The following is a 113,459-nucleotide window of genomic DNA, read 5'->3' as shown; positions in this document are numbered from 1 at the left end:
CTGGGAGGCTTACTGGATAAGGCGTAGAGCCGGAAAGTACGGTATTTCTTGACTTTCGGAGAGGTTTGTGTGGTTGCAGTACTGGTGCCAGGGCCGGACTGGAATTTATACTTCAAGCCCATTATGGAGTGGGGTCCGATAATTATTTTTGAAATTATGCCCCCAAAAATGCCCCCAGTTTTGCTTGCTGCTTTACTCACTCCTTGACGGTTCATGGAGTGATTTGATCAGACGCTGCGACTTGAAAACGAAAGCTTGGACTGACCCGATGGCCTTGGGTTACCTCACAGGGAGGGATAATTTCCAACCAAGGTATGCGAAGCAGTCATCGTCGACGACATCAAGGACACGGTAGATGCGGTTTACGCCCGTGGCGATTTGTTTAGCCAAGCGCGCCGAGCTAGTGCAGGACTGGGCCAATTTCGCTGACAAGGCCACTTGGCAATCCGCGTGGTGTCGGTTTCATCATGCAGCTTCATCATCGTCGCGCCAATCTTCATCCACGACACCAAAGCCGCGATCCTTCCCCCGCTTGAGATACCGACGAACCGTCTTGGGGTCGATACTTCCACTAGTGCGTTTTGAAACGATTCTTGCCGCGGTTGAGGCGATGCCCCGGACTTGCCCCGGCGGTTTGTTGGCGGAAGCGAGTTCGTACAAAGCCCCAATGATATTGATCATGGTGTCGTACTGCCCCGCGTCCTCACTGACCTCCTTGTTGGCGTCGCGCTCGAATTCAATGCCAACTACCTGTCCGAATTTCTCAAAATCGGATCGCGTTATACACAGTTCGGCGAGACCCCAGCGGGGATAGGCGGCAGACACCTGTACGCGGATGCCACTAGCGGCGTTAATCGCATCAATGCGGCCGAGCGCGAGCATGGCATGAAGGGTGTCAAGATGATTATCTACGACGTTCGTCCAGTCTTCTCGTGCGCGCGCCTCAACCGCTGTCATATCTGTGCGAGCAGCTAGGACAATTTCTGCGGTCCTCTCGACTGCCTCAGTTACCAGGTAAGTCAACTTCGGCAGGACCTTGGTTCGCGCGACAATTCCCAGCGGACTGCAACGCCGCTCCAGATTTTCCCGCTCGTCCTTTTGTCGCGCTCTTGCTTCTTCAACCTGCCACTGTTCCAGTGGTTGCGCCATTTGAGCCAGCAAGCCTCCCTTCATTTCACGCCCTCGTCATCTCGCCAGCAGTGAAGCTTGTGGAAGCTATTAAATTTCCACATTGTGAAAAGCTAAATGTCCATTCACAAACGGACATGTCCCCACATCGCCGCAACCAGCACCCAAAATACGCCACAGGTGCTCACCGAATCGCACCGCCCACCGTAGCAAACCGCATCACGCCGACAAGGAAAGTAATGGACCCGCCCTCTCGATTTTTGAAGCAAAAGCAAAAGCAAACGGAAAACGGCAACGCGTCCAATGTTGGTGCATCCCCCATCGATCCCGTACTGCGTCGTCAGGCAGTGCGCGAACTGCTGGGGGTAGCGAACTCAACCTTGCATGCGTGGATTAAGAGTGGTCGCTTCCCGGCCCCTCTGGAACTCGGTCCGCGTGTCCGTGGCTGGCGTCGTTCGGTTGTCGAGAATTATCTCGCGAACTGCGCAAAGGCATCGACCACCGACCAGTAACCCGCTTCGAAGCATGCGGCCTGCCGTGGACCTGTGAATGATTGTAGCGCGCGACGGAATGACGTGCAGGTTCCGTTAGCGCGCGATGCAGATTCGCGCGGTGAAGTACAGCAGGGCCGCACGCTAATTTTGAAAAGGACGCAACCGACCATGATGATTTTTATGTCGCCCGCCTGAAATACCTGACGTGTAGTGCGTCGACTTTCCCAACCCGTTTGGTGTCGTTGGCCAAGTCAGGAAAGTCGACCACCGAAGCGTCAATGGCGAAGCGCGTAAATCGAAAAAATCCCTTAAAAATAGCGTCACCAGCACAACCTGACCCGGCCGCAACGTATGGGTGTCCAGGTCAGGAAACTCAGCCAATTTTCCGGTACGTGCGGACGTTCGCCCGATCTAGATATCACCACATGCCCTGTTTTATAGGGATTTTTAGCAGTTCATATCACTGCGTGGCGCGGCTGTAATAAGTGTATTACCCCCATACCCTATAGCTACTAGCAGCACCGACAGCACTACCGGCAGCAGTAGCCATTGTCCTGAGGCCATCAACATCCGCATTTTGCAGGCAGTGGATGGCTCATCTGATTTGCTAACCCGTTCCTATCTGTAAATGAAGAGGGCTACAACCTAGCGCGTACCCGACTAACGATTTTTACCTGAACACGCAGCACGGACATTGGCCGCACGATCAGTGCGCCGTGATAACGCTCGCCCGTATTTACTGTAAAGGGCTGTGTCGCTGTCCTGCTCCCTCGTTCTCCTTCACAGGAAGAACGCCGGATCAACTTGCCCCTATGGGCATCAATCAGTATGAGGATCAGTTATGAAGCTGCGTGAAGCACCTGTGCCGCGGCGAAAAATCACCGGCGCGTTCCCGCTCGATCACGTGTTCGCCATTGGTATCGATAAGCTGAAGCTTGCCTTGCTGGTCAAGCATATGGACGATGCGCTCGTCGCCTTCATTGAGCAACAGTTGAGCGACCTGGAGAAAAACGGTGCAAAGAGGAAATCCGTAAAGGGCAAGGCGTTCCGGAACTGCCTCTCTGCCCGCGCGGGTAATGGCTATCTTCGCATCGAGTGGTCGCCGAACCGGGTCGTGTATCCGTACTGGCTTACGGTCGAGTTCAACCCTAACCCTTATCTGCACGCCGGTGCCGATGCCGTCCGCGAACTGGCGAGCTTCTTCCGGCTCCTGTTCGGCGTCGACTCTGCCCGCATCTTGTCGCAGGCTCTGGTTCTGCGGATGGACATAAACATCGATTTCAACATCAACGTGCTGGAGGGCACGCTCGTATCGGTAGCAGAGAAGCGCGGTGGCGCGAACGTGATGCGCGACTTCGACGGCAAGGGCACGCTCGCCACGCTCTATGTGGGTGTTCTCGGCTCGGATTGCCGGTTGACCGTCTACGACAAGGCAGCCGAGACGCTGCGGCGCGAACTGAAGTCGACGGCGTCGGTCATTCTTGCTGCGCTTGCGTCGCCGAAGGGCTGGCAGCTTGAGGTCAAGAAGCTGGAGGGCAAAGAGAAAGCCGTCCCGAATCACTGGCGCATGGAAGTCCGCTGCCAGCGCAAGGGTGGCTGCCCCCTTTCCCAGGTAACTGAACTTGCGTCGGCTTTTGACGGCGTGCAGCTATTTCACCTGCCGCCTGACTGTAAGCCGTTCAATGAGTCGCTGGGGCGCACGTTCATGGGGCTCGCCCGGCACGTCGGCATCCCGGTCGCGTTGCAGGCTCTGGATGAACACGACCGCCGTAGCATGCAGAGGGCGATTTCCAAACTGGAACAGGTTCAGTGGTTCAACGCTGAAATCCTGCGCGATTTCATCAAGGCGGCTATTGAACAACTCGCCCCAATGTTCCGTGCACCCGCGCGGCTCCGCTTACCGGGCGCGGGCCAACTGGTGACGATGCGACCACTGCCGGTGAAGCTACTGACGTCGGTGCCGGTGTGCGAACCGGCACCGACGTTATCGACGCGTGCTGCGAAGATGGGGATTAAACCGGCAGCCAGACCGGTGCAGAAATCTGCTCAGCCTGCGAAGCGTCCCGTCGTCAGGCACGCTGCGCCCGATCCGCAGGAATTGAAGGCCCGCCGCGACCGGGTCGCGTAACGGCCAGATCGCCATTATTTGGGAACACGCCCATCGCATCCGACACTGGCGTATCGGTGTCGAATGCACCTAACGTGTCGCCGGTTCAGAAGTCCGAGGTCTTCAAGAGAATTCGCCCGTTACTTGGCGAACCGTGTTTGCGCTGCGCGGCCTCACTAATCCGGTCGGCGTATTTTTGGAATGCGTCGATCAATTCCTTGCCGTGCAGCTTTTCGCTTTTGCTCAGGTCTTCGATCGCTTCACTGCTGACACAGAAATGTTGTACGACGCTGTTGACCTCAAGATCAAAATCAACGCCTACGTCGTCGCCCGCATTCGTGGGGTTGAACATTCTGTACATGGCCTCTCCGTTTTGGTTGTCGTCGCAGGACAGACTAGCACGCGGTCAGACGCGTAGCGCTTGCCGCTACAAGGGAACTGTCGAAGAAGAGCGACGGCTGTTCTACGTGGCGGTCACGCGCGCATGGGAGCGGCTGTATCTTTTCCACGCGCCGTACCGGCATGCGTGGTCGGGGCACATGTTTGCTGAGCCATCGCAATTCCTAACAGAAAATGCAATGTCGACACTGATCCTTCGATGAGGCGCCTCACATTGTCTTGCGCCTTCACGTATTGCTGCACGCGGCTTGCCTGATGCCAGTTCATGCCCCAGCCCGTTCGACCCTGCTGTGCCGGATCAACATCGGGTCGGGACATGATAGTTTCCAAAGCGCAAGTCAGGGACCGTGAACTGTTGTAGTCGGCGTAGATAAGGCGCAATCCACAACCCAACTCAGTTGTATCTGTGCGTCCAGCTTGCTCTCTGAAATTTTTGTTGCCAAGCGTTATTGGCGCTTCACCTCTGTTCCATTCCATCCGTAGTATCTGAGGACGTCTTTCCAGAATGCCTCCCGAGCCTCAACTGTCGCCATCGGAGCATAGTGCTGCTCTTCAATCGCAGGCTCGCCACCGACGTTGTGCCCCGGTGTAGCAATCCGGTCACCGAATATTTCTTCGTGACTTCTTCTTCGTGTCATCTGTGCATCAGTGAATGAGGTGGTCTCGTCGCATGAGTCGGAAGCTATCTCGTAGAACACGGGCGAATGTTGAGCCGTTCCCATGATTAGATCGCGCAGGTGCATCAGACAAACATTTCCCGGGTTGAACTGTAGCTTCACGTACATCGAGATGTCGCTCTGCTGTTGGCGCGACAAACCGAACGTCGTTGGAATCTGCTTTAGCCGTCGTCTTAACGCTCGCTCCTCGTTATAGTAAGTCCACCGGTTTATCGGCGGTTCATGGCACTTCGGGTCTGGATCGCCGTATTTGCCGTCACAGTACGTCACGACCGGCGGCTCTGCTAGTTCGCTGCTATCCAAGGAAAGGTGAACAAAATAGAGCTTTCGCTTCAGGAGAGTGTTCACATCATCCCAATTCACGCGGACACCTCCCCCGCAAATGTCAGGCGGTAGATCATCTTTGCGGCACTGTTCGCTGTCTGCTGGGGGCGTGAACATGCGAGATTTGAATTCGGCCAACAGGCGAGTGCGATTGGCAGCCAGCAAAGCGTCGAAAGCAGCGAGAAGCGTGTGTTCGTCCAACACCCAACCCGACGCTGATCGCATGCTCGGCTTGTCGTCGGGGTGAAACCCCTGCGCTCCGAAAGCGTCCACAGTCACGACCACGATCTGGTCGCAGTCCGTCAAAAGGCGGTGGGAGTCTTCGATCAACGCTCTTTTCACGGCCAGCAGACCAAGGTTGTCAACGTTTCCGCCGTCAATCAGATGAATGTACCTGGGCGAACCCAACTCCTTTTCGGTCGACCCTAACTGGAAGCGGTTCAGAACGACGGGAGAAAGTAGTCCAGGAAATGCCGCCGACGCAGCAACAGCACGCGAAAGGGGCATCGTCGAATAATCGACACCGATCGAATCCAAGTCTGACTGTGAAAACGTGAACAGGCTTCCGAACGGACGCGGCCGAAATGCTGTGGTGCTTTCGGCAGTCGCAACGGTGGAGTTAATGACTATTTGAGGACGATTTGGATTGAAGTCGCCGAGTGTGAGCATCCGCTTGGCAGGCGATACTCCAAATAGAACAGTTGAGTCTAGTGCTGTAAAGAATGCGTCCGTACGGTCAGTATGCCCGAAAATGTAGCCGCCGAGGAACACCGGATTCGCCAGTTGCTCGGCCATGTCGACCTTCAGATTTTCAGCAAGGCGAGTGCGAATCAGTGAATCGTTCCACACGGGCCGCCACCCGTCCCCGGAAGCTCGGTCAGTTGATATTCCGTACAGCGCCGCGGCTAACGATCCGCCAGACACGGATGAAATAACGTTGATGTGGCTCGCTACGTCTGTTCCGTCAACATCCTGTAATTCTGATATTACGCGCGCGCCAAGATAGGCGGCCCGAGAACCCCCACCCGAGATTGTCAGAAAGAAAGCTGTACGCGGGGCGGTACCGTCGACAGAACAGACCTGCCTATGAACAATCGGCTCCGAGTGGCTTGCCGACGCAAACGATGTTTCCGGTAAGCCCGATACAACTGGCGCGCATCCAGCGACCAGTGCTGCAACGAATGGAAGCAATGTTATCAATCCCGCTCGGTTTTTCATGGCGAATGCGTAATTTTTTTGACCTAGTTTTGATTACGGCATAAAACTACCGCCTCTTGAGGCTAAGCTTGCTGGTTAAATTGGAGCGGTTGGGTTCAAACGGCATGAAGGTGGCTCGCCTCGATCAGGAGTAGTGCGGTATTCTCGGCAACGCATCGAACAATGGGCCGACACATGGGATACAAATTTAAAAGCGGGGTTCTTACGGCGTATCTCTCGCATGAGGCTTCGGCGCAGTTACCTGGATATTTCGCCCCGGTGGCACTGGAGCTGAGTGAACAGGTCCGAGGTTACGACTTCACTGAAACAACGCAAGACGGTCGAGTCCACGTGAGCATGTTCGAACACGATCTCGAAGACACACAGAGATTTGTCGATTGGTCTGTCGAGATATGGAATCAGATTTGGCGTTCCGCCCATCGGTCCCGTCGGATTTCCACGGATGAGTGTCTTGCAAATATCGTGCTCCGCGACGGAGATACGCCGCTCGAATCTCTCTTAAGCATGTTTGAAGGGTGGCACGAGGGTAGTGAGTTGGACGATGGTCCTTACCTCCCCCTAACGAAGTATTCGTTTAGCGAATTTCCGGAAGAACCATTTGCGACGATAGGGAATCTGTGTGCAGCCACTGGTTTGGCGGTCTTAGATCAGTTTATCGTGCACTTCAAGTCGAAAAACAAGGAAAGTGCGCTGTACGAGCTGGGGCTGGCATGGCAGTTCGCGTCGATTGCGCGTTGGAGCAACCATATGGAAATGGCCATGTACTTCGAGATGGAGTCTAGCCGTGAGCGGATGGCACGCGCTGCAAGAGCACGGCATAAGAAATCCCCGATTCAGATGGCGAAGCATGAGGTGTACGAACTGTGGCAGATGTGGGAGCGGTCTCCATCAAAGTATCCAAGTGCGGCCGCCTTCGCACGCGATATGTGCGACAAGTGGCCTGACTTGCTCCATAGCGAAGTCGTTGTTGCTCGCTGGGTACGGGACTGGAGAAAAAAGAAAGCGGGATAGCACCCTGCAAGCAGGCTGCGCATCGAGCTAGCAACATGCGCATCGTGCATGCACCGAGCTTTCGCAACGCGACTCATAGACAGACACTGACGACAAGATTAGTGCTATGAGGTCGCACGATGACGAAAAGCCGGAAATCTTTGCCTCTGAAGAGGGGCGCAGTTCACGGGGGTACGCGCCAAGTGCCTTTGGTAGAGTTAGTTCGTCTGTTCGCAACGGAGTCGGTGGCCGTTAGGCTAAGCGTTCTGCTATGCGCGCTCGGCGGAGAAATCATCTTAAACGCGTTGATGTGTTTAATGCGTCTAAGTCTCGTCGCGATGGTTTTATTTGCGACGAGCGAAGGCATGAAGCATGGTGTCTTGGCATTGCTCTAGGCGCCCAAGTTCTCCGATAGCGGCTTCAACGCAAATCGGTCGTGAGGTCCGGCTGTTTGAGCGGAGCAGTTGTTCGAATGACCGCATGTCGGTGGTGGTGACTGGCGGCAACAGGCCTCCTGCCGGCCAATGGAGCTGCCTCAAGCACTGACGGCCTGCTTCAGAGGACGTGCAGATTGCGGATGCGCCCGATCTGCGGCGAACGCTGCCGGATGAGATCGGCGAGGAATTCGGGCAGCAGCGCGCGCGGTATCGTCGCGGGAACGTCCGTGACCCACTGCGACGGTACCTGAACGATGAAATCGTTCGGTGCGCTCGCGAGGCTATGCCCGTAGGAAACTTGATAGTCCAAGATGATCCTGAATTTAGTCTGGTTGAGGTGTGACCGGACTGCGCAATCATCTGGCCGCTCCTCCCATTATCCCATTGCGGGGAGATTGCCGACGACTGACCATACCCGAGAAGCCCCGGTAGAATGGCGCGCACTGAACAGGGGAGCGCAGTGCGGAAACTCGTTTCATTGATTTTGCTGGTTGTGTCGGCGATGGCATTTTTCCCAGCTACCGCAGAGGCGCATCCGCGTCTCATCTGCAAGCGCGTCTGGCATCGGGGGCATCTGGTTCGCCGCTGTCGGCAGGTATCACCTCCACGCCTTCATCGATCGCCGGTTCGCCACCCAACCTATGTGTGACCTGTCGGGCGACGGGTATAACACCACAAGGAATCTTTGCACCGGGAATCTGATTGGCTACCCAGTTCGGCTATCTACTACAGTGATTGCACATCGCATTCGCAAACGCGGCGACACTGAATCTTCAATATCCCCGACCGTGTCGGACCGGCGACGGTCAAGGCAAGCTCCCAAACCAAGATTCGGACTGCCAAACACCTGAAGGCGCCTGAAACCACAGGTCGTGCTTAAAAAATGGGCAGGATAACCCGATTTTCGGCACCGGAGCAGGGTTGAACTGGCAATTGCTGCCCCGCATCAATTATTACAATTCTTTCGCTTGCGGAATCCGGGTCATAGCGCCCCGCACGCTCTTACCCCAAGCAAACCCCTAACCGCGGAATTGGAAGCCGCTGGCGGCCCGGAAAACGTACCAGAAGACGATTTCTGCCGTCCCGGCAGCGTCCAGAGTGCGACGTCCCCGCGAGACCGGCAAAATTTACCGATTTATAATCGATCGATCTGGCTCTTTCATCAATTTCTCGCGATTTGTGTTACATTTTCACTAGCGAATTGCAGTTCGATGACTGTTTTTGTCGAATTTCTGGAAAAAACACGTTTTTATCGCCTCTACCTTGCTGTTACCTGCGCTAATTCTTGTTCTCCCCCGGTTCGCGCCTTGAATTGCACCGGCGACTTCCCTTGTAGCACCCCGTTTTCCTGAAACGCACCCGCAGCAGCCTCGCGTTTCCAGTTTTCCACTCCTAAACCTGTGGCCGGATATTCGTCCGGAGATCGAACTCGCCTCAACATTATTAAGGATACCTAAAACTAATCATGATAATCACTACCCTGCCAGATAACCAGTTTCATCCTCTATTTCAGTTCGGACAGGTCGTGGCCACACCCGGCGCGATCGATGTACTGGATCGGACCGGCACCAATGTCACGACATTGCTGTGGCGTCATCAGAACGGCGATTTCGGAAATCTCTGTGCAGCGGATGTGCGACTCAATCTCGAAGCAATCGTTGTCGGGTTACGCATCCTGTCCTGCTACGAGATTGGCGTCTCGCGCGAGCGTGTCTGGATCATCACCGAGCGCGACAGAAGTGTCAGCACCGTGCTCCTGCCGGGCGAATACTGATGCGGGAGTTCATCGTGCAACGACTTCATCCCCGGCTCACTCCCGGCAAAACGTTACGCGCAGGATCGAAATTCGCTGTTCACTCGCTTCAGGGCGACTGGGATTCGGCGTGCTCGCTTTACGCTACGGCAAGTGCTCTTGCGATACTCGGGCGCATCGCCGATCCGACCGCCGTGTCGTGGCGACGCCGGGGACCGGAAGCCGATCTCTGGAACCGTGCAGCGCCGCTGTACTTCACGGGTGCAACGCTCACGGAAGTGGCTGGGGTCATACGGGAGTGCGACTGGAGCCTGCAACCCGCCGTTCTCGAAGGTGCTCACCGCAAAGTGCTCGACTTCTGCGAACAGGAACTGTCGCGCGGACATCTGGTGATCGCGAGCTGGCGACCGGTCGGGCAGTCCCTTTCGCATGCCGTGCTGGTCGTGGGCAGCGAGGGCCGCACGCAGGGTTGCAGATTCCGGCCCCATGCGCTGCTGATCCTCGATCCGGCGGAGCGCGATGCACCCATGGCGACGTGCAACGCGCGCCTCGATTACGCGAACCCTGCTACCGGCAAACGCGCCCGGTATGGAGCCTACATCACGGCGCGAGAAACGTTTTCCGTGGTGCTCGACGGCGCAGTGTCGATCCGCGAGAAACGCTCCTCGAAGCCGCCGTAGTTACCTCAAACGTCTCCGGCTCCGGCTTCCGGCGCAACGGCGTTCGTCCAGCGCGCACCGACATCTGAACTTCACTATCTATCAACAAGGAATGAATATGGAAACTAGCAACAACCCGGTTAATACCCCTGCCAGAAAAAGCCGCCTCGGCGCGGTGCTCTGGATGATCATCGCCATCCTGATCTCGTTCATGGCGACGGCAGCCAATATGCCACCGCACACCCCGCATCTGGCGCTCAAGTTCGTCTTCGTCTGGATTGCGGGCGTACTGCTCGGTATCGTCGGCGTGCGGATCGGCAATGCGCTTCGCCGTGCCGCGAAACCCGACATCATCATCACCAGCGGCGGCTTGCAGGGAATGCTCGGAGCAAGGATTTTTTGGAGCGTCGGACCGCAGACGGTCGGCCTTCTGATCGGCACTGTGGTTGGCTGCAGCACCTTGATGGGCTGGGTCGTCTGATCCATCCGAATTCGCGTGCCGTCAACCGCGTCTGTCTGACCGGTGGTTGATGGTCTCGCAATTACCCACCGGCAGATAACTGGAAACGGGTCTAGCGGAACCGGGTGCGTTTGATTTGGGGGGGCGTCGCCGCATTCGCGCGACGCTCGCCGGTTGGGGCGAGCGAAACGTCACCTAGCGGCTCGAACAGTTCAGCCAGCGTCACGTTTAGCGCATAGCAGATGTTCGCCAGCGTCTCAATGGACGGATTCGCGACGCCTCGCTCGATCGACGAAATGTAGGTGCGGTCGACGTGCGCCTCGAACGCCAGCGTTTCCTGCGATTTTTCCACTTCATGCCGACGCTGCTTGATACGCGCGCCCAGCGCAACGGAGATCGGGGCGGGTTTGGTGGGCACAGAGGCGAATCGTTTGACAGACATGCTAGGCAGGATGCCCATCTGTAGACTAATTCGCGACGCTGTAAACACGACATTATAAGTCGTGTTTACTCTACAATTCGGTTTCTGCTGATCCATATCGTCCTCCCTTGCTGACTGTGTCTATCAGGACGCAGGGGTTCGTTACGCCTTCGTTTGTCGAGTAAACACTACAAACAGGAACGAACGCACGAACGTATCCGAATGGCTTATTCGCCGTCCGCTCGCTCGCGCACCTCACAGCTATGACCAGAACACTCCCCGTTGTCGCCGTAGCGACCGCAAGATCACACACCTATCGGCCCGACATTGATGGTCTCCGCGCGATTGCTGTCCTTGCCGTCGTTATCTTTCACGCGTTCCCTGCCGCACTGCCTGGCGGATTTGTCGGTGTCGATATCTTCTTTGTCATTTCCGGCTACCTGATCACCGGCATCCTGCTCGGCGATATGCAGGCGGGACAGTTTTCTCTCGCGCGTTTCTATGCGCGGCGTATCCGGCGGATATTTCCCGCACTCGTGACCGTGCTGCTCGCAACCTGGGCGATGGGTTGGTTCTGCCTGACAGGCGACGAATACCGCGAGCTTGGAAAACACGTGCTCGCGGGCGCGGGATTCGTCTCGAACTGGGCGTTCTGGATGGAAGCCGGATATTTTGACCAGACCGCTACCGCGAAGCCCCTGCTTCATCTCTGGTCGCTCGGCGTCGAGGAGCAGTTCTACATTGTCTGGCCTGTTCTGATGTTTGTCGCCGTGCGGCTGCGTCGGGTTGCACTGGTCTGCGCAGTGGCCGGATTATTGTCGTTCGTATCGGCTGTCTGGCTGCTCGAGTATCACCCTACCGCCGCGTTTTACTGGCCGACAAGCCGCATGTGGGAACTGGCCGCAGGCGCTGGGCTTGCAATCGCGGCTTCCGGTAGACGCGTGGTGCGAAACCACAACACCCATAGTGCGTCATCGATCGGTCTGTTGCTGTGCGCCGTCTCGTTTATCGTGCTGAATTCCCGGTTGCCCTTTCCGGGATGGTTTGCGGTACCGCCGGTGCTAGGCGCGGTGGCGCTGATTGCGGCGGGACCGAAAGGGATCGCGAACCGGGTGCTGCTCGGCAATCCGGTCGCGGTGTGGATTGGCAAAATCAGTTATCCACTCTATCTGTGGCACTGGCCGCTGCTATCGGTCTGTTTCATCGTCGCAGGCGGTGAACCGCCAGTGGTAGTACGGGCTGGCGTTATCGCCGTGAGCATCGCGCTGGCGTGGCTAACAACCGCGCTAATCGAACGACCGATTCGTCTCGGGGCTCCGGCCAAATGGAAACTCGTCGTGCCATGCGTACTGATGCTCGGCGTCGCGTATCTCGGCGGCATGACGTATCAGCGTGACGGACTGGGATTCAGGAAAGGGTACAACCCGGACGCGGACGTCACCACGGCGACGCTGGGCGCGGGTCACGAATTCGTCAATCTCACGTGCGGCGTGTCACCTGCCGACCGGCACCTGTTCCAGTTCTGTGCGACAGACAAACGGGCAGCATCCCATTTCGCAGTGTGGGGCGACAGCAAGGCCGATGCACTGTACTGGGGGCTGGTGCGTAAGTCTGTGCCCGGCATGAGCTGGACACTGGTTGCGCGCGCGAGCTGTCCGCCGATGGCTGGCGTGCATGAAATCGCATCGGATGCGGCGGACGAAGGAGACGAATGTCGCAAGGCAAATAGCGCCGCCTTGCGCATGCTGCTCGGCAATCCGCAGTTGACAACTGTCGTACTGGTTGCGGCCAGCCGGGATATTGTCGGTCCGCAGTTCGCCAACGACAGTTCGGCAAAGGCAACGATGTCGGCCGCGAGTGAAGGACTGGACAATGCGATTGCCATTCTGCGGCACGCAGGCAAGCGCGTCGTCCTCGTGCTGGACAATCCCTCACTGCGCGATCCACGACAGTGCATGGACAGAAGGCCGCTCGCATGGCCGGTTGTGCGCCACCTACTTGGCGTGTCGGACCTCGATGCTGCGCAGCGCTGTGCAATCAGCTATCGCAGCTATCTCGACTCTACGGCTTTCTACCGCGCAATTATCGACCATTTGAGAGCGCGCTATCCCAATCTGATTATCTACGATCCTACGTCAGTGTTGTGCGACTCGCAGCGGAATGTCTGCCCGATGACGATGAACGGGAAATACCTTTATAGCTACGGCGATCACATGTCTGACTATGCGAATGGACTTGTTGCTGAACGTTTTCTTCCGCTTGTCCCACGTTGATGTCACTGACGCTGCCATTGGTTCCGTTTCGGCGCTTGACATAGCGGTGGCCGTGTCAGGGGACGCAAAGTACAATGTCTCTTGTAATACTAATAACAACATTAATGAGAGGCACATGGCAAATCCAATAGAAGAATTTGCGAGAGAACGGGGCATCAAATTTTTAATGCATTTCACCAAGCTCACCAACCTGGGAGCGATCCTGCAGCGGGGACTGGTTACGCGTGATGTGCTGGTTCTCGAGGGTAACGTTGACGCATTAAATGACCAGTATCGGTACGACCATACTGACGCGATCTGTTTGTCGATTGGCTTCCCCAACTACCGGATGTTCTACCGCCTCCGTCAGGAAAATCAGGGTACGGACTGGGTTGTCGTCGCGGTCAATCCGTCCGCACTCTGGGAGCTTCCATGCGCGTTCTGCTCGGCGAATGCGGCCGCTGGCCATGTATCTGCCATTCCGATTGAGGACCGGAAGACGATTGCGGCGTTTCGCGGTATGTACGCCGATTATGGGGACAAGACTCGCGCCCAGCTGGGGATCAAGGATGGTCTGCCTACCAATCCGCAGGCGGAAGTGTTGATGCTGCGGGGCGTCCCTCCCAGCTATATTCTTGGGGTCTGGGTACAGAGCACTACAATGCAGGCGATGATCAAGGAGTTGTATCCAGGTTTGCAAGTGGTCGCCGCGCCTGGTCTCTTCAGCTACCGTTCCGACTATGCTCACTGGAAAGCAAACGCATAACTCATGGCTGAACGTCCAATATTCACCCCATCTCTAAGCGGTCCATTGCTCGTCTCGACGCATCACATCGAATTTCAATGGTCTCCCGGTATGGCAAAGAGCCAGGCGCAGAAGTCCATCGATTCATTACATGCACAGGCGAAAAAGCTACTGCACGTGGACAGCGTTCTTGAGATATCCAGCAAGTCGAAGGACGATGATGGTGTCCGGCTGAGTGCCTTCAATTTGATGATAAAAACGGTTCGCTACGAGCGCGAATTCAGTCTGGAGTGCGCCTATCAGTCCAGCAAGGTATTCGAGCGAGGGGGGCCGTTCAAGGACCTGCTCAAGGCCCGTTCGATTGACGCGAAACGCGACCCGCGACTCAACGAGCATGGGCGGTTGATCAAGTTTCAGTTCTTCGGTACCGACTGGCCGCTGGAGCCACGCACAGCTTTCTATGACTGGCTTTATATCAACGCGTTGCACAAGCAGCCCGAGCTTGCTGAAGTCGTTCTGGCGTACCGCGCGTTTTCCGACATCGCGTTTAACCCCGAACGATCCATCAATTGCCAAGCCTACGCAGCGGCACTCTATGTTTCGATGCACGAACGTGGGCTGTTGACTGAAAGTGTGCTTCGGAATCAGGACGAATACCTGAGTGTGATCAATACCGGCGCAGTCAACAACGCGCACGAGAACACCGGACTCAACCATCCTCTACGCTTCGAGTAATGGTCTAGATCAAGTTCCGCAGATGAACAAACAGCGTTTTCAACCAGGTTGCCAACTGAGGATACCGGACCCAGATTTTCCAAAACGCTCCAAGTGTCGGGGAGAAGGCAAGGGCGGAAAACACCCAGAAGGTGACTTTGGTGAGTCGAGCTTGCCTTTCAAGGGTCGCCTTTCGCTCGACCAATACGCTTCGTAGTTTGCTCGGATAGGTCTTGCTCTTGTCGAACAACGGCGAGAAAACGAACTCGAAGCCGGACTGGAGGCGGTCAATCTGGTAGCGAATGTTCTTGAGAACGTACCAGAGGACAATTGTTACCAGAAAGAGGCCAGCGCATCCAAGCAGGAACGTTGAATCCTCCTTCAACGCGTCGAGGGCGCTGATGGCGAGTAGCGACGCCGGAAGCGCGAGCAACTTTCCAGCCACATCTCCAAATGCGCCAGTTAGCTTAGAGGCGTACTCAAGCTCGGAATCGATTATCTTCTTGCGAACATCATCGAATGCAAAGTTCTGAATATATGCTTGGAAGTTTGCTCGATACTTCTGTTGGATAATTCGCCAATTCTCACAAAGGAACGTCAGGTCGTTCGACTCGGTGGATGCCGACGCGAGCGTGTCGGCAATCGCGCTCCGCATCGTCAGCAATCGCTCTTCGACGTGCAGCTTGTTGGCGTTTTCATCTGCCACTAGCTGCTCCAGCAATTGAAGGTGTGGCAGTTCAAATTCGAGCGCCTTTTCCTCAATCTTAATTTCCGCAAGAGCAGTCTTGCGAACCTTGGTCGCATCAGTAGGAAGAATGAACAGCAGGCGATTACTTCTACCGCTGAACTCCACGCGGTCGTCAGCAAGCTTCGACAGAAGCTTAATAAACTTTGCGAGCTGCTCCACCTTAACTATTTCTTCAGGCTTTACTTCGTCGGCGGAACAATAGTCGATGTCTGCCACGTAGTAATGCGCAGGCAACTTGCCGAACGCGAGGGACGGAGTTTGGCGCAACAAATCGGACAGAGACAGATAAACCCGCCCCTGTTCATTTGTCGGCATTTGAATTTCGGCTCTGACAGTACCGTCATCGCTGTCCTCGAGTTCCACCGTCCCGAAGGCAGCGCCCATGCGCTGGCACCGGGTTGCCAATTCAGCCGTGGCCGTGTTAATGGCCCCATTAAAGCTGCAAGAATAATCTTGCGTGAGTTGTGGTCGGCCTAGTGCACGATAAAGTGCGATGACATCTGAGAACATGGTCAACCGTCGTTCAACGTTTGTTGCAGGCGGCCAATCATCTCGTCCGACAAGTTCTGAATGGTCAGCGTGCGATTGTCCTCGTCAAAGAACAGTTCAGCGTTACGGTCGGTGCCCAGCATCGCTCTATCGAATTTCAGTGTGAGACGAGCGCCTTCCAGAACAACCTTCGTATGCTTCCGCAGCACGGTCTCGCTGACAAGAAAACCATCAGGCACCTTGAATCGGTCGCCGTTCAAGGTCTGAGTCATCTCACGCACAAGATGGGCATGTTCCGGGCGGACCACCCGGTCCATTACGTCCTGCAGCGCATCCATTGTCACAAGTCGTTGAGCATCTGCTTCCTGTCGCAGGAACGCGCTTAATGCGTCTTTTGCGGTGCGCAGATACGGGTTGAGTTCGTCGTTCTCGCGAAAAAATGCGTCGACAGCCTTGTACAGACGCGTTGTCGCTTTAGTTGACGAAACTCCGACTTCGCAGCCCAGAGCGTTAATGAAATACGCAGAGGAGCCGCGGTCCGCGCGCTTGGCGACGAACGACAAATATGTGACGTCTGCCTGCTCTTCGTCTTCATCGTCATGCAGCTCTGCCTCCAGTTCGATGGACTGTCGAAACTCGCCCACTCGAATCTGAGCAGCCTGATGCAGCTTCGACATATCGATTTCGACGATGTTGATTGGCACTAGGTTATCGTCAAGCTGCAAACCACTTCTTTGCTTAATCATCGCGACGATGACGCGAGTGTTACCCGCATCATCATCGTATGTGGCACAAAGGATGTGTCCACCTGTAGACGCTTGCTGCGCTTCCGCAGTTCGAGAAATTTCGTCAACAGCCAGATGCGAAAGGGCAAGAAAGCCTTCGACACTACTGACGTCGTTGACGTAGTCGGCAAATCGCCCGGGAAATGGACCTTCTCGCCCGTTGTTCCCAAAGCGTCCCCAGACCTGGCTGCTTTCTTTCTTCCCAAGCAATGTGACCATTCCTTGTACCAGTGAGAAAACTGAGGGCAGCGTGTTGTCCAGCAGACGATCCTTCTTGTCGACATTCGCAACGGGTTCGCCCGCTTCTTTAGTAAACCCGTGAATAACACTATGGCGAATCTGGATAGGCATGTTGGTCGCGGAATCGTGAAGTCCATGCCGACATGCATTAAGCATGCATTTGCGGCGCGACTTCGTTTTGGTTTTAAATAGGCGATTCGCAGGAGTTAAAGCACGCGCTTTCTCTCACAGCGGCTGCCGTAGTCTATCCCAGCGTTACGCGCGATCAGCATTTTTTTCGCCATACCGGAGACGAGCACTAATTACCGATTTGCCGAAGCTGTGCCTTGCCTGAATACTGTATGTTTATACAGTATTCGTGAGACTATTTCAATGACCGCGTCTTTTTTGAGGCACCACGTCAAGTCGGACTCGCACTGCGGCTGCTTGGCTGTTCGGTCGTTTGGTCGTTGCACCAAATACCGCAGATGCACCGCGTATTCCGCCCCCAATTTCTTCCTGATATTCGCCTTTTGATCGGGTGGCATCTCTACGTCTACCTTTCTTCGCTCGACCTTTGGCCAAACGTGCTTGTTAGGTCGACGCCCTTCAACGCGAGTTTTTCACAGCACCTAGCACATCTGTCGCGTCGCGGCTCAGCGGTCCAGTTCCACCGTCAATGTGTGCTTGCAAAGCAGGAAAATTACGCCTACGATGTTAACGTTAGAAACGTGAGCATTGTGAGTTAGCTATGAAATTGGAATTGGCGCAATTTGCCAAGGACGGAATACTTGCCGGAGCCCTTTCCGGACAAGAGGCGTTTGTGTCGCTTCTCAAAGGAACTACCAAGACAGCGATGTCAGAAGCTGTCTTTCTCGATTTTGCTGGGGTGGAGGTCGCGACCGGCAGTTTTTTGCGGGAGAGCGTTATCGCATACAGAAACCATGTGCGTGACGCGTTCCCGCTGCTCTACCCCGTGGTCGCAAACGCCAACCAGACCGTTGTTGAAGAACTTGTGATGTTGTTGCAGTTGCGAAGCGACGCTGTTGTCGTTTGCGAACTGAACGAACGCGGCATCGTAAGCCGCCCGCAAATCATCGGGATCGTGGACGGTAAGCAGCAACAAGCATTGCTCGAAGTTTTACAAAGAGAAGAGACTGACGCGCCTACGTTGGCAAAAACTACTCCAGAGCAAAAGCCAACGGTGTGGAACAACAGACTGTCGGCTCTCGTGGCGAAAGGTCTTCTAATGGAAGTCGGAAACGGCAAAACCAAGCGCTATCGCGCGGTGATAGAGGGATTAACGTATGGGAGTTGATTTTCTTGAGCGCACGGCACCGAAATTCTGGAAAGCGGTCAGCCGGGATGCAGAGGCTGTGGCGCGGATGACAAGGGGAGTATCCACGTCCGGCCACCGCCGGATTGTCGTGGCGGATTGCGCTGCTGGCGCAGACGTCTCGGCAGGTCTGTCGCTCATTGTTCGGACAGATGGCAAGGAACTGGTGCTGATCGACGGGCTTTATGAGGTAGGCCGGGTTTATTCCCCTCCATTCGATGTGCTACGAAGTATCGAAGAAATGGGAGGATTTACGGAAGGGGTCGTTGAATACGTCAACACGCTCGGAGGTACATTCGATGTCGACCTTCCCTAAACAACCTACCGAAAAGTATGGCTTTCGCGACGCGAAAGACCTTTGGCATTCCGAGGGCCAAAATACTCGCTCGCTAGGCTGCACCAGTTGCAGTTTCAAGCGGGACTGTGGCGGCCTCAGCGTCAACGCGGGCTTCTTCGACTGCAATGCATTGTGCCGATGCGTCGACCCTAGTAAATGCTCCCGCGTTTGCCCAAACAACAAAAGTCAGCTTGTCCGGAGTATGAAAGAAATCCAAGGGTTGGATTTAGGCAATGTGCCGAGAGTTCCGCCCGTGGGCCGCGTCGCACTACCGCCATCGGTGCCGATGCTCTACCACGCGAGCAAACGTTCTGGTGCATTCGATAACCCAATAGCAGCGCTTTCGCTATTTAGGATGCTGGATAAGAAGTCAGGTCAATTACGCTATGATTCACCCGGAGCTTTAAGGTCCGCGTTCAAGATTGCTCCCAATGCCCGGGTCATTTTGAGTGGCACGCACACTGACCCTTCATTAGAGCGCGTGTGGGGATTGCCGGACAGAAAAGGGTTCTTCCGGTCGCTCACTGTTCTTGGAATCGATCTGGTAACGACCCCGAATTTCAGTCTTTTCTGCGACACGCCGAGGCTGGATGACCTACATAGTATTAAACGAATCGCGACTACCTATGCTGAAGCTACGCAAGCCGGGCTGGCTGCAGCATTGCATGTAAATGGCCGCACGGAGCGAGACTTTGAACGCTGGGCCGAATTCATAGCCGACCGGGATGAAATCGAGTGGCTGTGCTTCGAATTCGGTACGGGTGCTGGCCGTCAATCACGGATCGGTTTTCACATACAGCAGATTACTGCCGTAGCACAATTCGTATCTCGGCCACTTCGCCTCGTCATTCGAGGTGGGACGAGCGAACTATCCCGTTTGCGTCCGCATTTCGAGCAAATAAGCGTGATCGATACGAGCGCTTTCTTAAAAACACAGCAACGGCAACGCGCCGCAATTGTAGACGGACAACTGCGCTGGACCGCCTCCCCGACCCAGCAGGACGAATCTCTCGACGCACTACTGGCGCACAACGTCGACACAGTAGCGCATCATGTCAATGAATTGGCTCAATGAAGCAACGTTTGCTGAAGTGGCTTGCAAACAACGCTGGCCATAAAGCCTTGAACTGAGGGCCGTTGCCATGTGGTCGCAGACACCAGTCTAGGTCCAGCGCCAGAAATCGTTAGGGCATGGTCGCCGGAGCGGAATCGCAGTTCTGCGTTCAGCGCTGCCAGTCCAACAAACAACGCGTTAAACCCAAGTCCGTTCCCGGAGTTTTTGCCGTAGCGAGAGGTGCCATTTTGTAGGGCCATTCGAAGCGCTTCGCCGCCATCATGAAGCTCGACATAGTCTGGGTGTGACCTCAAGCTGTTCAGGATGCCAATACCACTGTCGCCCACAACGAATTCGAAACGAGCGGGCGAAGAGGAAAACCCGACAATACCGTCTTCGACGCGTTGGCTGTGCAGGTGAACGTTCTCCTCGATTTCCACCATCGCCCCAACGAGTGCTCGGGCTTCGGTTGCCGCCAGCCCAGCATGCCCCGCCGCAATACGCGCTTTGACGCAAAAATCGTCCCATGCGCGCCCAGGCTGAGAACGATGCGCCGTCGCTAAGAATCCAACGCTCCGTCCGGTTTGATTGTCTTCGATATATACCGGTCGACCGAGTCGGTTCGATTCCAGTGCCTCATTTAGAGCTAGGACTCGTCTGTATTGAGGAAGGTCCTCAAGCGTAGAAATCAACGGTTCGTTCGAACGCGCGTAGAGAAATAATTCGACTAGTGGCCCGAGGTCGCTGACATTAAGCGACGGCAGGAATGATTCCGCTGCCAGCCGCCTACGCTGTACGCCGAGCATTAAGTCATCGAGTAATTGGAACGTTAAATCCTGCATGCCCGACTTTGCCATAGCTATTGTTCTCAGTTTGGCCCTTTCGGCAGGATGCCATATTTTCGCCAGCGTTCGCGCAGATAAACCCGACAAATCCGACACATAATCTTGTGGCTCATTTCGGTACACCGCAATGCGCCAAGCGTTGAAGCAGACGGGGGGGGCGCAACAGGGTCAACCGTCAATTTGAGCTATGGTATAATTGAGCCACTAACTCAAAAGAGCCAGAGAAAAATCGTGCGCAAAGTCTACTACGGGCGAATTTCGACTACGGACGGCCAGTCCTCTGCAAGCCAGTACGAGGACGCCAAAGCCCACGGCGTGCAGGAGAAAGACGTGTTCATTGACGAGGGAGTAAGCGGCTACCACGTGGCCCCCGACGGGCGGGAACAGTGGCGGTGCGTCGAGCGTGATCTACGGCATGGCGGCATTCTGATCGTGCGCTGGCTGGACCGGATCAGTCGCCGTTACGACGAGCTGCACAGGACCATGCGCCGGTTGATGGAGGCCGGTGTTCGGGTCCAATGCACTCTCAACGGCACGGTGTTTGACGGGAGCGAGAAAGACCCGATCCAGAAGGCGACGCGCGATGCGGTGTTGGCGTTCATGGCGGCGCAGGGCGAAGCGGACTATACGAACCGGGCCGAGATGCAGCGGCGCGGTGTGGCAATCGCGAGGGCGGCAGGAAAATACAGGGGGCGCTCGCGCTCGAACGATTACGCGGCGATCAAGGCATGGCGCGCGGAAAACGGGGCGAGCATTCGAGTAACGGCTGAACAGTTCGGCGTCGCTCCCGCAACCGTCAAGCGCGCTTGTGCCGAGACCGCGTCGCGCTAGAAGCGTTCGTCTCCCGCCGGTTCAGTGCTCTCAGCCTTTACCCGCCCCAGCGGCCGCACCAATTGGGATAACTTGCGCACCTGCTTTCAGCCGTTCCAGATAGTCGGCCCACTGCTGCATCATCGAGCGGCGTTCCTTAATGAACTTGGTACGGTTATAAGCTGAGCCGAGGTTATCCGGTACTGCGTGCGCAAGCTGATGTTCGATCACTTCTGGTTTCTGCTCCAGTTCTTCGTGCAGAATCGTTCGGGCCATCGCGCGAAAGCCGTGTCCGGTTATTTCCGTGCGTGTGTCGTAGCCTAGTCGCCGAAGCGCGGCATTGATCGCGGCCTCGCTCATCGGGCGCAATGCTGAACGGGCACCGGGAAAGACATATCGTCCTTGACCAGTCAACGCGTATAGTTCTCGTAGGATAGCTACCACCTGTGTTGCCAGTGGAACCAGATGCTCTGTCTTCGTCTTCGTAACAAGGTAGCGCCATTCCCCTTTATCCAAATCGAACTGCGTCCATTCCGCCTGACGAAGCTCACCGGGCCGCACAAACAGCATAGGGGCAAGCTTGAGTGCGCAAAGCACGGGGAACGTACCCGAGAAACCGTCGAAAGCCCTGAGCATTTCTGCAACCTTGAGGGGTTCGGTGATGGCGGCGAAGTGAGTTTCGACCGGAGGTGGAATGGCCCCGACCAGGTCTCTTGCCGGATCGCCCTTCGCCTTACCCTCCTTGATCGCGTATCGGAAAACGCGGCTGATTTCGCTGCGCACCCGATGCGCAGAATACCGCGCGCCCCGGCTATCGATCCGCTTGAGTACCGCTAAAATCTCGGGAGCATCGATCTCGATAATGGGACGCTTGCCGAGCCACGGGAAAACGTCGTTTTCAAGTCTGGCCAGAGTCTTCTCGTGCTGGTCGATCTGCACAACCGTCTTGCGCTCTTCCAGCCATTCGCGCGCAACAACCTCAAATGAGTTATCCGCGTTCAATCGAGCTATGCGCCTGTCGATCTTTTTCTTCTCGCCCGGATCGATCCCCGCCGCCAGTTGCTCTCGCGCTATGTCCCGTTTCTTGCGCGCCGCAGCCAGTCCAACCGCCGGATAGACGCCCAGCGCCAGACGCTTTTCCTTGCCACCAAATCGATACTTGAGCCGCCAGTATTTTCCTCCTGATGGCGAGACTTCCAGATACATGCCCCCGCTGTCGGCAAGACGGTAAGTCTTCTCGCGAGGGGCTGCGTTGCGCACGGCAATGTCGGTAATGGGCATCTTGGCCTCGCTGGGGGCATTTTCTTCGAAAAAGCCAGATTTTCTGGCGTATGCCCCCTAAAATGCCCCGGCATGCCCCCGGATGTCAAGATACCCCATTGCATCGCAATGGACGATTCCAGAAACAAAAAACCCGCGAAGACGTTATCTGTCGCGGGTTTTCTGGATATTACCGAACTTAACTGAATCTGTACTTGGTGCCCAGGGCCGGAATCGAACCGGCACGCCTTGCGGCGGGGGATTTTGAGTCCCCTGCGTCTACCAATTTCACCACCTGGGCAGGTCCTGCAGCGCACGCGTCAGAGTAGGGCGCGCGGCGAAGACGCAGATTATGGCGGAAAATTCGACGGTCGGCAAGCCGGCTGCTTTCTTCGCAAGCTCAGCCATCAAACCGTGCGTGAAAACCGTTCGAGCGTCTGCTGGCCGAGATAGCGGTCGAACACCATCGCGATGTTACGCACGAGCATGCGTCCGGCCATCTGCACTTCGAGCTTGCTGCCGCCTATCGACACCAGTCCGTCCTGCTCGAAGCCGCGCAAGCGCTCCAGTTCCGGCTCGAACGTATCGGCGAAGCGGATGCCGTGCGCGGCTTCGAATTCTTCGAAGCGCAGTTCCAGATTACACATCAATTGCGTGATTACATCGCGACGCAGACGGTCGTCGGCGGTGAGCCGCACGCCGCGCGTGATCGCGAGTTTGCCGGCATCGATTGCCGCGGCATAGCCGGGCAGGTTCTTGGTGTTCTGCGCGTACACGTCCCCAACCTTGCCGATCGACGACGCACCGAAGCCAATCAGGTCGCATTCCGCACGCGTGCTGTACCCCTGGAAATTCCGCTGCAGCGTACGCTGCGCCTGGGCGCGCGCGAGTTCGTCGGTGGGCAGCGCGAAGTGATCCATGCCGATGTAGACATAGCCCGCGCCCGTGAGCCGCTCGACCACCCGTTGCAGGATCGCCAGGCGCACGGCGGGCGAGGGCAGCGTGGCCGCGTCCATCTGCCGTTGCATCTTGAAGAGCTGCGGCATGTGCGCATACGCGAACACCGAAAGGCGATCGGGCGCGAGCTCGATCATCGTGTCCAGCGTGCGGCTGAAGCTGTCGGCGGTTTGATGCGGCAGCCCGTAAATCAGATCGACGCCGATCGAGTGGAACCCCGTGTCACGCGCGGCTTGCATGACCGAGGCGGTCATTTCGAGCGGCTGAATGCGATTGATCGCCTGTTGCACCACCGGATCGAAATCCTGCACGCCGAGACTGAGCCGGTTGAAGCCGAGTGTGCGCAAATGCGCGATGGTCTCGGGCGACGCTTCGCGCGGATCGACTTCGATCGAATACTCGCCTTCACTATCGGGCAGCAACGTGAAGTGTTCGCGTGCCGTTGCCATCAGTTCCGCCATTTCATCGTGCGAAAGGAACGTGGGCGTGCCGCCGCCCCAATGCAATTGCGACACCGGGCGCCGCGTGTCGAAACACGCCGCCTGCAAAACCATTTCGCGCTTCAGGTGCTCGACATAGGGACGCGCGTGCGCGCGGTTTTTGGTGGCAACCTTGTTGCAACCGCAGTAGAAGCACACGGTGTCGCAAAAGGGGATGTGGAAGTACAGCGAGAGGTCGGTGGAGGACGCGCCTGGGTCGGCTGCGGCGCCTAAATAGTCGGCGGGATCGAACGCGTCGCGGAACTGCAAGGCGGTCGGATAGGACGTATACCGTGGACCGTTCGCGTTGTATTTGGCGAGCAGGTCGGGGCGGAATAGCGTGTTGGCGGTGGTCATGGGGCGCTCGGGTTTGACGGCCACCATCGAAGAGGCACGAGCCGGCGGGTTCTCGAGACCGGATCGAACCGCGCAGGTGCCTCTTGAGCGTGGCTTTTCGTATCCGCCAAGTTTACGTGGGCGACCCTCCGCCGGATTGTGTAAAAAGGTCGCACGCGATGCGATGGCACAATGCGGGTCTGGCGTTGCGTTGCCTCTTTTCGAGTTCAGGAAAAATGTCGTGAGTGATGTGCCGAACAGCGTTCTGAAGCGCGAGTCCCCATTCAATGTGGCCGGTCATGCGTGCCGCCCCGATTGCGGCGCGTGCTGTATCGCGCCGTCGATTTCGAGTCCGATCCCAGGCATGCCGCTTGGCAAGCCGGCGGGGGTGCGTTGCGTGCAACTCGGCGACGATCTGCGCTGCGCGATCTTCGGCCAGCCGGAGCGTCCTGCGTGTTGTTCCGGTCTGCGGCCGCAGGTGGAAATGTGCGGCGCGAGCCGCAGCGAAGCGCTCGCATGGCTCACCCAGCTTGAAACGCAGACTCAACCGCAACCGGCTGTGCGCCGATAACGCGCGCGAACCATTCCGCCACGTGATCCGCTCGCGCAAACAACCCAATCCGACGCAAACCAACGCAAACCAACGCAACCCAACGCAACCCAACGCAACCCAACGCAACCCAACGCAACCCAACGCAACCCAACGCAACCGCTTGCTCGAGAAGGCTTCCACAGGAGATTTCGCATGAATCGACCCGCTGCGCCGAACCGGCGCCGCTTCCTGCTTGCAGCGCTGACAGGCTGCACCGCGCTTGGTATCACCGTGTCGCTGGTGGCCTGCGCGACACCGATCTTCCCGTTCATCCCTTCGCATTACACGTTCTCGCAGCAGCAGGTGCAGGACGCTGTGCAGCGTAAATTCCCGTATCAGCGCACGGTTTCGCAAGTGTTCGATGTCGCGCTGACCAATCCGGTGGTCGGCTTCCTGCCGGACGCGAACCGCGTCTCGGTGAAGCTCGACGCCCGGCTCGCGAGCCCGTTCATGCCGCAACCGGTCGACGGCGTTTTCACGCTGTCGAGCGAGCTGGCCTACGACGCCGCCAGCAAATCGGTCGTGCTGAAGGCGCCGAGCGTCGACAACGTCAGCGTCAGCGGGCAGGCGCAGGCTTACACGCAGCAGATCAACGCCGCGGCGGCCGTGCTCGCCACACAGTTGCTGACCAACTATCCGATCTACACCTTCAAGCCCGAACAGCTGCAATTTGCCGGGGTGAATTACGAACCCGGTACAATCACCATCCTTACAAACGGCATACGCGTGCAAATCGTCGAGAAATGACGCTGCGCGCGGCCGGCAGGGCCGCGCGCGCACCGTGCTGACCGTGTTCGTTTCGACTATCTACAGCGATGAGGGTCACGGATGGACTGGCTATTGGCTTGCAAGGCGCTGATTCTGGGCGTCGTCGAAGGGCTGACGGAGTTTTTGCCGGTGTCGAGCACCGGTCATTTGATCGTCGCGGGCAGTCTGCTCAATTTCACGGATGACCACGCGAAAACCTTCGATGTCGTGATCCAGCTTGGTGCGATTCTGGCCGTGTGCTGGGAGTTTCGCCGCCGCATCGGCAGCGTGGTGGTCGGCTTGCCCAGCCGGCCCGACGCAAGGCGCTTCACGCTGAACGTGATCATCGCGACGATTCCGGCGGTTGTGCTCGGCTTGCTGTTCGAAAAGGCCATCAAGGCGGCGTTGTTTTCGCCGGTGCCGGTCGCGTTCGCGCTGGTGGCGGGCGGGGTGGTGATCCTGTGGGCGGAAGCGCGCCAGCGAGCGCGAGGCGACGTGGCGGCGCGGGTACGGAACGTTGACGATTTGAGCCCGCTAGATGCGTTGAAAGTCGGCCTCGCTCAATGTTTCGCTCTGATCCCGGGCATGTCGCGTTCGGGTTCGACGATCATCGGCGGGATGCTGTTTGGCCTCGAACGGCGCGTCGCCACGGAGTTTTCTTTCTTCCTCGCGATTCCAATCATCTTCGGCGCGACGGCTTACGAGCTCTATAAAGACTGGCATTTGCTGTCCGCCGACGCGCTTGGCAGTTTCGCGCTCGGCTTCGTGGCGGCCTTCGTCAGCGCCTTCGCCTGCGTGCGCTGGCTGCTGCGCTATATCTCCACGCACGATTTCACCGTGTTCGCGTGGTACCGGATCGGCTTCGGACTATTGATCCTGCTGGTGGGCTATAGCGGCGCGTTGAGCTGGGCGGACTGAGTCTGCGTTCCGTTTTCAACGTCATGAAAAAAGTCCGCGTTTGCGGACTTTTTTCTTATGGCGGGCGAGTTGTAGCGTGCAGGTTTACGCCGCGCCGCGCTTCCTGAACACCAGATCCCACACGCCATGCCCAAGCCGCAACCCACGGCGCTCGAACTTCGTCACCGGACGATATTCGGGGCGCGGCGCGTAGCCGTCGGCGGTATTTTGCAGCGCAGGATCGGCGCCCAACACCTCGAGCATCTGCTCGGCGTAGTTCTGCCAATCGGTCGCGCAATGCAGGTACGCGCCCGGCTTCAGACGCGAAACCAGCAACGCGACGAACTTTGGCTGGATTAGCCGGCGCTTGTGGTGGCGCGCCTTGTGCCAGGGGTCCGGGAAGAAGATATGCACGCCGTCGAGGCTATCCGGCGCGATCATTTGCTCAAGCACTTCGACAGCGTCGTGCTGAATGATGCGGATGTTCGACAGCGCCTGCTCGCCCATCAGCTTCAGCAGCGCGCCGACGCCCGGCTCGTGAACTTCGACGCCGAGGAAGTCGTCGCCGGGACGGTGCGAGGCGATTTCCGCGGTGGTCGCGCCCATCCCGAAGCCGATTTCCAGCACGCGCGGCGCTGCACGGCCGAACACGCTATTCCAGTCGGGTTGCTGTGGTGTGAAGGGTACGACGAAACGCGGGCCGAGTTCGTCCATCGCGCGGCGCTGGCCGGTCGACACGCGACCCGCACGCGTGACGAAGCTGCGGATGCGGCGTCGATGCAAAGCTTCTTCTTGCGGGGCGTCGGAGCCGGCATCGGCTGGTTGGCCTTCAGCTTCGGCGGAAGGCGGGAGTTCGTCCGGCAGGCCGGCGTCGTTTGGATCGTGGATCATTGTCGATGCTGCTACAAGGGTGAGGGCTTGGCGGCTTGCATGGCGTATTGCGAGGCGCCCTTTGCGCTTGCGCGGCACGGGCCGCAGTTCGCAGGCTCGCTTCGCTCGAATCGCCATGCCGGGCCGCTGCCACTACAAAAAAGCCGCCTTCATGGGAGGCGGCTCGTGCTGGATTCTGCTGATGGCTCAGCAGGAAGATGGAGCGGACGTTGCAAGTGCGCGTAAGGTAGCACACCCGAAAAGGGTGCGTCCAGACGGCGGCCGGCTTGAAGGAGGCCTGAGACTGGCAGAAAGATTACGGTTTCGTAACGGGATTCGCTATATGCGTGGGCGGTCCGGCTCATCGCGCGTTTGTGCGACTTCCCGAATGACAGGTGGGGAGTGAGTGTGTGAAGCGGGCGGGAAATGCGGCAGATTCAGATCCCTTTGCGAAGCCGCCTGGTCAATCGCCAGGCTGGCCGAAAAGAATCTGGAGCGGGCGATGGGAATCGAACCCACGGCTCTAGCTTGGGAAGCTAGGGTATTACCATTATACGACGCCCGCAGAACGCATAATTCTACTCGGGAAGGGGCGGTTAGCGCAAATCGCGCCGCCGCCCTTGCCCACGAGGCACACGGAGCGATGTTCAGATCACGAAGTAGGTCAACTGAACGGCCGCACGCGTCACCACCATCAGCAGCACCTGCACGATCACGAACAGCAGAATCGGCGAGAGGTCGATGCCGCCGAGTTGCGGCACCACGCGGCGCAGCGGATTCAGGAACGGCGCGGTCAGCTGGTACAGGATCGGCATGGCCGGCGAGCGCGGATTGAGCCACGACAGCAGCGCCATCAGGATCGTCATCCAGATGATCAGATTCAGCGCCCACTTGATGACGGTCAGCACGGCGACGATCAGCAGCGTCGGCACAAGCGTGAGCGGATCGGCGCCCGTGAGCACCACCATCAGCACTACATAGACAATTGCCGCAAGCAGCGCTGCAACGAGGCTCGCCCAGTCGATGTTGCGGGTGCTGTGCAGGATGTGCCGCAGGGGCAGCACGATCCAGTTGGTGACTTGCAGCACCGCGTTCGTGACGGGGTTGTACGGCGGCATGCGCACGACCTGCAGCCATGCGCGCAGCAGCAACGCTGCGCCGAACAGCGTAAAGACGGTATTGAGCAGAAAACGGGCGATATCGCCAAACATCTCGTGTCCTTATCCTTCGGATGGCGGCCGTCGATCGGCCGCGGGGCGCCGGCGTTGACCGATCGGTGCGCCGGCGGTTTCATTTGGATTGTCTGCGCCGTTCCCGCGGGAGGGCGCGTTACGCGTCAAAGTGGGGACGCGGTGGATCTATTTCCAGGCGTTCAAGTCAGGCTAATCGGCAAACTGCGTGCCGCCAAGCCACACTGGCCACGCGATATCACACAGAAACCTTGATTTCGCTGATCAGAATCGTGCCGTTGCCACCGTCGGTGTAGTTCGGGATGTCAGCAACCAACTGCTCCGAAGCTGGCTTGAAAACCTTGTAGAAGTTATCTGCGCTATCGAACAGGAAATGACCGGCGGCGACATACGGCGGCGGCGACCCCGGCGGCCCGGCGTTGATGCCGACGTCGACCGACCAGCCTCTCAGCGACGGCCCGAACAGCCTGGCCGCGAGCGGCATGTGTGTGACGCAGTAATAGTCCACGTCGAAGTGGCCGTTTTCCCGATACGGATAAAGGATGCTGACCTTGATCATTGTGCGTTCTCGTCTGTTGGTCCCGAAGCGCGGCGCTGGCGGATTGCGCGCGGCGCCGGACGTCACATTATCACGCCTTACTTGACGCTTGCACCTGCTGCGGCCTGATTCAGCGACCGGTTGAGCGATTCTTCCACCGCCTCGGCAATCGCCTCGATCGCGGCGGGCGGGTTTGCGCGGCGTTCGGCCAGGCCGACCGCGCGCCGCGTCAGCAAACCATATAGCGCGGCATGATCGCCGCCAAGGCCCTCCAGCAGCGCCAACTGCTTCTCCACGACACCCGTATCGCCGCGCGACACGGGGCCGGCGAGCGCGTTGGGCAGGCCCTTGTCGCGAGCGGTTTCGATGGTGCCGGAGAGCATCGGCAGCAGCGCGCGCAGCGCGTCGTCTTCGGCAAAGCCCAGCGTGCGCCATAGTGCGACGCATTCGGCGAGGCTGCATAGCGCGAAGCTGGCGGCGTAATGCGCGGCGGCGTGGTACAGCATGCGGCCGCCCGCTGGAATCGACAGCGGATGGCAGTGCAGGGCGACGGCGAGTGCCGTCAGTGCGTCCTTGAGCGCGCCGTCGGCCTCGATCGTCACCGAGCAGCCGGCGATCCGCTCGATGTCTGCGAGATCGCCGCTAAAGAGGTAGAGTGGGTGAAAGCCGCCAATCAAGGCGCCCTGGTCGCGCGCCGGGGCTAGCAATTCCACTGGCGAGGCGCCGCTGCAATGCACGAGCGCTTTGCCGTGCGGGCTGCCTGCCGTGTCCGCTGCGAACCGCAGTGTGTGCGCTGTCGTACCGATGCTGTCATCGGGAACAGCTAAAAAGACGATATCGGCGGCGTCGACAACCTGTTGTGGATCGTCGAATGCCGAGCAATACTCGATTTGACTGGCGAGCCGGCTGGCCGAAGTCGTGCGGCTAGCCACCGCCGTGACGGGATAGCCGGCGCGTGAAAAGCTCAGCGCGAGACAGCGCGCGAGCCGCCCCGCACCGATGAAGCCGAGGCGCGGCAGAGAGGGCTGGGACATGGTTGCCTGCTCCAGACGGGGTGCTTGAACGGGAAAGCAGAAGTATCGCGCATCCGTCCGGTAGTGGCGTGTCCCGATGCCGGCATTCCTCTGATCAGTGCGGGGGCGATATGGCGCCTCCGGTCGGTCATCCGGCCACGCGCGCCCCGCAGGTCCGAAAACTGCTCACAATTTCTTCTTGAGCCGGTTTGGCAGTCGCTGTTCTGGGTTTTTCGTCTCGCAGTCAGATTCGGGAGGTAACGATGAATATTTTTTCTTACCGAAAGCACTTGCGGTTCTTGACGCGTTCGCAGCGCCGTCGCTGGTGGGACCAGAAGAAGCGTTTGACCCCACGCGTGTGCATCAGCGGCGCGTACGTCCCGCCCAACGTCTCCAGAGAATTCGCCTATGTGAAGGTAGGCTGAAATATCGTCTGCTTACGAGTAAAAAATGCCCGGCGTGGTTGCGCCGGGCATTTTTTATGCTCAGCCGTCAGGATTGAAGCTAATTTGTAATCAAAGATTACTGACCGGTGAGTGCCTGAAGCCGCAAGAGCCGCAAAGCATCGGATTCGCGTTCGCTCGATCGCTGGCAAACCCTTAATTCTCAGTCCGTTACACCGCGTGTCCCGGCACCGCCGTGCCGATGCAAATTCCGAGCTCTTGTCGCCAATTGCAATTTGCAACAAATGCGAACATCTATGCGTGGTCTTTTTCGATACATTGAATTCATAGCATGCAAGGCATGCGAAGTTGGCGACCTTAGTGGGCCGCGCCAGGAGAATAAAAGTGAAAAAGATCGTTCCGTTTGTCGTTGCCGCCGCCCTTGGTGTGGGGTTCGCTACTGCTGCACAGGCGCACGTTTCCGTCGGTATCGGTATTGGCATTCCGGTCGCGCCGGCGTATCCGGTTTATGCTGCGCCACCGCCGGTTTATTACGCGCCGCCGCCTCCGCCGGTGGTCTATGCACCGGGCTATTACGCACCGCCGGCAGTCGTGGTGGGGGGGTATTACGGCGGCTATGGCCGTCCTTATTATCACCATGGCTACTACCGCGGTTACTACGGCCACGGCTACTATCGCCGCTAATCGCAAGACGAGCGGGGGATGTATTGACGGCGTAACGCCGGCTTGATCGCCGGGTTGCGCCGTTTGTGTTTTCACTGCGGCGTACCAAAGCACTGCCGAAGCTGGGAGAATGGCTGTTTCGCCACCGCTTCTGGAGAGTTTCGCCGATGCAAGTGCTTCCCGCTCCCACTTTCGACGATGTACTCGACGCCGCTGCGCGTCTTGAAGGTGTCGCCCACCGCACCCCCGTTCTAACCTCAAGCACGTTCAACGAGCGCACGGGCGCGTCGGTGTTCTTCAAGTGCGAAAATTTTCAGCGCATGGGCGCCTTCAAGTTTCGCGGCGCCTACAACGCGATTTCCCATTTCGACGCCGAGCAACGCAAAGCGGGCGTGCTGACGTACTCGTCGGGTAACCACGCGCAAGCGATCGCGCTGTCGGCGCGCCTCGCCGGGATTCACGCGACGATCATCATGCCGCACGACGCGCCTGCCGCCAAAGTCGCGGCGACCAAGGGCTATGGCGGCGAAGTGATCAGCTACGACCGCTACACCGAGAATCGCGAAGCGATCGGCCGGCGGCTCGCCGAAGAGCGTGGCATGACGTTGATTCCGCCGTACGACCATCCGCACGTGATCGCGGGGCAGGGCACGGCGGTGAAGGAGTTGATCGAAGAAACCGGCCCGCTCGACATGCTGTTTGTTTGCCTCGGCGGCGGTGGCCTGATCGGCGGCAGCGCGTTGTCGGCGGCGGCATTGAGCCCGGCGTGCACGGTGATCGGCGTCGAGCCTGAAGCGGGCAATGACGGCCAGCAATCGCTGGCTCGCGGCGAGATCGTGCATATCGAAGCACCGCGCACGATCGCTGATGGCGCTGCCTCCACGCATCTCGGCGACTACACGTTCGCAATTATTCAAAAGCTGGTCGCGCAGATCGAAACGGTCAGTGACGAGCAGTTGATCGAGACCCTGCGTTTCTTCGCACAGCGCATGAAGATCGTGGTCGAGCCGACGGGTTGTCTCGCTGCGGCTGCCGTGCTCAACGGCATCGTGCCGGTGAAGGGCAAGCGCGTGGGCGTGGTGGTGAGCGGCGGCAACGTCGATCTGGAGAAACTGGCGCAGTATCTCGCCTGATCGGCGGCCGATCGTTTTTACGCCGCGCTGTGCGCGGTGAAATTAATGGAAGGCGGCTCGCCTTGACGAGCCGTTTTTTCTAGCTCGCCATCTGTGCGGTCTGCACGATCAGATCGCGATAGCCGTTCACGATCACGCTATACGAGAAGTACGCGAACAGCAGCGCCGACAACACGTGGCACGCGCGCAGCAAACCGGTGCCGGCGCGTTTGCGTCCGTGGCTGCCGAGCCCACAGACAAAGATCGTCCAGCACAAGCCACCCAGGAAGAAGCCGCCGAGGAATACCGGTGCAGTCGTCACGCTGGTGGCGCCGGCTTTTGCAATCAATGCGCCGCCGACTGCGGCGAACCACAGAATCGCCGAAGGCGACGACATCGCCAGCAGCACGCCGCGCAAGAAACCGCGCCACGGGGAAAGATGCGGCGCGTTGGCATCCGCTTCTCCGGCGACTGCGGGTGCTGACGCTGGGAACAGCGCTTCACGCGCCATCTTCCACGTGAGAAACAGCAGGATCGCCGCGCCGCCGATCCACACTACCCAGCGCACCGATTCGAACTGCAGCAGCGCAGCCATTCCTGCGAGCGCTAGCGCCGCGTAAGCCAGATCGCCGAAACAGGAACCCAGGCCCAACCAGAAGCCCGGTTTGAAGCCGTGCGACAGCGTCAGCGAAATCATCGCGACATTGACGAGACCGATATCCAGACACAGCGACAACGACAGAAAAAAACCATCCGACATCATTGAAAAGGCATGCATCCGCGCAACGGCTCCATCAGTTTTGTTATTCAGACTTGTTCGAGCGGGCGCGATCCTGCTAGTAACTGGATCGCTTCGATGCCGACTGAATCCTAATAATTCAATGGCGTGATTCGAGGCCTGTTTTTACAGTCCCAGCTCATTCCACAAGGTGTCGATGCGCTGTTTGACCGAACGGTCCATCTCGATCGGGCGGCCCCATTCGCGATCGGTTTCGCCGGGCCATTTGTTGGTCGCGTCGAGCCCCATCTTCGATCCGAGACCCGCTACCGGCGAGGCGAAATCCAGATAGTCGATCGGCGTGCGATCGACCAGCACGGTGTCGCGCGCCGGATCGATACGCGTGGTGATCGCCCAGATCACTTCTTTCCAGTCGCGGATATTCACGTCCTCGTCGACCACGACGATGAACTTCGTATACATGAACTGGCGCAGGAAGCTCCACACGCCGAACATCACGCGTTTGGCGTGACCCGGGTAGCTCTTTTTCATCTGCACGATCGCCATCCGGTAGCTGCATCCTTCGGGCGGCAGATAGAAATCGGTGATCTCGGTGAACTGCTTTTGCAGCAGCGGCACAAACACTTCGTTGAGCGCGACGCCGAGCACGGCGGGCTCATCGGGCGGTTTGCCGGTGTAGGTGGAGTGATAGATCGCGTCGCGCCGCATCGTGATGCGCTCGACCGTGAAGACGGGAAACCACTCCTGCTCGTTGTAGTAGCCGGTGTGGTCGCCATAGGGACCTTCCAGCGCGTGTTCGTAAGCGGCCGATGCGCCCTTCGCCGGACGCGGCGGCGCGCCCGCGGGAGCAGGAGAGGGCGTGCCTTCCTGCGGATAGATGAAGCCTTCCAGAACGATTTCCGCGCGGGCTGGCACCTGCAAACTGTCGACGCCCGGCGTGAGGCATTTCGCGAGTTCGGTGCGGCCGCCGCGCAGCAACCCGGCGAACTGGTATTCGGAGAGCGTGTCGGGCACCGGCGTCACCGCACCGAGGATGGTCGCCGGATCGGCGCCCAGCACCACGGCCACGGGATACGGCTTGCCCGGATTCTGCAGCGCGAATTCGCGGAAATCGAGTGCGCCGCCGCGATGTGCGAGCCAGCGCATGATCAGTTTGTTACGCCCGATCAGCTGCTGGCGATATATGCCTAAATTTTGTCGGCTCTTATTCGGGCCTTTTGTGACGGTCAGGCCCCATGTGATCAGCGGCCCCGCATCGCCCGGCCAGCAAGTCTGAATGGGCAGCTTTCCGAGGTCGACATCGTTGCCTTCCCAGACGATTTCCTGACAGGGCGGCGCGCTCACCGTTTTGGGCGCCATGTCCCAAACCGCCTTCGCGAGCGAGAACAGTTTCCCGGCGTCCTTGAGCCCCTTCGGCGGCTCCGGTTCCTTCAGTGCGGAGAGCAGGCGGCCGACGTCGCGCAGCGACTCCAGCGCGGCGCCGTCGCCAACGCCCGCTTGCGCGTCGATCCCCATGCCGAGCGCGACGCGGCGCGGTGTGCCGAACAGGTTGCCGAGGACCGGGAACGCGTGCTGCTGCTGGCTCTCAAACAATATCGCCGGACCGCCGGCGCGCAGTACGCGGTCGCACAGTTCGGTCATTTCCAGGACGGGCGAGACGTTTTGCGAGATGCGGCGCAGTTCACCGATCGTTTCGAGACGGCCGACGAAATCGCGCAGGTCTTTGTATTTCATCTGGTGCGGTAGAGAGCCGCGCAAGCGGCAAAAAAGAAGGGGGCCGCAGGGCTTTGCGGTGCCAGAACGATTGTCGATTTTACCTGTGTTAGCACCTGCACGTAGATTGGCCAAACGGCCTACTTCCAGAGGCGTAATTGAGATAGCTCAAGAGGCGCGCGCCGTACGGTTTTCAGCGGACTGAACACTGTTCATTATTACAATTAGTTATAGATTTACTTATCTATAGTGTTGACGATCTATAAAACCCTGCATAGAATCCGTTCACATTGGTTGCAGGGCGTGAACCTTTTTACCACTGCCCCCGGTCCCTTTAGACGCAACGCGTCACCGTTTACCGACCCCCTGCACGGTATCTGACGGCCTTACCGAAGTCCTGGCCAGCGTCAACTGACGCTGGTTTTTCGCGTGGGAGCTAACGCCTGCATGCTTTTTTGGCATGCCGCGGACATCTTTTCAAGATGGCTCTCCACAAACGGTATTTACCGTTTTCCCGACGTCGCTGCTGCCCTAACCAGACAGAGCGCGCGACGTCTTGATTCTGCGAACGCGTGTTACCGCCTGTTCAACTGGCGGGGTTCGTGGATCATGCAACATGGGAGATCTGAATGAACGCCTGGTTATCGTGGCGTCCCGATGAGCGTATCGCGCAAGTTGTGCGTGGTGCGTTGCGTCGCGGGACGCAAATGAGTCATCACCTGTTCAGCATTGTCGGCGGAATCGCTGTCGTGCTGGCACTTGCACTGTGGCTGATGCCGGCCTGGCGCGGCACCCTTGCCGCCAAGCTGATGCCGGTCATTTCCGCCGCTGTGCAAGCCGGACCTGCCCGTCTGCTGCAAGGCCACCCGCTGCCCGCCTTCGCACCGCCCGGCGCGTCCTCTGACGACTCGCTGGCCGCCAATTCGACCGGTAGCGACGCCGCCAACGGCGCAAACAGCGGTGCCACTGCCACCAACACCAGCTACGACGGGGCCTCCGACGGCACCGGGATATCCGGTATGGGCGTGGCGGCGCTGAACGGCCTCGACCCGCGCACCATGCACAGCGTCTCCGCGCTGGCGCGGCTGATCCCGGCGCAGCGCGTCTCGGCCGACGCACGCGACGATCGCGTGCTGGTCTCGACCCGCGAGCAGGATCTGGTCGCGTCGTACCTGGCGCGGCGCTATCGCGTCGCACAGGCGCCCGTTAGCGAACTCGTGAAGGCAGCGTTCGACACCGGCCGCGAAGTCGATCTCGACCCGCTTCTCCTGCTCTCCGTGATGGCAATCGAATCGGGCTTCAATCCGTACGCCGAGAGCGGCGTGGGCGCGCAAGGCCTGATGCAGGTCATGTCCAAGGTTCACTCGGACAAATTCCAGTATTTCGGCGGTCAGAGCGCGGCGCTCCAACCGGTTGCGAACATCAAGGTGGGTGCGCTGGTGCTGAAGGATTGCATCGCACGAGGCGGTTCGCTGCCGGGCGGCCTGCGTCTCTACGTCGGCTCGACCTCGCAGGACGACGGCGGCTACGGCGCCAAGGTGATGGCCGAGCGTGGCCGTTTGCGCGATGTGGTGCGTGGCCGCAAGGTGCCGATCAATGCGCCGCAGGCTCCGGTTCTGACGGCCTCGAACACGGCTACGGCTACGGCTGCTGCTGCATCGGCTAACGGCAAGCGCGTGCAGATGACGCTCGATGCCGGTCATCCGCTGAGCGCGGCAACGCCGGTGAAGACGCCGGTATCCGAGCAGGACGACGCCAGTTCCAATGCGACCAAGCATGTGGCATCGGCCTCGGAGTTGGGCGCCTGAGGTTGTGACTTAACTCAGTTCGTCTGGCATGAGAGCGGCCGGTACAAAAAAGGACACCTCCGTCGGGTGTCCTTTTTCCTTTGATGGCTTGCACTTGTGGCGGCGTGCGCGGCCGTGAGGGGCGGGTCACAGGCATAGCAACCCGCTTCGCAACCCGCCTCGCCGGGCTCTTTGGGGACTCAAGCCGCAGTCGTTGACGCCTGCCGCTCAGTGCCGCCCGAAAAGCCTCGCCAGCCGCTCGACCGCTTCTTCCAGCTTCGGCAGGGCGGTTGCATACGACAGCCGGATGTAGTCTTTCGGCGCGTGCGTGCCGAAGTCCATGCCCGGCACCAAAACCACGCCCGCGTCGTGCAGCATCGCTTTGGTTAGCGCCGCACTGTCTCCGGCCGCCTGATGCGCGACCGTGCGGCAATCCGCGTACACATAGAACGCCCCGTCAGGCATCACCGGCACAGAGAAGCCTAGCGATTCCAGCGCCGGCGCAATGAAGTCGCGGCGGCGTTTGAATTCGAGGCGGCGCGCTTCGTAAATTGCGATCGTTTCCGGTTCGAAGCAGGCCAGCGCCGCATGCTGCGCGAGCGCCGACGCGCAGATGAACAGGTTCTGCGCGAGTTTTTCGAACGCGCCGACCATGCCGGGCGGCACCACCAGCCAGCCCAACCGCCAGCCAGTCATGTTGAAGTACTTCGAGAAGCTGTTGACGGTGACGACGTCGTCACCGAACGAGAGCGCCGAGACAGGCTTGGCGTCGTAGCTCAGGCCCTGGTAGATCTCGTCGACGATCGTAAAGCCGCCACGCGCCCGCACGGCCTTGACGATGCGTTCGAGCTCGGCCGGTTCGATCGACGTGCCGGTCGGATTCGACGGCGACGCCAGCAGCACGCCGCGCGTGCGCTCGTTCCACCGGCGCTCGACGTCGGCGGCGGTTAGCTGAAAGCGTTCGGCCGGACCGCTTGACACCATCACCGGCTTGCCTTCCGCGGCGATCACGAAGTGGCGGTTGCACGGGTAGCACGGGTCGGGCATCAGCACTTCATCGTCGCGATCGACCAGCGCCGCGCAAGCCAGTAGCAGCGCGGCAGACGCACCGGCGGTGACAACGATCCGCGCCGGATCGACGCTGACGCCGTAGAACTCGGCGTAATGCGCCGAGATCGCCTCGCGCAGCGCGTGCAGGCCGAGCGCATTGGTGTATTGCGTGACGCCGCGGCGCAGGGCGCTCGCGGCCGCTTCGATGACCGGCTCGGGCGCGGTGAAATCGGGTTCGCCGATTCCCATGTGGATGATGTCGCGCCCATCGCGCTCGAGCAGCGCGGCCTCCTTGGCCAGTTCCATCACGTAGAAAGGCTGGATGGCGTCGACGCGGGCTGCAAGCCGCACCAAGGGTTCGGTCAGGGAGTTCATACGATCAATCCAGTTCAGAAGCAAAAGCGGGACGGCGCCTGGCGTATGGGTTCATGCGCGCAGCGGCGTCCTTGCAAGCGCCCAGTAATATATGGGGCTGCGGTATGTAGCCAGGCATTCAATCGGCCGACGATCCGGCGGCCACCGAACCCAGCGGCTGGCGTTCCAGCGGCTGGCGGTCCAGCGGCACCGCCCTTCGTAGGCCGGTCTCTGGCGGGGCAAGGTTGAGCGTGAGGCGCATGACCAGGTCACGCGCCTCATGCTCAATGCTTGCGAGCCGCCTGCGTTTCAGCAGCGCGCAGTTGTGCCGACAGCTTGTCCAGCACACCGTTCACGTACTTGTAGCCATCTGCGCCGCCAAACGTCTTGGCGAGTTCGACCGCTTCGTTGATGACCACTCGATAGGGAATGTCGACGTGATTCTTCAACTCGAACGCGGCGACTAGCAGCACGGCGCGTTCGACCGGGGAAAGCTGGTCGATCGGGCGGTCGAGGCACGGTGCGATGTCCGCGGAGAGTGCTTCCGAATCGCGGATCACGCCGTGCAGGATGGCGTCCAGATGTTCGTGGTCGGCCTTGTCGAAGCCTTGCGCGCCGCGCAGTTGCGCGTCGATTTCACCGCCGGGCGAGCCCGACAGCAGCCACTGATAAAGCCCCTGCGTGGCTAGTTCGCGGGAGCGTCGGCGTGCGCTCTTCATGCCTCTTCCTCTTCTTCGTCTTCTTCTTCGTCGTCACCGCCGAGTTGTTCGAGCGCGACGGCGAGATTGGCCATTTCGACGGCCACGCGCGCAGCGTCACGACCCTTCTCGGTCATGCGCGCGACGGCTTGCTCGTCGTTTTCCGTGGTCAGCACGGCGTTCGCGACCGGAATGCCGAAGTCGAGGCCGATACGCGTGATGCCCGCGCCGCTTTCGTTCGACACCAGTTCGAAGTGGTACGTCTCGCCGCGAATCACCGCGCCCAGCGCGATCAGTGCGTCGAATTGCGCGCTTTCGGCGAGCTTTTGCAACGCCAGCGGGATTTCCAGCGCACCCGGCACGGTAACCAGCAGCACGTCTTCGCCGGTCACGCCGAGGCGTTCGAGTTCTTCGATGCACGAATCCGCGAGACCGTTACAGACGGGTTCGTTAAAACGCGCCTGAACGATGCCGATACGCAGTCCGTCGCCGTCGAGATTCGGTTGGTATTGTCCGATTTCCATGTGAATTCCGTAGTGTTTTGAGTTGGCGCTTAAGCGCGTGAATGGTCGGATCAGCCTTGTTGCGGAGCCTGTGCGGTGCTGCCTGGCATCGGTACGAAGCCGGTCACTTCGAGGCCGTAGCCCGACATGCTGCCCAGCTTGCGGGGGTTCGACAGCACCTGCATCTTGCCGACCCCAAGCTCGCGCAGGATCTGCGCGCCGATGCCGTATGTCTTGAAGTCGACTGGCCGGCGTTTGAGCGCCTCGGCTTTTTCTTTCGAGTCGAACGCCTTGAAAACGTCGACCAGATGTTCCTTCGAATCGCCGCAGTTCAGGAGCACGATCACGCCGAGGTCGCGCTGGGCGATCTCTTTCATCGCCGCGTCCAGCGTCCATGAGTGAGTCGATTTGCCGACTTCGAGCAGATCCAGCATGGACAGCGGCTCGTGCACGCGCACCGGGGTGTCGTGCTCCGGATTCGGCGTGCCGCGGACCAACGCGATATGCGGCTGGCTGCTAGGCTGGTCGAGATACATCACCGCGCGAAACGCGCCATACGCGGTTTGCATGGTGCGCTCGCAAATGCGCTCGACAATCGATTCGGTGCGGCTGCGGTAGTGAATCAGATCCGCGATCGTGCCGATCTTCAGATCGTGCTCTTTGGCGAATTCCATCAGGTCAGGCAGGCGCGCCATCGTGCCGTCGTCCTTGATGACTTCGCAGATCACCGCGGCCGGCGTGAGGCCTGCCAGCGCGGTGAAGTCGCAGCCGGCCTCGGTATGGCCGGCGCGCACCAGCACACCGCCCGGCTGCGCCATGATCGGGAACACGTGTCCCGGCTGCACGATGTGGTCGGCCTTGGCGTCCGGCGCGACCGCAGTGGCGATCGTGCGGGCGCGGTCGGCAGCCGAGATGCCCGTGGTCACGCCTTCGGCCGCTTCGATGCTGACAGTGAAGGCCGTGCCGTACTGCGTGCCGTTGCGATAGGTCATGAGCGGCAGGTTCAGCAGCTTGCAGCGTTCCTGCGTGAGCGTCAGGCAGATCAGGCCGCGGCCGTAGCGGGCCATGAAGTTGATCGCTTCCGGCGTGACGAATTCGGCGGCGATCACGAGGTCGCCCTCGTTTTCGCGGTCTTCTTCGTCGACGAGGATCACCATCCGGCCTGCTTTCAGTTCGGCAATGATCTCTTGAGTGGAGGCGAGCGTCATGTTGGGCGGATTTTTTCGGGGAAAGCGCGTATTTTACGCCACGCGCGCGCCCACGTCGCCAGGGCCGGATGGTATAGGCCGTTTGGCTGACTGGTGTTGCGCCGCCCGGCGCCGGTATGCTCGATGAAACGATGGACAAACGAATCGGTTGAAAGCGCCAGGGCGCCGCCAGCCCTGGCGCAGCGGGCTTTGTAGTGGGCCATTTCGGCGCGTTCAGAATGCGCTCGACGTAGCGCGCAATGACGTTGAATCGGCCGGAACAGCCTTGTTCTGCATGGTGGTGCCAAAGAGAGGCTGGCATACCGTCAAAAATACCGTGACGCGGCAGTCTCTGTGGCGAGACGTTGATTGACCGCGACGGATTGGCGTACCGGGTAGTAGGGGTAGGAGGAGCAAGAGAGCGGTTATCGTCGCCTCTCTCCTCAGTGACTGATCTGCCAGGGAGTCAATCGCTTCTGCAACCGTCGCAAGCCGATCTCGAGCAGGAGTGCAATCGATCCAATGACAAGAATGCCCGCAAGAACCACATCGGTAACGAGGAAACGCGATGCCGAATAAACCATAAAACCCAGGCCCCGGGTGGCGGCTATCAATTCGGCGGCCACGAGGGTCGACCATCCTGCGCCAAGCGCAATCCGCACACCGGTGAGTATCTCGGGGAGCGCGCTTGGCAGCACGACATAGCGAAGCAGCTTGAAGGGCGTTGCGCCTAAAGAGGCCGCCGCCTGCAGCCGGCTTTTCGCCACCCGGCTCGCACCCGACGCCGTTGCGATGGCAAGCGGCGCAAAGATCGTGAGATAGATCAGCAGAATCTTCGATAGCTCGCCAATGCCGAACCAGATCACCATGAGCGGCAAATAGGCAAGTGGTGGAATGGGGCGATAAAACTCGATCAGCGGATCCAGTGCGCCTCGCACAATCCGATTTGTCGCGATGAGCAGGCCTGCAGGGATCGCCGTCGAAACGGCCAGCAGAAATGCGATCGAGATGCGCGAGAGACTGGCCAACAGATGTTGGCCGAGCGTCGCGTCGTCGAAGCCATCCGTGTTCAGCACAATCAGCTTGTGCAGCACCTCTTCCGGCGTCGGTAGCAGCACGGTGGGCAACCAGCGCCGATGGCTGGCGATCCACCATCCCAGAAGCAGCACAAACACCGTGGTCAACGTGGCCACGTGGCCCGCGTCGATGTGACGCCTGCGGCGCCGGGACTTCGCGGCCAGCGTCTCGCGCTCAGCCGGATCGAGTGCGAGCGGGCCGCTCAGATTCTGTTCGGGGGACGACACGTCAGGCCTCCTCGGTCTCGCGGATAAGCTGGTCAAGCAACGAAATGCGGATCTCGGTGAAGGCGGGATCGGTCTTGATCGAGCGTGTTGGTTCGCCTGCGGCATAGCGGCGCGCAAAGTCGAGCCGGTGCCTCGCCACCACGCGGCCCGGCCGCGGAGACAGGATCAGCAATTCGGTGGCGAGCATGATGGCCTCCTCGATGCTGTGCGTAATGAGAAAAACGCCCTTCTCGGTCGCGTGCCAGACGTCGAGCAGCAGGGTCTGCATATGCTCCCGGGTCAGTGCATCGAGCGCACCCAGTGGCTCGTCCATCAGCAGGAACGACGGATCCGCGGCGAGTGCGCGGGCCAATCCGACGCGCTGGCGCATACCCCCGGAAATCTCGTCGATACGGTGATGCTCGAAGCCCTGCAGTTTGACCAACTGAAGAACCTCCGCCGCGCGCGCGTTGCGCGCGGCACGGTCTACGCCTTGCATGCGCAAACCAAAGCTCACGTTGTCTATCACGTTCAACCATGGCATCAGCGCATCGTCCTGGAACACGACACCCCGGTTTGCGTCTGGGCCTGTGACCAGCGCCCCGTCGATCGTCACCCGGCCCGAGGTGGGCACCTGAAAGCCGGCGAGCAATGAGAGCAGCGTACTCTTGCCGCATCCGGACGCGCCGAGCGCGACGACGATCTCGCCGCTGTGCACCGACACTGACACATCCTGAAGTGCGGTGAGTTGACCACGCGGTGTGTCGTAGATCACGCTGGCGCGCAGCGCGCTCAGTTCGGCCATTTCATGCTCCTTTACCGCTTCCCGGCGTCATTTAGACGCGGACGCCTGGATGAAACGACTCGTGATCGAATCGCTGTAGTCCGGTAGAACCTGATCGATCTTCTTTTGCTCACTCAGAAAACGGGCCGTCGCCGCAACTGCCTTGGCGGTGCCGCCGCCGAGCAGCGCGGACGAGGTTTGTTCGGCCGCAACCGGATAGACGTTTCCGGAAAGCAGTTGCGGCACATCGGCCGGGCTTGCGCCGCTCAACTTCGCGATCGCTGCCACTTGCGGCGAGCCTTCAGTCCATGACTTTCCGTTGGCTCGATAGTCCGAAATCGCCTGCAGCGTGACCCCGACAAACTTCTGGACGAAATCGGGATGTGATTGTGCGAAGTCCTTACGCACTGCCCACAGGTCAAATGTCGGCGAACCCCATTTGCCGACCTGCGTTGAATCGACCAGGACCTTGCCGGTCTGCTTTGCCTTACCCAAGGCTGGATCCCACGTGTAGGCAGCATCGATGTCACCACGCTCCCATGCTGCGACCGTTTCCGTAGGGCCAAGGTTGACGATCTTCACCTGCCTGGGATCGATTCCCCAGTGTTTCAGGGCAGCCAGCAGGCTGTAGTGGCTGGTCGATACGAAGGGCGTCGCGATGGTTTTGCCGATCAGGTCCCGCGGCTGGTTGATGTGAGCGCCGTTGCGAACGACGAGGGCTTCGGAGTTGCCGGTCAGCGCGTTGAGGACAACTGCCTGAATCGGCACACCTCGGCTGAGGGCCGCGGCAAACGGACTCGAGCCAACATCACCGATCTGGATATCGCCTGAGGCCAGCGCCGCAACGACATCTGCACCGGTATCGAAGCGCCGCCAGTTAATGGTCCAGCCTGTGGCCTTTTCGTAAGCAGCGCTTGCTTGTGCGAGTTTGGCCGGATCAGCACCATATTGGTAAGCAATGTTGACCGTTTCCGCATGCGCAGCCGTGCCATGTACAAGCGCTAACGCCAACGTGGCAAGAGCGCTGAAACTTGAGAAGCGACGTGTGAATTTCATAAACGCCATGACCTGAGGTAGAAAACAGTTGAGAGAAGTGTCGTCAAGATTAGCGGATCCGGCTTGCGCCACTAACCAAGCAAATCAGAGTTGGATATACAAAGATCTGCGATAGCAGACGTCTGGGAAGTAAAGCGCATGCATCGTCATTTCTATAGGCGCTGTTCTGATGGAAGTGGCCCGCTAAGCCCCCGAACGAATACAAGCCGCCGAACTTGAAACCGGCGAACGCATTCGACAGGAACTTCACCGAATTGGGTAACCGGTCGCCATTGAAGCGATCGAAATCGCCTTGGTGGATCACGTAGCCACTGCCCCACGCCGAGATGTTGTGGATTATCGGGCTACGCGGCTCAATACGGCTTGTCGCCGAGAATGGTGGCGCGATGCATGACGCGCCGCGCGGGGCGATAGTCGTCCACGGCGTAGTGGCTGGTCGAGCGATTGTCCCAGAAGACAACGTCGCCAGACGCCCACCGCCAACGCACGCTGAATTCCGGGCGGGACTGATGCGCAAACAGGAAGTTGAGCAAAGCCTTGCTTTCTTCTTCCGGCAGCTTGTCAATCTCGGTGGTAAATCCTTCGTTGACAAACAGACCTTTGCGACCACTTTCAGGATGAGTGCGGATCACCGGATGGCTCAGCGGCGGGTTCTTGAGTCGCGTCTCATTCCAGCGCTGCTGGTCCGCAGCAGTCAGGCCGAAACGCTTGAGCGGAAAGGTCTTGGCAAAATCGTGCGTTGCGCTCAGTCCTTCCAGCAGGGTCTTCAGCCTGTCCGATAGCGCATCGTAGGCAGCAAAGCTACTGGCCCACAGCGTGTCGCCGCCGTTTTCGGGCAACTGGCGCGCCACCAGGACAGCGCCTAGCGGAGGGGTCTCCGTGAAGGTGACGTCGGTGTGCCAGATGGCATTGTCTTTGAGGTCGAAAGCTTGGGTATCCAGCACCATTATCTGGCTCGCATCCGGATGCTGCGGATAGATGGGATGCGTGTGCAGATCGCCGAAAAGCGCAGCGAAATCACGCTGCTGTATCGGGCTGATGTGCTGATGGCGGAAGAACAAAACCTGATGGCGTATCAAGGCCTGGCGGATTTCCTCTTGCACGTCCCGGCTCATTGGCCGCGCGAGATCGATACCTTCCACCAACGCACCCAGCGCCGGCGTAAGACGGCTGAAATTCAAACTCACTCTCCTTGGCTAGCTAAACCACGCGTGAGATTTTCCCCAGCAATTCATGGAGAACCAACCAACTAGAACTCATTTACTTATGACGGTGGTGCGAATATCGACATTGAACTGGTTCGAAAGATGTAATGCGCAACACGGCTACCCGCGTTACCGGACGGCGATCCCGATGACTATATTTTTTATGTCGGCACCGGTCGCGCGGTCCTGGCCATGAAGGGCGGCGCTGTCGACTTCCTCACCAAGCCGCTCGATGAAGATGCATTGATGCGCGCGGTCGATGCGGCTCTGGGCAGGGGAGATGTTCTTCGCGAGGAGGTGGAGAATGCAGCGACGCTTCCTGATAGATATCGGCAGGGTCGCCTGGAGAACTCGCAGGTGTCTGATTTTCCCGATTCGCGGATTCAGGCGGACTTTACTAGACGCCAGTAGACCGTGCGTCTAGTAAATGCCCAGTCATTTCGACGGTTTATGGACGCCCTCAGGCGCCGATAGCATCCGCTCCACATACCGCGCGACGTCCTGAGCGGACCGGATAATGGCGGGACGGGAAACGCTTCCCGCCTGCACTTGCGTGTCGACGAGCGGCGGCGGAACGGCAACGGTAGACATGAGGTGGAATTTCGCACGAGTGACTCAAGCGTTGCATGGTAGCCATGCGAGCCGCATCGGCAAAACGACGAATTTATATAAGCTAATGGGAGCATCCGCCTTTCTGCTTACACAGCCTCCGCCGTCTGCCGCCGAAAACCCGCCGCAGCATGCCGCCCTGGCAACTGATCGCTCTCACCGAACAATTTGTGTCGCAACGTGCCCTCGCCATACGCGGTCTTGTAGAGCCCGCGGTTTTGCAGTTCCGGCACGACCAGATCGATGAAGTCCTCGTAACTCTCCGGCGCAACGGTTCGACTGAGATTGAAACCGTCGACGCCGGTCTCCTCGACCCACGCCTGCAGTTCATCCGCAACCTGGGAGGCGCTGCCGACAAGCGCCGGATAACGCCCGCCCAACTCGAACATTTCGAGCAGCTTGCGGCGTGTCCAGCCGTGCTGTTTGGCCGTGCGCGTCGCCGATTCGATGGCATTGCCGGGAGCGTAGTCGACGGGCGCATCGAGATCGTATTGCGCGTAGTCGATTCCCGTGCTGGCCGCGAAATGCGCGAGCCCGGATTCGCGGCTCGCATACTGCAGATAGTCTGCATATTTCTCGCGCGCCTCGGCTTCGGTGGCGCCGGTCACGACCGCCGCGCCCACGAACACCTTGACGTCGTCCGGCCGCCGCCCGGCCTGCACCAGCTGCTCGCGCAACGTTCTCACCGTCTCGCGTCCGACCGCGCGGTTCGGCGGCGAAATGAACACGCATTCGGCGTGACGCGCCGCAAAGCGCTGGCCGCGCCCGGAGCTGCCGGCCTGGAACAAGACCGGTGTGCGTTGCGGCGACGGCTCGGCCAGGTGGTAGCCCTCGACGTTGTAGTAGCGGCCCGCGTGCCTCACCTCGTGCACCTTGGCCGGATCGGCGTACACGCGGCCCGCTTTATCGCGCAGCACCGCCTCCTGCTCCCAACTGCCTTCCCACAGCTTGTAGAGAATCTCGAGGTACTCGTCCGCACGCTCATAACGCTCGTCGTGCGGCAGTTGCTCGTTGAGGCCCATCGCGCGGGCGGCGCTGTCGAGATAGCCGGTCACGATGTTCCAGCCAATGCGGCCCTGCGTCAGATGGTCGAGCGTCGAGAAGCGCCGCGCGAGCAGATAAGGCTGCTCGTAGGTGAGATTTACCGTGACACCGAAGCCAAGATGCTCAGTCGCCGCCGCCATGGCCGACACCAGCAGCGTGGGATCGTTAACCGGTAACTGGATCGACTCGCGCAGCGTCACGTCCACATTGCGCTGGTAGACGTCGTAGACGCCCACGATGTCAGCCAGAAACAGCCCGTCGAACAGGCCGCGCTCGAGCGTGCGCGCCAGGTTGGTCCAGTAAGGCAGCAGGCGATAGTCGGTGGAGCGGTCGCGCGGATGGGCCCATAGACCGTGGTTGATATGGCCGACGCAGTTCATGTTGAACGCGTTGAGCAGAATCTCTTTCTTCGCCATTACAACGCTCCGTGCCTGGGCGGCAGCTTGTCGTTGAGGTAGAAGTTGCCCACGGCATGATACTTCCAGCGCACCGGGTCATGCAGCGTATGGGTGCGCGCATTGCGCCAGAAACGGTCGAGGCCGAGACCGTCGAGCGTCGCGGCGGCGCCGGCGAGTTCAAACAGCCGTGAACCCGCATCCAGCGATACGGTCGTGGTCAGCGTCCTCGCCTCCGCGACGGCGACCGACGCCTCCGCCACCGAGCGGTCGGTCGGGGCTGCCTGGGCGGCGTCGACGAAACGGCCGGCTCGGCGTAGCAGCGCTTCCGCTGCACGCAGACGCGCGGCGAGGTCGCCGAACTGCGCAATGGTCAGCGGATCGTCGGCAGCAAGCTCGACCTTCGCATCGATCCACGGCCGTGAACGCTCGCGGACGAACTGCAAGGCGGCCTCGAAGGCACCGCGCGCCTGGCCCAGATCGATCGCGGCGTGAATGATCTGCGCGAGCGGTCCGATCGTCGTCGCATGCTCAAACGAGACCTGAAACGGCACGACCCATTCCGGCTCGACACGCACCTGCTCGAACTGCACCGAACCGCTGCCGGTGACGCGCTGCCCGAACCCGTCCCAGTCGTCGGTCACGGTGACACCCGGCGTATCGCGTGGCACGAAGGCCAGATACGTGACGTCGCGGCCCTGCTCCTCGGCCACCACCAGGGTGGGAATCCAGTGGGCGTACAGCGCACCGGTGCAATAGAACTTGCGGCCGTCGATATGCCAGCCGTCAGCGCCCCGCGTGAGCCGCGTGCGTCGTTTGAAGTCCTTATGGCTGATTTCGGCAAGCGCGTTGCCGAACCGCTCCCCGGCCAGCACGCGTTGATAGAAAAAGCGCTGCTGCTCAAGGCTGCCGCCCACGCGCAGTACTTCCAGTGCGTAGAAGTGGTTTTGCGGAATCTGCCCAAGCGAGCCGTCGGCCGCGGCGATGATCGCGGTGACTTCGGCGAGCGTGCCGTTGCGCACACCGGCCCCGCCGAATTCGCGCGGCACGGTGATGCCCCACAGGCCGCTCGCGACGAATGCGTCGAGCTCGGCCCAGGGGAGTCGTCGTTCGCGATCGCGCAGCGCCGCTTCGGGCGCAAACGTCGTGGCAAGACGCCGCGCCGTTGCGAGCGCCTCGGCATCGTTCGTGATCAGATCCAGGGTCAGCGGCGTACGCAATTCGCGAGGCAGCGCCTGCGTTGGCGCGTGGTCGAGCGTTTCTACAGAAAGATCAAAGGTCATGTCTCAGTTCCACGAGTGGCGCGCCGGCAGCACGTGATTCAGGTGATAGTTGCCCAGCAGATGCAACTTCCAGCGCACCGGGTCGTGCAGCGTATGCGTGCGGGCGTTGCGCCAATGGCGATCGAGATTGTGCGCGGCGCGAGTGGAGGCGGAACCGGCTAGTTCGAACAGCTTTTCGCTTGCCTCCAACGCAATGCGGGTGGTGAGCACCTTGGCTTCGGCCACCGCGACCGAGGCGCGTGCACTGGCCTCGGTATCGACAATCGGTTGCGCGGCAATGGCATCCAGCGTGTGGCCGGCCTCCTGGAGCACCTCGTGAGCCGCGTGCAGATCGATTTGTAGACGGCCGACATCCGCGATGATGTACGGGTCATCGGTTGCGTGTTCGAGGCCCGAGTCGACCCACGGCCGGGCGCGTTCGCGTACGAAGCGAAGCGTGTCGGCGACTGCGGCCTGCGCGATACCCTGGTCGATCGCGGCCTGAATCAATTGCGAGGCGGGGCCGAACAGCCCCGGACGGTCGGCGAGCTGCCAGATCGGCAGCACGTCCTGCGGATCGACTGGCACTTGGTCGAAGGTCACCGTGCCGCTCGCCGTGGTGCGTTGGCCGAACGAACTCCAGTCGTCGATCACGCTCAAGCCCGGCGCATCGCGCGGGACCCAGACCTGCACGGCGCGGCCTTCGTCGTCGGTGGCACGTGCCGGGACGCGGTGTGCAAATAGCGCTCCGGTCGAATAGAAGCGCCGACCGTCGAGGCGCAAGCCGTCGCTTGTGGCGCTCAGTCGCGTCGTGCCCTGCAGGATGGTTTTGGCGTTAGCCGAGCGGCGTTCGGGACCCGCATTGCCGAGCCGCTTGCCCGCCAACACCTCGCCGTACAGGCGCGCTTTCTGCGCTGGCATGCCGACTTCCCGCAACAAGCCGAGCACGCCGAAATGGTTCTGCGGAATCTGGCCGAGCGCTGGATCGGCCTCACACAGGATCACAAAGACTTCCGCCAGCGTCGCGAACGAGACGTCGGCGCCACCGTATTCGCGCGGCACGGTGATGCCACCAAGGCCGCTTTCCGACCACAGGTCCAGTTCGGCCCACGGCAGCCGCCGTTGGCGGTCGCGCTCGGCGGCGCCCGCGGCGAACGCTGCCGCCAAAGTGTATGCGGCTGCCAGCGCTTCTGCATCGTCGGCAATACGCCGCACGCGGGCCGGATCGGGAGGCCGCGGCAAACGCGACACGGGAGAGGAGGATTCGGGAGTGGGCATGACGGCTCGTACAGATAGGGTTGTCACCCGTCCGCGCTACGGTGCTTCGGCCCCTTCATGCGGCGAAGCGCATCGCCTGCGTAACGCTTGTGGCGAACAGGTTGGATCGTCTATTGGACCAGCCGGGGTAAGGCGTGCCTACTATCGAATTGGAACTTGCTTATGAGGATTTTCAATTTCGATGCCCTGTGGCATCTGTGAACGTCGCCTGCGTGGCGCCTGAAGCTTTTCATATATGCCTCAGGGGATTTAGCAACGCACGGAAAAATATTTGTCAGCGACCTTCCACGTTACTTAGCATTCGCCCCATCATCAACCACACGACTACTACGTCTCATGAATAAACGAAACATGCTTAAAACTGCGCTGGCGACCGTCTTGTTCGGTTTGGGCCTCGCCACCACGCAGCTCGCGCTGGCCGCGCCGCAAACTTTGCGCGTCGGCATCATGTCCGGCGAAGATGAGGACGTCTGGCGCGTGGTCGCCGCGAACGCTGCCAAGCAGGGACTCACGATCAAGGTCACCACCTTCTCCGACTACACGCAACCCAACGAGGCGCTCTCGGAGCACGACCTCGACGCCAACTCGTTCCAGCACAAGCCGTATCTCGACGCGCAGGCCAAGGCGCGCGGTTACACCATCGTACCGGTCGGATACACCTACGTGCAGCCTATCGGTTTGTATTCGCGCAAGTTCAAGTCGGTGTCGGATCTTCCTGATGGCGCCACCATCGGCGTGCCGAACGACCCGAGCAACGAAGGGCGCTCGTTGTTGCTGCTTCAGGCGCAGCATCTGATCACGTTGCGCGCGGATGTCGGCTTGCTGCCGACCGCGCGTGATATTGCCAACAACCCGAAGCACATCCATATCAAGGAACTCGATGCGGGTATTGTCGGCCGTGCGATCGGCGATCTGGATGCAGCCGTGATCAATACGGACTGGGCGATCAAGGCAGGCATCAAGATCCCGCAGGAGCGGATCGCGCAGGAGCAGGTGAGCGGCAATCCGTACCGTAACTTCCTCGCCGTCAATGCGAAGGACGCGAACGCGCCTTGGGTCCACGCGCTTGTCGAGAGTTATCAGCAACCGAACGTGGCCGCTGAAATTCTCAGCGTCTACCACGGGGCGACGCTGCCGGCGTGGAATGAGTCGAGTCACTGACTCTCTCTGGCGGCGTGACGGTATACCTGGTGCGGAAAACGACGGTATACCGTCACCAAGCCGTAGATTTAGCTGGTTTCAGCAAGACGACCGTAGACGCTGATTTTTTAAAAATCGAATTATTTCAACGGGTTATGGCCGTCCTGAGGCGCGCTGAGCATCCGCTCCACATACCGCGCAATCAGATCGATTTCCAGATTCACTTGCGTGCCTTCGCGCAGGCGCTTGAGCGCGGTCACTTCGACCGTGTGCGGAATCAGGTTGATCGAAAACTCACAGCCATCGTCGAGATCTTTAACCGAGTTGACGGTCAGGCTCACGCCGTTGACAGTGATAGAACCTTTGTAGGCGAGATAGCGGCCGATCTCGCGCGGCGCCAGCACGCGCAGTTCGTGCGATTCGCCGACCGGCGCAAAATAGGTGACCGTGCCGAGGCCGTCCACGTGGCCGGAGACGATATGCCCGCCGAGCCGGTCATGCGCGCGCAGCGCCTTCTCGAGATTGACCTCGCCGGTCTCGCCAAGGCCCGCGGTGCAGTTCAGGCTTTCGCGCGACACGTCGACTTCGAACGAATGCGCAGTTTTTGCCACGACCGTCATGCAGGCGCCCTGGATCGTGATGCTGTCGCCGAGCTGGACGTCTTCGAGATCGAGGCCGCCGGCTTCGACGTTCAGGCGTACGCCTGCGTCACCATCCGTGCCGAGCGGGTTGACTGATTCTATGCGGCCCACTGCCGCGACGATTCCTGTAAACATCGTGTTAATCCCTGATTAATTCGAAGTTGGTTGTGGTGCGGGCTCGGTCCCGGCTTCGGGTTCCGGATGCGGCGCGGAACGCGGCACAAAACGCGCGAGAATCCGCAGATCGTCGCCGATCCGGTCGACCGCATGGAAATTCAGCTGCAGGCGGCCTTCGAGCGTTTCCGGTGCGTTCAGATTGAACATGCTCATCGAGTCCATGCCGAGCAGGCTGGGCGCGAGATAGACCAGCAGTTCGTCGACGCAGCCTTCGCGCAACAGCGAGCCGTTCAGCTTGTAGCCCGCCTCGACGTGCAGTTCGTTCACATTACGCTCGCCAAGCACTTTCAGCATGGCGGGCAGGTCGACCTTGCCCGCCGCGTTCGCCAGTTGCACGATCTCCGCGCCGCGATCGCGCAGCGTGCTGGCGCGCTCGGCATGACGCTCATCGAGATTGCCGCAGAAAATCAGCGTGGGTGCGCCGGCCAGAATCTGGGCTTCGGGCGGCACGTCGAGCTGGCTGTCGATCAACACGCGTTGCGGCTGGCGCGGCGTGTCGACAGCGCGTACGGTCATGCGCGGATCGTCTTCCCTGACGGTGCCGATGCCCGTCAGGATTGCCGACGCGCGGGCGCGCCATGCGTGACCATCGGCGCGTGCCGCTTCGCCGGTAATCCATTGACTGACGCCCGACGGCAAGCCCGTGCGGCCATCCAGCGAGGCGGCCACTTTCATGCGGACCCACGGGCGGCCGCGCGTCATGCGCGACACGAAGCCGATGTTCAGTTCATGCGCTTCGTTGGCGAGCAGCCCGCAACGCACTTCAATGCCGGCATCGCGCAGCATCGCGAGACCACGCCCGGAGACTTGCGGATTGGGGTCTTCCATCGCCGCGACCACGCGCTCGACCTGCGCTTCGATCAGCGCATTCGCGCACGGCGGCGTGCGGCCGAAATGGCTGCACGGCTCGAGCGTCACGTAGGCCGTGGCGCCGCGCAGATCATGGCCGCGCGAACGCGCGTCCTTCAACGCGCGAACTTCGGCATGATCCTGGCCGGCCGGCTGCGTGAAGCCTTCGCCGATCACCTCGCCGTTCTTGACGAGTACGCAACCGACGCGCGGATTCGGGTCGGTCGTATACATGCCACGCTTGGCCAGCGTGAGCGCGCGTTCCATATGGACGAAGTCGGTTTGCGAAAACATCGGTGTCCGGTCGGGTACGGTGGCTAGGCAATATTGAGTTTGGGTTCCGGCGGGTTCGTGTCTCGCGCGCCTCAGGCCGCGAGCGAGGCGAACGCGTCGCGCGCTGCGTCGATCGTGGCGTCGATGATTGCGTCGTCGTGAACGATCGAAACGAAGCCCGCTTCATACGCCGAGGGCGCGAAGTACACGCCCGCGTCGAGCATCTTGTGGAAGAACGCGTTGAAGCGCGGCACGTCGCTCTTCGTGACTTCGGCGAAGCTGGTCGGGACCGACTCAGTGAAGTAGAGGCCGAACATGCCGCCGAGCGAATCGGCCGCAAAAGGCACCTTCGCTTCGCGCGCGACATTCGCGAGACCTTGCGCAAGACGCGTGGTGCGGGCGGCGAGCGTGTCGTAGAAGCCGGGCGCCTGGATCAGCTGCAGCGTCTTCAGGCCGGCGGCCACCGCAATCGGATTGCCCGACAACGTGCCCGCCTGATAGACGCCGCCGAGCGGCGCGAGGTGAGCCATGATGTCGCGCCGGCCGCCGAAGGCTGCCGCCGGCATGCCGCCACCGATCACCTTGCCGAGACACGTCAGATCCGGCGTGATGCCGTAGACCTCTTGCGCACCACCCAGGGCGACGCGGAAGCCGCACATCACTTCGTCGAAAATCAGTACTGAGCCGTACTCGGTGCACAGGCGCCGCAAGGCTTGCAGGAATTCAGGCGTGGCGCGCACGAGGTTCATGTTGCCTGCCACCGGCTCGACGATCACCGAGGCGATCTCGTTGCCGAACGCCTTGAACGCTTCTTCGAGTTCCGCGACGTTGTTGTACTCGAGCACCGTGGTGTGCTTGGCGATATCGACCGGCACGCCCGCCGAAGTCGGATTGCCGAACGTGAGCAGGCCCGAGCCGGCTTTGACCAGCAGGCTGTCCGCGTGGCCGTGATAGCAGCCTTCGAACTTGACGATGCGGCTGCGGTTCGTGAAGCCGCGCGCGAGGCGAAGTGCGCTCATGGTCGCTTCGGTGCCGCTCGAGACCATGCGGACCTGTTCGATCGACGGCACCAGCTTGCAGATTTCTTCGGCAATTTCGATTTCGGATTCCGTCGGCGCGCCGAAGGAGAAACCGTTGGTCAGCACGCGCTGGACCGCTTCCAGTACTTCCGGGTGGATGTGGCCGAGGATCATCGGGCCCCATGAGCCGATGTAGTCGGTATAGCGTTGTCCGTCCGCGTCCCAGAAGTAGGGGCCTTGCGCGCGCTCGATGAAGCGCGGCGTGCCGCCTACTGAGCGGAACGCGCGGACCGGCGAGTTCACGCCGCCGGGGATGGTGCGCTGCGCACGGTCGAAGAGGGTCTGGTTTCTGGACATGGTGATGGCTGGAATTTGGGTTGCGCAGCGGCGCGGGTGCTGCTTTCTGCGCTCCGCGCGGCGCTGGGGGTTGGTGGGGAAATTGTACCGGAGTCAGCGTGAAGAGGTTTTGGGTTTGCCCATGCCGCGGCGCGTGGTCGACCCGCCCAGCCAGGACCGGGCGGGGTGGATGGTCTAGCCGTCGCGTACAATTGGGGTCGTCAAGTTGCGGTTTCCCCCGTTTCACCGCGTTTCGCTGCCGATGACGGCGCGGCGCTTCATCTGGATTCCCATGTCCCACGTCACCAGAAGCCGGCCCGATGGCCGGCTGATTCTGTTGCTCGGTGCGCTTGCCGCATGCGGGCCGATTTCCATCGACATGTATCTGCCGAGCCTGCCGACCATCGCGCAGGCATTCGCCATCAGCACCGGCGCCGCGCAAACCACGCTGACCAGCTTCATGTTCGGTTTTTCGATCGGCATGCTGCTCTATGGTCCGCTGTCGGACACCTATGGCCGCCGGCCTGTGTTGCTCGGCGGCATCATCATGTATGCGCTGGCAAGCGTGGCCTGCGCGTTGTCGTTTTCGATCGGGTCGCTGGTGACATTCCGCTTCGTGCAGGCGCTCGGCGCGGGTGCGGCCTCGGTGCTGGCGCGCGCGATCGCCCGCGACGCGCACGGGCCGACCGATGCCGCGCGCGTGCTGTCGATGCTCGCCATCGTCACGTCGATCGGCCCGCTGCTCGCGCCGCTGATCGGCGGGCAGTTGCTGTTGCTCGGCGGCTGGCGTGTCGTTTTTATCGTGCTGACGCTATTCGGTACGGTGTGTGCGGTGACCGCGTTCCTCAAGGTGCCGGAAACGTGGCCGCCCGAAAAGCGGGCGCATTCGGCGCTGCTGAAATCGTTCGGCGCCTATGGCAAGTTACTGCGCGATCCGGTCGCGTGGGGGCACATGCTGTGTGGCGGCATGGCGTTCGCGTCGATGTTCGCGTATATCACCGCGACGCCGTTCGTGTATATCGAATATTTCCATGTGTCGGCGCAGCATTACGGATTTCTGTTCGCGCTGAATATCGTCGGCATCATGTTCGGCAACTTTATGAATACGCGGCTCGTCGGCCAACTCGGTTCGCTGCCGATCATCTCTTTCGCCGCGACCGTGAGTTGCATCGCGTCCCTGTTCGTCTGTCTCGTCTCGCTGACGGGGTGGGGCGGACTATGGTCGATCGTCTTCGGGTTGTTCTTCGTGGTCGGCGTCGTCGGGCTGTTGTCCGCTAACTGCGCGACCGATCTGATGCATCGGTATCCGGTGAATGCCGGCGCCGCGGCCGCCGTGTTCGGCGCCGTGCAGTTGGCGCTTGGCGCGTTGGCGAGCCTTGCTGTCGGACTCTGGCCGGATGGCTCCCCCAAGGGCATGGGCATCGTCGTGGGCGTTGCGGGCGTGCTGTGTTACGTCGGCCGGATTCTGGTCGTCAAATGGCACGGCATGAAGGCGCCGGTCGCTGCCGTTTGATGGCATCACGGGCTGGGAGGCTTCGCTGAACGCGGATCATGGTTCCTTAGCCGAAACACGCGGCAAGCCTGCTTCTCCATCCTGCGCTAAGCAACGCGTCTACGGAAAACACCAGGTGTTGCGCGCGCGCGACCGTGCGGTTCAATTTGCATTGCTATGATGGCGTCACTGTTCCTCGGAGCGGCAATCATGGCGATCAGAGATTTGATGAATGGCGAGCGGCAACAGGCTGCCTTTGCCGAAGCGCAGAAGCTGGCAGACAGCGGCGCCTATCACGATTACACAGACATCGAATATGTCTTGCGTTTTGATTACGGTTTGTCTGATGTATCGGCGCTGCTCGACAGTCAGTTGATGCATCGCGATCTGAATCGGCGTTGCGCCGATGCGCGTGAGAAGCTGGATGCGCTTAGCGTGTGACGCACGCGGTCAGTGGCACGCAGGCAGGAGCACTCGCAACAACCGAAGGCGGAAATGAAAAACGGGCCGAGAGGCCCGTTTTTCATTGATCTTGTGGCGGAGGCGGTGAGATTCGCGCTTAGTATAAAACCAGTTCTGTAAAATCAAGGACTTAGGTGCAGTCCGTGGGAGGATTCTGGCACACCTCGACGGCACACGCAACCCCGCCTGGGCTCGGGCGTTAGCCTCACGGGGCCAGCTCGGACAAACGCTCGGGACGGGCGCCCCCCTGTGCTGATACGAACTCTCCGTGGGAACCGGGAGAGATATCAGCATAACCGCTGGCGGCGATACGCCCGCAAAACCTCGCAGGGACCAGGTATCTTCAAGCAAACGATGCTCACGATGGACACAAGGATGCGGGCCGCCATTAGCGGCGATGGAGCACTGGGTCTGCAGTATCTGATGCTCGACGACGATTGGGTTGAACTTGTGCTGCCGGTGCGAAGCTATAAGGTCTTGCCGCCAGGGTTTCATGACTCGGCCCGCCAATTTATAAGAGATAACGCGGCTCGGCTCTACGAATTCCCTTGAAAAAGTCGGCTGATGGTGGGCCAACGATACATTGATGGCCCACCATCCGAAAAACACATCGCTTAAGCATCGTGTTTTACATCGACGCTTTCCGCGATGCGGCGTCCGAACAAGCAGTCTCGAAACGCTAGAATGCGCCCCGCAGGATGGCTCCTCTGCCGGCCGCCATTCGGCGTCGGAAAGCGTCCGGCTACGCCGCTGTCAGTCAGTGCGAGGAGCGGACCGCGTTGAGGTGTTCTTCGTATCTCCCAAAAGAGTCGTCCTGTCGAAGATGAGCGTACACGCGAAGCACTGTCTCCAGCTTGTCGTTCAGCAACTGCGCAACAGTGGGGAAGTCGTTGGGGTGCTTGCGCAGGTAGTCCGTCGCGACAATGTGCCGAATTGCGTGGGGCCCAAACGGGTGCGCTTCAGGAATGAAAGCGCCGGTGATGCGAAGAACCTGGCGGTTAAGTGTTGTCCATTTCCTTCCCGTCTTGTTGGGGAATACCAAGTCAGTAGCTGGTGCGGACCCTATGAGAACGGGGCGGAATTCATCCAGATACTCCTGAATCCGCTCGCCCAGCGCGCGAGGCAACGGTGCATCGTATTGCTGATTGGAGGTGGCTGATTTGTTCTTGAAATCAGCGGGCACAAACCGCAACCTCCATTGACCGTCTTCACGGCGATAAAGATTGCCGGTCTGGTCCGGACGCCATGTCATCGACATGAAGTTACGTGCCCTCAAAGGGTTCGCCACCAACATTGAAAGCAAAAGCGCATCGCGTTTGAGTGTGGCTTCCGCCTTGCTGCCGGGTACAGCCGCAGCGGCCTTTTCATCGAGTTTTTCGACGGCACGGAAGATGGGCAGCAAGGGCTCGGACAAGTTGAGTAGGCCACGAATAGGGTCCTCCGGGTTGCGGGAGATGTCGGTGGCAGCTTGCTTCCACTGCTTGGAAATTTCATGGCATTTGGCGCAACTAGCATCCCAGTCGAAAGTCGCGAACGACGGCGACAGACGAGCGGCAAGCTGCGGACACTGGGGGAGATAACCTGTTCCCTCGTTCGTAAGTGACGCGACAAGGGCCGCAAAGCCCGCGTGCCCACCATGAGTCGCGCCACCCGACCGTGTCTGCATAAATTCCAGATAACCCTTGACGGCCTCGGGAACCGCAAACCAGGCGAGTGTTTGCGCTTCATCGGCTCCCAACCCAAAGCCGCCATCAGAGGAAGGTCGTGAGAGATACCCAAAAAAGCTGCAGAACCGCCGCAACACGAACGAAGCAGTAGCACATCCACGACCAAATCGATAGCAAATGGTCGGCAAATCGAGGCCAATCTTGTCCTTCGGAAGCAGTCTCCACAGGCGCTTCGCGCGTCTGAGGGTGGTTTGCGTCGACGTCTTATGCTCGAAAAACTCGTTCCATTCGCTCAGGAATTGCTTCGACAAAGAGGTCACGTGCACGAGATACTTGTCACACGTGTTTGCGCGTAATTGCTCGCGATACGGTATGGCCCTTTTGGCGGCTTGGGCTCTCTCACGATTCGTCTCCTTCGTCGGCTGGGGTATCAGTGACCGGAGTGAATCGCGTTCCATCCCAAGATGTCGTTCAAGTCTAGCAAGTGATGGAAGTGCCCTTCTTTGAGGATATGCGCCTTTCAGCCAACGCAGGATTGCCGAACTCGAGGTACCGGTACGTTCGGCTATGGACTTCACAGATTCTCCCGTAGATGCAACAGCTGCCCTCAATTCCGCGTGAAACGGGCTAATCTTTGAGTCATGTCTTGTTTGCGACTTTGTGTTCTTGGTTGAAGCTACGAGGGCGGCGACAGTCCGATGCCATGCTCGCAAATGGCTAGCTCGGTCATGTCTCGCATGGGTGGTAACGGTCAGCTTGGAGAGGTATTCCCGAAGCTTCAAGTCGAACCCCGATAACATTTCAGTCCCTACTTTTCCGTCGGTGGATTTGCCGTGGAACGAGAGGAAGGAATTCAGAGACGAAAGATTGTTTCGAAAGACTTGCATTGAAGTCGGAGCTGTCGGCACGTGTTCGTCGGGGCCGACAATTTCAACACGTCGAAGAGCGATTACATCTTGATAGGTCAGGAACATGGAGTCCTCGTATGACCCCTTTGCCAGCTGCCATTCGTCGCCTGACTCGTTATGACGAAGCTTTATGTGATAACGAGGAATCTGTAAACCATTGAAATCAAAGGAATGTTTCATATGACCTCCGACATATTGCTTATCAAGGAGGTGTTCAACCGTTCGTTATGTCCTTTCTGGCTGCGCTAGAGGGTGGATTAGTGTTACCTCTAGTAGGAATGGCATTTATACCGGCGGCAATCAGACTTCATTTCTCCGGCCGATGGGAATGCAGCCCCGATGTAGAAGCCGTCGGGAGCCGTAATAGCTTCAGTCCGTCCAGCCAGTTCATTGCACTGGCTATACACGGTATGAATACATCTGCTCACTTGCTGCAAGGCCGCAGCTACCTTGACGCCAACGAACTTGCCGACATCCTCGGCCTCTCGCTGCGCACAATCACCCTGCGAGCAAAACACCGCCCTTGGCTGCTGCCACCCCGTGCGGTTCTATCTGACCGCGAGCTTCTTCGTTGGCGTCAGGACGTCGCCGTTAGGTGGATTTTGGAGAACCTGACCTCGACGAATTAGAACAGCTCAGTCGGTTTGATACCAAACGCTGCGGCGAGTTTTTCGAGCGTGGATAACTGTAGCGCCGCAACTTTGCCGCTCGATGCCTCGATTTGCGAGATGCGGTTGCGGTCCAAGCCCGTACGGTCGCCGAGGTCCTTTTGAGTTATCCCTTCAGCCTTGCGAAGTTGCTGTACTTTCTCGCCTACCGTCTCGCTTGAGACAGGCTTGCCGGGCTGCACACGGATGATTTCGTTGCCAATCGGAGTGTCGAAGAGGACGCGGACATCAATATCTAACGCTCGCGCGAGAGCGTCGGCGCGCTCCAAGGTCATTCGTGACGAAGTGCGCTCTAAACGGCTGATTACAGTCCTATCCGAGCCCAGCCGATTTCCCAGCTCCTCTTGAGAACACCCAAGGCTCAACCGGTAGCGCCTCAAATTTTGGACGAAGCGCTCCTGAAGCGACATCAGTCCGTCCCTAAAAAATTAAAATTCTATTTTCCTGTCTACAAGTCCGATGTCTACAGCGGGTGCATTGTAGACATGAGCGTTGTAGGCGTCTGCCTTGTAGACGTTTACATGTACAATGCAAACGCCTACACTTGCACTCATCTGAGACGATTTGAGCGGCAGAAAATCCGTGTGCGCTCGAGCGAGGAAAATTTTTTAGATGGTCACCGCTAAGGCACGCGACCTGATGTCAGTAGCCGAACTGGCAAAGTTGCTTTTCGTGTCAAAAACTTATGTTCGCAAGAAGCTCTTGCGGAAACACACTTTGCGGCCAGTATCAGTGCGCCGCGGTCGTAAGTTCGTGCTTCGGGCAAAAGCAGAAGCTTACCGACGCAAGCGGCAGAGAATTGCACGCAGGGCGCTTCGCGAGCTAGCGCGTTTATCTCAAGAATGTGAACTTTACGGCAACACAAAGATGGACAGATGAGCGATGTTTTGACGCCACGGCCCGCTGTGCCCCCACCGGCGGAAACTGGTGGATTCGTCTTGTACCTGGACTTTGACGGGGTGTTGCACCCTGAAAATGTCTATGTGCGTCCTGGCAGAGGGCCATACATCGAGTCACCCAGAGGGCATAAGTTATTTGAGAATGTAGGACTGCTTGAAAAAGTCCTGTTGCCATATCCCGACCTGCGCATTGTGCTGTCCACGTCGTGGGTGCGCGTGTACAAAAGCGTCACACGAGTCGCACGCAAGTTGCCGCCAGAATTGCGTGCTCGAGTAATAGGTGCGACGTATCACGGAGCAATGGACGCGGAGTTGTTTCGGCAAGCGCCCCGCGGAATGCAGGTCTGGGCAGACGTCTTGCGCCGCAAGCCTGACGATTGGCTAGCAGTTGATGACGACTATCTCCACTGGCCGGCTTGGTGTCGCGACAAGCTTGTACGAACACATGAGATTCTCGGGATTAGCGCGCCAGTTGTGTTGGCAGAGCTGCGAGCGAAATTGGTCGCAATGTATGAGCAGGAGTAGTGATGGCGGTTTACGCAGTGGATAGCACAACGTTTCGAGAGAGCGATGACATCGTCATCGGAGTGTACGCGGGAAAATTTGGATTCAACCTGCAATGGGCTCATGTTTTATACGGCCGCTGCATACAGCACGGAGGCGTTTCCGACATATGGGCTGATGCGTATTACGCCTTGTACAGATACGAAAGCGCCCAGCTCGTGCATGACGACAATCCGGTGGCGCGCCCTGGGCAGGTAGCATCGACAAAGCGCACCCGCGTAACGAGCGTGACTTGCTTCGTTGAGCGCGAGCGTGGGCGTGTGCAAGATGCGGCCGCGCGCTTCACCGTTTCCGTCGACTCAGCGGGGCGGGTACGGGGGGAAGCTGTAGCCACTGGCCAATCAGCAGTAAAAATCACGCGAATGCGCGTCGACCCGTCGCATACAGCTACTGAAATCGGTCTCGCCGTGCTGCTCCACCTAGCGAGCAGGGAGCACCACCCGGCGGTCGCGGACTTCATGCAACGTATGCGCCGCAGAGACGAACTGTGAAGCTCGACCCGGCATGGTCTGGCATCGGCTTGTGCGTTGAAAACCGACACAGCGTCTAGAGACAACGACACGGGTGGGCACGTTAATCATTGTGTTGGTCAGGTGCTTGGACGAGTGTGGTAGAGACGGACTGGCCTAGTGGATACCGGTCGATTCTTTTTGTGAAACACGACGTGGTTAAGAAGCAGCCCCATGGAGCGCAACGGACGGGAAATCATGGAGAAAGCTGATGGCAGTCGAATCGATATCAGCCGCGGCTATTTGCACGATGCGCGGAGCGAAGAATTGTCGTCATCAACACGCCTCAGTTGCGCGTGGGAGGCGATGTATTTTTGCTGTTGCGAATTCGCTGCCGGCAGAGGTTTTGGGTTAGATGGACTTGAACATCCGGATGCCAACGTCGTCGGAAAACTACTGCGGGCACTCTCGCTGTCGGCGGACGAGAGTGGCCTCGTTGAGGCCCTTTTCCGGTGGTCCTCGTGCCGACACTCGCTTTTGCCCGAGCCTTGCTCGATAGAAGAGGCTTGTGCTGTTGCGGAGCACGTTCTCAGTCAAACTGTGGCACTGCTGGCCCCGATGAAAACAAGGACGATGTGAGTCATGAAAGTGTCTGAGCTATTGGAATTGCTGCGCGGTACGGACCCTGAGGCGCGCGTGATGTTTATGCCGCCCGGTGGGGACGAACAGGATGCGCAGGAGGTCCGAGATATCTTCTCGAGTGACGTCAGATGGACTCACGAATCGGGGGTAGACAAGGGGCGGCAATACGAATTTTTGTACATGGGCGAGCCACATCGCGAGCTTCGCACTGACTGCGAGAACGTCACCTACGAAAGAGTCCTGGTCGTGCTGCTCGCAGCAGACGAAGCAACTCTGCTCTAGATGCGAGTATGAAGAGCGTTGCCAACCATCGGCGCACTGGCCAGTCATCGATATGGGCTGAGAAGAGCTCGCTATGAAACTCGAAGACCGCGTGATTCGTTCAATTGCCCACAGGAAAGGCGTTGTTATTCTTCGTTCGGAACTGGCCGCCCTCGGGAGTGCGGCACAACTCAGCCGAGTGTTATCAAATCTGGTCAGGACCAAGAAACTGGTGCGAGTCGGAGTGGGAATTTACGCCAAAACGCGGCTCAATAAATTTACGCGCGGGCGTGCGCCGGCCGCTACGTTCGAGGAAATAGCGGCGGAAGTTTTTCGCAAGTTAAAGATTGACGTCGCTCATGGCAAGCTGGCCCGGGAGTACAACGCAGGCAAAACCACTCAGGTACCAATGCTTGCTGTAGTGGATACGGGGCGCCGTCGTATTACGCGACGGATTTCTTTGGGTAGCAGGTTCATCACTTACGAGCGAAGCCGCACGCGCCAGCGTGAGGAGCGGCAACCGTGAAGATGCGAGAGATGCTCATTTTGTCTTCAGCGTCTGGAGTAGCGCATGGCAGATAGCGGCTGGGATATTGCGATGCGACGCATCGACAGCGAGTTCGATGTGCCGCAATTTTTGGCGTCATCCCTTGTGCGCAAAATCGCGGCAAACAATTTCCGGCTGGCGGCGACGGACCGCATCAAGGTCGGATACTTGCCAGATGAAGTTATCGCTCGCATCCAGCACATCGCCCTCGAATCCTATCTGGAGGCCGGCGAAGACATCGACGAAGACATCCTCCGCGAGGACCTTTGGCAGCAAGCACTAACGACTCGGCGCGAGATGATTGCGAGTGGTGAGCTAATTTCAGAGGCGGAATTTCGCAGGCGTGGCGGCCTAACTTCGCAAAGGCTCGCCGCGCTTCTATCAGACGACAGTGTTTTCACGCTCGAGGTCGACGGAGTGGAGTATTTCCCAGCTCTGCTAGCAGTGCCGGTAAGTCAACGAAGGAGCGTCTACGTAATTTGCCGAATCATTGCGACCGCACCTTCGGACGCGCGACTAGACTTCCTCACTTCGCGGCGTGAAAGCCTCTGCGACCGTAGCCTGCTTGAAGTGCTCAAGGATGAGGGTGGATTCGAAACGGTCAGTCGAAAGGCTGCGGTGTGGGCAGCGGAATGGTCGCGAACATCCGTCAAAATGTACGAAGGAACTCACCAGACTGAACCGGCGGACATCGAGCCGCTTTACACAGCTGCGGCCGACGTGGACCCAAGGAGGCCTCTATGGGAGCGCGCCTCGAATGCACTTCACTTGCACGGTTATCAGTGGCCACTCGGGCCGTATCCCGACGTCAGGATATTTTCCCTCTTCGTCGCGCGTCAGGCGGCGGGGGACTCGACGCCTATACGGGAAGCTTGCGTGCAAATTCACGTCGACGGTGAGCGGATTCTAATCCGCATTGCCGCTGCAGTTGGAACTCGGCTGCATTCAGAAACGTTGCCCCGCGACCAGCATGAAAGCTTCATCGAAATCGCCAAGCGCATCGTTGGCCACCTTTGCAAGCACCTCTAGTCGACAAACGAGGCGGGTTAACGAATGACAAGTCCGGACGAGCCAACAGCAATCTCGGTAGAGGTAAATGAGCGCGACTTCACCCTCGTGCTGAAAGACGGTCGAGAATTTCGAGTGCCGTGGCGATGGTTCCCTCAATTGCTAGCAGCGACGCCCGACCACCGAAACGATGTTCGAGTCTCTGCGTCCGGCGCAGAGATGCATTGGGACCAATTGGACCAGCACATCAGCGTCGGCGCGCTGATGTACGACGCGGAACAACTTTTACTGGAAGAGAAGCTGGCGTCGCAGGTGCCGGACGACTTTCCACGAGACACGACACCCGCATCACTCGCCGGTTCACAGCCAAAGTTCGCGGGGCGACTCATTGCTGGAAGGTTTGTCGTCGGCCTGACGGCGCCAGAGCGATATCAGAGGTGGGACGTTTGTGAAGACTTGGCGCGGCAACTGGTCTCCAAAACGCTCAAGGACGCTGCGAAGTTTCCCGAGAATTCACACGATGTGACGCTCAGACGGATGCGACGGGCCATTGAAGGCAAAGGGTGGACCAGTGTAGTCGAAACGGACTGGCTCATGGCACGGCTGCGTGTCTTGCTTAATTGGTAGCAGATAACTGCACTCGATATCATGGAGTCCGATATATACGTTCATTATCCCAAGACAGCAATGATATTGTGCAAATTGTCCAGGAGGTCTTCGTGTTGCTTCGAACAGGCATATCTCGAGGCTAGCCGTCACAGTGAACGGGTCGCGCGTAATACAATCGAAGCTTCGAACATACACGCCGGCCCGACTATCCTATGTCATATACCCAACGCACCCTTAGTGCGAAATGTCCAGGCTGCAAACATCCGTTTCACTACACCGAAGTGACTCATAGCGGGGGTATCAATGATGATGGGTTCTGGGAAGTAGAGTGTTCAAAGTGCAAACAGCTATTCTCGGTTGACCTAGTTAATCCGTCCGAATCTTACTCAGAATATGGATGGCAGGTCCGAGAGTGGCACGATTACGCTCGTGAAGGTGCGGCGTCACCCGTGGCGACGGATATCGTCGAGCACAATATTCCTCGAACGAAGACAAATTGGGAATTCGACTGCGACGCAGTTCCTTTATATATTTGCAGTGCGACCGGTGCCGCACTCGATGCAGCTGCTTACAGCAGCCTGAAGGCCGCGGCTGGACAGGTTGATAGAGCGTGGCGCAGCGCTTCAGATTATCTTCTCGCGGGAGGTGACGGGGGACGCGACCAAGTGCTGGTGTGCGTTGATGTGCCCTGCGAGTGCGGACGGTCACATAAGGCCACGTTCTATGCGCCGAAGCGCCTTGGTGCCGACTTTACCCCTCTTCATGAGAGGTGCTTGTTGGGTGACATTCGAAATACGCGCCTCGAAGGTCGCTTGAATGGTCTGTTCAGCAAAACCGAAATCATGCAGTTTCTGGAGAAGCTGGTAATTCGGTGGCACCTGACCGCCGATAGAATTCTTATTGCTGCGCCGTTCGTTGGCCATCAATACATGAAGACCGAGGACAAGCGAAGAATTTGGGATTGGCTGATTCGCAACCTCGACACAAAAAAGTCGACGCTCCTGACCCGGAAGGCGACATACACGTCTTTCAAGAAAACTCTCGAAGCGGAAGGTCTCGATTACGACGAATTGCAGGGATACGGTCTCGAGGACAAGTTAATCAGCGGCGGTGTCACGAAGCAGGACTTCCATGCCAAGTTCTACGCTGGACTATCTGACGGAGCGACGGAAGTTCTTAGCGGTTCGGCTAACCTTCTGCGCGGTCCATCTATCGAAAACATCTCGTTTGCGACTATGACTCAAGCCGATTTTACGGCGCGATACCTTGAAAAACTGAAGGTGGCAATTCCTACCGCTGCAAGTCGACGTCTTCCTTACGAAATCGTTAAGTCGGAGGGCGGGAGTTGGATTTGCACGTCTTTGGATGCCGGACGCGCGCCGTGGCTCGCAGATGAAAGCACCAAGTAGTCTGGCGGCTTGCCCGTCAACACGTACCCGCACCGGGAATTAGTCTTCCGACATTGCGGAGACTTCAACGCTCCGGCGAACTTCCGACAGGTCAAGGAATATTAGCCCGTTGCGACCTGGATAGCTCACGATGGCGTGTTCGTTCCAAAGGACCACCGCGCGCGGACCATTCGGTGCGACGCCTAAAAATATCTTGTCTAGAGCCCGGTCGTCGACCCTATCGAGAATGGCCAGTTCGCAGTTGTTGCGATTCACGGAGAGGACAAGGTCTTCGGAAAAAGCCTGAGACATTGGGTCTGCCCACGGCAACTTTTCGTTGTGCCCATTACGGGGAACGGAGATATTTCGGACGAGGCAGTAGGTGGCCGCATCTATCACTCGGATGCCGAGCATCGATTGGAACATGCCGACATAAAGATGATTGGACCGTTCGTCAAAACTAATACAAGCGGGGGTGGCGTCGTCGCTACGGCCATCGACCACGTCAGCAAGATATACCTGAGCCACATACGAGCGCGATGTGAAGTCGTAGGCTGCTAGGAAGCAATTCCCGCCCGGATATTGCTGACCATCGAGAGCGCCGCCTCTTTGAAGGCCCAAGTACAAAATGTCACTGGCAGGATGCTTCGCGAGTGCCATGCAACCTCGGCCTGAACCGGGATAGGGTACTTCGTCTAACGAATATGTGGCGCTGTCAATCACATAGAAGTTGGGAACCCGGTTGCTCGCGAAGTAGACGGTTCGCTCGTCGTGCGACGCCGCAAGCTCTCCCTCACCACCACCCGGCAGAACGAGCCGCTTAACGATGGCTTGTGTTGCAATGTCGATGACCAGGACGAACTCTGAAAAAACTTGGCCGACAAACAGCCGCCCATCAGCTATCGCCATGCTTCCTGGTGGGTAATTCAAAATTATGCGGCTCGTCTCATCACTGCGGACCTCATACCTGTCAAGCTCAATCGTCTCTACAATCGCCTTGGTCCGCGGGTCGATGAAGGTGATGGTGCCTGAACGCCAGTTTGCGGTGATGAGCTGGTCTCTGTAGACAAGTAGCTGTTGTGGTTCCGACACGGCTGGAAACTGATAGATTGGTGCTTCGCCTTCCACTTCAAGGTATGTCAACGGAGCTGACGCACTGGCACGAGCTGTACGTTCGAATTCTTCGAGCGATGTCACTAACGTAATATTCGTTCCGCGAGCCGCATCTTGCGCCCCGGGTTGAAACCCAGCTTCGCTGACGATGATTCCACGGTCAGCGCCGAGGTCATCCACGATGCTTTTTAGCGCCAGAATCTTTTCCTTTGGTACCCGTGTGGCCCATAGTTTGCATTCGACGACCCAAGTGCATGGGATGCTCTGCTGCGTGAAGGTGACATATACGTCGATATCATGGCGGGCCCTGACGCCTGCTGCCGTGTAGTCGACTTCCGCAGTGAACCCGAGCCGGCGAAACGCTGCTGCTGTCTGTTCCTGATATTGTCGCCAGTTTGCGTATTCCACCATCTCTGACCTCGCCTCATGCGGCTCTATTGAAGCTGCTATGAATTCGTCTCTGTCGAGCTAGCACGACAACCTATGGCGGCACTCTAGCTGCGATACATCTTTAGCCACTGCCGTCGAGTCTTCTGAAGCGGGCGAAGCGGCTTCTGACTCTCGCGCCACGCGACATCCACGAGACCTTAACGCCGCGGCCGCCACTCACCGGCTTCATCGAAATTGATGGAGCCATGCATCCCAGCCGCCTGCCAGACCAAGTCAAACATCGGTTTAAGGCCTTTGTGCGGTGTTTCCTCCGCGGGCACAAGAACGTCAGGCAAAACGACCGTGTTACGGTCGAAGCGCCCTTGCGCAGCATCCACGTTCCAGTTGACCCTGTCGAAGGCAAGTTCAATGCGGTCCGCGCTCAGCAGTGACATCATGACCGTCACTTCGGGATGGAATCCTGCGTGCTGAAGTTCCTCTCTGATTCTCGTGAGTAACTCCGCTGCGTGATTTTCGTACGTGGCACCATGAAGTTGCAGCGCTCCGTTTCGTCCCTGTTGCGTGACGACGTAGACAGCCTCGATAAAACCGTTTCGAAAAAGTTGCGTGTAGCCGTGCGTCGCTCCGTCCGGCGTCTGATGTCGGGGGCCAAGCGCGCCATCAAGATTGATGCGCGGGCCTCCCGAGTCATGCGTGCCGAGGCAAGGTATGCGACGGGTGAAATCAAGGAAAGGCAGCGGGTCAATGCTCCGGACACCGAGTGCCGCCTGCGTAGGAATCAGGTGCAACACCCAAACCGGACCCTCAACGAGCTTGCACGGTGCGTCTCCCGTCAGAATCTTGCCCAGACGTTCGGTCCTGAAATCCTGAACCTTCCGCGCCTGACTGTCAGACCGGACAAACAACCCTCTAAGCTCGGGCATGTCCAGCTCGCGCTTGCGATTCCCCTCTCGGATGTAGAACCTGAAGTTCGACCGCACCCGATGAGGGCCCGCCCAACTTTGCGGGACTCGGATGACGAACGCGGACCCCGCGATGCCCCCGACCGTAACGGGCACGGGGTGTACTTGTACGCCAGGCATCCGGGGCTCAATGCCTGTCAACAGGAAGTCAGCCAACCTGCGAGCCGTCTCGTCCGGGTTTGAGTCAAGGGGCACCAACGAAGCCGCCTGTCCCTCGTCGTCCTCCTCCAAACCGTAGATGAGGTCGCCACCACCAGCATTCGCAAATGCCGAAACGTCGGCATACAGCTCGTGTTTTGCACCGTCATTCCACGCGGCAGGTAACTCACGCTTGAAGTCGACGTGAGGACCTTCCTGTATCCGCTCGTCAATCAACTGCTCCAAGTGCGCCTGCGTGGTCTCGACCAGTTTCGACGGTAACGGCATTGCGGACCTCAGATGTTGTGAGAAGACGGTTCCAACGCCAACAAGAATAGCCGATTCGGTTCTGACTAACGGCGTCGCGATGCAGTTGCACGATATAACAGCGCGACTCGTTTTGCAGTCGTCGTGACCACGGAAAGTTTCACCGATACCACCACCATCTAAGGTTCTTCGGAGTGCGGGAAATCCGACCGCTCCATGAGCGTAACTCGAGTAATGACGGTGTGTCCGCTCTCCTCGCGGACCTCCTTCTTTGCATTCTCTGCAGGCGATAAGCTTACGTCGGCCCGACTACGGGAAAGCGACCGAATACTATCTGCTGCCTCGCGGAAAAAACAGTATCCAAACCAAGCGATTGATTTAGCATACCTGTAGGTCGCGTCGTTTTATCGCGGGTTAAATCGTCAGACAAATCACGCATTTCGATTGCCTTTTCCGAGGAACGAGCCGTGTCGACCCCAGAAAAAGAAGACGCGCAGTCCCAGCAATCTGAGCAGCCCCCCGACACGGACCGCAACGGGCACACGAGGCAGGCTGACCTGGGCGAGCCGCCTCAACAGCCCCAGGGCGGGCAACCGTCCAATGGTGCTTCCACCACGCTCCAACACGAAACGTCCCCCAAGAACAAGGCCTCCCCGTCACCCGGACGACAGGTAACGTTCGCGATTATCACGTTGCTGGTCCTCTTCGGAATACAGCTCGGCCTCGAAGAAACGCGATTGGCGGACGAAGCCAAAACATACGTGTACAACCTCCTCGAAGGATTTCTTCCGGATACGACTCTGGACAGGCTTCCGGTGATGGTACTGGATATCACAAAGTTGAAGGGAGGAACGAAAGAACTCCCAACGGATAGGGAAGAACTGAAGCGGATTGTTGAAGCCTTGGCCGCTAGTGGAGCGTCCGTTGTCGGAATTGACGTGGACTTGTCGCCGGCGGGAGTCTGGTTCAGAAACGCTGCTGACCCGGCATACTTTCAGCACTGGAAGGACCTCAGCGTAACAACGCCCGTGTTTATCGGCATGTACGAGAATAGGGAGGCTGACCCCGAGCATTGGTTGGGTTCTCGGGACTTCCAGCAGCAAGCTGCTTTTCTTGGCATGGCGAGTTCCCCCGACGGCACACCGAAGTTGAGAATGACTCGGTTTTACGAGAGGCCAGACGGAAAAGGTGCTCCGACAATGGGTTACCTTCTTGCGAAAGCCTATCGAGAAAAGCATCGGCTGTCTGATTTTCCCGACGTCAAACCGTGGCTGGCTCCTTTTATTGACGTCGAGGGCTCGAAGAACGGGCGACTTGTCAATTACAGCAAGCTCTATCAAATGGTGCGCGAATATTCCTCCGCTATCGGGACGGATGCCATTTCCCAGGATGCGCGATACTACAGAGACAAGATTGTTGTGATAGGAAAGGCCGAATTAAACGACGCGGTGCGCATGCGAGATTCTTTTTTTACCCCTTCGAATGAGCGTCAACCCGGAGCTTTCTACCAGGCCTGTGCTGCATACACATTTGGCTTTGAACCGCTTTACGAATTTAACAAGCTGTTCCGCATCGTGCTTGACCTGGGTCTGGGGTCAATCTTTGTTCTTGCCGTATGCTTGCGGTCACAATTTGTTAAAGGCCATAGGCTCGGCTTGTCTAAGGGGATGAGATTTATTGAGCAATACGCTTTTCTGCTAGCGATTTTCTTCCTGGTTGTCATTGCATTGGGGGCGCTCTTTGTCTTGAACGTCATGTGGTTGGACTCGATAGTTGTTGCGTTCGGAGTGTTACTGCACTATGTGTTGCCCCAACAGGTTAAGGAACTGTTTCCGTCGTTGTTAGGCGAGAAACGCAAGGAGTAACAATATGCGTATCGCTCGACAGTTGGGATTATTTGCCTTCTTGGCCGCCTGCTCCATAGTGGCTCTGGCCATGTTTAAAAGTACGGTAGCTGTCGTCAAGGAGGTCAGGGACGGTACCTGCGAATCATGTTTAGAAGGACACCATGAAAGTGCGACAGCCTTGCATAAGGGTTCGTCACTGCACGAGGCGGACGAGATACGTTGCGATGGGAAGGCGAGGCTTATCGTCGTAGCTTCTGAAACAGGTCAGGAGCTTATGTTTAACGACACCCGGTGGTCGTCTGTTGGTGTTCCCGGGTCCAGTACGCCGGACAGCCGGACAGAACCTCGGGCAGGAACTGAGGCGCTCCAGAAGAATACGGAAACTCAGCAACAGTATGCCGGGCTCGGCCCCGACGGCTCGGCCGTACCTCGTGAAAGTAAGCAATACGTCGCGCAGTGGACTAGGATTACTGGTTCCGAAAGGGCAGGGTCATCAGAAACGATTGCGAAGGGCGGAGCGTCAGGTGCTATCGTCGACGAATCATCCCAGATAGGGTTGACTTCCAAAGCCGACCGGCACGCGGACCGGCAGTTGGCAAAGAAAGTGCGCGCCGCCTTGGGTAAAGCCAAGGATGTATCGGTGGCAAACATAACGGTCCGAGCTAGGGGCGGCGCGGTTACCCTGCAAGGTTCAGTGCGGGAACAGCCTGCCATCGAGAAGGCAACTCAGGTTGCAAAAGGGGTCGCCGGCGTAACGTCTGTAAAAAACGCACTCACCATAGGGCCGGTTGGGCAGTAGGGGTGAAATTGCCGGAAGTTGTTGATGGCAGGCGCGAGGTGTTCCGACGCGCGAGACCTTACGTCTGAACGGAGCAGATGGACTGCTCCTTCCTTTTTCGTATCGTTTCGTACGTTCCAGCCTACGGGCTCCCGTGCACGGCAACAGTGCTCGTTTCACCATTTGTGCAAGATGACAGACCGAACAGCACACTGTGACCAGCTCCCCATCGAACTGCTACATCTTTGCGTCTATCGACTGACAGGTCACTCTGGAAAACTATGTGAAGTTTTCCATGCACACGGAGTGTTCCAATGTCATCCTTCCTTCCCATGCTTTATCTCAGTCCCGACGATGTGGTTAGAATCGTTCAGCGCGTCGGCCTTTCTCGCTGCATCACCGGTGTCGCCGAGCGCATTGAGCGTGATTTCCTCCGTTGGCCGCAGTTCGACAAAAGCGCGCGCGTCGCTTGCCACTCACGTGACGGCGTGATTGAACTGATGCCAATCGCTGACGAGCGCGAGTTCGCCTTTAAATACGTGAACGGGCATCCGAAGAACACTCAAGTTGGCCTGCCGACCGTGATGGCTTTCGGCGTTCTCGCGGATGTTGATACCGGCACGCCTCGCCTGCTATCCGAATTGACGCTTACAACTGCGATACGCACGGCCGCCATGTCGGCAGTAGCAGCTCGTTCGCTCGCCCGCCCGGAATGCCGGACAATGGCACTTATCGGTAACGGAGCCCAAAGCGAATTCCAGGCGGTCGCTTTCCGGGACCTGGTTGGCATCCGCACAATCCGAGTCTACGACGTCGACCCTGCTGCGACAGCCAAACTTGTTGCCAATCTTGTTCAGCAGAGGTTGGAGGTGGTTATCTGCAACAGCGCTAAGGAAGCTGTGCAAGGGGTAGACATCGTTACGACTGTTACCGCCGACAAGGTCAATGCGACCATTCTTACTCCGGACATGGTCACTGCTGGCATGCACGTCAACGCGGTCGGGGGTGATTGTCCTGGCAAGACTGAACTACATTCGAGCGTACTCGAAGGCGCCACCGTTTTCGTGGAGTATGAGCCGCAGACACGTATCGAAGGTGATATACAGCAGATGAGTTCGGACTTCCCGGTGACAGAACTATGGCGTGTGCTGTCCGGTCAGTCGCCAGGCAGAAGCAGCGCATCGGAGGTGACCGTGTTCGACTCGGTCGGCTTCGCACTCGAAGACTACTCGGCGCTGACCTTCATCCGCGATTTGGCGCAAGAGCACCAAATCGGGCGGACCATCGAATTGGTTCCGACCTTGAGCGACCCCAAGAACCTCTTCGGGGCGTTTGAACAGCAACGCGACCGTCACGAGCAGACTGCATTCGCATAACGGCGCCCAATGGCCGCTGCGCATTGACGAATTGACTGGGCAAGCGGCCAAATACGCATAGGTGCTGGCAGGGGGCGACCAGACTAGAGGTGCCGTAGTTCGCGGCCCCATTCGCCGGCTTCTTTCCTGGCGCAATTGCCCAGATTACGAATGCGGCACGTTACCGTCTTTTCCCCCTCTTGTCCGAATCTGCATCCGGTACTTAGCGCCGCTATCTGAAGGTTTTCAGCAGGATGCTTGTTTCCGTATGCCTAATCCCTTTTATCAGCCTCACGCGTTCGAGCACCTTTGACAGTTCGGCTGGAGAGCTGGCGCGCAACTCCGCCAACAAATCCCAGCGGCCATTCGTGTCGTGAAGGGCTATCGCAGCAGGCTCGCCGAGCAAGCTGGCAATCACCTCGTGTGTCCGGTTACCGTCAACCTGCACTGCCATCCATGCGCGAATATCGTTGGGGTCCGATTCGGGGCGCAGCTTCACCGTGTATCCCACGATGACTTGCTCATCCTCCAGTTTGCGCAGTCGCGCCGTGACAGTTCCGCGCGCGATACCGAGTTTCGATGAAAGCGTCGCTACGCTGATACGTGCATCGGCCCGCAATAGCGCAATTAATCTGGTATCGATGTCGTCCATGGCATTCAATTTTGCCCCGAGCCGAGTGAACTACCTCGCCTACGCTTCATCCACGTGTAATTCAGGATGTTCAAAGGAGCGTGTGCATAGTGATTACGGTATTAGTGATTCAACCAGCCCATATTACGTGGTCGCTGTATCAGTTCCTTGTGCGGTATTTAGCTGACTTCGCCGGCCGCATCGGACTGCACCAAGAGTCGGTCGGCATCTTGCTAGCCGGCGCAAGTGGCCGGTCAGTCGATTTCGAATATGAGCCTCGCGACATCAAACACCGAAACTTGCGCGATAGGTGTCGAGCTACATGCGCGAGGCATCGTCACGCATCCGGAGAAACTTGGGTGTCACTTGAGACTACCGGAGAGGAACTGCTTGAGCCGTTCGCTGCGGGGAGCGCGTAACACCTCCTCTGGCAAACCTTCTTCCTCGGTGCGCCCTTGATGCAGAAACACAACATGGTTCGATACGTTGCGCGCGAACCCCATTTCGTGCGTGACCACTATCATGGTGCGACCTTCTTCCGCGAGCTTCTGCATGACCTTTAGCACCTCCCCCACCAGCTCTGGGTCGAGTGCAGAGGTAGGTTCGTCAAATAGCATGACGTCCGGATTCATGGCAAGAGCACGTGCAATTGCCACGCGCTGTTGCTGACCGCCCGACAGATGGGTCGGATACTGTTTTTCCAGGCGCGGCACGAGCCCGACCTTCTCGAGATATCCACGCGCACGCTCTTCTGCTTCGCGTCGTGGCAGGCCGAGCACATGAATCGGCGCTTCGACGATGTTTTCGAGCACGTTCATGTGTGCCCATAGATTGAAGTGTTGAAACACCATGGCAAGCTTGGTGCGGATGCGCTGCAACTGTCTGTGGTCAGCAACGTTCAGATTTCCGGCTTTGTCAGCCTTCGTCTTGACTTCTTCACCGTCAACGATGATTCGACCTCCGTTGGGCCGCTCAAGAAAGTTTATGCAGCGCAAGAATGTACTTTTACCCGAACCGCTTGCACCGATAATGCTGATGACGTCGCCCTTTTGTGCGTTGAGCGAAACCCCCTTCAGTACTTCGTTGTCACCGTAGCGCTTATGAATATCCTGTACCGCGAGCTTGCAAGCTTCGTCCTGTACGACGAGCTTGCGAGTTCCGGTTTGAGTCGTGTCGAGCAACATGCTGTCCCTTTGGCAATGCGTTTCAATCTTCGGATGGCGAAAACCAGCGCCGGTCAATATCAATGGAGTTGGCTTAGCGTGAACGCGCAGCAAGGTAACCTAGCCAGTGATGCTCGGCTCGCCTAAAGATGGCTACTAGCGCAAACGATACGACCATGTAAATCAACGCCGCCAGACCGAACGAATCAAAAGCCTGATATGTGGCGGAGTTCGCGTCGCGCGCCACCTTCAAGATGTCCGGTACCGTTGCCGTGAATGCGACGGAGGTGGCATGCAGCATCAATATCACTTCGTTACTGTAGAGAGGCAGTGCACGTCGCAACGCCGACGGAATGACAATGCGGCGGTACATGGTGAACCAGCTCATTCCGTACGCGCGCGCAGCCTCAACTTCGCCATGCGAGGTAGAGCGCATAGCGCCGGCAAATATCTCGGTCGTGTACGCGCATGTGTTGAGCGCGAGAGCAAGAATCGCGCACCGAAAGCCGCTTCGAAAGAAGGCATCGAGTATCTGATGTGAGCGAACAAATTCCAGGCTGTAGATGCCGGTGTATATAAGCAGCAATTGCACGTATAACGGCGTACCGCGGAACACGTATGTGTAGATGCGCACCGGTGTGGATATCCAGCGTCTCTTGGAGACGCGAGCCACCGCCAGCGGGACTGCCATCACGAACCCGATTCCGACGGATGCCACGAGGAGCCACAGCGTGACTGCAAGGCCAGAGACGCGTTGCCCATCCCAGTAGAGAAAGGCGCGCCAAAACTGATTCAGGATGTCTGTCATCTGTCAGAGCTCCGCGTGGCGCACGCCAATCGAATACCGATTTTCGAGCCAGAGCAATACGAGATTCGAAACGGTCGTAATCACGAGGTAAATCAGCGCGGAAAATAGAATGAAAAAAAACATGTTGAAGGTGCTCTTTCCCGCGTCTTGTGCGGCCTTGACCAAGTCAGCAAGACCGATAATCGACACCAACGCGGTTGCTTTAACCAGCACCTGCCAGTTGTTTCCGATGCCTGGCAAAGCGAACCGAATCATTTGTGGAAACAGGATGCGGGCAAAGACACGTGCGCCGCTCATGCCATAAGCGGTGCCCGCTTCCAGTTGGCCACGCGGTACCGCGAGGAATGCGCCGCGAAAGGTTTCGGTGAAGTACGCACCGTAGATGAAGCCTAGTGTCAGTACCCCGGCTACAAATGGGTCGATATCGAACTGGGGCAGACTTAGTGCATCGGTGAGGTTGTTGATGCCAATCTGGAGGCTGTAGAAGAGGAGCAGCATCAGGACAAGGTCAGGAGCCGAGCGTATCAAGGTTGTGTAGCTGGTTCCGATGGCGCGAATGATACGGTTGAGCGAGAGCTTCGCCGCCGCCCCCGCAAGGCCAAGTACTACTGCTATTGCCAGCGAGAGCACTGATAATTCAACGGTTCGGATAGTGCCTGCAAGCAGTAACGGGCCAAAGCCATATAAAAACACTTGCGTCTCCAAGCTTGGTTATCAAAACTTTTTGGATGAGTCGAAAATTATTGAGACTCGACTCACGTGGCGCCGAGTCTCACGAAAAAAACTGGACGCTCAACAGCGGTCCGAGCGCATCGCTGGACAGCATCGAATCGCGGCAACCGGTTTATGAGGCCAGTCAGGTACGAGCCTTAAAAGGGAAACAAAGGATTCTGTGGACGACCGGGCCGAGAGGGCGTAGCGATTCGGTAAGCACCGAGTTGCTCTCTTCATAGGTCATCTTCGCATTAGTGTGACAACCTCAATCTGCTTAGTGCCGTTGTCAAGCCAGCGTAGGCGATTCCAGTGTCGCTGTGACAGTTGGAGTCCTGGATATAACAGCAAAATACAGTCGCTTCCACAAAGCCATCACGAGGTTGGCCGCGTTTTCCGCTTCAGCCGACATCCTGATACAGGCCTCATACCCGGCTAGCCGCCGTAGATGTCGAAAGTGAAGTACTTCTTCGCAATCTTGTCGTATGTGCCGTCTTTCCGGATGCTATCGATTGCACCGTTGACTGCATCCAGCAACGCCTTGTCGCCTTTCCTGATACCAAGGCTGACGCCCGGCCCGAAGATAGCGGTGTCACGAATAGCCGGTCCTCGCGCGAAGCCGAATTCTCGCCCTTGGGTCGTCTTAAGGAATTCGACTTCGGCCTGCGGCGCGAACGCCATTGCAGCATCAATCCGACCAGCCACGAGGTCGCTCCAGATTTGCCCCTGCGTTGGATAGGAAGCCACGTCGACGCCGTTCGCGCCCCAGTACTTGCGTGCATAAGTTTCCTGAGTACTGCCTTGGAGCACACCAACTCGCTTCCCTTTCAGCGCTTCGGGCGTTGCCACCAGTGCAGACCCGCCCTTTACAACCAGCGCTTCGATGGGAGCGTAGAGCTTATTGGAGAAGTCAATCACCTTGGAGCGCTGTTCGTTCTTGGACATCGACGAATTAATAGCGTCGAACTTCCTGGCCTGTAGGGCAGGAATCATTCCGTCGAACGAGTTTTCGACCCAGACGCATTTCGCGTTAAGTTTGGCGCAGATTGCGTTGCCAAGGTCGATGTCGAACCCAACCAGCTCTCCGCTAGGGGTTTTCGACTCGAATGGTGGGTAGGTACTGTCCACTCCGAATTTAATCTGTGTGATGTCCTCCGCAGATGCGACCAGCGGCACGCAGGTTACGCATAGCGCGAGAAGTAGTGTTTTCACGTTCATTCGAATGCTCCCGGTTTGACCGAAGTAGTGGAAGTTCGCTTGAATGGTTCTGCTGCCTGACGAACGTCAAGGACAGCCGAGGTCTCCCCAATTGAACCGAAAAAGTGATGATGAGTATGACGATTCACGTTTTCCACGGCGTCTGGGAAACCTTCGCCGCTCCTCACCATCGCTGCACGCAAATCATGCGCGGCGCCGTTCAATCTCGTCCAATGCGAATAAAAAGGGAGGTTATGCGGAATTGATATAGGGTCGGCCGACTCACCAAAGCGGCGTAAGCTCGTGGGGCAGTTCAGGCTTGGCTTGTTTGCACACGAGAACTCGCTAACTGAGGGCGGCTTCCCTGGAAGTGGAAGCTTGTACCTTGCCTGCGTGACGCGTGTAGTCCGAAAGCAGCGTAGCTGTCAGAAAGTTGACTTAGGCTTGGATGTAGGTGTTTGATTCAGCACGACGAACTCACTATGACGCCTGGCGAGTTCCGTACGAGGAAACCACGGCGCCTGGCTCGCGAAGAAAGGAGCAAGAGAAGTTGCCGACGTAGCGAATGCGGTAACAGCGGCGGGACTCATTTTTTCCAACCCACTATTTCACGCTCAAATTGGTCGCGCAATAGAGCCGCGAATTCCTCTGCCAATTGTGAAACCGCGCCGTGCGGCGGGTACAAGAGGTAGTTTGGATAATGGATGGAGGGGCTAAACGGCAACACTTTTACCCCTTGACCAACGAAGTCCGTAGCTACAAGGGGGTGCGCCAAAGTGACGCCAAGACCGAGTTTTACCATCTCGCAACAGGTGGCACTGTACTGCGCTTCCAGGGAGAGCAATCTTTCGACCCCCTCCCGCTCAAACAGACGGTCGGTGTCCTCCCTGGAGCCATCTCCATGGACAAGCGATATGTACTGCTCTCCTTGCAGGTCACTCGCCGCAATCTTGGTGCGTTTTGCGAGACGATGACCTTTAGGCACGATGCAGACGACTTCGACGTCAGGCAAGGTCAACACTTGGCAAGTAGCGGAAGCGGAAACGAACGCGACGATACCGACGTCGCAGAACTGCGACGAGACCCACTGCTCGACCGTGTTCGAAGTGTTTGTATGCACGGAGACGGTCACGTCCGGCCGCGAGCGCTTGAACCGCTGTACCACTCTAGGAAGAAAGCTCAGCCCGATGCCGGGGATGGATGCTATGCGCAGTCGGCCGCTACCCAGGTTGCGGATGCTGTCCGCCGCGTACGTCAAGCTTTTCAGACCAACAAAGGCTCGTTCAACTTCCCGAAAAAACGCCTTTGCTTCGGGCTTAGGAATAAGTCGGCCGCCGGTCCGCTCGAACAGCACGAGCCGCGTGTCGCTCTCCAATTGAGAAATCAGTCTGCTTACATTCGATTGCGAGGTATGCAATTCGAGCGCGGCCGCGGTGGTTGAACCGGCCTGCATCACCGCACGGAAAGCCTCTATCTGGCGCAGTTTCATCGTTCGACGTTATCTCATTTACGCATAGGTCCCCATTGTATTGATATTTGACGGCATAGTGCGACGCCCCCCATCATCCGTGCTACTTCACATGCCGTTCTCAGCCGCCGTCGGCTAGGCACGGTCGAAGCAGCGATGTCGCCCAATCGGACCGAGTGTTACTCGGGGCTCTGCAAAACGTCCATCCGGCTGCGGCTGGAGCAGGTGCCCCCTCAACTTCAACATATTCGCTATGTGCCGCAAACCTCGAGGCTGCGCAGAACTCAGTCGAGAATCGACTCAGATTCATGCCGTTCAATCACTTCCACTCTGCAAGGACGGGGTATGACGACACGCTGGTTGTCGAGCGCCCCGGACGCTATCGTCATCGGTGGCGGGCTAGTCGGCTCTGCCGTTGCCTATGGCATGGCACGCGAGGGAGCTCGAGTGCTCATCATCGACGAGGGCGACGATGCATTCGGTGCGTCTGTCGGGAATTTTGGTCTCGTCTGGGTTCAGGGCAAAGGTATAGGGCAACCCCGCTACGCCGAGTGGACACGTAGTTCAGCTGCTCTGTGGCCATCGTTTGCCGATGCTTTGCGCGATGAAACCGGCGTGGACGCGCAGTTGCTCCAGCCGGGCGGATTCGAACTGTGCTTTTCCGACGAGGAGCTCGAGGAGCGCGATGGACAACTTTCACAACTAGCAGAACAGTGCGGTGGTGCTTATTCCTTTGAGATGCTTGACGCTACGGACCTCAGAGCTCGCTTGCCGGAGATTGGAAGCGCCGTTGTTGGTGCGAGTTACACACCGATGGACGGGCACGTCAATCCACTCAAGCTCCTGCTCGCGTTGCGTAAAGCCCTGAGCAATCGTGGGGCGCAACTCGTCAACAGTGAAAGGGTGGAGCGCATAGACGCGCAAGGTAGCGGATTTGTTGTGCACGGGCAGCGCCAACGCTGGACCGCTGCACGCGTGGTGCTTGCTGCAGGACTAGGCAACCGAAGCCTCGCGCCGTCCGTTGGCCTGCAGGCGCCCGTCGTGCCCGTACGAGGGCAGGTGCTGGTCAGCGAGCGAGTTGCACCATTCCTTCATTACCCGACCGTCACAGTGCGACAGACGAACGAAGGCACGGTTCAGTTAGGTGACTCATTGGAGAACGTAGGTTTTGATAACGGAGTCACGACGAACGTCCTGTCTGAAATCGCGGCGCGGGGAGTCAAAGCTTTTCCGTTGCTCCGGAACGTTCGCCTAGTTAGGGCATGGGGTGCTCTTCGGGTCATGAGCCCAGATGGTTTCCCAATCTACGAACAATCCTCCACCTGTCCGGGCGCGTTTAATGTCAGTTGCCACAGCGGCGTCACGCTTGCCGCAGTTCACGCATTACGCCTTGCAGGTTGGCTCAGCGAAGGCAAGATGGTCCCAGGTATAGAGGTATTTTCCGCAGACCGCTTCCTCAAACCTTATGAAACTTTTGCCCATGTCGACTAAACCGCTATTCAAGCAGTTGACGTCCGCCGGGGATACGACGGTGTGCGTTACCTTCAACGATATCCAATTTCACGCGCCGGCCGGGAGCAATCTCGCCGCGGCGCTCCTCGCCGCAGGGGTTCGGCGCTTCCGCGGTACGCCAGTGAACGGAAGTCCACGGGCACCCTATTGCATGATGGGCGTTTGCTTCGAATGTCTCGTGGAGATTGACGGAACTCCGAACTGCCAAAGTTGCTTGGAATCCGTGCGCGACGGTATGGTAATTCGCTCGCAGGAAGGAGTGCGGCAAGTGCTACCCGAAAACAGCGATGAAACATTGAGTTCGGCCGGTCCAGAGGAGGTGCGATGATGGCGCAAGAATCGGCTGATGTTGTCGTTATCGGCGCTGGACCAGCAGGTATGACTGCCGCTACGACAGCCGCGCAAGCGGGACTTTCGGTTGTGCTGCTTGATGAACAAGAGGCGGCAGGCGGTCAGATTTATCGCTCGGTTACCCGCACTGACGCTACACGTCTTAACCTGCTTGGGCCGGACTACGCCGCGGGCAAAAACATCGCGTCGGCATTGACAGCAAGCAATGCGCGTCACGAAACAGGTGCGCAGGTGTGGCAGGTAACCGAAGACCGTACGGTGCACTATATACAGGGCGGCCGCAGCAAATCGCTGGCTGCACGCCACGTTGTTCTGGCTACGGGTGCCATGGAAAGACCCTTTCCGATTCCCGGCTGGACACTCCCAGGAGTGATGACCGCAGGCGCTGCGCAGATTCTGCTGAAGGCGTCGGGCACAGTGCCGCATCAGCCAGTCGTGCTCGCCGGTTGCGGACCATTGCTCTACTTGCTCGCCTGGCAGTACCTGCGTGCGGGCGTTGCCATTCGCGCTGTCGTAGAAACGAACACAGTGGCGGACAATTGGAGAGCTGCGCGACACTTGCCGCATGCGCTTCGCGCCTGGCCAGAGCTGATGAAAGGATTGCGGCTACTGCGAGCGTTGCGCAGTGCACGTGTACCTGTGTACGGAGGCGCGAAGGACTTGCGCATCGAGGGAGAACAAGCTGCAGCAGCGATAAGCTTCACTGTGAAGGGGGACCACCACCGCATAGATGCAGAGTTGATACTGCTGCATCAGGGGGTCGTGCCAAACACGCAGATAACATGGTCGCTCCAGGCGTCTCATTGTTGGGACACGGTCCAACTATGTTGGGTGCCAAAGCGAAGTGGAGTGTTCGAACTCGATGTACCAGACATCTTTGTAGCAGGTGATGGCGGTGGAATCGCCGGTGCGCAAGCAGCTGTAAAGCAGGGTGAAATTTGCGCACTAGAGATACTTCGGCGGCGAGACAAAATCGCGAAATCTGCCTTCGACGAACGAGTCGCCAAGGCGCGTGCGCAGCTATCCGCATACCTTCGTATCCGACCATTCCTCGACGCACTCTATCGACCCAGTGATGTAAACCGGATTCCGGCAGATGACGTGCTTGTCTGCCGATGCGAGGAGGTCACTGCGGGGGAGATTCGTCGCTCGGTCGCAATCGGATGCGTAGGCCCGAATCAGATTAAGTCATTCAACCGATGTGGGATGGGGCCATGTCAGGGGCGCTTATGCGGACTGACAGTTACGGAAATCATAGCGCACGAGCGCCGTGTATCTCCCGAAGAGACAGGCTATTACCGAATCCGACCACCGATAAAGCCAATTACGCTTGGCCAGTTGGCGGGCATCCAACATGAAGACGACTGACAGGAACATCATGCAACAAGAAATCAAGCGATACGAAAGCAACGCACGCATGACTCGCGCAGTGCAGTTCGGCGACCTCGTGTTCATCGGTGGGCAGACTTCTGACGACGAAGCGGCCGATATACGTACTCAGACAGCGCAGGTTTTGTCCAAAGTTGACAAGTACCTGCAAATGGTCGGCATCGACAGTACCAGAATCCTGTCAGCACAAGTTTGGCTCGCAGATATTGCGGCCGACTATGATGCGATGAACGAAGTTTGGGATGAGTGGGTGCCAGAGGGCCACACGCCGGCGCGGGCAACCGTTCAGGCGACCTTGGCGTCGCCCGCGTTGCGCGTGGAAATCGCAGTCGTGGCGGCGAAGTAGTCCCCCCCTCCGTCTCAGACCGGCATGCCCGCAAGAATTCGTTCAGAGCGCAGGGCGGTCTCGACTCCTTATCACAAGCCTAAGTAGCGGGTGACCCCGCACGAGCAGAGGCACTCGTTTTGACACGTCAGACGGTGTAACGGAGCGCTACGCTCCACAGGCGCCTGGCATCACGGGGAGTTTCCAGAAATTCGAGTTAGTCGCCGACACGGCTCTTGCTATCCGTGGCTATCAATCCATGCGCGCGCCCAGTCAAGCCCAGCCTGTTGCGCCTCCTCGTCAGTATCAAAAAAGCCGAGCACGCCAGATGCTTCAATAACTTTGTTGCTTTGGGTAATGGTTCCGCTGGCAGCGTAGCGTTCAGGTCGAAGCAGTTCCTCCTGCTGCCATATTGCATGTCCCCAGATGTTGTAGCCGTGGAAGGTCTCTGATTCCATCAACGCGACACCCCAACGTAAGCCTTGCGGGAATCGACGCGCAGGATGTTGCCCTCGGGCGTTATCTGCCGTGGAATGTCCGATAAATCAGGCGCTGTCGTTCGCAAACCGTCTTGGGTTCCACGCTGCTTTGCAATCAACTTCGGCATGGGCGTCGATGTTTTTCGTACCTGATATTTCACTGCGCGTGGAGCAGCGTGTCGATGCATCGATTGTTTATGCGATAGCTTGGCGTGTGGAGCTCCGCTCCGCGCTTCAGGCGGATTCCAGACTTCCACATAGTGTTCAGCCGCTGACACGGTCGAAGCGACTGTCAGCAAGAGTGCGCTCGCGCCCAAGAATCGAAGCATGTCTTCTCCGTATTTTGCCAATCGTTTTACACGTCGCACGACTTCGCGGTGCCCACGCAGGAGCCGTCGCAGCCGGCGCAGTAATGACGGTCGCGCACTGCACGGTCAACAGGCCAGACGTTGGTTTGCGCAGATGTAGCAGTGCCGACCGTATGGCCATTTTCGCATGCATAAAACGTCGACTCTCCCGCCCTGCCGCGACCGATAGCTTCGTCGATTTCTCGCTCGCCGAACGCTGCTTTCATCTCTGCAACGAATGCTGCAATTTCCGGCATCGGATGACTGACCGGCTTGCGAACGCGCATATCCATGAAGTTTCACCCCAAAAAAGTGTCTGTTCGCCGCTACGGAAATCCGTGTAGGATACTGTACATCCATACAGGTATTTCCGCAATTCAATGACTGTCCCGTCCCCCATTCCGGAAGCAATACATCCATCGCTCTGGCGGGCGTCGCAGCTTGCGCGTGGCCGTGGACGAGTCGTGGAGACTGGGTATCCGGCGCTGTCGGCCGAACTGCCTGGCGGTGGATGGCCTATTGGCGCGCTCGTCGACCTGCTGGTCCAGCAGGCCGGTGTGGGTGAAATGCGGCTGCTGCGTCCTGCGCTTAGCGAAATGGGCAAGCGACCAGTTGCGATGGTGCAGCCGCCGCACATTCCCAACGGGCTTGGCCTCGAGTACATCGGGCTGTCGCCAGAACAATTGATGCAGATTCGGGCCTCAAAGACGGCTGATGCATTGTGGGCAGCAGAGCAGATTCTGCGCGCCGGCAGCTGCGGTGCACTGCTGTTCTGGGCGCAATACGTTCAGACCTCGTCGCTGCGACGACTGCATCTCGCAGCACAGTCTTCGGAAACGTTGTTCTTCATGGTCCGCCCACTGGCGTCAGCACAGGATGCCTCTCCAGCAGTTTTACGACTGGCGCTCCGGCCAGAACGCGACGGCTTGACCGTCGACATTACAAAGCGACGAGGTCCAGCACGCGCAGCGGCCCTGTCCATCCCACTTCAACCAACTCCTGTCCTGTTTTCGCACCATGCGCGTATTTATCGCCGTTCATCTACCCCTGTTGCAGCTAGAGGTCTTCCGGCCGAAGTGGCTGCCTAAGGCCGCACATGGCTGCGTGGTCCTCGACAGGGACAAGGTGCTCATCGCGGACGGGGTAGCCAGGTCTGCGGGCGTGCGGGTTGGCATGAAGCGTGGCGGTGTGTTGACGCTCACGCCGGAGGTAGAGATGTACGAGCGTGACCCCGGCCGTGAACATGCCGCGCAACGCGAAGTGGCAGTGGCGCTCATGCAGTTCTCGCCCGATGTCGCAGTACTCGAAGAGGAAGTTGTCGTCGCAGACATCGGCGCAAGCCTTCGGCTTTTCGGTGGACTGCTTGCTGTATGTCGGCAGGCGAAAGCGATACTCGAAACCATTGGACTGACCGCACGGATAAGTGCCGCACCAACTGGTCAGGGCGCGTGGCTGCTCGCGAAGCACCGGAACCGGCGCGTACTCAAGGTCGACTCGCTCGAACGGCAACTGTCCGCATTGCCGCTGCTGTCAGTACCGGAAGTGCGACCGTTCGCCGACTGGTTTACAGGACTTGGTTGCGAGACCATAGCGGATGTTCGAAGGCTTCCACGTGCGGGACTGCAGCGACGTTGTGGAGAGCACCTGCTTGATTCGCTGGACCGCGCATTCGGCACGGCGCCCGAGCTGTTTGACTGGCTGGAACTGCCTCCAACGTTTTCTGCGCGCATTGAAATGCCAGACCGCATCGAACACGCGGAAGCTGCAGTCTTCGGTGCACATCGCCTCATTGTGCAGCTATGTGGCTGGTTGTGCGCAAAGCAACTTGCGCTCACAGGCGCGACGCTTTTGCTGGAGCACGAGCGAGGCAGACAGGCAATTGAGCCGACACCCATTGAAATTGCACTGGGAGAGCCGACGTGGCGCGAGGACCATCTTGTACGGCTCATCAAGGAACGCCTTGGCCGGATTGAACTGACTGCGCCGGTCATCGCACTGCGACTCGATGCATCGAACGTGCAACCGGCGGTACCTGCATCGGACACCCTGTTTCCAGAGCCTGGCGGCTCGGCCGAGGAGCACGCACGTCTAGTCGAATTGCTGGTCGCGCGACTTGGTGAAGAAAACGTACTTCGGCCTGCACCGACTGCGGATTACCGGCCTGAGATTGCAAATCGATGGGTCCCCGTTGCGAGTCGGTCTAAAGGCACCGCACTGCCTGAGGGCCTTCCGCGACCAACCTGGCTGCTGGAAAAACCCGTGCGCCTGCTGATGCGAAAACATCGGCCGTTCTACGGGTCGCCGCTGCGCATGGTGTCGCCGGGTGAACGTATCGAAGCCGGGTGGTTTGATGGCGACTTGGTGACACGCGACTATTTCGTCGCACAAGGTGAAGACCAGAGCTGCTTCTGGATTTACCGTGAGCGCGTCAGCAGTCGTGACGCAGAAGAAGACCAGCGGTGGTTTCTCCACGGCCTGTTCGGATGACACGCCATGGATTCCTCGTTCGCTATGCTGCCGGCATATGCCGAGCTTTTCTGCTTTTCGAACTTTACGTTTTTGCACGGTGCCTCACACGCAGAAGAGCTGTCTGAGCGTGCGGCGCAGCTGGGCTATTCAGCTCTGGCGGTCACCGATGAGTGCTCGCTGGCGGGCGTCGTGCGCGCGCACGTTGCGGCGAAGAAAGCAAAGCTGCCATTTATCGTTGGCTCTTACTTCCGCCTGGCGAACGCGGACGGCTCACCCGCGTTCGGGCTGATTCTTCTGGCCAGAAATCGCGAGGGATATGGCAACCTGTCTGAGTTGATTACGCTAGCCCGCACGCGCGCACCGAAGGGGGAATATCGCCTTACTCCGCAGGACCTATCGCGACCCGACAAGGAAAACCGGCATCTGCTCGGCATGCCTGATTGCCTCGCCATTTTGGTGCCGGATTTCCCCGCAAAAGAAGACATTCTGGCTGCGCAGGTCGAGTGGCTCGACGGTACGTTTACCGGACGGGCGTGGGTAGGTCTTGTGCTGCATCAGCGCGCAATGGATGACATTCATCGCGGCTCGGTCGAATTTGTTGCGCGCAATGCGGATGTGCCGGTTGTCGCGCTTGGGCGGGTCGTCATGCATGTACGTTCGCGCAAGCCCTTGCAGGACACCATGACGGCTATCCGCGTCGACAAGCCAGTCCACGAGTGCGGTTACGACCTTGCGCCAAACGCAGAGCAGCATCTGCGTTCAAGACTGCGACTGGCGAATCTCTATCCGGATGACGCGCTCGCGGCGACCATCGATATTGCGGGTCGTTGCACGTTTTCGCTTGATGAGCTGCGCTACGAATATCCGGATGAGTTGGTGCCAGCAGGCTTCACACCAGCGGCCTATCTCCGGCAGGAGACCTACATCGGCGCGCAGCGACGCTTTCCATCAGGGATTCCCCACAAAGTACAGGAGCAGATTGAGCACGAGCTTGAGCTCATCGCCGAGCTGCAGTACGAGCCGTACTTTCTCACCGTGTATGACATCGTTCGCTTCGCGCGTAGCCAGCACATTCTGTGTCAGGGCCGCGGCTCTGCCGCCAACTCCGCTGTTTGCTACTGCCTCGGCGTTACGGAGGTCGACCCCGCTCGCGGCAACATGCTGTTTGAGCGATTCATCAGTAAGGAACGTGGCGAACCTCCTGACATCGACGTTGATTTCGAGCACCAGCGGCGCGAAGAAGTGATTCAGTACATTTACCGCAAATATGGCCGCGACCGGGCCGCGATTGCTGCTGCAGTTTCGACGTATAGGCCACGAGGCGCGTTACGTGAAACTGGCAAAGCCCTCGGCGTGGACCCGCAGATTGTCGACCTGGTCGCCAAATCGCATCATTGGTTCGATAACAGTCAGGACTTGCTCAAACGCTTCGCCGAGTCTGGGCTGGACCCGGAGAAGCCGCTCATTCAGGCGTGGGCGAGACTGGCATCGCAACTGCTCGGGTTCCCGCGTCACCTGTCCCAGCATTCTGGCGGATTTGTTATATGCCGCGGCAAGCTGACCCGTCTCGTGCCGGTCGAAAACGCTGCAATGCAAGATAGGTCCGTCATCGAATGGGATAAGGACGACCTCGAGGCGCTGGGCCTGCTCAAAATCGATGTGCTTGCTTTGGGCATGTTGTCAGCCATCCGACGCACCCTGGACATTGTCTCGGAGCAGCGCGGCGAGCGCTTTGAGATGCAAGACATTCCGGTTGAAGACCCAGCGACATACGACATGATTTCTGCCGCCGATACCGTCGGTGTTTTTCAAATCGAGTCGCGCGCGCAGATGAGCATGCTGCCGCGAATGCGGCCCCGGACTTTCTACGACCTCGTTATTGAAGTCGCCATCGTTCGTCCTGGTCCAATCCAGGGCGGCGCCGTCCATCCTTACTTGCAGCGCCGCCAGGGCTTCGAGCCGGTTACGTATCCTAGCGATGCTCTAAAGACGGCACTCGGCCGTACGCTCGGCGTACCAATTTTTCAGGAACAGGTCATGCAAGTGGCTATCCTGGCCGCAGGGTTTACCGCCGGCGAGGCCGACCAGTTGAGGCGCGCGATGGCCGCGTGGAAACGTAAAGGTGGACTTGAGAAATATTATGACCGCATCGTAAACGGGATGCTCGAACGCGGCTACGACCAAGCCTTCGCTGAAGGCATCTTTGAGCAAATCAAAGGGTTCGGTGAGTACGGCTTCCCGGAGAGTCATGCGGCAAGCTTCGCGTTGCTGGTATATGCAAGCAGCTGGCTCAAATGCCATGAGCCGGAGGCCTTCCTTGCTGCCATGCTCAACTCGCAACCCATGGGGTTTTACTCTCCATCACAGCTCGTCCAAGACGCCCAGCGCCACGGCGTCAAGGTCCTTCCTGTCGATGTGACTGTTAGCGGTTGGGACTCGGCGCTGGTGACTATCCCAACCGCCGAGCGCCCGTTGGTACAGCTCGGCATGTCACTACTTCGCGGCATGAAGGACGGTGCCGCAGAACGCATTGAGAATGCGCGGGCGGTTCGACCGTTCGTAAGCGTGAAAGACCTGGCTCGTCGCGCACAGCTTGACCGCAAAGACCTTCACGTTCTTGCAGACGCCAACGCTCTGTCGTCACTTGCGGGAAATCGCCGAGAAGCACTGTGGCAGTCAGTCGCCGCTGTGCCGGACAAGGACATGCTTGCGGTAGCGGCCGTTGAGGACGAAACACCTGAGCTCGGTGCGCCGACGGAGGCGCACGACATCGTGTCCGACTATCGCTCGGTTGGTCTCACGCTCGGTCGACATCCGCTTGAATTGCTGCGGCCGCAGTTGCTTGCAAATCGCCTGATGCCAGCATCAACGCTGCGCACATACGGCGACGGCCGCCTCGCCCGAGGATGCGGACTTGTGACGGTGCGTCAGCGGCCGGGCACAGCAAAGGGCGTGCTTTTCGTGACGCTGGAAGACGAGACGGGCAACGTGAATGTAATCATTTGGCCGAGCCTCTTTGAGAAACAGCGGAAAGAGGCGCTGGGAGCGTCTCTACTTGCGGTGTACGGGACCTGGCAGTGCCAAGGAGAGGTCCGACATTTGGTCGCTCAACGCCTTGTCGACATGTCTCATCTGCTTGGCGGATTGACGAGCACAAGTCGGGATTTCTGTTGAGGTTCTCGTAGTCGAGAATGTGCTAGCTTCTAGGTTGTGCCTCCGTTACAAGTGGAGAAATCGCGATGTGCTACTCGGCTCAGATTCAGGCTGACTATCGAAAACTCGTGCGTACGTTCGGCGCCATAATGGACATTCACGAGTTCGCGCGCCTGTTTTTCGAGCGCGCTGAAGGTGCCGGCAAGGCAAAAATACCTAAAGCTATGGAAGACGCATTTGCCGAACCGCAAGCTGAAACTGAGCGCGAAATCAAGGCCTTCATCGACCGGTTCAACACCGACCAAGCGACCAAATTCGAACAGGACTTGTTCAAACAGAGAAAACGTTTAGCGGATGCGGAACGGTCACTGCAGGTTAAGGTGACCAAGGCAGCAACTGAGAGTCAGCGAATTGCCACCGATAAAGTCGCGTGGACCCGCGGCAAGCTCGATGACCTCCAACGAACCGAGCCCAAGCCGCGTGACTCGCGGATTTTTCCTGGACACTACGCGACCGTGATGGTCATGGAAAACGGCCAGCGCGTCGTGAAGCCAATGCGTTATCAATGCCGCATTGCTGGCAAACCGGCATGGCAAGACGTCAAATTCCCTGGAACCTACAATGCCCGCCGTGACAACCTAGGCGGCTTTTGGAAGCCGCTTTTTGGCTACTCGCACGGTATCTTGGTCGTCAACGCGTTTTATGAAAACGTCAGCCGCGCAAAGATGGAAGGTCGTGAGCTCTCCGAAGGCGAGAAGGACGAGAACGTAGTACTTGAGTTCAAGCCGAACCCCGCTCACGACATGCTCGTCGCCTGCCTGTGGTCCCGATGGTCGGCGCCCGGAGAGCCGGACCTCTTGTCTTTTGCTGCCATAACAGATGAGCCTCCCCCAGAGATTGCAGCAGCGGGGCATGACCGCTGCATTATTCCCATAAAACCAGAGAACGTAGACGCGTGGCTCAACCCGAACGCATCCGACCTTGCGGCGTTGTACGCAATACTTGATGACAGGGACAGGCCGTACTACGAGCATCGACTGGCTGCGTGACCGCTTTCGCGGACCTCGACTACTCCTCGAGGTCATCCTCCGAGACGCTGCCAAACCAAAACTTGGCGGCCGTGTCGCTCGTCCCCACGATTAGCATCACGATACAAGTCAACTCAACTTTGAACGGAATGGCCGCGAACCTTAGGGTTCTTCCGCGAAATGCGGGCATGGGCGAGGCGCGAAACACGACGTGAGCCGATTCCATCAATGTCCCCAACCGAGCTCTCTAAGAACGAACCCCGTTGCATGTAAGGCAAGCTCGGCGTCCTCGTTCGATACCTCCCGCAGGTCGAGACGCTCACGCTCATTATCCTTCCCACGAGGGTGAAGTAGGTTGACGGTCTCGAGAGCGCACGAATCAGCCGTCGCTCATTTTCACCAACATGCTTTCCGATTGCCGTGAGGCATGGACCTAGGTCTTTGTGGACCGCTTTCTCGTCACCGCTCAATTGGCGTAACCACCGGCCAGCGAGAACCGCGCACAGGTTTCGGCACTGGTCGACAACAGAAGTTGGAGAATCACGATACGCCACCTTCATGACGCGGTCGTAAGCATCCGCGACGGATTTCCGATTTCCCTCCGGAATCTGTGCCATGTTGAGAGCGGGCAATATGCCAAACGCAGACTCAGCTCGAACAGTAACCAGCACGTCCTGGCTGACCGTTTGTTCAGTCTGCAATATTCGCCAAAGCGAGTGTGCTCCGACGTGACCTATCGCAAGCTGGAGACCTTCCCCCCGGTTCGGGCGTCCCAGCAATTCAGTGCAATGGATGAACACGTTTAGTTCTTTATGTACTCGACCGTCCGACCGGCTCCGTCTACTGTCAGATAACGAATTAGGGTGAGCTTCGACGAAGACCAATTCCCGATTGGTCTTGGTGAAAGACTGAAAAAGACGGCCTCTTCGAACGCGAGACACTGGGTCAAACGAGTCCTCTCGGAAAATCCATCGAAAAGGGTCGCTGAGCATACCGCGCGGCAAATTCTCAAGGTCGGAAGGGGATTCGACAAGCGCGCACTGCGAGATTATTGGTGCCGGGACAGTGAGATAGCTCGGATTGTCGGTGCCTTCATAGGTGAGGCCATTTTCGTGTTCGATGCCAAGGCGGGACATATGCATTTCGGTCGATGGATGACCGCCTAAATATATCGCACCGCGAGGATCGAAGCTTGGTACTTCACCGTCGTCCGCACCGCCCGGTCCAATCGACAGCAAGGGGGGTACAAATCAACGCGGTGCGCCCCAGTAGCCGCGCAATCGCTCGGCAGGGTTGGGGCCACGAGCGTCCCCGTCTTATCGCCAGCCGGAAGCTCACGGTCGAGCCCAGTTTCGCGGCACCTTGCGGTTACTTCGCGTACATATCCATGAAGGCCGCTATGCTGTTCTCATCAGGACCCACTGTGCCTTTTTCTTCGCCGTTCGGGGTGACCAACCAGAACCAGTTGTACGAGCCTCCAGCGAGCCAGTACTTGTGCTTGTTTACGATAAGACTGCCCGCGTATTGTCCTGATGGCACGACCATTAGGGTATTTCCGTCCGTGACGAACCTCTCCTTTCCGCCCGCCGCCGCAATCGCGTGAATTGCGCCTGAAGTAGCCCACGCGGCGCTGGTGAAATACACCGTACGTCCGTCGGGTGAAAACATTGGCGTATCCAGCGCGGCCAGCGTTCTCTTTGGGTCATTGCCCTCATGGCCTTCTACGAGCATGTGCGGCGACGTGCCGTCGAGATTCACCGTCCACAGTTGGTCGGCAGTGGCTTCACCGGCGCCTGTTATCACCTTCTTCTGGGGCGTGCGACGCACGAACACGACCCGCCGCTTGTCAGAAGAAAGGGCAGGAGAAGCGTCGAGGCCAGTTGTTGTCAGCTGTCGCGCAAAGCCGTTGTTGTCGACAACCATGATGTTCCCTCGGTCCACGCTCACGGTAGTCGCGTAAGCCGTCGAGGTGAGCAGATATGTCACATAGACGGAAAAGGCCAGTTGTTGTGGAAAGTTTTTCATCGGCAAGAGCGCTGGCTCGACGGAAGTAATGTTTGGGCCCAATGAGGCGGTTGTTTTATGCCGCCCCAAGGATTGCAAAGGACAGAGTCGAACAGGCGTCCCCCGTGCTACCGGAAGACCTTTGAGTGCGGTCAGGCAATCGGAGTAGTAAGCTATTGGTGCTACCTCAAAAGAGTGGCAGCACAAGCAATCATGCTACGTCTTCGCCCCTTGGGCGCGCAGACGTAGTGGTTTCGTTGTTCCCGCGCCGGCACGAATCGTCGTTTTCCTTAAGTCGATGTCAGCCTGACTCGGAGGTCTTCGACAAAAGCTTGCAATAGCAGTGACGGTTCTTCTTGGCGGCTTCGTACTATGTAGACGTCGCTAGGAACGTTTGCTTCGAAAGGACGAACATCAATACGGTCTGCCCATGCGCTTGCACAAAACGGGTCGATAATTGCAATACCGCCACCGGCCGCGACAAGGCCGCATGCAGTCTCGGAACGAGTTGTTTCAAAACGCACGTCCAGGTCAATGCCGTGTTGTCCAAGAACTCGCTCAACGGCTTGCCGAGAACCATCTTCGCGACCAAGCGCGATAAAAGGCTCATCACGCAGGTCCTGAGGTGTAACGATATCGGCCGAGGCGAGCCTGTGTCCCTTCGGCAAGATACACACTGAACTAACGCGACTCAGCAGTTCGCAAACGACGGCTGAGTCGCCTATTGGCATTGCAGTGAATGCCACGTCTACCTGCCTCGTAGCTGCCAGCTCCGCGTTCCGGAGCGAATCGTGAACCTGAAGGTCGAGGAGTGCACGGTCATGTCGCGCTGCAAATTCCACAGCGAACCCTGGCAACATGGCCGCTACGGCTGGATAGGCGGCTATCGACACGCGGCCCGATTGCAAACTCCGGACATCCGTTGCAAGGCGGCGCAAACGCGCCATGCCTTTTACCACGTGGTCGACCTCCGCCAGCAGCAGTTGGCTTTCCGCGGTGGGCACGAGTCGCCCTCCCCTCCGATGAAAAAGAGATAGTTGCAACTCGTGTTCGAGGTTGGCGATGTGCGTACTTAAGGACGGCTGCGAAATGGATAGCAACTGGCTTGCTGCAGTAACCGTCCCGGTCTCCATCAAAGCCCGGAACGCCTCAAGCTGGCGATAGTTCAAAGAATGCTCCGGCAGTATGTAGCGTTTCCTGAGTATAGTCGAATCCTATAGGCGGGACAAAACAAAGTATTGGACGCAAGAAATTTGGTTTTAGAACATTCAGTCATGGGGACAGCACGAAAAACGATTCTCTCGCAATTCGCGTCGTACCGATTTTCTACCTGTTAAAAAGAGGCTTTAAACTGAAACGGCTTGCTGCAGTCTGCCGGCCCCTGCTCGGGTATCCGTTTTTCAAACGCTATTTTTAGTTTTGGCTGAGCAAGTTAACCGCTGCCTTTAATAGGCACGGTATATGTCTTCTACCGTCAATATCAAGGGCTTAAGTTGCCCAACCTTTTCGGAGTTTGATTGCCATGCGATTTTCCATTCTTGCAGTCCTGCTAACTAGTCGGCCCTGCAAAATTCAGTTTGCTTGACGCACGACGCCGATCGGGTATTTTGTCGGAGCGGGACGGTTAGCCCGCCGGAAGCGTTCCCGGTGCGCAAGCAGCGGATGCGACAGGACATCGGCGATCGAATGCAGCCAGGCGAGGACAAAAAAGATGGGCCCCAGACCCAGGCGAACAATCGCGCGCAACAGCCAGCGCAGGTTGTAGCCCGTGGCGCACAGCACGGCATGCAGCGCATCGCCGGTTTGTCCTTTGAGCCAGCAGCGACGCATACCGTGGTCGTGCTTCACATGGCCGATGATCGGTTCAATCGCCTGGCGTCGCTTGAGCCAACGTCGCTGCGTGCTGGTCAGTGTCCTGTGTTTGCCGCGATGAATCAGGTGTACTGATGATACCTCCACGTCGACGCCGCGAAACCCGAGATCGACCAACACGGTCTTCGGCTGTGGTGTACCGGGCAGGTCCTGCAACAGAATGGAGCTCTGTTCGAGTTGCTCGGCCAGCGTATGGCCGTCATAGGGGTTGCCGGGGAACGCCCGCGCACCGACGATCAACCCTTGTTTCTCCGTGATCGCGAGGCTCACCTTGACGCCGAACTCGTAGGGCTGGCGTGCCTTTCCTTTCCCAATGCATTCAACTTCAGGCGCATGCAGTGCGTAGAGTTTGTTCCTGTCCTTTGGACGTTGGTGGCAAATGCGCCAGGCCCGCTCAAGCCAGACGCGCAGTTGTGCCTGCCGTTCGTCTGAAGCTCCAGACAGCTTGCGTTCGATATCGCGCAGCAACCGTCCCAGTACCGTGCGCTGACGCTTGAGTACACGACGCAGGCGCCTGAACTGCTTCGCATGGGCATAGCCGCCCGCGCGGCGACGCAGTCGCTTGCCTTCGCGCTCGTACGTTTGCTTCAGCCCCAACCCTGCGCGTTGCGCCAACTGAACGAGTCTGGCCCGCGCCACCTCAAGCAGACGGCTGTCGGTCGGATACGCAATCGCCTTCTCCTGCACCGTGGTGTCGACAATCACGCGCTCGAATTCGACCGGCGTCACCGCCTTCATCTGCACCGCAGCCGCGATCGTCGCCGCGAGCAGCTCCTCGACACCGGCTTCGCCCAGCGCCTGCCGAAAACGCACCAGGTTGGTCGGGTCGCACGGCAGACGCGGCTGGAAATACTCCTCGCCGCAGAAGAACTGAAAGTACACGTCCTGTGCCCAGCGCTCGCACACCGTTTCGTCACTCTCGTTGTAGGCGTGCTTCAGGTACAGCAGACCCACCATCAGCCGCATAGGCAAGCGCGGACGTCCAGCCGCACTGACGCCACCGGCAAATTCCAGCGAGTTCGAGCCAAACAGGTCAACCGCTTCGCTCACCCGTCCATCGCGTGAACGTCGCTCGAACAGGGGAGCAAGCGTCGTTTCGATTGAAGCCCATGACATCTTCGTTGCCAACACGGCAAGCGGGTGACGTAGATCAATCATCGCGTCCAGACGGCTACGAAAGAAATCAGGCGTGCTCATTGGCGACCACTCCGAAACTCCCAGAATCTTTATCAGATCGATATTCGTTCTGGGAGTTCTATTACCCTCCAACAAACTGCATCGCTTGGCCAGGCGGGGCTTCACGAACTTCTGCAAGGCCGACTAACTAGCATCGCGCTTGTGCAGCCTGCCTTGGCGGCCCCAAAAACCTACGAGAAGATAACAGTCGCTACTGAGGGCGCATACGCTCCGTGGAATTTCATGGGTCCCGACGGAAAATTGGGAGGCTACGAAATTGACCTGACGCATGAGCTATGTAATCGCATGAAGGTTAAATGCGATATCGTCGCTCAGGACTGGGACGGGATTATTCCTGGGCTGAACGCTGGGAAATACGACGCAATCGTAGCATCGATGGGTGTTACTCCGGCACGCGAAAAAGTCGTCGCATTTTCAATCCCATACACTCAGGCGCCGAATGGATTTATGACGTTGAAGTCAAGTCGATTGGCTGGCATGCCTGACTTGAACAAAGTTTTCAATCTCAGTAAGGACGAAGACGCCGCTAAAAAGGAAATCGCTAAGCTCCGTCCTATGCTTTCCGGGAAAATCTTGGGTGTTCAAAGCGCAAGTACCGCTGCCAATTTTGCCGACAAATATCTGAAAGATTTCATGGAAGTTCGGGAGTATAAGACCATCGAGCAGCATAATCTCGACCTTCAGGCTGGTCGCGTTGATTTGGTCATGGCCAATATCACCGTCCTTAACAAGGCGGCTAGTCAGCCAGACATGAAAGACGCAACTCTAGTAGGCCCTCGATTCCTCGGGGGCGTAATTGGGGTTGGCACGACTAATGTCGCTTTGCGAAAAGATGACACTGACTTGAAAGCGATGTTTGACCAAGCGATTAAATCGGTGAACGACGACGGTACGAATCGCCGGTTGATGCAGAAGTGGTTCGGGTTGGACTTGTCGCCGCAGAACTGATTCCTTTGCGTTCACGGGAAGCGACGGCTCTTGTAGTCGTCGCTGTCTTACCGAAAGTTTTGCGGAATTCGAATTTCAAATGGCAATGTTCACCAGGCTTGAGCCTCCAACCAAAGTAATTCAGTTCACGTTCGATGGAGAGCTCGTCAACGCCGCTGAAGGAGACACGGTCGCTGCTGCGCTTCTGGCCCATGGAGTCGAACGTTTCCGTACTACTCCTGTCACCGGCGCTCCTCGCCAACCTCATTGCATGATTGGCAACTGTTTCGATTGCATGGTCGAGATTGATGGCGTGGCTAATTGCCAGGCATGTTTAGTTACTGCAAAGCCGAGAATGAACGTGACGCATCAGGACGGTCCGGGCGAAATGGAGCTGCTATGAAAATTGCCGACCGCGCTGAATGCGAGCTGGTAGTTGTCGGTGGAGGACCTGCCGGTTTGGCTGCTGCGACACTCGCGGCAGAACTCAATATTGACACCGTCATTCTGGACGAGCAGGAGGCTCCAGGTGGCCAGATTTATCGAGCCGTCGAACGTCGCTCGAGTTACGGTGACCGCGTAGCTCCACTGCTTGGTCCGGACTTTCGTTCGGGACTGGATTTGGTTAACGCATTCCGCCACAGTGGGGCGGCATATGCGCCTGCTTCAGCTGTGTGGCAGGTCACGCCAGATGGCGCAGTGGGAATTACGCAACAAGGTGAAGCCTCGTTGCTTCGCAGCCGTCATGTCATCCTGGCAACCGGTGCGATGGAACGCCCAGTCCCTGTGTCGGGGTGGACGTTGCCTGGCGTCATGGGCGCCGGCGCCGCACAAACGCTGCTGAAGTCTTCGGGGATTGTGCCGTCAGAAACCACGGTTATTGCCGGATGTGGCCCGTTGCCTTTGCTGGTGGCTGCGCAATTGCTCGAGGCTGGCGTTCCTCTCAAGGCCGTCCTCATAACGGCTCCAAGGATGTTGCCTGCTCAGGCCCTGTACCAGCTTCCTTGGGCGCTGACGCAACTCAACGAGATTCGTAAAGGGCTGTCTTGGATGCGTCGCTTGCGTGCTGCTGGCGTCGCTATCTATTACGGTGTTTCTGACGTGGTGGCCGACGGGGCGGACAAGCTAGAGCTTGTATCGTTTACTGCCAAGGGTAAATCCTTGAGCATCCCGGCGTCGGTCCTGCTTTTGCATGACGGAGTGGTGCCGAACGTTCAATTGAGCCGGTCGGCAGGCTGCCGCCACGTTTGGGACGAAGCCCAGCTCACTTGGCGCCCCGTGGTTGATGAATGGGGTGCGACAAGCCAGGAGCGCATCTCCATCGCCGGAGATGGGCAACGCATACTCGGCGCCAAAGCGGCGGAGCCCCTTGGACGGCTGGCCGCGCTTGATGCAGCGTGCCGCCTCGGCCGGATTAGCGTCAAGGAGCGCGACGCTCGCGCGGAAGAGCATCGCAAGCTTCTGAAACGACTGATGCGGATTCGCCCCTTTCTCGACCGTGCCTTTCCTCCCTCGTTGGTCAAGCCGCTTCCTAAGGGCAACACCATCGTCTGCCGATGCGAGGAGATTTCTGCCTCATTTCTCCGGGAGACCATTCGCGATGGGCTGACGGACCCGAATCAGATTAAATCGCTGACTCGCTGCGGCATGGGCCCGTGCCAAGGACGTATGTGTGGGACGACAGTCGGTCGGATTATTGCCGAGGAACTCGGGAAGTCGGTGGAGCAAGTAGGCCTGTACCGCCCGCGCATACCGGTCAAGCCGGTAACGCTCGGAGCATGGGCCACCCTGCGCAACGCTGTTGAGGACCCGGCAGCCCAACATACCGGTGAACCTTCTCGACGTGAGCTGTAACCATGAAATCCAGCATACAGAATCATAAGTCCGGTGCTTCGTACGACGCGATTGTCGTTGGCGGTGGTATCCACGGCTGTAGCACTGCCCTGCATCTCGCAAAGAGGGGCCTTTCGGTACTGGTCATCGAGAAAAACACGGTCGGTCGTCACGCGTCGGGAGTCAACGCCGGCGGTGTACGCCAGCTCCTTCGCGACTTTGCTGAAATCCCGCTGTCCATGGCGGCGATGGAGAAATGGTTTCACCTTGAGTCTCTTCTCGGGCCGGAGCTTGCGTCCACCTGTCACTTCATTGGGGATGTCGGTCAGATAGGCGTCGCTGGCGATTCTGGAGAAATGGCATGGTGCGAAAAGCGCGTTCGCGAAATGCGCAGCCGTGGCTACGAGTTCGAAGAGTTGTTAGACCGGGAGCAGATTAGAAAGCTTTTGCCAAACGTATCGGACCAGGCAGTTGGCGGAATCATGTCGCGTCGCGACGGTCATGCGAATCCGGCACGTTCGACGCAGGCTTTTCGCTTGCGAGCTGAACAGTTCGGGGCCGTATTCGAGGAGGGCGTCCGCGTGACGGGGCTGCAGCAATCGGGTAATCGCTGGGTGGTCGAGACATCGTCGGGCACGCGAAGCGCCCAGGTCGTTGTGAATTGTGGTGGTGCTTGGGCTACCCAACTCGCACGCATGGCGGGTGACGAGATTCCGTGCGAAACCGTTGGATACACGTTGATGGTGACGGCGCGCCTGCCGAAATTTATCGATACCGTTGTAGTCGGAATTGACCGGACGCTCTCGTTCAAGCAAACCGAGTCAGGGACTGTTGTGATTGGTGGCGGGGTTCCAGCTATCGTCGATATGGTTAACGAGACATCCGAGACCGTCGCGGACCGCATGGTGGAAAGCGCGAGCACAGTGCTCGATTTCTTTCCTTATCTTCGCAACGCACCTGTCGTGCGGACTTGGGGAGGTCTTGAGGCGCTTGCCCCGGACACTATTCCAATACTTGGGCCAAGCGAAGGAGCATCGGGTATCTGGCACGCGTTCGGCTTCTCTGGACATGGATTTCAGCTCGCTCCGATTGTCGGTTCTGTGCTCGCCGATTTGATTGTCGACGGAAAATCTGCCTTCTCGTTAGCGGCGTTTAGTCCCAATCGATTTTCGCCCGAGGCCGTCGCGGCGGTTGGAAATTTGCACTAGGGTAAGACGTTGCATGATTGACATGAGAATGAACACATCGCCCACTCCGCGTCTTTCGGCGCTGGCGTGTTGCATGCATAACAAGGCATTGATTCAGAGAGAGATGGCTGCGTCAACTGCTGAGATTGGATGGAGAGACGGTCGTGTCTGAAACTGACTTTTTTAGCGTGATGGGCTTCGGTCCGGAAGGCTGGGGTGGGCTAATGCTCAGAGCGGCGCTGATGAGTGTTGCCGTCGCCGCCAGCGGATTTCTCATCGGAATGGTTTTTGGCTCCCTCGTATGCTGGGCGCGTCTATCGCGGAGTGCGACAGCTCGCCTCTTGGCCGACGCCTACGCCACAGTTTTACGTGGTGTTCCCGACCTCTTAGTTATCTACCTCTTGTATTTTGGCGGAAGCGCTCTTTTGAGTCACGTTGCAGCGATGTTTGGAAGCAGCGGGTTTGTTTCAGCTCCTACCTTCGCGACGGGTGCTCTCGCCATTGGGTGTGTATCGGGGGCGTACCAGTCGGAAGTGCTCCGAGGTGCGTTTCTATCAATTCAAACCGGTCAGCTAGAAGCAGGCCGGGCTTACGGCATGAAAACGATGCTGCTCTTGCGTCGAATTATCGTACCGCAACTCGTGCGGTACGCGTTACCCGGAATGGAGAATGTGTGGCAGCTGGTGCTTAAGGAGTCGGCACTCATCTCCGTCATTGGGTTGGTAGAGTTGATGCGTCAGTCGGCCATCGGAAGCGGCTCAACGCATCAACCCTTCTATTTCTACGTGACGGCGACGTTGCTCTTCCTCGCGATATCGTCTGTGACAGGCTGGGGATTCAGACGCGTCGAGGCGCGCGCGTTCCGCGGAGTGCGGAGGGCATGATGGACTTTCAATTTATCGCTGACACTGTTCTCAGCTTACTCTCCGGCGTTCCAAAGACACTGCAGCTTGCCGCTATTTCGATATCAGTAGGCGCGGTCTTGGCGGTCATCCTGGCTTGCTTACGGCTCTATGGGCCGTGGCCAGTCAGGACGCTAGTAAGGGGCTATGTCTTCACGTTTCGTGGAACACCGCTTTTGGTGCAGATATTCCTGATTTATTACGGCCTAGGCCAACTTTCGGCCGTTCGCCACAGCTTCTTGTGGGTCTACTTGCGAGAGCCCTTCTGGTGTGCAGTGCTCGCACTGGCCCTCAACACCGCGGCTTACGGAGCTGAAATCATTCGCGGCGGTATCTTGTCTGTTCCGTACGGGCAAGTCGAAGCTGCGTGGGCATGTGGCATGTCGGGATTTAAAACCTTTCGACGGATAATTTTTCCCGTCGCATTGCGACAGGCTCTTCCTGCCTACAGTAACGAGATTATCTTAATGGTTAAGTCGACCTCGTTAGCAAGCATTATCACGCTGATGGAGGTCACAGGCATCGCTTACAAGATTATTTCGGAGACCTACAACGCTGTACCGGTGTTTGTCTGTGCTGGCGGCATTTACCTGTTCATAAATTTTATCGTGACGCGAGTGCTGCAATACTTCGAGAGACGGCTGACTCCTCATTTGCGGCGCAGGTCAGACGACTCTAAGGAAACAAAAGGTCGAATCAAGGGTGCATCAATTGGTTAGCAGGCGCCGTTTGACCACTTCAGAGGGTTTGAACCTGACCGCTTGAATTAGACTCCGTCCTCAAGTGGTCACAGCGTCCGCGCGTGTAGGCGTTGCCTTCTCACGGCACTGCGGACGCTTCGATGGCAGACACTAATTCTGCGCCGTATCTGCCATTACCGTTCCCGCCAGTCGCGCGCCCCAGGGGCGCAGAGTGGTACGGGTTCAAGTACGCTCGTGTTGAGTGAACGTCATGATATTGCACCGGATGGAGCCCACACCATCTGGAGATTTATAAGTATCGTCAAAGGAACACCATGTTGCCCCATACGACTCAAAGCGAAGCTCGCAAGCTGGCGGTTCACGACATCCACAAACGCTTCGGTGACAATGAAGTGCTGAAAGGCGTATCCCTCAACGCCACCAAAGGCGACGTCATCAGCATCATCGGCGCGAGCGGTTCGGGTAAAAGCACCTTCTTGCGCTGCATAAACTTCCTCGAAAGGCCGAACGCAGGCCGAATCATTGTCGACGGCGAAGAGGTGAAGACTAAGGCCGACAAGGTTGGGAACCTCGATGTCGCGGACCACAAGCAGCTGCAACGCATGCGAACCAAGCTCTCGATGGTGTTCCAGCACTTCAACCTGTGGGCGCACATGAACGTGCTCGAGAACGTTATCGAGGCACCGATTCAAGTCCTTGGACTGTCGCGTCGCGAAGCGGAGGAGCGCGCGCGCACTTTCCTCGAGAAAGTTGGTCTTCCCGCGCGCGTTGAGAAGCAATATCCGTCGCATTTATCGGGTGGCCAACAGCAGCGGGTGGCAATAGCGCGCGCCCTCGCGATGAATCCCGACGTCATGCTTTTCGATGAACCTACCTCAGCGCTCGACCCCGAGCTGGTTGGCGAAGTTCTGAAAGTGATGCAGAAGCTTGCCGAAGAAGGTCGAACGATGATTGTGGTGACGCACGAGATGGGTTTCGCGCGCAATGTGTCCAACCGTGTGATGTTCTTACACCAAGGGCGCACTGAAGAAGAAGGCTCGCCAGACGAAGTACTGAGCGCCCCGCGTAGCGACCGATTGAAGCAGTTTCTGTCTGGAAGTCTCAAGTGAACCACACACGTTTCAGCGTGATGGGCCGCATTACCTCGCACGTTGGGTGGGGCCGACGAGATTCAGGCGGCAGTCGTCGGGGTGCCACCGCCTCGATATCCGACGCGGACGCAATCATCGATTTGCTGACCGTTGCCAACGAGACGGATGGCTCCCCGCCCTAACGCGTGAGACTCTCCTCGCAGAATGGACGTGTCGAATGCGTGCAGTGGAGGACGAGCTCTGGAATTGCCGATAGCAAGTACGAGCTACTAGCAAAATCAGACAAACTTAGCCGCTAGGCCGGCCGTAATCTCCAAGTACGTTTTGCGGCCGGCCCTCGGACGCACTTTCTGCTGGCTGATGTTCGTAGCGTGACTGCAAGATTTCTTGGTGGACCAGTCTTACCCGCCTTACCAACGCAGATAAATAAAAAATCGCAAGTCGTTATTTTAAATAAAACTGTTTGGAGAACTTATGAAAAAGAGAATTCTCGCGGGACTTATGGTTTCCACTTTTACGGCGCCCGCTTTCGCCCAAAACAGCGTGACGCTTTACGGGCTGATTGATGAAGGCTTTGATTACACCAATAACGTCGCAGGCGGCAAGGTGTATGAACTCCAGAGTGGCTACGCCCAAGGTAGCCGATTTGGCCTTAAAGGGGCTGAGGACCTTGGCGGCGGCCTGAAAGCCGTGTTCCAGTTGGAGAATGGCTTTAACGTCAACAATGGAAAACTCGGGCAGGGAGGCCTTATGTTTGGCCGTCAGGCGTACGTTGGTATCTCGTCAAGCCAGTGGGGCTCGGTTACCTTGGGTCGACAGTACGACTCCGTCGTAGACTATCTGGCGCAGACTACGGCAAACGGTAACTGGGCGGGCTATCTGTTTTCCCACCCGTATGACAACGACAACACGGACAACTCGTTTCGCGTCAATAACACCGTGAAATACACGAGTCCGGAAATTGCGGGGCTGCAGTTTGGCGGCACGTATAGCTTCAGTAACGACACTAACTTCGCCAACAATCGCCAGTACAGCGTCGGCGCACAGTACACCAACGGTGGCTTGCTTCTCGCAGCGGCGTACCTGCAGGCCAATAATCCATCAGCGACAGCAGGCGGCGCTATCAATAACGGAGGCGACGAGAATTTCGTAGGAAGCAAGCTGCGAATTTTCGGCGCGGGAGCCAGCTATACGTTTGGGTCGGCCAACGTCGGCGTCTCGTACACAAACACGTACGTCGCAAACCCCACCACTTCCGGATACGTCGGAGACATCACTCTGCCCACGGGTACGCTGTCGAGCCTACGATTCCAGAACTTTGAGATTGACGGCAAGTACCAGTTCACGCCGGCGTTCTATGTGGGTGCAATGTACACATACACTCGCACCGACTTCAACAGTGCCGCTGGGAAGCTTAACCCAAGCTATGAGATGGTTGGGTTGATGGCCGACTACAACCTCTCAAAACGCACTGACGTCTATCTACAAGGCGCTTACCAGCACGTAGGTGGCGACCGCACGGGTACCGTCCTCGACTTTGCTTTTGTGCCTGGTGCCGATAACGTCTCCTCCACTCAAAATCAGGTGGTCGCGCGAGTCGCTATCCGTCATAAGTTTTAACTAGGCTAATCGGGAGCGTGCTAGAGGTTTGAGCTCTCGCTCCCGATGAACCCAAATAGGAGTGTCGGCGTCGCTGACTCTCTCAGCTGAGGGTGCCGAAAAACTCATCTCGAGTTAGCTTGCTGGTCAGCGCCCCGCGCATCGATATGCGTTTGTTCTCGCCTTCTCGCTGGAATTGAAGCGTCTGAAACTCATCCCACAGGAAAATATATGCAGATTGTTGACCAACGCGAAACCGCCGCCCGCCTGCCGGCTCCGAAACTGATTGCCGCGCTTGAGCAGATGTTTGTTGAGGGGTGTGAGGTGCCGCTGCGGCAATCATACAAAATCGAATCCGCTTCCGGCGAGTCGGATGGAACGCTCCTCTTGATGCCCGCGTGGCAGAAAAGCAGAAAGTTGGGGGTGAAAACCGTCTCCATCTATCCGAACAATCGCTCTCGAGGTCTGCCCGGCCTGCATTCCACGTACATTCTGTTCGACGCCGAAACCGGCGCGCCGATTGCCATGCTGGACGGTGACACCATCACGTCGCGACGCACGGCAGCAGCGTCGGCACTCGCCGCGCGCTACCTGAGCCGAGTGGACGCGTCGACGCTTCTGCTGCTCGGAAGTGGCCGCGTTGCCTCGTTGATTCCCGAAGCGTACACGGCGGTGCGCCGAATACAGAAAGTGATGGTGTGGGATATAGACAGCAATAGCGCCGCGACGCTCGTGGAAAATCTGAATCATGTTGGCATGGTCGCCACTGTCACGACGGACCTCGAGTCTTCCGTCGCGCAAGCCGATGTCGTGTCGTGTGCGACGCTTTCTACGCGCCCATTGGTTCACGGCAAGTGGCTTCGCCCAGGAACCCACCTGGACCTTATCGGAGGCTTTACACCGACCATGCGCGAAAGCGATAACGACTGCTACGTCGGCACGTCGGTTTTCATCGACACGGATGAGGCGCTCGCGAAGGCAGGTGACCTCCTTGAACCTATCAAGGCAGGGGTATTTCAGAAGGAGGCGGTATGCGCCCGCCTGGAGCAGCTATGCCGGAAAGAGCATCCCGGGCGGAAAGCCAACGATGAAATCACATTGTTCAAAGCAGTCGGTACCGCGCTCGAAGACCTCGCAGCAGCGTGCACGGCCATGTGACGTCCGTTCGGCAGACCGGGCATCGGCCGTCGTCTCAGGCCGACTACCCCGCTGCGTCAATCGGAGCGGGGGAATGTCCAATCCGTTTGCTGAGGCGTTCATCCCTCAGTGAGCTTGCACGCCTCTCTCATTCAGAGGCACGTTCTCCAGTTCTATGGTCGACCACGAAATGATATCGGTGAGTGGGACCGTATGTGCATGAATGGGTCCAACCGGTGAATAAATTGCGCATAACTTTTCGGTGCAGGAAATGGGCACTCCTGACACAAGTCCCGCCTTGTCACGAACGATTTCCACGAACTTCATCTGGTGTGCCGTCATTTCACCGAGGTCCCATTGCCGAATCGCGGCCATTGCTTTTACGGCATCGTTTTCACCTCGGTTGCGGACAGGTCCCAGGAGACCAAGCGGCGCAACACTGCACATAAGCAAAACAAAAATCACAATTGCTGCCACCCAGAAGAACATCACTTCGGTCGTGACGAGGTTTATCGATTCGGCCTCGTTGACCTTCGCAGGTTTTGCCGCCTGCTTCCGCGCCGCGCGACCCTTTACAAGGTTGCTTGCAACGAAGACCACTGCAAGCAACACGGCGAAGACGACGAACAACCCAAGCAGGGGTACAAGATAGTCCTCTTGCGCGTAGTAGCCTAGGTAAATGAGGTCGTCGGCGCTCCACGGTAAAGCATCAGGCTGGAAACCAAAGCCGAGCAAATAGCCAAGTCGATACGCGTGCCCCGCGTTGCGCAGTAGCCATAGAAAGATTGCGCCAGTGAGAGCAAAGCCGCTGATAACAACCGCTGCAAGCGGTATCGCAGGAAGCGAAGGGCGCGACGTGACCTCCTCGGTTTTCGAACTCTGCTGCGAGACAGATGTGAGTGTTTTTTTGCTTGGTTGTGTGCTCATGAATGGTAGATATCCGTTTTCGATGGAGCAGCGCACGACCGTATCAGCCGCAGTCGGCGTTCGTTAGGTAGTCACTGCTGCATAGTTCTAACGGTTACTCGCTCTTAAACTTTAATGTGTTCGTTGGCCGCACGGGCTTGTGTACCCACTGCCGACTCACGAAGTTTGGCAAACCCACGACGCAGATATGGCACCCAATTGGCCTTATGTGTCATAGTGCGGCCAATATCAACTAGGGGGAAAAATGACTACTCTTGAAAAGGTACAGGCACAAATCGCAAAACTGCAGGCGCAAGCAGAAGCGCTCGTTGTAAAGCAATCGTCGGGCGTCATCGAAAAGATTCGCGAGTTGATGGCAAAACACGGCATAACCACCGCTGACATTGACGCGCACGCTGGCGGCAAGCAGCGCGCGAAACACGCGGCGGCAAAGACCGCCGCGAAGCCCGCTACGTCTGTTGCCAAATACCGGGACCCGAAAAGCGGCGCAACGTGGTCCGGGCACGGGCGCGCGCCACAGTGGATTGCGGCTGCTAAGAACCGCGACAAATACCTGGTCGATGCGGGTGCGGCCGCAGTGAAGCCGCCGCCTGCCAAGGAGGCGAAGTCGGCGGGAGCTTATGTTCGCGGTCCGCAGCCGGCGATGTATCAGGACCCCAAATCAGGCGCGACGTGGAGTGGTCGTGGACGCGCTCCGGCATGGTTGGCTGGCGCCAAAGACCGAAGCAAATTTTTGATTGCAGGTGGTGCAGAAGCTGCGGTCGTGGCGAGTGCAGGTGTTGTGAGCAAGGCGAAGGCTGTCGGCAAGAAAGCCTCGAAGACGGTCGGTGTCGTCGCTGGAAAAGGACAGCCGAAGGGTCCGCAGGCGGCCAAATATCGCGACCCGAAGTCTGGCGCTACCTGGAGCGGACGCGGTCCAGCTCCGGCATGGTTGGCCTCGGCGAAAGACCGGACGAGCTTTTTGATTGATGGTGACAACACGGCGGCCGATGCGAAACCGGAGGTCACGAAGGCTATTGCGAAGAAAGCCCCGACAGCAAAGAAAGCAGTTGCCAAGAAGGCCGTGAGTACGAAGGTGCCGGTGAAAAAAGCGCCGCGCAAGAGCGTGGCTGTACCCGCTCCGGTGGCCACAGTCGAGTCTGGCGCCGAGTTGACGACCTAAACGTAGTTGTCAGGTGCCCGGTGGACCAACGATTTGCTGGTTCCACCGGGTACACCAGGCCGACGACGTTTTATTGCGCCTGTATTGCTTGATGTTGGGCAGCTTGCTGTTGAGCGTGTTGCTTCGCAACGTGCCTGCCGACCATGCAGCCACCGACTGCGCCAACTACAGCGTGGTGCCCCGCGTAATGCCCAGCAACCCCGCCTACCACCGCGCCCTTGAGGCAACCTGCGGCGTTTGCCGTGCCTGCTGTTGCGAAGACCAGCGTAGTTGCAATCAAGGCGATTCGTATCAAGCTAGCGTTCATTCGAAGATACTCAGAGATTGAATGTTTCGGATGTGGCACCGTCCGGTGTCGTTTCAATACCCGTGCCACTCGTGCTCACGCCATTCCTGGCGGCGCCATTCACGCTCACGCCACTCGCGACGTTCGCGCCATTCACGGGCTCGCCAGTCGTCACCACCGCCGTACGCGACGGCGACAGGTGCGGGAGCATACACGACGGGAGGTGGCGGTGCGTACACCGGTTCTGCAGGCGCATACACGGCACCGGGGATGCCCAATCCAATGGCGGCGTCGGCGTGTGCCGATGCTGCCAGACCGAACGCTGCGCCGAGAATTTTCCTGTTCATTTTCGCTAATCCTCGTACATTGAGTGCAATGTCAGTGACTACGGCTCGGAGTGTAAGAAGCGATGTCGGACACATGTGAAACGGCGGTGCGAGATTGGTAACACGGCATTACCAGCCTCGGCGCACCGCGTAAACTGTCCTCCGTTAGGACCTGCAGTTGCTCGGTGTAGTAGTTGAATCCCAGGAGACCAACGCTCAGGAATGCCGTCGACAAGTTATCGCTCCCTGAAACACGTCGCACCGTCCAAAGGTGGATTGGCCAGCACCGAAACAACCCCAGGAATGGTAGAGCGGAGGAATACTCGTTCTAGGCGAAGGAATGCAGTCCGACTTGGCGGACCGCCCTGCATTCTTCGGTCAGTTTGCCGCTCAAGCGAAGACGCGTAAATTACCCGTGGTTGTCCATCCAAGCCCCGAGCACATGCGAGTCCTGTCAGTTGTGCTCAATCGTTGGCATCGAAATAGCCGAGGATGCCAGACGCATCAATCAGCTTGTCGGGCCGGGCAACCCCGTCAGAGTCAAAGCGCTTTGCGCTGTCGTTTTTGGGCAGCTTTCGCCGCTCTCTTTTCTGGGTTGGATACGTCGAACACAACAACTTCCGTCCTTTTGGCGATGTCGGTCGGCAAATCAGCTATTAACATCGCCTCCATATGCTCAGCCGTCTGAGGTCCTTCTGAGCCGTCCGGGCGCGACGGCGTTTTGTTGGGCGCGTTTCCGAACCAGAAAACGAGGTAAATTCCATGACCATCGGCTCCGGCCGCATTCGCGTAGCCTTGCAGTTGCGTAGCGGCAGCAGTCCAGACGTCAGGATGGTTGTTTCGTTTAGCCTCGACTGGAACAGTGTGACCAATGGCTGTAAGCGAAATAATGTCTGCGCGCGTCTCGTAGGCTCGCCTTGCCTCAGGCATCGGTGGCGCAATTTTGTACGGTTTCAGCCTGTCTCGGAGACGTTCTAGAAGACGGTCCCGACATTCGTTTTCTATGAGCGGCCCTGTCGGATTGCCGTCTGAGTCAACATTCCAATAGCGTTTCCAGGGGGAAACGTCGTCCGACTGAAGTTCTTTAGACAACCTGCGAAGCTCTTCGACGACGACTGAAAAGAGGTCAGCACCGTTTGTTGGCGGACCGCCTAGAAGTGCTGACTTTATGCTTTCAGGCGTAGGATGCGCGAAGTAGGCGTCACGTCTCGCTCGTTTGAAGTTTGCTAAAGCGTGTCGTGTAAGGCTCCGCCAGTGTGCAAGAGACGGCTCCTGTTCTAAGCGCCTTAACACATCACCAGACGCTTGGTCGCCGCTTGCAGATAGCCATTGCAAGGCTTTATGGACAATTTGCCGCGCGCGCCCCTGAGCGGAATTTATTTCAAATTCACTGGAAGGGGATACCCACTTGCCGAACAATTGAACGGCTATACCTTCTCGTATGGTGCGGCCCGACGCTCCAATGGGTGCTAAGTGACTAGCAAGGTCGTTGCCGGAAAATGAGTCAAATAGCTCCACAAGTCCTTGCCCTTCGCTATCGCGCATGAACTGTTCATGATGCGTTTGAGGGTCGAGGTAGAAGGCCACGTATTTCCAAACGGTGCGATTTTCCAACGGTATCGATTCGTCGTCGGCGGCGGTCTCGGCCATTGCGAGAATATCGTGAGTTGAGAGAAGCCGTGAAGCAGCATGCACCAGTTGCTTAAGCACAGCCAACGGCAGGGTCTTCTCCTCTGTCAGCAAAGTTCCAACGACGCCACCGACTACGTCCGCAACACTGCCCGTCTCCGCGATAAGCTGTGATGTCAGACTGAGGTGTTCGGCACCAGCAGCAAGCGCCGCCCGCCAATATTCGGTGAGGCAGCGAAGACTGTCCGTTGGCGTTCGGGCAATCCTCGCGCAAGCCCATTTTTCAAGACGTTGCCGTTGCTCTTGATTGTGGGCCAGATAGCTCAACCTCAATATCGAAATCGCAATTTCAACCCGGACGGACTCAAGCGTCGAGAATTCCATGGCATCAAGCATCATGTCGACGCCTGCAATTGCTGCGAACTCGACGGGGTAAAGCTGATTCCGAGCGTCAGCCACGCCGATATCAGCGGCCGTTAGTCCGGCGAATCGGCCGGTTGGTACTAATCGGCAACCGTCGACAATGGCTGCAGCAGTTTGAGCATCTGAATAGTAGATGACGCGGTCGACTCCGATGGGCAGTTCGTCCTGCAAGTTGGGAGCGAAATACAAGTCAGCCCCCCAACGCAGGACTTCCGGGAAATTGCCGACCGCAATTTCTGGCAACAGCGGCGCCAGTTTTTCGACGTTTGAGGCGGCCGTCTTTGCGTCATCTGGTTCCCTGACGATTCGATACGCTGAGCTTTGAGGATGTTCTAGGCTCCAGTCGTCTTGAATCAAGCGGGTCAGATGGTCACGGTACTCGAAACTCCCAACGAGTACGTCGTGAACAGCCCAAAAGCAATCACTTCTCTCCGTCATCGCATGGGAACGGGCGAGTTCGACAACAATGGAAAGCAAGTGATGACGAAGGGTTGAGGTTGCCTCTTGGCGAGCCCGCTCCAGCAAGCGCTGAATCTGGGCTGCGGACGGATGCCTCCCCGTAAGATGCGTATATATGTTTCCGACTAGCCAAGGTCCATTTGACGGCTGGTCCGAAGACAAAATCGCATCGAACAGCTCATTTCCCCGTCCCTCCCCCCCTTTAAGCCAGCCCGCCAGCGCATCGCTGCTGTCTCTCTTCATTGCTGCCCATATATTCTTGTCGACGCTACATAGCCATCTCCAGATTCTTTCTCCGGTGAGATTGGCACCATGTCTAATAGTCGCCGCGAGTACTTGGTCCAGCAATTCATCTACCTCGCCCGACCGTGGACGAAGTTCGGCCTTGCTGCGCCAAGAGGAAACGGGCTCATCAAAGAATTCGACAGACGGCTCTTCCCGCATGCGGAGCTGCAACGCAGTCAGGTGTCCAACTGTGTTGTCTTCAGGGCACTCCTCGAAACTCGACAGTATTGATTTGACGATTGACTGGTCAAGCGGACCTGAGGCGAGCGCTACAGCGAGTTCAACTCGGATTTTCTCTCTCGCTATCGACGGCGCTTCTTGGGCGAGAACCCTGAGCAATTCGTGCCGCTCGCTCCGGTCGTCAGGCCAGTTAAGCCATGCCTTGACGGCCCTGACACGTTGCCATTCGGGGCGGTCCACATCTAGGACAATAGTAAGAAGTAGGGGGCGAACTGAGGCGACAGGTTTGCCCGTGGAGAGCACCTCGAAAACGGTAACAAGAAGGTGTCCTTCGTCTTCTGCGCGTTCAAGTACGTTCGAGAAATCGGCTGCCAGTTCCTCACAGGCGAGTCCGCCGAAAGCCACCACATCCGTGCCGAACCAGTCACCTGATGCGCGAAAGTATGGGTCTTCCTTGGTCAAGTTAAAAAGAATGGCACGTCTTGCTTCGACAGGGAAAACCGATGCATCTCCGTATGCGAGCACTGATACCGCATCTGCTTGAATCAATCGGTCGGCACCCGAATTGTCTTCAAGGACCGAGAGATGTGCGGCAAACCATGCATACAATCCACGCAGCTCAGTTGGAGGAGAGCCGTCGAAACCACTTATCAACGCTATCGCTCGAGATAGTGGGAACGCGGCCTCAGAATCGATTCCTAAAACTGTTCGCGCCAACGTCCTCGCCGCAAGAAACTCGGCTATCGTTCGGTGCATAGGTTCAAATCGTCTGCCTTCGCCTTTAAACAATGAGCTGTCGAGAACATCAGACAGTTCGCTGATTTCGACTCCCAGTTCATCTGCATCCACAAGACGCCGAGGGTCAATTCCAGCATCATCCTTTCCCTTGTTGGAGCGCCAGACGTGCTCGGCGCCCGACAAGAGCATTACGAGGCTTATCCGTCCTGCGAGAGCGAGCCGACGCTCTGCGGACAGTCGCAGCCTTCCCTCATAGTCGTCGTTATTTTCTACTGCCAGCGCTTTCGTCGCTGCGCTGAACAGGTCGAATCTGCCCTTGGGCCACGCCTGCCCGTTCTGCTCGACAGCCCGGTGTAAGAGCTTGATGCTCAGTGGCGTTTGCAACAAACCGTTGGCTCCGAAACTATAGGCGGTCTCAATGAACTGCTCCGGCGCCTCTTCCCCAAGGTATCGCAAGACTACTAGCACCTCCTCACCCTGAAGCGCTTGCAATTGAACAACAACCGGTCTTTCGTTGTTAGTCAGTCGAAGGAATGGCTTGATGTCGGCTTCGCTACGCCAATCTTCGGAGCGGCACGCGACACGCCATCTTCGCGAGTTAACGGCGCCCATGGCAGCCGTCAAGCCCCAAGCTTTGTCCGAGCGGTCGCCCTCACTCCGGTACTCGTCAATGGCATCCACGTAAAGTGTCTCGACGCTCTCCTCGGAGGCACCATTTCCCGCGTCATTTCGGTAAATCAACTCTCGAGCGGTGACAACCACAGCGCCCTCTTTTCGTGCCTCTGCTCGTAGGGTTGAAGTCTTGCCGCTGCCTGGCTCTCCCAGCAGGACAACAAACGGGTACTTAGCCAAGTCGCTAACAAACCGGATTTCTTCAGAGTCACGTACTTGGGGGCCAATTGCCATGATGCGTCGATTCAGGACCGGCAGGTCGGTTATGTCATCGCGTAATGGGACTGTTAGGCTCATCGATATTTTGGCTGGGTCGTTATTCCCGAAGTATATCGATACTGTCAGGCACTCCCGACTCTGGAGGCACCGCGCATGCCTTTATGCAGCAGGGATAGCGCTCCTTCAACTTAGGCTGGAGCGCCGCACGCACTAAAGTTCTTCGCCCGGTAGTCGATATCCCGCATTGATATCAGGAGTAGCGGTCTGAAAATACTCGCAACGCATATCGTGCGGGTGCTGGGAGCCCAGGAGCGATTCGGCCTGCCTCTGCGGGATGCGACGGAGCGAAGCGTGCCTTGATGCGATTGAAGTCCATCAACATATTTCAGTACAAAATTCATGACAACAACGTCCAACACTGAATCTCGATTTTTCTACCACAGTTTCCCCCGAAGGCAAGATAAGGCTGGGCGGACAGCCGTGGACCAAGGGCTCTGCATTCTCGAAGGTATTCGCGACTTCGGAATACTTTTGACGCCAGAGGTCATCAGGTGGCAGACGCAAGTACAGCACGGTGACCGAGGTTTTGTCGAGCGTGTGCAGCGACGTGCGTGCTTCACGGAGCTTGCTCCGTCTGAACTACCAGGGCATGCGGAAACGTTCGGGTCTTTCACTTTGGAATTCGGCTACGACACTATTCGTGCCCTGGGGGCGCTGCCAGTAACGTACGTTCCAAAGGGGGAGCGAAATGCCTCCGACGGCAGCATGCTCGGCACCGAGCTAGCCACAACCCTCCTGAAGGCACAAGCGATTGTTAATGTCATGGCAGCGGGGGAAATGTCTCGAGTGACGATGCCCTACCAAGGGGAGGATGTTTCTCCCGAGATGTTTGTTTTCAAGACGCTGAAGTCAAGGAACTTCACGGTAACGTCGGAACGCGACGTGGCAAGTCCGGAAGCTAAATGGGCGGGTACTTGGGCGTCGCTTGCTGGCACCCTCGACTTTCTCGTGAATCTCTTCTATCCGGCTGATGATGTACGACCCAACCATGCAGGTGACTTGAAATATTATCGCCAGCGCGAATGGAGAATAGTTGGCAGGATGGATTGCGATGGCGAAGAAGTCGTCAGGGAACTCAGTCCGGACGCGGTAGCACGAATGCTGGCTGTAGACCCGGCATATTTTGGGAAACCGCCAAGAAACAGCTACGATGATAAGAACGTGGCCGAGTTGACGATGGCTCATACGGGCATCGGTGGAAAATCAATCTTGCAACTTGCGAGTCGCATTTTAGTCCCCGAAGAGGCGTTGGGGAGGGCCCGAAAAATCGTCGCTGGAATTCCGGGTTGTGGGGCCGTCGATGTACATCCGGAGAAGGTGACGGCACCATCAGTTAATGGCAGTTAGCCGCATTGGAACAGATGCCTTTTTGGAAGCAAATTTGGCCTCGGGGGAGTCGCAACGAACAGCAGGACCCTAGGCTGCGCAAGGGTCCTGCCAATTGAATCAGACCAATCCCGTGAACATACGCATGTCCTCGGCATTCTGCTGTTCGGATGGCACCAGGTCCCATAGCCTGCCGCAGATTTGCCGCAGGTTGTCCCAGTCTTCTTGAGCAATAGCGCGCTTGCCGTTTTCAGCGAGCTGGGTTGCCTGAATCTGGTCGTTCATCGACGGACGTTTTTCGTTCAGATGGTCGAACATACCCCTCAGAAAGTCAGGCAGACGGAAAAGAATCCCGTACTGTATGGTCCTGAGGCTTGACGCTTCCGCCAGAATTTTTTCTGGAATGTTCGAATTGATGAACGTCTGTTCGCGGCTGATGATGCCCTTGAATTGACTGCGCTCGCGGTCGTTCCCCGACTCATTGACCACCTTCGCACATTCCGTCTTGGCCTCCTGGTAATCCTTGCGGGCGAGTTCGATGCGTTTGCCCGAGGTCAGCTCGTGCATCTCGCGCGCCAAATGTCGCTTCTGGTCTTCCAGCTGATACTTCTTGTCCGTGACATCGTCGGTCGTGAGCTCGACGACCTCACCCATGAGATGCTGAACGCTCGTGAGCACCTTCTCCAGGCTTGCCGCCACCTCGCGCTGTCCGTTATTGCTGGCATCCTCGATTTCTGACTGAAGCTTGCTTTCCAGCTGCAATGTCTCGCTGGCCAGCACAGCTGTCGAGACGTCCCGATTCTCGGGATTGAATACCTGCGAGAACTCCTGGTCTGTGCCATTGAGGTAGGCGCTCACGGTAAGGTCGCGCGACTCGGACATGGAAATCCTCAGGTCCACCTCGGTGCCCTTCAGGAGGTCGCGCGTGATTTGCTTGCCTGTGATAAGCAGCGTGCCCAGCGGCTTGTTTGTCGCTGAATGGCGGTTGGACGGGCCTTCGACCACCATGATGCGCAGTTCCTCGGAGGACC

106 protein-coding genes, 2 tRNA genes and 1 pseudogene (1 of these 109 cut by a window edge) are annotated in these 113,459 nt (G+C 58.1%); 56 read left to right on the top strand and 53 right to left on the bottom strand.

Features of this window, described 5'->3' with window-relative positions; translation table 11 throughout:
- Positions 1 to 465 precede the first annotated feature (465 nt).
- Positions 466 to 1,173, bottom strand: a complete 708-nt coding sequence (locus AYM40_RS16180) for a hypothetical protein (protein WP_063497091.1) — start codon at positions 1,171 to 1,173, stop codon at positions 466 to 468.
- A gap of 35 nt (positions 1,174 to 1,208) precedes the next feature.
- Between AYM40_RS16180 and AYM40_RS38650 the strand changes: the two genes are divergently transcribed.
- Together AYM40_RS38650 and AYM40_RS16170 are read left to right on the top strand one after the other, a co-directional pair.
- Positions 1,209 to 1,640, top strand: a complete 432-nt coding sequence (locus AYM40_RS38650) for a helix-turn-helix transcriptional regulator (protein ID WP_148662189.1) — start codon at positions 1,209 to 1,211, stop codon at positions 1,638 to 1,640.
- A gap of 937 nt (positions 1,641 to 2,577) precedes the next feature.
- Positions 2,578 to 3,750, top strand: coding sequence for a hypothetical protein (locus tag AYM40_RS16170; RefSeq protein ID WP_148662188.1), 1,173 nt, complete (start codon positions 2,578 to 2,580; stop codon positions 3,748 to 3,750).
- A gap of 85 nt (positions 3,751 to 3,835) precedes the next feature.
- On the opposite strand, the gene AYM40_RS16165 is transcribed toward AYM40_RS16170, so the two are convergent.
- Positions 3,836 to 4,090, bottom strand: a complete 255-nt coding sequence (locus tag AYM40_RS16165) for a DUF1488 family protein (RefSeq protein WP_063497089.1) — start codon at positions 4,088 to 4,090, stop codon at positions 3,836 to 3,838.
- Between AYM40_RS16165 and AYM40_RS38645 the strand changes: the two genes are divergently transcribed.
- Positions 4,089 to 4,331, top strand: coding sequence for a 3'-5' exonuclease (locus AYM40_RS38645; RefSeq protein ID WP_082855107.1), 243 nt, complete (start codon positions 4,089 to 4,091; stop codon positions 4,329 to 4,331). The genes AYM40_RS16165 and AYM40_RS38645 overlap by 2 nt on opposite strands.
- Positions 4,332 to 4,574: 243 nt before the next feature.
- Here AYM40_RS38645 and AYM40_RS16160 read toward each other — a convergent pair whose 3' ends face one another.
- Positions 4,575 to 6,347, bottom strand: a complete 1,773-nt coding sequence (locus AYM40_RS16160) for a patatin-like phospholipase family protein (RefSeq protein ID WP_063497088.1) — start codon at positions 6,345 to 6,347, stop codon at positions 4,575 to 4,577.
- Between the two features lie 174 nt (positions 6,348 to 6,521).
- Here AYM40_RS16160 and AYM40_RS16155 point away from each other — a divergent pair, with 174 nt between their 5' ends.
- On the top strand, positions 6,522 to 7,358 hold the full coding sequence (locus tag AYM40_RS16155; RefSeq protein WP_148662187.1) for a hypothetical protein: 837 nt from the start codon (positions 6,522 to 6,524) through the stop codon (positions 7,356 to 7,358).
- A gap of 534 nt (positions 7,359 to 7,892) precedes the next feature.
- Here AYM40_RS16155 and AYM40_RS16145 read toward each other — a convergent pair.
- Positions 7,893 to 8,084 (bottom strand): hypothetical protein, encoded by a 192-nt coding sequence (locus tag AYM40_RS16145; RefSeq protein ID WP_063497085.1) that lies wholly within the window; start codon positions 8,082 to 8,084, stop codon positions 7,893 to 7,895.
- A gap of 1,155 nt (positions 8,085 to 9,239) precedes the next feature.
- Between AYM40_RS16145 and AYM40_RS16140 the strand changes: the two genes are divergently transcribed.
- The 3 genes from AYM40_RS16140 to AYM40_RS16130 all read left to right on the top strand — a co-directional run bounded on the left by AYM40_RS16140 (position 9,240) and on the right by AYM40_RS16130 (position 10,667).
- On the top strand, positions 9,240 to 9,548 hold the full coding sequence (locus AYM40_RS16140; RefSeq protein WP_063497084.1) for a hypothetical protein: 309 nt from the start codon (positions 9,240 to 9,242) through the stop codon (positions 9,546 to 9,548).
- A gap of 14 nt (positions 9,549 to 9,562) precedes the next feature.
- A complete protein-coding gene (locus tag AYM40_RS16135; protein ID WP_148662186.1) occupies positions 9,563 to 10,207 on the top strand; it encodes a hypothetical protein in 645 nt (214 codons plus the stop codon).
- Positions 10,208 to 10,370: 163 nt separating this feature from the next.
- Positions 10,371 to 10,667, top strand: coding sequence for a hypothetical protein (locus AYM40_RS16130; RefSeq protein ID WP_148662185.1), 297 nt, complete (start codon positions 10,371 to 10,373; stop codon positions 10,665 to 10,667).
- A gap of 91 nt (positions 10,668 to 10,758) precedes the next feature.
- Here AYM40_RS16130 and AYM40_RS16125 read toward each other — a convergent pair whose 3' ends face one another.
- Positions 10,759 to 11,088: a helix-turn-helix domain-containing protein gene (locus AYM40_RS16125; protein WP_063498061.1), complete on the bottom strand. Its 330-nt coding sequence runs from the start codon at positions 11,086 to 11,088 to the stop codon at positions 10,759 to 10,761.
- Positions 11,089 to 11,330: 242 nt separating this feature from the next.
- On the opposite strand from AYM40_RS16125, the gene AYM40_RS16120 reads away from it, so the two are divergent.
- The 3 genes from AYM40_RS16120 (at position 11,331) to AYM40_RS16110 (ending at position 14,799) form a co-directional block, all read left to right on the top strand.
- On the top strand, positions 11,331 to 13,340 hold the full coding sequence (locus AYM40_RS16120; protein ID WP_063497082.1) for an acyltransferase family protein: 2,010 nt from the start codon (positions 11,331 to 11,333) through the stop codon (positions 13,338 to 13,340).
- Positions 13,341 to 13,455: 115 nt separating this feature from the next.
- On the top strand, positions 13,456 to 14,085 hold the full coding sequence (locus tag AYM40_RS16115) for a DarT ssDNA thymidine ADP-ribosyltransferase family protein (protein ID WP_063498060.1): 630 nt from the start codon (positions 13,456 to 13,458) through the stop codon (positions 14,083 to 14,085).
- A gap of 3 nt (positions 14,086 to 14,088) precedes the next feature.
- Positions 14,089 to 14,799 (top strand): DarT1-associated NADAR antitoxin family protein, encoded by a 711-nt coding sequence (locus tag AYM40_RS16110; RefSeq protein ID WP_063497081.1) that lies wholly within the window; start codon positions 14,089 to 14,091, stop codon positions 14,797 to 14,799.
- 4 nt (positions 14,800 to 14,803) lie between these two features.
- Here AYM40_RS16110 and AYM40_RS16105 read toward each other — a convergent pair whose 3' ends face one another.
- The gene (locus tag AYM40_RS16105) at positions 14,804 to 16,036 is read right to left on the bottom strand and encodes a hypothetical protein (RefSeq protein WP_063497080.1); all 1,233 of its coding nucleotides are present in this window, start codon (positions 16,034 to 16,036) and stop codon (positions 14,804 to 14,806) included.
- Positions 16,037 to 16,038: 2 nt separating this feature from the next.
- Positions 16,039 to 17,151, bottom strand: coding sequence for a nucleoid-associated protein (locus AYM40_RS38640; RefSeq protein WP_158515284.1), 1,113 nt, complete (start codon positions 17,149 to 17,151; stop codon positions 16,039 to 16,041).
- A 619-nt stretch (positions 17,152 to 17,770) separates the two neighbouring features.
- Between AYM40_RS38640 and AYM40_RS16095 the strand changes: the two genes are divergently transcribed.
- The 3 genes from AYM40_RS16095 to AYM40_RS16085 all read left to right on the top strand — a co-directional run bounded on the left by AYM40_RS16095 (position 17,771) and on the right by AYM40_RS16085 (position 19,767).
- Positions 17,771 to 18,337, top strand: a complete 567-nt coding sequence (locus AYM40_RS16095; RefSeq protein ID WP_082855105.1) for a hypothetical protein — start codon at positions 17,771 to 17,773, stop codon at positions 18,335 to 18,337.
- Positions 18,327 to 18,671: a hypothetical protein gene (locus AYM40_RS16090; protein WP_063497078.1), complete on the top strand. Its 345-nt coding sequence runs from the start codon at positions 18,327 to 18,329 to the stop codon at positions 18,669 to 18,671. Before AYM40_RS16095 ends, AYM40_RS16090 begins: the two co-directional genes overlap by 11 nt.
- Positions 18,672 to 18,894: 223 nt before the next feature.
- Positions 18,895 to 19,767: a DUF4417 domain-containing protein gene (locus tag AYM40_RS16085; RefSeq protein WP_148662184.1), complete on the top strand. Its 873-nt coding sequence runs from the start codon at positions 18,895 to 18,897 to the stop codon at positions 19,765 to 19,767.
- Here the strand turns inward: AYM40_RS16085 and AYM40_RS16080 are convergent.
- The gene (locus tag AYM40_RS16080; RefSeq protein WP_063497076.1) at positions 19,761 to 20,603 is read right to left on the bottom strand and encodes a hypothetical protein; all 843 of its coding nucleotides are present in this window, start codon (positions 20,601 to 20,603) and stop codon (positions 19,761 to 19,763) included. The genes AYM40_RS16085 and AYM40_RS16080 overlap by 7 nt on opposite strands.
- Before the next feature lie 219 nt (positions 20,604 to 20,822).
- Here AYM40_RS16080 and AYM40_RS16075 point away from each other — a divergent pair, with 219 nt between their 5' ends.
- Positions 20,823 to 21,422: a recombinase family protein gene (locus AYM40_RS16075; RefSeq protein ID WP_063497075.1), complete on the top strand. Its 600-nt coding sequence runs from the start codon at positions 20,823 to 20,825 to the stop codon at positions 21,420 to 21,422.
- A gap of 30 nt (positions 21,423 to 21,452) precedes the next feature.
- On the opposite strand, the gene AYM40_RS16070 is transcribed toward AYM40_RS16075, so the two are convergent.
- From AYM40_RS16070 to hemN, 3 genes are all read right to left on the bottom strand, one after another.
- On the bottom strand, positions 21,453 to 22,682 hold the full coding sequence (locus AYM40_RS16070) for a tyrosine-type recombinase/integrase (protein ID WP_063497074.1): 1,230 nt from the start codon (positions 22,680 to 22,682) through the stop codon (positions 21,453 to 21,455).
- A gap of 195 nt (positions 22,683 to 22,877) precedes the next feature.
- Positions 22,878 to 22,962: transfer RNA gene (locus AYM40_RS16065), tRNA-Leu, on the bottom strand.
- A gap of 106 nt (positions 22,963 to 23,068) precedes the next feature.
- Entirely contained in the window at positions 23,069 to 24,454 is a 1,386-nt protein-coding gene (gene hemN, locus AYM40_RS16060) for an oxygen-independent coproporphyrinogen III oxidase (RefSeq protein ID WP_063497073.1), read from the bottom strand.
- A 220-nt stretch (positions 24,455 to 24,674) separates the two neighbouring features.
- On the opposite strand from hemN, the gene AYM40_RS16055 reads away from it, so the two are divergent.
- The 3 genes from AYM40_RS16055 to AYM40_RS16045 all read left to right on the top strand — a co-directional run bounded on the left by AYM40_RS16055 (position 24,675) and on the right by AYM40_RS16045 (position 26,690).
- On the top strand, positions 24,675 to 25,004 hold the full coding sequence (locus tag AYM40_RS16055; RefSeq protein WP_082855104.1) for a YkgJ family cysteine cluster protein: 330 nt from the start codon (positions 24,675 to 24,677) through the stop codon (positions 25,002 to 25,004).
- Between the two features lie 174 nt (positions 25,005 to 25,178).
- Positions 25,179 to 25,772, top strand: a complete 594-nt coding sequence (locus AYM40_RS16050; RefSeq protein ID WP_063497072.1) for a DUF1439 domain-containing protein — start codon at positions 25,179 to 25,181, stop codon at positions 25,770 to 25,772.
- Positions 25,773 to 25,853: 81 nt separating this feature from the next.
- Positions 25,854 to 26,690 (top strand): undecaprenyl-diphosphate phosphatase, encoded by an 837-nt coding sequence (locus AYM40_RS16045; RefSeq protein ID WP_063497071.1) that lies wholly within the window; start codon positions 25,854 to 25,856, stop codon positions 26,688 to 26,690.
- Positions 26,691 to 26,774: 84 nt separating this feature from the next.
- On the opposite strand, the gene trmB is transcribed toward AYM40_RS16045, so the two are convergent.
- The 5 genes from trmB to AYM40_RS16020 form a co-directional block, all read right to left on the bottom strand.
- Entirely contained in the window at positions 26,775 to 27,560 is a 786-nt protein-coding gene (gene trmB, locus AYM40_RS16040; RefSeq protein ID WP_063498057.1) for a tRNA (guanosine(46)-N7)-methyltransferase TrmB, read from the bottom strand.
- Positions 27,561 to 28,030: 470 nt separating this feature from the next.
- Positions 28,031 to 28,104, bottom strand: a tRNA-Gly gene (locus tag AYM40_RS16035).
- Between the two features lie 82 nt (positions 28,105 to 28,186).
- Positions 28,187 to 28,750: a YggT family protein gene (locus AYM40_RS16030; protein WP_063497070.1), complete on the bottom strand. Its 564-nt coding sequence runs from the start codon at positions 28,748 to 28,750 to the stop codon at positions 28,187 to 28,189.
- Between the two features lie 217 nt (positions 28,751 to 28,967).
- A complete protein-coding gene (locus AYM40_RS16025) occupies positions 28,968 to 29,288 on the bottom strand; it encodes an EthD family reductase (protein ID WP_063498056.1) in 321 nt (106 codons plus the stop codon).
- A 77-nt stretch (positions 29,289 to 29,365) separates the two neighbouring features.
- A complete protein-coding gene (locus AYM40_RS16020) occupies positions 29,366 to 30,301 on the bottom strand; it encodes a Rossmann-like and DUF2520 domain-containing protein (RefSeq protein WP_063497069.1) in 936 nt (311 codons plus the stop codon).
- 767 nt (positions 30,302 to 31,068) lie between these two features.
- On the opposite strand from AYM40_RS16020, the gene AYM40_RS16015 reads away from it, so the two are divergent.
- Entirely contained in the window at positions 31,069 to 31,368 is a 300-nt protein-coding gene (locus AYM40_RS16015) for a hypothetical protein (protein ID WP_063497068.1), read from the top strand.
- A 146-nt stretch (positions 31,369 to 31,514) separates the two neighbouring features.
- Positions 31,515 to 32,480 carry a threo-3-hydroxy-L-aspartate ammonia-lyase gene (locus AYM40_RS16010; RefSeq protein WP_063497067.1) on the top strand — a complete coding sequence of 322 codons (966 nt, stop codon included), beginning with the start codon at positions 31,515 to 31,517 and terminating at the stop codon, positions 32,478 to 32,480.
- A 79-nt stretch (positions 32,481 to 32,559) separates the two neighbouring features.
- Here the strand turns inward: AYM40_RS16010 and AYM40_RS16005 are convergent, their stop codons facing one another.
- On the bottom strand, positions 32,560 to 33,237 hold the full coding sequence (locus tag AYM40_RS16005) for a LysE family translocator (RefSeq protein ID WP_063497066.1): 678 nt from the start codon (positions 33,235 to 33,237) through the stop codon (positions 32,560 to 32,562).
- 126 nt (positions 33,238 to 33,363) lie between these two features.
- Entirely contained in the window at positions 33,364 to 34,932 is a 1,569-nt protein-coding gene (locus tag AYM40_RS16000) for a UbiD family decarboxylase (RefSeq protein ID WP_063497065.1), read from the bottom strand.
- A gap of 608 nt (positions 34,933 to 35,540) precedes the next feature.
- On the opposite strand from AYM40_RS16000, the gene AYM40_RS15995 reads away from it, so the two are divergent.
- Positions 35,541 to 36,719 carry a lytic transglycosylase domain-containing protein gene (locus tag AYM40_RS15995; RefSeq protein WP_063497064.1) on the top strand — a complete coding sequence of 393 codons (1,179 nt, stop codon included), beginning with the start codon at positions 35,541 to 35,543 and terminating at the stop codon, positions 36,717 to 36,719.
- A 207-nt stretch (positions 36,720 to 36,926) separates the two neighbouring features.
- Here the strand turns inward: AYM40_RS15995 and AYM40_RS15990 are convergent, their stop codons facing one another.
- The 9 genes and pseudogenes from AYM40_RS15990 to tauD form a co-directional block, all read right to left on the bottom strand.
- On the bottom strand, positions 36,927 to 38,123 hold the full coding sequence (locus tag AYM40_RS15990) for a pyridoxal phosphate-dependent aminotransferase (RefSeq protein ID WP_063497063.1): 1,197 nt from the start codon (positions 38,121 to 38,123) through the stop codon (positions 36,927 to 36,929).
- A gap of 263 nt (positions 38,124 to 38,386) precedes the next feature.
- A complete protein-coding gene (nusB, locus tag AYM40_RS15985) occupies positions 38,387 to 38,821 on the bottom strand; it encodes a transcription antitermination factor NusB (protein WP_054037337.1) in 435 nt (144 codons plus the stop codon).
- On the bottom strand, positions 38,818 to 39,324 hold the full coding sequence (gene ribH / locus AYM40_RS15980) for a 6,7-dimethyl-8-ribityllumazine synthase (protein WP_006050161.1): 507 nt from the start codon (positions 39,322 to 39,324) through the stop codon (positions 38,818 to 38,820). Before ribH ends, nusB begins: the two co-directional genes overlap by 4 nt.
- 50 nt (positions 39,325 to 39,374) lie before the next feature.
- Positions 39,375 to 40,511, bottom strand: coding sequence for a bifunctional 3,4-dihydroxy-2-butanone-4-phosphate synthase/GTP cyclohydrolase II (gene ribBA / locus AYM40_RS15975; RefSeq protein WP_063497062.1), 1,137 nt, complete (start codon positions 40,509 to 40,511; stop codon positions 39,375 to 39,377).
- Between the two features lie 422 nt (positions 40,512 to 40,933).
- Positions 40,934 to 41,794 (bottom strand): ABC transporter permease subunit, encoded by an 861-nt coding sequence (locus AYM40_RS15970; protein ID WP_063497061.1) that lies wholly within the window; start codon positions 41,792 to 41,794, stop codon positions 40,934 to 40,936.
- 1 nt (position 41,795) lies between these two features.
- A complete protein-coding gene (locus AYM40_RS15965; RefSeq protein WP_063497060.1) occupies positions 41,796 to 42,578 on the bottom strand; it encodes a taurine ABC transporter ATP-binding protein in 783 nt (260 codons plus the stop codon).
- A gap of 27 nt (positions 42,579 to 42,605) precedes the next feature.
- Complete coding sequence (tauA, locus tag AYM40_RS15960; protein ID WP_063497059.1) at positions 42,606 to 43,613, bottom strand: taurine ABC transporter substrate-binding protein; 1,008 nt, start codon at positions 43,611 to 43,613, stop codon at positions 42,606 to 42,608.
- A 154-nt stretch (positions 43,614 to 43,767) separates the two neighbouring features.
- Positions 43,768 to 43,950: pseudogene (locus tag AYM40_RS38635) on the bottom strand (porin); the annotation flags it as partial.
- 16 nt (positions 43,951 to 43,966) lie between these two features.
- Positions 43,967 to 44,800, bottom strand: a complete 834-nt coding sequence (gene tauD / locus AYM40_RS15955; RefSeq protein ID WP_063497058.1) for a taurine dioxygenase — start codon at positions 44,798 to 44,800, stop codon at positions 43,967 to 43,969.
- Between the two features lie 210 nt (positions 44,801 to 45,010).
- Here tauD and AYM40_RS42525 point away from each other — a divergent pair, with 210 nt between their 5' ends.
- A complete protein-coding gene (locus AYM40_RS42525) occupies positions 45,011 to 45,229 on the top strand; it encodes a hypothetical protein (RefSeq protein ID WP_063497057.1) in 219 nt (72 codons plus the stop codon).
- A gap of 287 nt (positions 45,230 to 45,516) precedes the next feature.
- Here AYM40_RS42525 and AYM40_RS15945 read toward each other — a convergent pair whose 3' ends face one another.
- Genes AYM40_RS15945 through AYM40_RS15935 form a run of 3 tightly spaced genes read right to left on the bottom strand, consistent with a single transcriptional unit; the run spans position 45,517 to position 49,406 of the window.
- Complete coding sequence (locus AYM40_RS15945) at positions 45,517 to 46,887, bottom strand: LLM class flavin-dependent oxidoreductase (protein WP_063497056.1); 1,371 nt, start codon at positions 46,885 to 46,887, stop codon at positions 45,517 to 45,519.
- Entirely contained in the window at positions 46,887 to 48,149 is a 1,263-nt protein-coding gene (locus AYM40_RS15940) for an SfnB family sulfur acquisition oxidoreductase (protein ID WP_063497055.1), read from the bottom strand. Before AYM40_RS15940 ends, AYM40_RS15945 begins: the two co-directional genes overlap by 1 nt.
- Before the next feature lie 3 nt (positions 48,150 to 48,152).
- Entirely contained in the window at positions 48,153 to 49,406 is a 1,254-nt protein-coding gene (locus AYM40_RS15935) for an SfnB family sulfur acquisition oxidoreductase (protein ID WP_063497054.1), read from the bottom strand.
- Positions 49,407 to 49,742: 336 nt separating this feature from the next.
- Between AYM40_RS15935 and AYM40_RS15930 the strand changes: the two genes are divergently transcribed.
- Positions 49,743 to 50,567 (top strand): MetQ/NlpA family ABC transporter substrate-binding protein, encoded by an 825-nt coding sequence (locus tag AYM40_RS15930; RefSeq protein ID WP_063497053.1) that lies wholly within the window; start codon positions 49,743 to 49,745, stop codon positions 50,565 to 50,567.
- A 119-nt stretch (positions 50,568 to 50,686) separates the two neighbouring features.
- On the opposite strand, the gene AYM40_RS15925 is transcribed toward AYM40_RS15930, so the two are convergent.
- The 3 genes from AYM40_RS15925 to hemL all read right to left on the bottom strand — a co-directional run bounded on the left by AYM40_RS15925 (position 50,687) and on the right by hemL (position 53,862).
- Positions 50,687 to 51,322, bottom strand: a complete 636-nt coding sequence (locus AYM40_RS15925) for a riboflavin synthase (protein WP_063497052.1) — start codon at positions 51,320 to 51,322, stop codon at positions 50,687 to 50,689.
- Positions 51,323 to 51,337: 15 nt separating this feature from the next.
- The gene (gene ribD / locus AYM40_RS15920) at positions 51,338 to 52,507 is read right to left on the bottom strand and encodes a bifunctional diaminohydroxyphosphoribosylaminopyrimidine deaminase/5-amino-6-(5-phosphoribosylamino)uracil reductase RibD (RefSeq protein WP_063497051.1); all 1,170 of its coding nucleotides are present in this window, start codon (positions 52,505 to 52,507) and stop codon (positions 51,338 to 51,340) included.
- A 71-nt stretch (positions 52,508 to 52,578) separates the two neighbouring features.
- The gene (hemL, locus tag AYM40_RS15915; protein WP_063497050.1) at positions 52,579 to 53,862 is read right to left on the bottom strand and encodes a glutamate-1-semialdehyde 2,1-aminomutase; all 1,284 of its coding nucleotides are present in this window, start codon (positions 53,860 to 53,862) and stop codon (positions 52,579 to 52,581) included.
- 271 nt (positions 53,863 to 54,133) lie between these two features.
- Here hemL and AYM40_RS15910 point away from each other — a divergent pair, with 271 nt between their 5' ends.
- Both AYM40_RS15910 and AYM40_RS15905 read left to right on the top strand, forming a co-directional pair.
- Positions 54,134 to 55,354, top strand: coding sequence for a Bcr/CflA family multidrug efflux MFS transporter (locus AYM40_RS15910; RefSeq protein ID WP_063498055.1), 1,221 nt, complete (start codon positions 54,134 to 54,136; stop codon positions 55,352 to 55,354).
- A gap of 189 nt (positions 55,355 to 55,543) precedes the next feature.
- On the top strand, positions 55,544 to 55,774 hold the full coding sequence (locus AYM40_RS15905; RefSeq protein ID WP_063498054.1) for a hypothetical protein: 231 nt from the start codon (positions 55,544 to 55,546) through the stop codon (positions 55,772 to 55,774).
- Positions 55,775 to 56,552: 778 nt separating this feature from the next.
- Here AYM40_RS15905 and AYM40_RS38625 read toward each other — a convergent pair.
- Positions 56,553 to 58,550, bottom strand: a complete 1,998-nt coding sequence (locus AYM40_RS38625) for a tyrosine-type recombinase/integrase (protein ID WP_082855103.1) — start codon at positions 58,548 to 58,550, stop codon at positions 56,553 to 56,555.
- Between the two features lie 230 nt (positions 58,551 to 58,780).
- On the opposite strand from AYM40_RS38625, the gene AYM40_RS40305 reads away from it, so the two are divergent.
- The gene (locus tag AYM40_RS40305) at positions 58,781 to 58,999 is read left to right on the top strand and encodes a hypothetical protein (RefSeq protein WP_148662181.1); all 219 of its coding nucleotides are present in this window, start codon (positions 58,781 to 58,783) and stop codon (positions 58,997 to 58,999) included.
- Here the strand turns inward: AYM40_RS40305 and AYM40_RS41405 are convergent.
- Positions 58,996 to 59,448 carry a helix-turn-helix domain-containing protein gene (locus tag AYM40_RS41405; RefSeq protein WP_063497047.1) on the bottom strand — a complete coding sequence of 151 codons (453 nt, stop codon included), beginning with the start codon at positions 59,446 to 59,448 and terminating at the stop codon, positions 58,996 to 58,998. The two genes, AYM40_RS40305 and AYM40_RS41405, sit on opposite strands and share 4 nt — an antisense overlap.
- Positions 59,449 to 59,913: 465 nt before the next feature.
- Between AYM40_RS41405 and AYM40_RS15880 the strand changes: the two genes are divergently transcribed.
- The 8 genes from AYM40_RS15880 (at position 59,914) to AYM40_RS15845 (ending at position 65,426) form a co-directional block, all read left to right on the top strand.
- On the top strand, positions 59,914 to 60,462 hold the full coding sequence (locus tag AYM40_RS15880; RefSeq protein WP_063497046.1) for an HAD domain-containing protein: 549 nt from the start codon (positions 59,914 to 59,916) through the stop codon (positions 60,460 to 60,462).
- Between the two features lie 2 nt (positions 60,463 to 60,464).
- Entirely contained in the window at positions 60,465 to 60,992 is a 528-nt protein-coding gene (locus AYM40_RS15875) for a hypothetical protein (RefSeq protein WP_063497045.1), read from the top strand.
- Positions 60,993 to 61,184: 192 nt separating this feature from the next.
- On the top strand, positions 61,185 to 61,589 hold the full coding sequence (locus tag AYM40_RS15870) for a hypothetical protein (protein ID WP_148662180.1): 405 nt from the start codon (positions 61,185 to 61,187) through the stop codon (positions 61,587 to 61,589).
- A 3-nt stretch (positions 61,590 to 61,592) separates the two neighbouring features.
- Entirely contained in the window at positions 61,593 to 61,874 is a 282-nt protein-coding gene (locus AYM40_RS15865) for a hypothetical protein (protein ID WP_063497043.1), read from the top strand.
- A gap of 73 nt (positions 61,875 to 61,947) precedes the next feature.
- Positions 61,948 to 62,379: a DUF6088 family protein gene (locus AYM40_RS15860; protein ID WP_063497042.1), complete on the top strand. Its 432-nt coding sequence runs from the start codon at positions 61,948 to 61,950 to the stop codon at positions 62,377 to 62,379.
- 45 nt (positions 62,380 to 62,424) lie between these two features.
- Positions 62,425 to 63,429 (top strand): hypothetical protein, encoded by a 1,005-nt coding sequence (locus AYM40_RS15855; RefSeq protein ID WP_063497041.1) that lies wholly within the window; start codon positions 62,425 to 62,427, stop codon positions 63,427 to 63,429.
- 24 nt (positions 63,430 to 63,453) lie between these two features.
- Positions 63,454 to 64,035, top strand: a complete 582-nt coding sequence (locus AYM40_RS42105) for a DUF2442 domain-containing protein (protein ID WP_201788149.1) — start codon at positions 63,454 to 63,456, stop codon at positions 64,033 to 64,035.
- Positions 64,036 to 64,466: 431 nt separating this feature from the next.
- Positions 64,467 to 65,426, top strand: a complete 960-nt coding sequence (locus AYM40_RS15845; protein ID WP_236720853.1) for a hypothetical protein — start codon at positions 64,467 to 64,469, stop codon at positions 65,424 to 65,426.
- A gap of 39 nt (positions 65,427 to 65,465) precedes the next feature.
- On the opposite strand, the gene AYM40_RS15840 is transcribed toward AYM40_RS15845, so the two are convergent.
- The gene (locus tag AYM40_RS15840; protein WP_201788148.1) at positions 65,466 to 66,929 is read right to left on the bottom strand and encodes a restriction endonuclease; all 1,464 of its coding nucleotides are present in this window, start codon (positions 66,927 to 66,929) and stop codon (positions 65,466 to 65,468) included.
- 176 nt (positions 66,930 to 67,105) lie between these two features.
- Positions 67,106 to 68,296 carry a helix-turn-helix domain-containing protein gene (locus AYM40_RS15835; protein WP_063497039.1) on the bottom strand — a complete coding sequence of 397 codons (1,191 nt, stop codon included), beginning with the start codon at positions 68,294 to 68,296 and terminating at the stop codon, positions 67,106 to 67,108.
- A gap of 446 nt (positions 68,297 to 68,742) precedes the next feature.
- On the opposite strand from AYM40_RS15835, the gene AYM40_RS15830 reads away from it, so the two are divergent.
- From AYM40_RS15830 to AYM40_RS15820, 3 genes are all read left to right on the top strand, one after another.
- The gene (locus AYM40_RS15830) at positions 68,743 to 70,140 is read left to right on the top strand and encodes a CHASE2 domain-containing protein (RefSeq protein ID WP_063497038.1); all 1,398 of its coding nucleotides are present in this window, start codon (positions 68,743 to 68,745) and stop codon (positions 70,138 to 70,140) included.
- Between the two features lie 484 nt (positions 70,141 to 70,624).
- On the top strand, positions 70,625 to 70,921 hold the full coding sequence (locus AYM40_RS42520) for a BON domain-containing protein (RefSeq protein WP_063498050.1): 297 nt from the start codon (positions 70,625 to 70,627) through the stop codon (positions 70,919 to 70,921).
- A 293-nt stretch (positions 70,922 to 71,214) separates the two neighbouring features.
- Positions 71,215 to 72,276 (top strand): ornithine cyclodeaminase, encoded by a 1,062-nt coding sequence (locus tag AYM40_RS15820; protein ID WP_063497037.1) that lies wholly within the window; start codon positions 71,215 to 71,217, stop codon positions 72,274 to 72,276.
- Between the two features lie 211 nt (positions 72,277 to 72,487).
- Here AYM40_RS15820 and AYM40_RS15815 read toward each other — a convergent pair whose 3' ends face one another.
- The 6 genes from AYM40_RS15815 to AYM40_RS15790 all read right to left on the bottom strand — a co-directional run bounded on the left by AYM40_RS15815 (position 72,488) and on the right by AYM40_RS15790 (position 78,254).
- Positions 72,488 to 72,907: an Lrp/AsnC family transcriptional regulator gene (locus AYM40_RS15815; protein ID WP_063497036.1), complete on the bottom strand. Its 420-nt coding sequence runs from the start codon at positions 72,905 to 72,907 to the stop codon at positions 72,488 to 72,490.
- Positions 72,908 to 73,248: 341 nt separating this feature from the next.
- On the bottom strand, positions 73,249 to 74,067 hold the full coding sequence (locus AYM40_RS15810; RefSeq protein WP_420488482.1) for an ABC transporter ATP-binding protein: 819 nt from the start codon (positions 74,065 to 74,067) through the stop codon (positions 73,249 to 73,251).
- 76 nt (positions 74,068 to 74,143) lie between these two features.
- The gene (locus tag AYM40_RS15805; protein WP_063497034.1) at positions 74,144 to 74,857 is read right to left on the bottom strand and encodes an ABC transporter permease; all 714 of its coding nucleotides are present in this window, start codon (positions 74,855 to 74,857) and stop codon (positions 74,144 to 74,146) included.
- Between the two features lie 3 nt (positions 74,858 to 74,860).
- Positions 74,861 to 75,550, bottom strand: coding sequence for an ABC transporter permease (locus tag AYM40_RS15800; RefSeq protein WP_063497033.1), 690 nt, complete (start codon positions 75,548 to 75,550; stop codon positions 74,861 to 74,863).
- Positions 75,551 to 76,003: 453 nt separating this feature from the next.
- Positions 76,004 to 76,786: an ABC transporter substrate-binding protein gene (locus AYM40_RS15795; protein WP_063497032.1), complete on the bottom strand. Its 783-nt coding sequence runs from the start codon at positions 76,784 to 76,786 to the stop codon at positions 76,004 to 76,006.
- Between the two features lie 565 nt (positions 76,787 to 77,351).
- A complete protein-coding gene (locus AYM40_RS15790; RefSeq protein ID WP_063497031.1) occupies positions 77,352 to 78,254 on the bottom strand; it encodes a LysR substrate-binding domain-containing protein in 903 nt (300 codons plus the stop codon).
- A gap of 324 nt (positions 78,255 to 78,578) precedes the next feature.
- Between AYM40_RS15790 and AYM40_RS15785 the strand changes: the two genes are divergently transcribed.
- The 4 genes from AYM40_RS15785 to AYM40_RS15775 are packed head-to-tail and all read left to right on the top strand — an operon-like array spanning position 78,579 to position 81,831.
- On the top strand, positions 78,579 to 79,724 hold the full coding sequence (locus tag AYM40_RS15785; protein ID WP_063497030.1) for an NAD(P)/FAD-dependent oxidoreductase: 1,146 nt from the start codon (positions 78,579 to 78,581) through the stop codon (positions 79,722 to 79,724).
- Positions 79,714 to 80,073: a (2Fe-2S)-binding protein gene (locus AYM40_RS38615; protein WP_082855102.1), complete on the top strand. Its 360-nt coding sequence runs from the start codon at positions 79,714 to 79,716 to the stop codon at positions 80,071 to 80,073. Before AYM40_RS15785 ends, AYM40_RS38615 begins: the two co-directional genes overlap by 11 nt.
- The gene (locus AYM40_RS15780) at positions 80,073 to 81,464 is read left to right on the top strand and encodes an NAD(P)/FAD-dependent oxidoreductase (protein WP_082855180.1); all 1,392 of its coding nucleotides are present in this window, start codon (positions 80,073 to 80,075) and stop codon (positions 81,462 to 81,464) included. The genes AYM40_RS38615 and AYM40_RS15780 overlap by 1 nt, the downstream gene beginning before the upstream one ends.
- On the top strand, positions 81,451 to 81,831 hold the full coding sequence (locus AYM40_RS15775; RefSeq protein WP_236720852.1) for a RidA family protein: 381 nt from the start codon (positions 81,451 to 81,453) through the stop codon (positions 81,829 to 81,831). Before AYM40_RS15780 ends, AYM40_RS15775 begins: the two co-directional genes overlap by 14 nt.
- Positions 81,832 to 82,049: 218 nt before the next feature.
- Here AYM40_RS15775 and AYM40_RS15770 read toward each other — a convergent pair whose 3' ends face one another.
- Positions 82,050 to 82,268: a hypothetical protein gene (locus AYM40_RS15770; protein WP_063497027.1), complete on the bottom strand. Its 219-nt coding sequence runs from the start codon at positions 82,266 to 82,268 to the stop codon at positions 82,050 to 82,052.
- 376 nt (positions 82,269 to 82,644) lie between these two features.
- Positions 82,645 to 82,929, bottom strand: a complete 285-nt coding sequence (locus tag AYM40_RS15765) for a hypothetical protein (RefSeq protein ID WP_063497026.1) — start codon at positions 82,927 to 82,929, stop codon at positions 82,645 to 82,647.
- 87 nt (positions 82,930 to 83,016) lie between these two features.
- Here AYM40_RS15765 and imuA point away from each other — a divergent pair, with 87 nt between their 5' ends.
- From imuA to AYM40_RS41740, 5 genes are all read left to right on the top strand, one after another.
- Positions 83,017 to 83,724 carry a translesion DNA synthesis-associated protein ImuA gene (imuA, locus tag AYM40_RS15760; RefSeq protein ID WP_063497025.1) on the top strand — a complete coding sequence of 236 codons (708 nt, stop codon included), beginning with the start codon at positions 83,017 to 83,019 and terminating at the stop codon, positions 83,722 to 83,724.
- Complete coding sequence (locus AYM40_RS15755) at positions 83,654 to 85,123, top strand: Y-family DNA polymerase (protein ID WP_181448379.1); 1,470 nt, start codon at positions 83,654 to 83,656, stop codon at positions 85,121 to 85,123. Before imuA ends, AYM40_RS15755 begins: the two co-directional genes overlap by 71 nt.
- Before the next feature lie 6 nt (positions 85,124 to 85,129).
- A complete protein-coding gene (locus AYM40_RS15750) occupies positions 85,130 to 88,279 on the top strand; it encodes an error-prone DNA polymerase (protein WP_063497024.1) in 3,150 nt (1,049 codons plus the stop codon).
- Between the two features lie 65 nt (positions 88,280 to 88,344).
- Positions 88,345 to 89,307 (top strand): SOS response-associated peptidase family protein, encoded by a 963-nt coding sequence (locus AYM40_RS15745; protein WP_063497023.1) that lies wholly within the window; start codon positions 88,345 to 88,347, stop codon positions 89,305 to 89,307.
- Positions 89,308 to 90,149: 842 nt separating this feature from the next.
- A complete protein-coding gene (locus AYM40_RS41740; protein ID WP_063497022.1) occupies positions 90,150 to 90,452 on the top strand; it encodes a hypothetical protein in 303 nt (100 codons plus the stop codon).
- Between the two features lie 202 nt (positions 90,453 to 90,654).
- On the opposite strand, the gene AYM40_RS15735 is transcribed toward AYM40_RS41740, so the two are convergent.
- The 3 genes from AYM40_RS15735 to AYM40_RS15725 all read right to left on the bottom strand — a co-directional run bounded on the left by AYM40_RS15735 (position 90,655) and on the right by AYM40_RS15725 (position 94,359).
- Complete coding sequence (locus AYM40_RS15735) at positions 90,655 to 91,317, bottom strand: TolB family protein (protein WP_148662179.1); 663 nt, start codon at positions 91,315 to 91,317, stop codon at positions 90,655 to 90,657.
- Between the two features lie 263 nt (positions 91,318 to 91,580).
- Positions 91,581 to 92,459, bottom strand: a complete 879-nt coding sequence (locus tag AYM40_RS15730; protein WP_063497020.1) for a LysR substrate-binding domain-containing protein — start codon at positions 92,457 to 92,459, stop codon at positions 91,581 to 91,583.
- 403 nt (positions 92,460 to 92,862) lie between these two features.
- Positions 92,863 to 94,359, bottom strand: a complete 1,497-nt coding sequence (locus tag AYM40_RS15725; protein WP_063494538.1) for an IS5 family transposase — start codon at positions 94,357 to 94,359, stop codon at positions 92,863 to 92,865.
- 141 nt (positions 94,360 to 94,500) lie between these two features.
- Here AYM40_RS15725 and AYM40_RS15720 point away from each other — a divergent pair, with 141 nt between their 5' ends.
- From AYM40_RS15720 to AYM40_RS15680, 9 genes are all read left to right on the top strand, one after another.
- A complete protein-coding gene (locus AYM40_RS15720) occupies positions 94,501 to 95,307 on the top strand; it encodes a transporter substrate-binding domain-containing protein (protein WP_256390435.1) in 807 nt (268 codons plus the stop codon).
- Between the two features lie 79 nt (positions 95,308 to 95,386).
- On the top strand, positions 95,387 to 95,689 hold the full coding sequence (locus tag AYM40_RS15715) for a (2Fe-2S)-binding protein (RefSeq protein WP_201788146.1): 303 nt from the start codon (positions 95,387 to 95,389) through the stop codon (positions 95,687 to 95,689).
- Entirely contained in the window at positions 95,686 to 97,140 is a 1,455-nt protein-coding gene (locus AYM40_RS15710) for an NAD(P)/FAD-dependent oxidoreductase (protein ID WP_063497018.1), read from the top strand. Before AYM40_RS15715 ends, AYM40_RS15710 begins: the two co-directional genes overlap by 4 nt.
- A 2-nt stretch (positions 97,141 to 97,142) precedes the next feature.
- On the top strand, positions 97,143 to 98,327 hold the full coding sequence (locus AYM40_RS15705) for an NAD(P)/FAD-dependent oxidoreductase (RefSeq protein WP_063497017.1): 1,185 nt from the start codon (positions 97,143 to 97,145) through the stop codon (positions 98,325 to 98,327).
- A 170-nt stretch (positions 98,328 to 98,497) separates the two neighbouring features.
- Positions 98,498 to 99,190, top strand: a complete 693-nt coding sequence (locus AYM40_RS15700; RefSeq protein ID WP_063498047.1) for an ABC transporter permease — start codon at positions 98,498 to 98,500, stop codon at positions 99,188 to 99,190.
- On the top strand, positions 99,187 to 99,927 hold the full coding sequence (locus tag AYM40_RS15695) for an ABC transporter permease (protein ID WP_269465773.1): 741 nt from the start codon (positions 99,187 to 99,189) through the stop codon (positions 99,925 to 99,927). The genes AYM40_RS15700 and AYM40_RS15695 overlap by 4 nt, the downstream gene beginning before the upstream one ends.
- 296 nt (positions 99,928 to 100,223) lie before the next feature.
- Positions 100,224 to 101,018: an ABC transporter ATP-binding protein gene (locus AYM40_RS15690; protein ID WP_063497015.1), complete on the top strand. Its 795-nt coding sequence runs from the start codon at positions 100,224 to 100,226 to the stop codon at positions 101,016 to 101,018.
- A gap of 456 nt (positions 101,019 to 101,474) precedes the next feature.
- Positions 101,475 to 102,620 carry a porin gene (locus AYM40_RS15685; protein WP_063497014.1) on the top strand — a complete coding sequence of 382 codons (1,146 nt, stop codon included), beginning with the start codon at positions 101,475 to 101,477 and terminating at the stop codon, positions 102,618 to 102,620.
- A 210-nt stretch (positions 102,621 to 102,830) separates the two neighbouring features.
- Complete coding sequence (locus tag AYM40_RS15680; protein ID WP_063497013.1) at positions 102,831 to 103,757, top strand: ornithine cyclodeaminase family protein; 927 nt, start codon at positions 102,831 to 102,833, stop codon at positions 103,755 to 103,757.
- A gap of 105 nt (positions 103,758 to 103,862) precedes the next feature.
- On the opposite strand, the gene AYM40_RS15675 is transcribed toward AYM40_RS15680, so the two are convergent.
- Positions 103,863 to 104,663, bottom strand: coding sequence for a hypothetical protein (locus AYM40_RS15675; RefSeq protein ID WP_063497012.1), 801 nt, complete (start codon positions 104,661 to 104,663; stop codon positions 103,863 to 103,865).
- A gap of 244 nt (positions 104,664 to 104,907) precedes the next feature.
- Here AYM40_RS15675 and AYM40_RS15670 point away from each other — a divergent pair, with 244 nt between their 5' ends.
- Entirely contained in the window at positions 104,908 to 105,825 is a 918-nt protein-coding gene (locus tag AYM40_RS15670) for an H-NS family nucleoid-associated regulatory protein (RefSeq protein ID WP_063497011.1), read from the top strand.
- A gap of 70 nt (positions 105,826 to 105,895) precedes the next feature.
- Here the strand turns inward: AYM40_RS15670 and AYM40_RS42515 are convergent, their stop codons facing one another.
- From AYM40_RS42515 to AYM40_RS15655, 3 genes are all read right to left on the bottom strand, one after another.
- Positions 105,896 to 106,132, bottom strand: a complete 237-nt coding sequence (locus AYM40_RS42515) for a hypothetical protein (RefSeq protein ID WP_063497010.1) — start codon at positions 106,130 to 106,132, stop codon at positions 105,896 to 105,898.
- A 53-nt stretch (positions 106,133 to 106,185) separates the two neighbouring features.
- A complete protein-coding gene (locus AYM40_RS38600; protein ID WP_082855098.1) occupies positions 106,186 to 106,458 on the bottom strand; it encodes a hypothetical protein in 273 nt (90 codons plus the stop codon).
- A gap of 519 nt (positions 106,459 to 106,977) precedes the next feature.
- Entirely contained in the window at positions 106,978 to 111,057 is a 4,080-nt protein-coding gene (locus tag AYM40_RS15655) for an NACHT domain-containing protein (protein WP_148662178.1), read from the bottom strand.
- Between the two features lie 465 nt (positions 111,058 to 111,522).
- On the opposite strand from AYM40_RS15655, the gene AYM40_RS15650 reads away from it, so the two are divergent.
- A complete protein-coding gene (locus AYM40_RS15650) occupies positions 111,523 to 112,449 on the top strand; it encodes a hypothetical protein (RefSeq protein ID WP_158515283.1) in 927 nt (308 codons plus the stop codon).
- Between the two features lie 99 nt (positions 112,450 to 112,548).
- Here AYM40_RS15650 and AYM40_RS15645 read toward each other — a convergent pair whose 3' ends face one another.
- Positions 112,549 to 113,459 carry the end of an Hsp70 family protein gene (locus AYM40_RS15645; RefSeq protein WP_063497006.1) on the bottom strand. It continues 1,588 nt past the right edge of the window, so only the last 911 of its 2,499 coding nucleotides appear in the window; its start codon lies off the right edge, out of view; it ends in the stop codon at positions 112,549 to 112,551.

The organism is Paraburkholderia phytofirmans OLGA172, assembly GCF_001634365.1.
Lineage (GTDB): Bacteria > Pseudomonadota > Gammaproteobacteria > Burkholderiales > Burkholderiaceae > Paraburkholderia.
Note: the sequence above shows the minus strand (reverse complement) of the source record. Positions and strands in the feature narration are given on the sequence as shown.

What these genes read in the sequence shown, in the direction of transcription:
- AYM40_RS16180 (WP_063497091.1), bottom strand. Translation starts at nt 1,173, where the DNA reads ATGAAGGGAGGCTTGCTGGCTCAAATGGCGCAACCACTGGAACAGTGG.
- AYM40_RS16170 (WP_148662188.1), top strand. Translation starts at nt 2,578, where the DNA reads ATGGACGATGCGCTCGTCGCCTTCATTGAGCAACAGTTGAGCGACCTG.
- AYM40_RS38645 (WP_082855107.1), top strand. Translation starts at nt 4,089, where the DNA reads ATGGCCTCTCCGTTTTGGTTGTCGTCGCAGGACAGACTAGCACGCGGT.
- AYM40_RS16165 (WP_063497089.1), bottom strand. Translation starts at nt 4,090, where the DNA reads ATGTACAGAATGTTCAACCCCACGAATGCGGGCGACGACGTAGGCGTT.
- AYM40_RS16160 (WP_063497088.1), bottom strand. Translation starts at nt 6,347, where the DNA reads ATGAAAAACCGAGCGGGATTGATAACATTGCTTCCATTCGTTGCAGCA.
- AYM40_RS16155 (WP_148662187.1), top strand. Translation starts at nt 6,522, where the DNA reads ATGGGATACAAATTTAAAAGCGGGGTTCTTACGGCGTATCTCTCGCAT.
- AYM40_RS16140 (WP_063497084.1), top strand. Translation starts at nt 9,240, where the DNA reads ATGATAATCACTACCCTGCCAGATAACCAGTTTCATCCTCTATTTCAG.
- AYM40_RS16130 (WP_148662185.1), top strand. Translation starts at nt 10,371, where the DNA reads ATGATCATCGCCATCCTGATCTCGTTCATGGCGACGGCAGCCAATATG.
- AYM40_RS16125 (WP_063498061.1), bottom strand. Translation starts at nt 11,088, where the DNA reads ATGTCTGTCAAACGATTCGCCTCTGTGCCCACCAAACCCGCCCCGATC.
- AYM40_RS16120 (WP_063497082.1), top strand. Translation starts at nt 11,331, where the DNA reads ATGACCAGAACACTCCCCGTTGTCGCCGTAGCGACCGCAAGATCACAC.
- AYM40_RS16115 (WP_063498060.1), top strand. Translation starts at nt 13,456, where the DNA reads ATGGCAAATCCAATAGAAGAATTTGCGAGAGAACGGGGCATCAAATTT.
- AYM40_RS16110 (WP_063497081.1), top strand. Translation starts at nt 14,089, where the DNA reads ATGGCTGAACGTCCAATATTCACCCCATCTCTAAGCGGTCCATTGCTC.
- AYM40_RS16105 (WP_063497080.1), bottom strand. Translation starts at nt 16,036, where the DNA reads ATGTTCTCAGATGTCATCGCACTTTATCGTGCACTAGGCCGACCACAA.
- AYM40_RS38640 (WP_158515284.1), bottom strand. Translation starts at nt 17,151, where the DNA reads ATGCCTATCCAGATTCGCCATAGTGTTATTCACGGGTTTACTAAAGAA.
- AYM40_RS16095 (WP_082855105.1), top strand. Translation starts at nt 17,771, where the DNA reads ATGAAATTGGAATTGGCGCAATTTGCCAAGGACGGAATACTTGCCGGA.
- AYM40_RS16090 (WP_063497078.1), top strand. Translation starts at nt 18,327, where the DNA reads ATGGGAGTTGATTTTCTTGAGCGCACGGCACCGAAATTCTGGAAAGCG.
- AYM40_RS16085 (WP_148662184.1), top strand. Translation starts at nt 18,895, where the DNA reads ATGAAAGAAATCCAAGGGTTGGATTTAGGCAATGTGCCGAGAGTTCCG.
- AYM40_RS16080 (WP_063497076.1), bottom strand. Translation starts at nt 20,603, where the DNA reads ATGGCAAAGTCGGGCATGCAGGATTTAACGTTCCAATTACTCGATGAC.
- AYM40_RS16070 (WP_063497074.1), bottom strand. Translation starts at nt 22,682, where the DNA reads ATGCCCATTACCGACATTGCCGTGCGCAACGCAGCCCCTCGCGAGAAG.
- hemN (WP_063497073.1), bottom strand. Translation starts at nt 24,454, where the DNA reads ATGACCACCGCCAACACGCTATTCCGCCCCGACCTGCTCGCCAAATAC.
- AYM40_RS16050 (WP_063497072.1), top strand. Translation starts at nt 25,179, where the DNA reads ATGAATCGACCCGCTGCGCCGAACCGGCGCCGCTTCCTGCTTGCAGCG.
- AYM40_RS16045 (WP_063497071.1), top strand. Translation starts at nt 25,854, where the DNA reads ATGGACTGGCTATTGGCTTGCAAGGCGCTGATTCTGGGCGTCGTCGAA.
- trmB (WP_063498057.1), bottom strand. Translation starts at nt 27,560, where the DNA reads ATGATCCACGATCCAAACGACGCCGGCCTGCCGGACGAACTCCCGCCT.
- AYM40_RS16030 (WP_063497070.1), bottom strand. Translation starts at nt 28,750, where the DNA reads ATGTTTGGCGATATCGCCCGTTTTCTGCTCAATACCGTCTTTACGCTG.
- AYM40_RS16025 (WP_063498056.1), bottom strand. Translation starts at nt 29,288, where the DNA reads ATGATCAAGGTCAGCATCCTTTATCCGTATCGGGAAAACGGCCACTTC.
- AYM40_RS16020 (WP_063497069.1), bottom strand. Translation starts at nt 30,301, where the DNA reads ATGTCCCAGCCCTCTCTGCCGCGCCTCGGCTTCATCGGTGCGGGGCGG.
- AYM40_RS16010 (WP_063497067.1), top strand. Translation starts at nt 31,515, where the DNA reads ATGCAAGTGCTTCCCGCTCCCACTTTCGACGATGTACTCGACGCCGCT.
- AYM40_RS16005 (WP_063497066.1), bottom strand. Translation starts at nt 33,237, where the DNA reads ATGCATGCCTTTTCAATGATGTCGGATGGTTTTTTTCTGTCGTTGTCG.
- AYM40_RS16000 (WP_063497065.1), bottom strand. Translation starts at nt 34,932, where the DNA reads ATGAAATACAAAGACCTGCGCGATTTCGTCGGCCGTCTCGAAACGATC.
- AYM40_RS15995 (WP_063497064.1), top strand. Translation starts at nt 35,541, where the DNA reads ATGAACGCCTGGTTATCGTGGCGTCCCGATGAGCGTATCGCGCAAGTT.
- AYM40_RS15990 (WP_063497063.1), bottom strand. Translation starts at nt 38,123, where the DNA reads ATGAACTCCCTGACCGAACCCTTGGTGCGGCTTGCAGCCCGCGTCGAC.
- nusB (WP_054037337.1), bottom strand. Translation starts at nt 38,821, where the DNA reads ATGAAGAGCGCACGCCGACGCTCCCGCGAACTAGCCACGCAGGGGCTT.
- ribH (WP_006050161.1), bottom strand. Translation starts at nt 39,324, where the DNA reads ATGGAAATCGGACAATACCAACCGAATCTCGACGGCGACGGACTGCGT.
- ribBA (WP_063497062.1), bottom strand. Translation starts at nt 40,511, where the DNA reads ATGACGCTCGCCTCCACTCAAGAGATCATTGCCGAACTGAAAGCAGGC.
- AYM40_RS15965 (WP_063497060.1), bottom strand. Translation starts at nt 42,578, where the DNA reads ATGGCCGAACTGAGCGCGCTGCGCGCCAGCGTGATCTACGACACACCG.
- tauA (WP_063497059.1), bottom strand. Translation starts at nt 43,613, where the DNA reads ATGAAATTCACACGTCGCTTCTCAAGTTTCAGCGCTCTTGCCACGTTG.
- AYM40_RS42525 (WP_063497057.1), top strand. Translation starts at nt 45,011, where the DNA reads ATGAAGGGCGGCGCTGTCGACTTCCTCACCAAGCCGCTCGATGAAGAT.
- AYM40_RS15945 (WP_063497056.1), bottom strand. Translation starts at nt 46,887, where the DNA reads ATGGCGAAGAAAGAGATTCTGCTCAACGCGTTCAACATGAACTGCGTC.
- AYM40_RS15940 (WP_063497055.1), bottom strand. Translation starts at nt 48,149, where the DNA reads ATGACCTTTGATCTTTCTGTAGAAACGCTCGACCACGCGCCAACGCAG.
- AYM40_RS15935 (WP_063497054.1), bottom strand. Translation starts at nt 49,406, where the DNA reads ATGCCCACTCCCGAATCCTCCTCTCCCGTGTCGCGTTTGCCGCGGCCT.
- AYM40_RS15930 (WP_063497053.1), top strand. Translation starts at nt 49,743, where the DNA reads ATGAATAAACGAAACATGCTTAAAACTGCGCTGGCGACCGTCTTGTTC.
- AYM40_RS15925 (WP_063497052.1), bottom strand. Translation starts at nt 51,322, where the DNA reads ATGTTTACAGGAATCGTCGCGGCAGTGGGCCGCATAGAATCAGTCAAC.
- ribD (WP_063497051.1), bottom strand. Translation starts at nt 52,507, where the DNA reads ATGTTTTCGCAAACCGACTTCGTCCATATGGAACGCGCGCTCACGCTG.
- hemL (WP_063497050.1), bottom strand. Translation starts at nt 53,862, where the DNA reads ATGTCCAGAAACCAGACCCTCTTCGACCGTGCGCAGCGCACCATCCCC.
- AYM40_RS15910 (WP_063498055.1), top strand. Translation starts at nt 54,134, where the DNA reads ATGTCCCACGTCACCAGAAGCCGGCCCGATGGCCGGCTGATTCTGTTG.
- AYM40_RS15905 (WP_063498054.1), top strand. Translation starts at nt 55,544, where the DNA reads ATGGCGATCAGAGATTTGATGAATGGCGAGCGGCAACAGGCTGCCTTT.
- AYM40_RS38625 (WP_082855103.1), bottom strand. Translation starts at nt 58,550, where the DNA reads ATGAAACATTCCTTTGATTTCAATGGTTTACAGATTCCTCGTTATCAC.
- AYM40_RS40305 (WP_148662181.1), top strand. Translation starts at nt 58,781, where the DNA reads ATGAATACATCTGCTCACTTGCTGCAAGGCCGCAGCTACCTTGACGCC.
- AYM40_RS41405 (WP_063497047.1), bottom strand. Translation starts at nt 59,448, where the DNA reads ATGTCGCTTCAGGAGCGCTTCGTCCAAAATTTGAGGCGCTACCGGTTG.
- AYM40_RS15880 (WP_063497046.1), top strand. Translation starts at nt 59,914, where the DNA reads ATGAGCGATGTTTTGACGCCACGGCCCGCTGTGCCCCCACCGGCGGAA.
- AYM40_RS15875 (WP_063497045.1), top strand. Translation starts at nt 60,465, where the DNA reads ATGGCGGTTTACGCAGTGGATAGCACAACGTTTCGAGAGAGCGATGAC.
- AYM40_RS15870 (WP_148662180.1), top strand. Translation starts at nt 61,185, where the DNA reads ATGGAGCGCAACGGACGGGAAATCATGGAGAAAGCTGATGGCAGTCGA.
- AYM40_RS15865 (WP_063497043.1), top strand. Translation starts at nt 61,593, where the DNA reads ATGAAAGTGTCTGAGCTATTGGAATTGCTGCGCGGTACGGACCCTGAG.
- AYM40_RS15860 (WP_063497042.1), top strand. Translation starts at nt 61,948, where the DNA reads ATGAAACTCGAAGACCGCGTGATTCGTTCAATTGCCCACAGGAAAGGC.
- AYM40_RS15855 (WP_063497041.1), top strand. Translation starts at nt 62,425, where the DNA reads ATGGCAGATAGCGGCTGGGATATTGCGATGCGACGCATCGACAGCGAG.
- AYM40_RS42105 (WP_201788149.1), top strand. Translation starts at nt 63,454, where the DNA reads ATGACAAGTCCGGACGAGCCAACAGCAATCTCGGTAGAGGTAAATGAG.
- AYM40_RS15840 (WP_201788148.1), bottom strand. Translation starts at nt 66,929, where the DNA reads ATGGTGGAATACGCAAACTGGCGACAATATCAGGAACAGACAGCAGCA.
- AYM40_RS15835 (WP_063497039.1), bottom strand. Translation starts at nt 68,296, where the DNA reads ATGCCGTTACCGTCGAAACTGGTCGAGACCACGCAGGCGCACTTGGAG.
- AYM40_RS15820 (WP_063497037.1), top strand. Translation starts at nt 71,215, where the DNA reads ATGTCATCCTTCCTTCCCATGCTTTATCTCAGTCCCGACGATGTGGTT.
- AYM40_RS15815 (WP_063497036.1), bottom strand. Translation starts at nt 72,907, where the DNA reads ATGGACGACATCGATACCAGATTAATTGCGCTATTGCGGGCCGATGCA.
- AYM40_RS15805 (WP_063497034.1), bottom strand. Translation starts at nt 74,857, where the DNA reads ATGACAGACATCCTGAATCAGTTTTGGCGCGCCTTTCTCTACTGGGAT.
- AYM40_RS15795 (WP_063497032.1), bottom strand. Translation starts at nt 76,786, where the DNA reads ATGAACGTGAAAACACTACTTCTCGCGCTATGCGTAACCTGCGTGCCG.
- AYM40_RS15790 (WP_063497031.1), bottom strand. Translation starts at nt 78,254, where the DNA reads ATGAAACTGCGCCAGATAGAGGCTTTCCGTGCGGTGATGCAGGCCGGT.
- AYM40_RS15785 (WP_063497030.1), top strand. Translation starts at nt 78,579, where the DNA reads ATGACGACACGCTGGTTGTCGAGCGCCCCGGACGCTATCGTCATCGGT.
- AYM40_RS38615 (WP_082855102.1), top strand. Translation starts at nt 79,714, where the DNA reads ATGTCGACTAAACCGCTATTCAAGCAGTTGACGTCCGCCGGGGATACG.
- AYM40_RS15780 (WP_082855180.1), top strand. Translation starts at nt 80,073, where the DNA reads ATGGCGCAAGAATCGGCTGATGTTGTCGTTATCGGCGCTGGACCAGCA.
- AYM40_RS15775 (WP_236720852.1), top strand. Translation starts at nt 81,451, where the DNA reads ATGAAGACGACTGACAGGAACATCATGCAACAAGAAATCAAGCGATAC.
- AYM40_RS15770 (WP_063497027.1), bottom strand. Translation starts at nt 82,268, where the DNA reads ATGGAATCAGAGACCTTCCACGGCTACAACATCTGGGGACATGCAATA.
- AYM40_RS15765 (WP_063497026.1), bottom strand. Translation starts at nt 82,929, where the DNA reads ATGGATATGCGCGTTCGCAAGCCGGTCAGTCATCCGATGCCGGAAATT.
- imuA (WP_063497025.1), top strand. Translation starts at nt 83,017, where the DNA reads ATGACTGTCCCGTCCCCCATTCCGGAAGCAATACATCCATCGCTCTGG.
- AYM40_RS15755 (WP_181448379.1), top strand. Translation starts at nt 83,654, where the DNA reads ATGCGCGTATTTATCGCCGTTCATCTACCCCTGTTGCAGCTAGAGGTC.
- AYM40_RS15750 (WP_063497024.1), top strand. Translation starts at nt 85,130, where the DNA reads ATGGATTCCTCGTTCGCTATGCTGCCGGCATATGCCGAGCTTTTCTGC.
- AYM40_RS15745 (WP_063497023.1), top strand. Translation starts at nt 88,345, where the DNA reads ATGTGCTACTCGGCTCAGATTCAGGCTGACTATCGAAAACTCGTGCGT.
- AYM40_RS15725 (WP_063494538.1), bottom strand. Translation starts at nt 94,359, where the DNA reads ATGAGCACGCCTGATTTCTTTCGTAGCCGTCTGGACGCGATGATTGAT.
- AYM40_RS15715 (WP_201788146.1), top strand. Translation starts at nt 95,387, where the DNA reads ATGGCAATGTTCACCAGGCTTGAGCCTCCAACCAAAGTAATTCAGTTC.
- AYM40_RS15710 (WP_063497018.1), top strand. Translation starts at nt 95,686, where the DNA reads ATGAAAATTGCCGACCGCGCTGAATGCGAGCTGGTAGTTGTCGGTGGA.
- AYM40_RS15705 (WP_063497017.1), top strand. Translation starts at nt 97,143, where the DNA reads ATGAAATCCAGCATACAGAATCATAAGTCCGGTGCTTCGTACGACGCG.
- AYM40_RS15700 (WP_063498047.1), top strand. Translation starts at nt 98,498, where the DNA reads ATGGGCTTCGGTCCGGAAGGCTGGGGTGGGCTAATGCTCAGAGCGGCG.
- AYM40_RS15695 (WP_269465773.1), top strand. Translation starts at nt 99,187, where the DNA reads ATGATGGACTTTCAATTTATCGCTGACACTGTTCTCAGCTTACTCTCC.
- AYM40_RS15690 (WP_063497015.1), top strand. Translation starts at nt 100,224, where the DNA reads ATGTTGCCCCATACGACTCAAAGCGAAGCTCGCAAGCTGGCGGTTCAC.
- AYM40_RS15685 (WP_063497014.1), top strand. Translation starts at nt 101,475, where the DNA reads ATGAAAAAGAGAATTCTCGCGGGACTTATGGTTTCCACTTTTACGGCG.
- AYM40_RS15680 (WP_063497013.1), top strand. Translation starts at nt 102,831, where the DNA reads ATGCAGATTGTTGACCAACGCGAAACCGCCGCCCGCCTGCCGGCTCCG.
- AYM40_RS15675 (WP_063497012.1), bottom strand. Translation starts at nt 104,663, where the DNA reads ATGAGCACACAACCAAGCAAAAAAACACTCACATCTGTCTCGCAGCAG.
- AYM40_RS15670 (WP_063497011.1), top strand. Translation starts at nt 104,908, where the DNA reads ATGACTACTCTTGAAAAGGTACAGGCACAAATCGCAAAACTGCAGGCG.
- AYM40_RS42515 (WP_063497010.1), bottom strand. Translation starts at nt 106,132, where the DNA reads ATGAACGCTAGCTTGATACGAATCGCCTTGATTGCAACTACGCTGGTC.
- AYM40_RS38600 (WP_082855098.1), bottom strand. Translation starts at nt 106,458, where the DNA reads ATGAACAGGAAAATTCTCGGCGCAGCGTTCGGTCTGGCAGCATCGGCA.
- AYM40_RS15655 (WP_148662178.1), bottom strand. Translation starts at nt 111,057, where the DNA reads ATGGCAATTGGCCCCCAAGTACGTGACTCTGAAGAAATCCGGTTTGTT.